Origin of the sequence: Desulfofundulus sp. TPOSR (assembly GCF_011393055.1) — a bacterium.
Taxonomy (GTDB): domain Bacteria; phylum Bacillota; class Desulfotomaculia; order Desulfotomaculales; family Desulfovirgulaceae; genus Desulfofundulus; species Desulfofundulus kuznetsovii.
Genome location: NZ_JAAOEF010000001.1, coordinates 1512844 through 1626653 on the forward strand (window position 1 = coordinate 1512844; position 113810 = coordinate 1626653).

116 protein-coding genes and 1 pseudogene (2 of these 117 only partly in view) are annotated in these 113810 nt (G+C 57.6%); 89 read left to right on the forward strand and 28 right to left on the reverse strand.

What is annotated here, in order from left to right; all coding sequences use genetic code 11:
• From argS to G7K71_RS07555, 12 genes are all read left to right on the forward strand, one after another.
• A protein-coding gene (gene argS / locus G7K71_RS07500) for an arginine--tRNA ligase (protein WP_166344652.1) crosses the window boundary here: on the forward strand, positions 1 to 1154 show its 3' portion. Its footprint begins 523 nt before the window's first position; 1154 of the gene's 1677 nt are visible here — the last part of the coding sequence; its start codon lies off the left edge, out of view; its stop codon occupies positions 1152 to 1154.
• A gap of 34 nt (positions 1155 to 1188) precedes the next feature.
• The gene (locus tag G7K71_RS07505) at positions 1189 to 1353 is read left to right on the forward strand and encodes a DUF1427 family protein (protein WP_313884906.1); all 165 of its coding nucleotides are present in this window, start codon (positions 1189 to 1191) and stop codon (positions 1351 to 1353) included.
• A 207-nt stretch (positions 1354 to 1560) separates the two neighbouring features.
• Complete coding sequence (locus G7K71_RS07510) at positions 1561 to 3171, forward strand: CTP synthase (RefSeq protein ID WP_166344654.1); 1611 nt, start codon at positions 1561 to 1563, stop codon at positions 3169 to 3171.
• 56 nt (positions 3172 to 3227) lie between these two features.
• Complete coding sequence (gene sppA / locus G7K71_RS07515) at positions 3228 to 4196, forward strand: signal peptide peptidase SppA (RefSeq protein ID WP_013824451.1); 969 nt, start codon at positions 3228 to 3230, stop codon at positions 4194 to 4196.
• Positions 4197 to 4226: 30 nt separating this feature from the next.
• Positions 4227 to 4946 carry a Yip1 family protein gene (locus G7K71_RS07520; protein WP_166344656.1) on the forward strand — a complete coding sequence of 240 codons (720 nt, stop codon included), beginning with the start codon at positions 4227 to 4229 and terminating at the stop codon, positions 4944 to 4946.
• Positions 4947 to 5059: 113 nt separating this feature from the next.
• A complete protein-coding gene (locus G7K71_RS07525) occupies positions 5060 to 5467 on the forward strand; it encodes a response regulator (RefSeq protein ID WP_013824449.1) in 408 nt (135 codons plus the stop codon).
• Between the two features lie 54 nt (positions 5468 to 5521).
• Positions 5522 to 6169, forward strand: coding sequence for a hypothetical protein (locus G7K71_RS07530; RefSeq protein ID WP_013824448.1), 648 nt, complete (start codon positions 5522 to 5524; stop codon positions 6167 to 6169).
• A 109-nt stretch (positions 6170 to 6278) separates the two neighbouring features.
• On the forward strand, positions 6279 to 7139 hold the full coding sequence (locus tag G7K71_RS07535) for a class II fructose-1,6-bisphosphate aldolase (protein ID WP_013824447.1): 861 nt from the start codon (positions 6279 to 6281) through the stop codon (positions 7137 to 7139).
• Positions 7140 to 7499: 360 nt separating this feature from the next.
• Positions 7500 to 8147 carry a fructose-6-phosphate aldolase gene (gene fsa, locus G7K71_RS07540; protein WP_013824446.1) on the forward strand — a complete coding sequence of 216 codons (648 nt, stop codon included), beginning with the start codon at positions 7500 to 7502 and terminating at the stop codon, positions 8145 to 8147.
• Positions 8148 to 8162: 15 nt separating this feature from the next.
• Positions 8163 to 8624 carry a DUF2062 domain-containing protein gene (locus G7K71_RS07545; RefSeq protein ID WP_013824445.1) on the forward strand — a complete coding sequence of 154 codons (462 nt, stop codon included), beginning with the start codon at positions 8163 to 8165 and terminating at the stop codon, positions 8622 to 8624.
• Positions 8625 to 8938: 314 nt separating this feature from the next.
• Positions 8939 to 10378 (forward strand): transcription termination factor Rho, encoded by a 1440-nt coding sequence (rho, locus tag G7K71_RS07550; protein WP_243174592.1) that lies wholly within the window; start codon positions 8939 to 8941, stop codon positions 10376 to 10378.
• Positions 10366 to 11268 carry a peptidoglycan DD-metalloendopeptidase family protein gene (locus tag G7K71_RS07555; RefSeq protein ID WP_166344658.1) on the forward strand — a complete coding sequence of 301 codons (903 nt, stop codon included), beginning with the start codon at positions 10366 to 10368 and terminating at the stop codon, positions 11266 to 11268. Before rho ends, G7K71_RS07555 begins: the two co-directional genes overlap by 13 nt.
• 110 nt (positions 11269 to 11378) lie before the next feature.
• On the opposite strand, the gene G7K71_RS07560 is transcribed toward G7K71_RS07555, so the two are convergent.
• A complete protein-coding gene (locus G7K71_RS07560) occupies positions 11379 to 12560 on the reverse strand; it encodes a Fic family protein (protein WP_166344660.1) in 1182 nt (393 codons plus the stop codon).
• 208 nt (positions 12561 to 12768) lie between these two features.
• Between G7K71_RS07560 and G7K71_RS07565 the strand changes: the two genes are divergently transcribed.
• Positions 12769 to 14013 (forward strand): radical SAM protein, encoded by a 1245-nt coding sequence (locus G7K71_RS07565; RefSeq protein ID WP_313884907.1) that lies wholly within the window; start codon positions 12769 to 12771, stop codon positions 14011 to 14013.
• Here G7K71_RS07565 and G7K71_RS07570 read toward each other — a convergent pair.
• A complete protein-coding gene (locus G7K71_RS07570) occupies positions 13997 to 15313 on the reverse strand; it encodes a diguanylate cyclase (RefSeq protein ID WP_166344664.1) in 1317 nt (438 codons plus the stop codon). The genes G7K71_RS07565 and G7K71_RS07570 overlap by 17 nt on opposite strands.
• A 195-nt stretch (positions 15314 to 15508) precedes the next feature.
• Between G7K71_RS07570 and rpmE the strand changes: the two genes are divergently transcribed.
• From rpmE to prmC, 4 genes are all read left to right on the forward strand, one after another.
• Positions 15509 to 15709 carry a 50S ribosomal protein L31 gene (rpmE, locus tag G7K71_RS07575; RefSeq protein ID WP_013824439.1) on the forward strand — a complete coding sequence of 67 codons (201 nt, stop codon included), beginning with the start codon at positions 15509 to 15511 and terminating at the stop codon, positions 15707 to 15709.
• A 129-nt stretch (positions 15710 to 15838) separates the two neighbouring features.
• On the forward strand, positions 15839 to 16744 hold the full coding sequence (locus G7K71_RS07580) for a DUF1385 domain-containing protein (protein WP_166344666.1): 906 nt from the start codon (positions 15839 to 15841) through the stop codon (positions 16742 to 16744).
• A complete protein-coding gene (gene prfA, locus G7K71_RS07585) occupies positions 16707 to 17780 on the forward strand; it encodes a peptide chain release factor 1 (protein WP_166344668.1) in 1074 nt (357 codons plus the stop codon). Before G7K71_RS07580 ends, prfA begins: the two co-directional genes overlap by 38 nt.
• Positions 17781 to 17798: 18 nt before the next feature.
• Positions 17799 to 18749, forward strand: coding sequence for a peptide chain release factor N(5)-glutamine methyltransferase (gene prmC, locus G7K71_RS07590; RefSeq protein ID WP_166344670.1), 951 nt, complete (start codon positions 17799 to 17801; stop codon positions 18747 to 18749).
• Here prmC and G7K71_RS07595 read toward each other — a convergent pair.
• Complete coding sequence (locus tag G7K71_RS07595; RefSeq protein WP_166345194.1) at positions 18705 to 19385, reverse strand: sulfite exporter TauE/SafE family protein; 681 nt, start codon at positions 19383 to 19385, stop codon at positions 18705 to 18707. The two genes, prmC and G7K71_RS07595, sit on opposite strands and share 45 nt — an antisense overlap.
• Positions 19386 to 19539: 154 nt before the next feature.
• Here G7K71_RS07595 and G7K71_RS07600 point away from each other — a divergent pair, with 154 nt between their 5' ends.
• The 4 genes from G7K71_RS07600 to G7K71_RS07615 all read left to right on the forward strand — a co-directional run bounded on the left by G7K71_RS07600 (position 19540) and on the right by G7K71_RS07615 (position 22670).
• On the forward strand, positions 19540 to 19965 hold the full coding sequence (locus tag G7K71_RS07600; RefSeq protein WP_166344672.1) for a Fur family transcriptional regulator: 426 nt from the start codon (positions 19540 to 19542) through the stop codon (positions 19963 to 19965).
• Between the two features lie 77 nt (positions 19966 to 20042).
• Positions 20043 to 20978, forward strand: a complete 936-nt coding sequence (locus G7K71_RS07605) for a metal ABC transporter substrate-binding protein (RefSeq protein ID WP_166344674.1) — start codon at positions 20043 to 20045, stop codon at positions 20976 to 20978.
• On the forward strand, positions 20975 to 21721 hold the full coding sequence (locus G7K71_RS07610) for a metal ABC transporter ATP-binding protein (protein ID WP_013824432.1): 747 nt from the start codon (positions 20975 to 20977) through the stop codon (positions 21719 to 21721). The genes G7K71_RS07605 and G7K71_RS07610 overlap by 4 nt, the downstream gene beginning before the upstream one ends.
• A gap of 70 nt (positions 21722 to 21791) precedes the next feature.
• Positions 21792 to 22670, forward strand: a complete 879-nt coding sequence (locus tag G7K71_RS07615; RefSeq protein WP_166344676.1) for a metal ABC transporter permease — start codon at positions 21792 to 21794, stop codon at positions 22668 to 22670.
• Here the strand turns inward: G7K71_RS07615 and G7K71_RS07620 are convergent.
• On the reverse strand, positions 22640 to 23410 hold the full coding sequence (locus G7K71_RS07620) for an ABC transporter permease (protein ID WP_166344678.1): 771 nt from the start codon (positions 23408 to 23410) through the stop codon (positions 22640 to 22642). The genes G7K71_RS07615 and G7K71_RS07620 overlap by 31 nt on opposite strands.
• Complete coding sequence (locus G7K71_RS07625) at positions 23407 to 24372, reverse strand: ABC transporter ATP-binding protein (protein ID WP_166344680.1); 966 nt, start codon at positions 24370 to 24372, stop codon at positions 23407 to 23409. The genes G7K71_RS07620 and G7K71_RS07625 overlap by 4 nt, the downstream gene beginning before the upstream one ends.
• A gap of 171 nt (positions 24373 to 24543) precedes the next feature.
• Here G7K71_RS07625 and G7K71_RS07630 point away from each other — a divergent pair, with 171 nt between their 5' ends.
• The 24 genes and pseudogenes from G7K71_RS07630 (at position 24544) to G7K71_RS07745 (ending at position 44045) form a co-directional block, all read left to right on the forward strand.
• A complete protein-coding gene (locus tag G7K71_RS07630; RefSeq protein ID WP_166344682.1) occupies positions 24544 to 25602 on the forward strand; it encodes an L-threonylcarbamoyladenylate synthase in 1059 nt (352 codons plus the stop codon).
• A gap of 89 nt (positions 25603 to 25691) precedes the next feature.
• Complete coding sequence (locus G7K71_RS07635; RefSeq protein ID WP_166344684.1) at positions 25692 to 26225, forward strand: manganese efflux pump MntP family protein; 534 nt, start codon at positions 25692 to 25694, stop codon at positions 26223 to 26225.
• Between the two features lie 31 nt (positions 26226 to 26256).
• Positions 26257 to 26829: a low molecular weight protein arginine phosphatase gene (locus tag G7K71_RS07640; protein ID WP_166344686.1), complete on the forward strand. Its 573-nt coding sequence runs from the start codon at positions 26257 to 26259 to the stop codon at positions 26827 to 26829.
• A gap of 98 nt (positions 26830 to 26927) precedes the next feature.
• Positions 26928 to 27395: a ribose 5-phosphate isomerase B gene (gene rpiB, locus G7K71_RS07645; protein WP_166344688.1), complete on the forward strand. Its 468-nt coding sequence runs from the start codon at positions 26928 to 26930 to the stop codon at positions 27393 to 27395.
• Between the two features lie 35 nt (positions 27396 to 27430).
• Entirely contained in the window at positions 27431 to 28672 is a 1242-nt protein-coding gene (gene glyA / locus G7K71_RS07650) for a serine hydroxymethyltransferase (RefSeq protein ID WP_166344690.1), read from the forward strand.
• 64 nt (positions 28673 to 28736) lie between these two features.
• Entirely contained in the window at positions 28737 to 29174 is a 438-nt protein-coding gene (locus G7K71_RS07655; RefSeq protein ID WP_013824423.1) for a dCMP deaminase family protein, read from the forward strand.
• Positions 29175 to 29240: 66 nt separating this feature from the next.
• Complete coding sequence (locus G7K71_RS07660; RefSeq protein WP_166344692.1) at positions 29241 to 29894, forward strand: HAD family hydrolase; 654 nt, start codon at positions 29241 to 29243, stop codon at positions 29892 to 29894.
• Complete coding sequence (locus tag G7K71_RS07665; RefSeq protein ID WP_166344694.1) at positions 29885 to 30493, forward strand: hypothetical protein; 609 nt, start codon at positions 29885 to 29887, stop codon at positions 30491 to 30493. Before G7K71_RS07660 ends, G7K71_RS07665 begins: the two co-directional genes overlap by 10 nt.
• Before the next feature lie 96 nt (positions 30494 to 30589).
• Positions 30590 to 31735 (forward strand): non-hydrolyzing UDP-N-acetylglucosamine 2-epimerase, encoded by a 1146-nt coding sequence (wecB, locus tag G7K71_RS07670; RefSeq protein ID WP_013824418.1) that lies wholly within the window; start codon positions 30590 to 30592, stop codon positions 31733 to 31735.
• A gap of 156 nt (positions 31736 to 31891) precedes the next feature.
• Complete coding sequence (locus G7K71_RS07675; RefSeq protein WP_166344696.1) at positions 31892 to 32122, forward strand: AtpZ/AtpI family protein; 231 nt, start codon at positions 31892 to 31894, stop codon at positions 32120 to 32122.
• A gap of 6 nt (positions 32123 to 32128) precedes the next feature.
• Positions 32129 to 32557 carry an ATP synthase subunit I gene (locus tag G7K71_RS07680; protein ID WP_166344698.1) on the forward strand — a complete coding sequence of 143 codons (429 nt, stop codon included), beginning with the start codon at positions 32129 to 32131 and terminating at the stop codon, positions 32555 to 32557.
• Positions 32558 to 32560: 3 nt separating this feature from the next.
• Positions 32561 to 33301, forward strand: coding sequence for a F0F1 ATP synthase subunit A (atpB, locus tag G7K71_RS07685; RefSeq protein WP_013824415.1), 741 nt, complete (start codon positions 32561 to 32563; stop codon positions 33299 to 33301).
• A 73-nt stretch (positions 33302 to 33374) separates the two neighbouring features.
• Positions 33375 to 33611, forward strand: a complete 237-nt coding sequence (atpE, locus tag G7K71_RS07690) for a F0F1 ATP synthase subunit C (protein ID WP_013824414.1) — start codon at positions 33375 to 33377, stop codon at positions 33609 to 33611.
• A gap of 102 nt (positions 33612 to 33713) precedes the next feature.
• A complete protein-coding gene (gene atpF / locus G7K71_RS07695) occupies positions 33714 to 34208 on the forward strand; it encodes a F0F1 ATP synthase subunit B (RefSeq protein ID WP_013824413.1) in 495 nt (164 codons plus the stop codon).
• On the forward strand, positions 34202 to 34744 hold the full coding sequence (locus G7K71_RS07700) for a F0F1 ATP synthase subunit delta (protein ID WP_013824412.1): 543 nt from the start codon (positions 34202 to 34204) through the stop codon (positions 34742 to 34744). Before atpF ends, G7K71_RS07700 begins: the two co-directional genes overlap by 7 nt.
• Positions 34745 to 34768: 24 nt before the next feature.
• The gene (atpA, locus tag G7K71_RS07705; RefSeq protein WP_041283026.1) at positions 34769 to 36304 is read left to right on the forward strand and encodes a F0F1 ATP synthase subunit alpha; all 1536 of its coding nucleotides are present in this window, start codon (positions 34769 to 34771) and stop codon (positions 36302 to 36304) included.
• A gap of 50 nt (positions 36305 to 36354) precedes the next feature.
• Positions 36355 to 37221 carry an ATP synthase F1 subunit gamma gene (gene atpG / locus G7K71_RS07710; protein ID WP_013824410.1) on the forward strand — a complete coding sequence of 289 codons (867 nt, stop codon included), beginning with the start codon at positions 36355 to 36357 and terminating at the stop codon, positions 37219 to 37221.
• Positions 37222 to 37278: 57 nt separating this feature from the next.
• Positions 37279 to 38683, forward strand: a pseudogene (atpD, locus tag G7K71_RS07715) (F0F1 ATP synthase subunit beta).
• Between the two features lies 1 nt (position 38684).
• Entirely contained in the window at positions 38685 to 39086 is a 402-nt protein-coding gene (locus G7K71_RS07720) for a F0F1 ATP synthase subunit epsilon (RefSeq protein ID WP_013824408.1), read from the forward strand.
• Between the two features lie 495 nt (positions 39087 to 39581).
• Positions 39582 to 40556, forward strand: coding sequence for a stage II sporulation protein D (gene spoIID, locus G7K71_RS07725; RefSeq protein ID WP_166344700.1), 975 nt, complete (start codon positions 39582 to 39584; stop codon positions 40554 to 40556).
• Positions 40557 to 40606: 50 nt separating this feature from the next.
• Complete coding sequence (locus G7K71_RS07730; protein ID WP_166344702.1) at positions 40607 to 41338, forward strand: murein hydrolase activator EnvC; 732 nt, start codon at positions 40607 to 40609, stop codon at positions 41336 to 41338.
• Positions 41339 to 41529: 191 nt separating this feature from the next.
• The gene (spoIIID, locus tag G7K71_RS07735) at positions 41530 to 41778 is read left to right on the forward strand and encodes a sporulation transcriptional regulator SpoIIID (protein WP_013824405.1); all 249 of its coding nucleotides are present in this window, start codon (positions 41530 to 41532) and stop codon (positions 41776 to 41778) included.
• Between the two features lie 166 nt (positions 41779 to 41944).
• Positions 41945 to 42988, forward strand: a complete 1044-nt coding sequence (locus G7K71_RS07740; RefSeq protein ID WP_013824404.1) for a rod shape-determining protein — start codon at positions 41945 to 41947, stop codon at positions 42986 to 42988.
• A gap of 493 nt (positions 42989 to 43481) precedes the next feature.
• Positions 43482 to 44045, forward strand: coding sequence for a Uma2 family endonuclease (locus G7K71_RS07745; protein ID WP_166344704.1), 564 nt, complete (start codon positions 43482 to 43484; stop codon positions 44043 to 44045).
• Here the strand turns inward: G7K71_RS07745 and G7K71_RS07750 are convergent.
• Complete coding sequence (locus G7K71_RS07750) at positions 43990 to 44343, reverse strand: AbrB/MazE/SpoVT family DNA-binding domain-containing protein (protein ID WP_166344706.1); 354 nt, start codon at positions 44341 to 44343, stop codon at positions 43990 to 43992. The two genes, G7K71_RS07745 and G7K71_RS07750, sit on opposite strands and share 56 nt — an antisense overlap.
• Before the next feature lie 289 nt (positions 44344 to 44632).
• Between G7K71_RS07750 and G7K71_RS07755 the strand changes: the two genes are divergently transcribed.
• Complete coding sequence (locus tag G7K71_RS07755) at positions 44633 to 49060, forward strand: S8 family serine peptidase (RefSeq protein ID WP_166344708.1); 4428 nt, start codon at positions 44633 to 44635, stop codon at positions 49058 to 49060.
• 24 nt (positions 49061 to 49084) lie between these two features.
• Here the strand turns inward: G7K71_RS07755 and G7K71_RS07760 are convergent, their stop codons facing one another.
• From G7K71_RS07760 to G7K71_RS07780, 5 genes are all read right to left on the reverse strand, one after another.
• Positions 49085 to 49480, reverse strand: a complete 396-nt coding sequence (locus G7K71_RS07760) for a type II toxin-antitoxin system VapC family toxin (protein ID WP_166344710.1) — start codon at positions 49478 to 49480, stop codon at positions 49085 to 49087.
• Positions 49477 to 49752 carry an AbrB/MazE/SpoVT family DNA-binding domain-containing protein gene (locus tag G7K71_RS07765; protein WP_166344712.1) on the reverse strand — a complete coding sequence of 92 codons (276 nt, stop codon included), beginning with the start codon at positions 49750 to 49752 and terminating at the stop codon, positions 49477 to 49479. The genes G7K71_RS07760 and G7K71_RS07765 overlap by 4 nt, the downstream gene beginning before the upstream one ends.
• A 115-nt stretch (positions 49753 to 49867) precedes the next feature.
• Complete coding sequence (locus G7K71_RS07770; RefSeq protein ID WP_166345200.1) at positions 49868 to 51085, reverse strand: anti-sigma factor; 1218 nt, start codon at positions 51083 to 51085, stop codon at positions 49868 to 49870.
• Between the two features lie 47 nt (positions 51086 to 51132).
• Positions 51133 to 51789: a sigma-70 family RNA polymerase sigma factor gene (locus G7K71_RS07775; RefSeq protein ID WP_166344714.1), complete on the reverse strand. Its 657-nt coding sequence runs from the start codon at positions 51787 to 51789 to the stop codon at positions 51133 to 51135.
• Positions 51790 to 52134: 345 nt separating this feature from the next.
• Positions 52135 to 52524: a type II toxin-antitoxin system VapC family toxin gene (locus G7K71_RS07780; protein ID WP_073167482.1), complete on the reverse strand. Its 390-nt coding sequence runs from the start codon at positions 52522 to 52524 to the stop codon at positions 52135 to 52137.
• A gap of 112 nt (positions 52525 to 52636) precedes the next feature.
• Between G7K71_RS07780 and G7K71_RS07785 the strand changes: the two genes are divergently transcribed.
• On the forward strand, positions 52637 to 53761 hold the full coding sequence (locus G7K71_RS07785) for an RNA-guided endonuclease TnpB family protein (protein ID WP_166344716.1): 1125 nt from the start codon (positions 52637 to 52639) through the stop codon (positions 53759 to 53761).
• Positions 53762 to 53890: 129 nt separating this feature from the next.
• Here the strand turns inward: G7K71_RS07785 and G7K71_RS07790 are convergent, their stop codons facing one another.
• Positions 53891 to 54172 (reverse strand): AbrB/MazE/SpoVT family DNA-binding domain-containing protein, encoded by a 282-nt coding sequence (locus G7K71_RS07790; RefSeq protein ID WP_013824395.1) that lies wholly within the window; start codon positions 54170 to 54172, stop codon positions 53891 to 53893.
• Between the two features lie 203 nt (positions 54173 to 54375).
• Between G7K71_RS07790 and G7K71_RS19830 the strand changes: the two genes are divergently transcribed.
• Positions 54376 to 57726: a S8 family serine peptidase gene (locus tag G7K71_RS19830; protein WP_166344718.1), complete on the forward strand. Its 3351-nt coding sequence runs from the start codon at positions 54376 to 54378 to the stop codon at positions 57724 to 57726.
• A 306-nt stretch (positions 57727 to 58032) separates the two neighbouring features.
• Here the strand turns inward: G7K71_RS19830 and G7K71_RS07800 are convergent, their stop codons facing one another.
• The 3 genes from G7K71_RS07800 to G7K71_RS07810 form a co-directional block, all read right to left on the reverse strand.
• Positions 58033 to 58401 (reverse strand): nucleotidyltransferase family protein, encoded by a 369-nt coding sequence (locus G7K71_RS07800; RefSeq protein WP_013824393.1) that lies wholly within the window; start codon positions 58399 to 58401, stop codon positions 58033 to 58035.
• The gene (locus tag G7K71_RS07805) at positions 58388 to 58909 is read right to left on the reverse strand and encodes a hypothetical protein (RefSeq protein WP_166344720.1); all 522 of its coding nucleotides are present in this window, start codon (positions 58907 to 58909) and stop codon (positions 58388 to 58390) included. Before G7K71_RS07805 ends, G7K71_RS07800 begins: the two co-directional genes overlap by 14 nt.
• Before the next feature lie 338 nt (positions 58910 to 59247).
• The gene (locus G7K71_RS07810; protein ID WP_166344722.1) at positions 59248 to 60675 is read right to left on the reverse strand and encodes an ISLre2 family transposase; all 1428 of its coding nucleotides are present in this window, start codon (positions 60673 to 60675) and stop codon (positions 59248 to 59250) included.
• Between the two features lie 385 nt (positions 60676 to 61060).
• On the opposite strand from G7K71_RS07810, the gene G7K71_RS07815 reads away from it, so the two are divergent.
• Positions 61061 to 61432: a hypothetical protein gene (locus G7K71_RS07815; RefSeq protein ID WP_166344724.1), complete on the forward strand. Its 372-nt coding sequence runs from the start codon at positions 61061 to 61063 to the stop codon at positions 61430 to 61432.
• A 52-nt stretch (positions 61433 to 61484) separates the two neighbouring features.
• On the opposite strand, the gene G7K71_RS07820 is transcribed toward G7K71_RS07815, so the two are convergent.
• The 5 genes from G7K71_RS07820 to G7K71_RS07840 all read right to left on the reverse strand — a co-directional run bounded on the left by G7K71_RS07820 (position 61485) and on the right by G7K71_RS07840 (position 63233).
• A complete protein-coding gene (locus G7K71_RS07820; RefSeq protein ID WP_313884908.1) occupies positions 61485 to 62072 on the reverse strand; it encodes a Uma2 family endonuclease in 588 nt (195 codons plus the stop codon).
• Positions 62073 to 62092: 20 nt separating this feature from the next.
• Entirely contained in the window at positions 62093 to 62263 is a 171-nt protein-coding gene (locus G7K71_RS07825) for a hypothetical protein (protein ID WP_166344728.1), read from the reverse strand.
• Between the two features lie 2 nt (positions 62264 to 62265).
• Positions 62266 to 62532 (reverse strand): AbrB/MazE/SpoVT family DNA-binding domain-containing protein, encoded by a 267-nt coding sequence (locus G7K71_RS07830; protein WP_313884909.1) that lies wholly within the window; start codon positions 62530 to 62532, stop codon positions 62266 to 62268.
• Between the two features lie 98 nt (positions 62533 to 62630).
• On the reverse strand, positions 62631 to 62924 hold the full coding sequence (locus G7K71_RS07835; RefSeq protein ID WP_166344732.1) for a type II toxin-antitoxin system VapC family toxin: 294 nt from the start codon (positions 62922 to 62924) through the stop codon (positions 62631 to 62633).
• 18 nt (positions 62925 to 62942) lie between these two features.
• Positions 62943 to 63233 carry a hypothetical protein gene (locus G7K71_RS07840; RefSeq protein ID WP_166344734.1) on the reverse strand — a complete coding sequence of 97 codons (291 nt, stop codon included), beginning with the start codon at positions 63231 to 63233 and terminating at the stop codon, positions 62943 to 62945.
• Between the two features lie 215 nt (positions 63234 to 63448).
• Between G7K71_RS07840 and G7K71_RS07845 the strand changes: the two genes are divergently transcribed.
• Positions 63449 to 63616, forward strand: coding sequence for a hypothetical protein (locus tag G7K71_RS07845; protein ID WP_166344736.1), 168 nt, complete (start codon positions 63449 to 63451; stop codon positions 63614 to 63616).
• A 249-nt stretch (positions 63617 to 63865) separates the two neighbouring features.
• Positions 63866 to 65848 (forward strand): copper amine oxidase N-terminal domain-containing protein, encoded by a 1983-nt coding sequence (locus G7K71_RS07850; protein WP_166344738.1) that lies wholly within the window; start codon positions 63866 to 63868, stop codon positions 65846 to 65848.
• A 311-nt stretch (positions 65849 to 66159) separates the two neighbouring features.
• On the opposite strand, the gene G7K71_RS07855 is transcribed toward G7K71_RS07850, so the two are convergent.
• Entirely contained in the window at positions 66160 to 66744 is a 585-nt protein-coding gene (locus G7K71_RS07855; RefSeq protein WP_166344740.1) for a DUF4351 domain-containing protein, read from the reverse strand.
• Positions 66745 to 67001: 257 nt separating this feature from the next.
• Here G7K71_RS07855 and G7K71_RS07860 point away from each other — a divergent pair, with 257 nt between their 5' ends.
• Genes G7K71_RS07860 through G7K71_RS07870 form a run of 3 tightly spaced genes read left to right on the forward strand, consistent with a single transcriptional unit; the run spans position 67002 to position 69987 of the window.
• On the forward strand, positions 67002 to 67679 hold the full coding sequence (locus tag G7K71_RS07860; protein ID WP_166344742.1) for a TetR/AcrR family transcriptional regulator: 678 nt from the start codon (positions 67002 to 67004) through the stop codon (positions 67677 to 67679).
• 2 nt (positions 67680 to 67681) lie between these two features.
• Positions 67682 to 68803: an HlyD family secretion protein gene (locus tag G7K71_RS07865; protein WP_243174593.1), complete on the forward strand. Its 1122-nt coding sequence runs from the start codon at positions 67682 to 67684 to the stop codon at positions 68801 to 68803.
• The gene (locus tag G7K71_RS07870) at positions 68800 to 69987 is read left to right on the forward strand and encodes an ABC transporter permease (protein WP_166344744.1); all 1188 of its coding nucleotides are present in this window, start codon (positions 68800 to 68802) and stop codon (positions 69985 to 69987) included. Before G7K71_RS07865 ends, G7K71_RS07870 begins: the two co-directional genes overlap by 4 nt.
• A gap of 340 nt (positions 69988 to 70327) precedes the next feature.
• Here the strand turns inward: G7K71_RS07870 and G7K71_RS07875 are convergent, their stop codons facing one another.
• Positions 70328 to 70726, reverse strand: coding sequence for a DUF4351 domain-containing protein (locus tag G7K71_RS07875; RefSeq protein ID WP_313884910.1), 399 nt, complete (start codon positions 70724 to 70726; stop codon positions 70328 to 70330).
• Between the two features lie 260 nt (positions 70727 to 70986).
• Here G7K71_RS07875 and G7K71_RS07880 point away from each other — a divergent pair, with 260 nt between their 5' ends.
• Positions 70987 to 72123, forward strand: a complete 1137-nt coding sequence (locus G7K71_RS07880) for a TolC family protein (protein ID WP_243174594.1) — start codon at positions 70987 to 70989, stop codon at positions 72121 to 72123.
• 200 nt (positions 72124 to 72323) lie between these two features.
• Here G7K71_RS07880 and G7K71_RS07885 read toward each other — a convergent pair whose 3' ends face one another.
• The 3 genes from G7K71_RS07885 to G7K71_RS07895 form a co-directional block, all read right to left on the reverse strand.
• Entirely contained in the window at positions 72324 to 73271 is a 948-nt protein-coding gene (locus tag G7K71_RS07885) for a DUF4351 domain-containing protein (RefSeq protein ID WP_166344748.1), read from the reverse strand.
• A 75-nt stretch (positions 73272 to 73346) separates the two neighbouring features.
• Entirely contained in the window at positions 73347 to 73760 is a 414-nt protein-coding gene (locus G7K71_RS07890) for a type II toxin-antitoxin system VapC family toxin (RefSeq protein WP_243174769.1), read from the reverse strand.
• Positions 73753 to 74007, reverse strand: a complete 255-nt coding sequence (locus G7K71_RS07895) for a CopG family transcriptional regulator (protein ID WP_166344752.1) — start codon at positions 74005 to 74007, stop codon at positions 73753 to 73755. Before G7K71_RS07895 ends, G7K71_RS07890 begins: the two co-directional genes overlap by 8 nt.
• Positions 74008 to 74250: 243 nt before the next feature.
• Between G7K71_RS07895 and G7K71_RS07900 the strand changes: the two genes are divergently transcribed.
• Positions 74251 to 74781 (forward strand): MarR family winged helix-turn-helix transcriptional regulator, encoded by a 531-nt coding sequence (locus G7K71_RS07900; RefSeq protein WP_166344754.1) that lies wholly within the window; start codon positions 74251 to 74253, stop codon positions 74779 to 74781.
• A gap of 117 nt (positions 74782 to 74898) precedes the next feature.
• Complete coding sequence (locus tag G7K71_RS07905; RefSeq protein ID WP_166344756.1) at positions 74899 to 76104, forward strand: efflux RND transporter periplasmic adaptor subunit; 1206 nt, start codon at positions 74899 to 74901, stop codon at positions 76102 to 76104.
• A 126-nt stretch (positions 76105 to 76230) separates the two neighbouring features.
• Here the strand turns inward: G7K71_RS07905 and G7K71_RS07910 are convergent, their stop codons facing one another.
• Positions 76231 to 76452, reverse strand: a complete 222-nt coding sequence (locus tag G7K71_RS07910; protein WP_013824374.1) for a DUF2283 domain-containing protein — start codon at positions 76450 to 76452, stop codon at positions 76231 to 76233.
• A 439-nt stretch (positions 76453 to 76891) separates the two neighbouring features.
• Between G7K71_RS07910 and G7K71_RS07915 the strand changes: the two genes are divergently transcribed.
• The 10 genes from G7K71_RS07915 to G7K71_RS07960 all read left to right on the forward strand — a co-directional run bounded on the left by G7K71_RS07915 (position 76892) and on the right by G7K71_RS07960 (position 92587).
• On the forward strand, positions 76892 to 80056 hold the full coding sequence (locus tag G7K71_RS07915; protein ID WP_166344758.1) for an efflux RND transporter permease subunit: 3165 nt from the start codon (positions 76892 to 76894) through the stop codon (positions 80054 to 80056).
• Between the two features lie 72 nt (positions 80057 to 80128).
• Positions 80129 to 80782 (forward strand): HlyD family secretion protein, encoded by a 654-nt coding sequence (locus G7K71_RS07920; protein ID WP_166344760.1) that lies wholly within the window; start codon positions 80129 to 80131, stop codon positions 80780 to 80782.
• Between the two features lie 22 nt (positions 80783 to 80804).
• Entirely contained in the window at positions 80805 to 82457 is a 1653-nt protein-coding gene (locus tag G7K71_RS07925; RefSeq protein WP_243174596.1) for a DHA2 family efflux MFS transporter permease subunit, read from the forward strand.
• Positions 82458 to 82900: 443 nt separating this feature from the next.
• Positions 82901 to 83734: a WecB/TagA/CpsF family glycosyltransferase gene (locus tag G7K71_RS07930; protein WP_166344762.1), complete on the forward strand. Its 834-nt coding sequence runs from the start codon at positions 82901 to 82903 to the stop codon at positions 83732 to 83734.
• A 122-nt stretch (positions 83735 to 83856) separates the two neighbouring features.
• The gene (locus G7K71_RS07935) at positions 83857 to 84321 is read left to right on the forward strand and encodes a hypothetical protein (RefSeq protein ID WP_166344764.1); all 465 of its coding nucleotides are present in this window, start codon (positions 83857 to 83859) and stop codon (positions 84319 to 84321) included.
• A 122-nt stretch (positions 84322 to 84443) separates the two neighbouring features.
• Positions 84444 to 85688 (forward strand): LCP family protein, encoded by a 1245-nt coding sequence (locus G7K71_RS07940; protein ID WP_243174598.1) that lies wholly within the window; start codon positions 84444 to 84446, stop codon positions 85686 to 85688.
• A gap of 193 nt (positions 85689 to 85881) precedes the next feature.
• Positions 85882 to 87813 carry a DUF5693 family protein gene (locus G7K71_RS07945; RefSeq protein ID WP_166344768.1) on the forward strand — a complete coding sequence of 644 codons (1932 nt, stop codon included), beginning with the start codon at positions 85882 to 85884 and terminating at the stop codon, positions 87811 to 87813.
• Between the two features lie 415 nt (positions 87814 to 88228).
• A complete protein-coding gene (locus G7K71_RS07950; RefSeq protein ID WP_166344769.1) occupies positions 88229 to 89512 on the forward strand; it encodes a polysaccharide pyruvyl transferase family protein in 1284 nt (427 codons plus the stop codon).
• A 102-nt stretch (positions 89513 to 89614) separates the two neighbouring features.
• The gene (locus G7K71_RS07955; RefSeq protein WP_313884932.1) at positions 89615 to 91168 is read left to right on the forward strand and encodes a stalk domain-containing protein; all 1554 of its coding nucleotides are present in this window, start codon (positions 89615 to 89617) and stop codon (positions 91166 to 91168) included.
• 318 nt (positions 91169 to 91486) lie between these two features.
• A complete protein-coding gene (locus tag G7K71_RS07960) occupies positions 91487 to 92587 on the forward strand; it encodes a hypothetical protein (protein WP_166344771.1) in 1101 nt (366 codons plus the stop codon).
• On the opposite strand, the gene G7K71_RS07965 is transcribed toward G7K71_RS07960, so the two are convergent.
• On the reverse strand, positions 92535 to 94421 hold the full coding sequence (locus tag G7K71_RS07965; protein ID WP_166344773.1) for an FAD-dependent oxidoreductase: 1887 nt from the start codon (positions 94419 to 94421) through the stop codon (positions 92535 to 92537). The genes G7K71_RS07960 and G7K71_RS07965 overlap by 53 nt on opposite strands.
• Before the next feature lie 298 nt (positions 94422 to 94719).
• Here G7K71_RS07965 and fabZ point away from each other — a divergent pair, with 298 nt between their 5' ends.
• The 8 genes from fabZ (at position 94720) to G7K71_RS08005 (ending at position 102415) form a co-directional block, all read left to right on the forward strand.
• Complete coding sequence (gene fabZ, locus G7K71_RS07970; protein WP_041283646.1) at positions 94720 to 95151, forward strand: 3-hydroxyacyl-ACP dehydratase FabZ; 432 nt, start codon at positions 94720 to 94722, stop codon at positions 95149 to 95151.
• A 166-nt stretch (positions 95152 to 95317) separates the two neighbouring features.
• Entirely contained in the window at positions 95318 to 96385 is a 1068-nt protein-coding gene (locus tag G7K71_RS07975; protein ID WP_166344775.1) for a glycosyltransferase family 4 protein, read from the forward strand.
• A gap of 69 nt (positions 96386 to 96454) precedes the next feature.
• Entirely contained in the window at positions 96455 to 97324 is an 870-nt protein-coding gene (gene galU, locus G7K71_RS07980; RefSeq protein WP_013824358.1) for a UTP--glucose-1-phosphate uridylyltransferase GalU, read from the forward strand.
• A 564-nt stretch (positions 97325 to 97888) separates the two neighbouring features.
• The gene (locus G7K71_RS07985; RefSeq protein ID WP_166344777.1) at positions 97889 to 98830 is read left to right on the forward strand and encodes an SDR family oxidoreductase; all 942 of its coding nucleotides are present in this window, start codon (positions 97889 to 97891) and stop codon (positions 98828 to 98830) included.
• Between the two features lie 300 nt (positions 98831 to 99130).
• Positions 99131 to 99868, forward strand: coding sequence for a DUF421 domain-containing protein (locus G7K71_RS07990; protein ID WP_166344779.1), 738 nt, complete (start codon positions 99131 to 99133; stop codon positions 99866 to 99868).
• A gap of 335 nt (positions 99869 to 100203) precedes the next feature.
• Positions 100204 to 101622, forward strand: coding sequence for a phosphoglucomutase/phosphomannomutase family protein (locus tag G7K71_RS07995; RefSeq protein WP_166344781.1), 1419 nt, complete (start codon positions 100204 to 100206; stop codon positions 101620 to 101622).
• Between the two features lie 128 nt (positions 101623 to 101750).
• Positions 101751 to 102023 (forward strand): AbrB/MazE/SpoVT family DNA-binding domain-containing protein, encoded by a 273-nt coding sequence (locus tag G7K71_RS08000; protein ID WP_166344783.1) that lies wholly within the window; start codon positions 101751 to 101753, stop codon positions 102021 to 102023.
• Complete coding sequence (locus tag G7K71_RS08005) at positions 102011 to 102415, forward strand: PIN domain-containing protein (protein WP_166344785.1); 405 nt, start codon at positions 102011 to 102013, stop codon at positions 102413 to 102415. Before G7K71_RS08000 ends, G7K71_RS08005 begins: the two co-directional genes overlap by 13 nt.
• A 54-nt stretch (positions 102416 to 102469) precedes the next feature.
• On the opposite strand, the gene G7K71_RS08010 is transcribed toward G7K71_RS08005, so the two are convergent.
• On the reverse strand, positions 102470 to 102586 hold the full coding sequence (locus tag G7K71_RS08010; RefSeq protein ID WP_166345212.1) for a YvrJ family protein: 117 nt from the start codon (positions 102584 to 102586) through the stop codon (positions 102470 to 102472).
• 165 nt (positions 102587 to 102751) lie between these two features.
• On the opposite strand from G7K71_RS08010, the gene G7K71_RS08015 reads away from it, so the two are divergent.
• The 14 genes from G7K71_RS08015 to G7K71_RS08075 all read left to right on the forward strand — a co-directional run.
• On the forward strand, positions 102752 to 103609 hold the full coding sequence (locus G7K71_RS08015) for a tyrosine-type recombinase/integrase (RefSeq protein ID WP_166344787.1): 858 nt from the start codon (positions 102752 to 102754) through the stop codon (positions 103607 to 103609).
• Positions 103610 to 104031: 422 nt separating this feature from the next.
• A complete protein-coding gene (locus tag G7K71_RS08020; protein WP_166344789.1) occupies positions 104032 to 105501 on the forward strand; it encodes a hypothetical protein in 1470 nt (489 codons plus the stop codon).
• A gap of 3 nt (positions 105502 to 105504) precedes the next feature.
• Positions 105505 to 106386 (forward strand): DNA adenine methylase, encoded by an 882-nt coding sequence (locus G7K71_RS08025; RefSeq protein WP_166344791.1) that lies wholly within the window; start codon positions 105505 to 105507, stop codon positions 106384 to 106386.
• 455 nt (positions 106387 to 106841) lie between these two features.
• Entirely contained in the window at positions 106842 to 107924 is a 1083-nt protein-coding gene (locus G7K71_RS08030) for an RNA-guided endonuclease TnpB family protein (RefSeq protein ID WP_166344793.1), read from the forward strand.
• Positions 107925 to 108548: 624 nt separating this feature from the next.
• Positions 108549 to 108692 (forward strand): hypothetical protein, encoded by a 144-nt coding sequence (locus G7K71_RS19340; protein WP_243174602.1) that lies wholly within the window; start codon positions 108549 to 108551, stop codon positions 108690 to 108692.
• Between the two features lie 49 nt (positions 108693 to 108741).
• The gene (locus G7K71_RS19345; RefSeq protein ID WP_313884911.1) at positions 108742 to 109050 is read left to right on the forward strand and encodes a tyrosine-type recombinase/integrase; all 309 of its coding nucleotides are present in this window, start codon (positions 108742 to 108744) and stop codon (positions 109048 to 109050) included.
• Between the two features lie 199 nt (positions 109051 to 109249).
• Entirely contained in the window at positions 109250 to 110881 is a 1632-nt protein-coding gene (locus tag G7K71_RS08040) for an IS1634 family transposase (protein ID WP_166344795.1), read from the forward strand.
• A 259-nt stretch (positions 110882 to 111140) separates the two neighbouring features.
• The gene (locus tag G7K71_RS08045; RefSeq protein ID WP_166344797.1) at positions 111141 to 111587 is read left to right on the forward strand and encodes a hypothetical protein; all 447 of its coding nucleotides are present in this window, start codon (positions 111141 to 111143) and stop codon (positions 111585 to 111587) included.
• Positions 111544 to 112023 (forward strand): hypothetical protein, encoded by a 480-nt coding sequence (locus G7K71_RS08050; RefSeq protein ID WP_166344799.1) that lies wholly within the window; start codon positions 111544 to 111546, stop codon positions 112021 to 112023. The genes G7K71_RS08045 and G7K71_RS08050 overlap by 44 nt, the downstream gene beginning before the upstream one ends.
• Positions 112024 to 112214: 191 nt before the next feature.
• On the forward strand, positions 112215 to 112457 hold the full coding sequence (locus G7K71_RS08055; protein ID WP_166344801.1) for a hypothetical protein: 243 nt from the start codon (positions 112215 to 112217) through the stop codon (positions 112455 to 112457).
• Entirely contained in the window at positions 112444 to 112827 is a 384-nt protein-coding gene (locus G7K71_RS08060; RefSeq protein WP_121450797.1) for a hypothetical protein, read from the forward strand. The genes G7K71_RS08055 and G7K71_RS08060 overlap by 14 nt, the downstream gene beginning before the upstream one ends.
• A gap of 14 nt (positions 112828 to 112841) precedes the next feature.
• A complete protein-coding gene (locus G7K71_RS08065) occupies positions 112842 to 113225 on the forward strand; it encodes a hypothetical protein (protein ID WP_166344803.1) in 384 nt (127 codons plus the stop codon).
• Between the two features lie 12 nt (positions 113226 to 113237).
• Entirely contained in the window at positions 113238 to 113534 is a 297-nt protein-coding gene (locus G7K71_RS08070) for a PrgI family mobile element protein (protein WP_121450799.1), read from the forward strand.
• Positions 113527 to 113810, forward strand: the start of a protein-coding gene (locus G7K71_RS08075) for a TraC family protein (protein WP_121450800.1). It continues 481 nt past the right edge of the window; 284 of the gene's 765 nt are visible here — the first part of the coding sequence; the start codon lies at positions 113527 to 113529; its stop codon lies off the right edge, out of view. Before G7K71_RS08070 ends, G7K71_RS08075 begins: the two co-directional genes overlap by 8 nt.

The following is a 113810-nucleotide window of genomic DNA, read 5'->3' on the forward strand; positions in this document are numbered from 1 at the left end:
ATGCCGGCAACCAGATCGAAAATTTCGGGCGGTCCCTGGAAGCCCGCTACTTCCAGCTTCTCGGCCGGCCGGCTCAAGTGCCCGAGGAGGGCTACCACGGGGAAGATATTGTCGACACGGTAAGGGGCTTTGTGGAGCGCTTCGGCGATCAATACCTGCACGCTCCGGAGGTAGAGAGGCGCCGGGCTCTGGTGGATTACGCCCTGAAAGAGAAACTGGGTGCCATCAAGAAGGCCCTGGAGGATTTCGGCGTACATTATGACGTGTGGTTTTCCGAGAAGAGCCTGCACGAATCGGGGGCGGTAAGGGAGGCCATCGACATCCTGCGCCGCCGGGGGTACCTCTACGAATATGAAGGGGCGCTCTGGTTTAAGGCGACGGAATTCGGAGTGGAAAAAGACGAGGTGCTGGTGCGCAGCAACGGCGTGCCCACCTACTTTGCGGCGGATATTGCCTACCACCTGGACAAATTCCGCCGCGGCTTTGACCGCGTTATAAACATCTGGGGGGCGGACCACCACGGCCATGTGGCCCGCATGAAGGGGGCGGTGGCCGCCCTGGGCTACAACCCCGATGCCCTGGAAATTGTGATCATGCAGCTGGTGCGCCTGTACCGGGGCGGGGAGCTCGTGCGCATGAGCAAGCGCTCCGGCCAGTTTGTCACCCTGGAGGAGCTGGTGGAGGAGGTCGGCAGGGATGCGGCCCGCTACTTTTTTGTGCTGCGCAGCGCCGACAGCCACCTGGATTTTGACCTGGACCTGGCCAAGGAGCAAAGCAACGAGAACCCGGTCTATTACATCCAGTACGCCCACGCCCGCATCTGCAGCATTTTGCGCCAGCTGGGCTGGTTAGTTCCTGCGCCGGAGCAGGTGGACCTGGGGCTTTTAAAGGAAGAGGCGGAACTGGCCCTGGCCCGCAAGCTGGCCGATTTCCCCGAGGAGGTGGCCCTGGGGGCAAAGGATCTGGCCCCCCACCGTATGGCTCGCTACCTGCATGAAGTGGCGGGACTGCTGCACAGCTTTTACAACAGCCACCGGGTGATTACCGGGGACGAGGCCCTGACCGCCGCCCGGCTGGTGCTGGTGGACGCCACCCGCATCGTCCTGCGGAACGGCCTGCGTCTGCTGGGCCTCTCCGCCCCGGAGAGGATGTGATTGTAGATAGTCCGTTTGGGGGGAGTGCGCCTCTTTGTTGAAGGAACCTGTTCTGGCAATGATCACAGGTTTTGTGGCCGGTGCGGCCTTTGCCTGGTTAAAGTTGCCCGTGCCCGCACCCCCTACCCTGGCGGGAGTCATGGGGGTGGTGGGCCTTTTTCTGGGCTACCTTGTGGTGGCCCGCATTATAAACCGTTAGATCTGTTGACATGTCCTTTTGCCACGGCTAGAATAGGATAGGTATGAGATACCGTCGCAAGAACCGGAAAAAGGTATCCGGCTGCCTTTCGGATGATCGTTGTAACGGGTACAACCGCCGTGCCGTAAAAAACTTAGCCCGGGTTTTTGTGGCATATTTTGCATATATCATAAAAAATACAGCAATAATCTTTGACAGGAGGCTATCATGGCCAAATTTATTTTTGTCACCGGTGGAGTAGTATCATCGTTGGGCAAGGGTATTACTGCCGCTTCCCTGGGCCGCCTGTTGAAAAGCCGCGGCCTGAAGGTGGCCATTCAAAAACTGGACCCTTATATCAATATTGATCCCGGCACCATGAGCCCCTACCAGCACGGGGAGGTTTTTGTTACCGAGGACGGCGCGGAAACCGACCTGGACCTGGGACACTATGAACGCTTCATCGACAGCAATTTGAGCCGCAGCAGCAACGTAACCACCGGGGGTATCTACTGGTCGGTGATCACCAAGGAGCGCCGGGGCGACTACCTGGGCGCCACCGTACAGGTAATCCCCCACATCACCAACGAGATCAAGGAAAGGATCCTGCGTGTTGCCGACGAATCAAACCCGGACGTGGTCATTACGGAGATTGGCGGTACCGTTGGCGATATCGAGTCCCTTCCCTTTCTGGAGGCCATCCGCCAGCTGCGCACCGACCTGGGCCGGGAGAACGTCATGTACATCCACGTCACGCTGGTGCCTTATCTCAAAGTAGCCAACGAATTAAAAACAAAACCCACCCAGCACAGCGTAAAGGAGCTCCGCAGCATCGGCATTCAACCCGACGTGATTGTCTGCCGTACGGAGCGCCCCCTTTCCCGGGAAATGGAGGAAAAAATAGCCCTTTTTTGCGACATTGACCCCCGGGCGGTAATCCAGGCAGTGGACGCCCCCTCTATCTATGAAGTGCCCCTGATGCTGGAGAAGGAGGGCCTGGGGGAAATAACGGTGCAGCGCCTGGGCCTGGAATGTCATCCTCCCGAACTGACCGAATGGGAAGATATGGTCAACCGCATGAAGAACCTGCGGGAGAAAGTTGTTATCGGCCTGGTGGGCAAGTATGTCTCCCTGCCCGACGCCTATTTCAGCGTGGCCGAAGCCCTGCGCCATGCCGGGCTCTATCATGGTGCCGCGGTGGACATTCGCTGGATCAATTCCGAAGAACTGGAATGCAGGCCGGTTGAGGATTATCTCCATGATGTGGATGGTGTACTGGTTCCCGGGGGATTCGGGGACCGGGGCATCGAAGGGAAAATCAAGGCCATCAAATTTGCCCGGGAGAAAAGGATCCCCTTTTTGGGCATTTGCCTGGGGATGCAGCTGGCGGTGGTGGAATACGCCCGCCACGTTCTGAACTGGCCCCGGGCCAACAGCTCCGAGTTTGATCCCCGCACCCCGTATCCGGTTATCGACTTGTTGCCGGAACAAAAGGAGCTGGACCGCCTGGGCGGCACCATGCGTTTGGGCCGTTATCCCTGCCGCCTGGTACCCGGAACCCTGGCCCACAGGGCCTACGGGGAAGAAATTATTTACGAAAGACATCGCCATCGCTACGAACTGAACAACACCTACCGGGATGAACTGTCCCGGGGAGGACTTGTCTTTAGCGGTACGCGTCCGGACGGCTACCTGGTGGAAATCGTCGAACTGCCGGGGCATCCCTGGTTTTTGGGCACGCAGTTTCATCCCGAGTTTAAATCCAGGCCGAACCGGCCCCATCCCCTTTTCCGGGACTTTGTCGGTGCTTCCCTGACTTACCGGGGAAGCCGTGCTTAACCCTGCATGGGATCAACCGGCCGGGTAAAGAATAGGCCTGTGGGAGGTTTGCTGGCGTGAAGAGAAGGATCGTAGCTGCCGTGGTGTGTGTAGCGGTGTTGCTTTCCCTGGCTGGCGGTCTGGTGAGCGTGCTTTCCCGTCCGGACAGGGGAATAAAAGTTCCCCGGGGTACCGGTGCGGTGGCCATAATTCCCATTACCGGCACCATTGTCAGCGGCCGGGCTACCCCGGGATTCTTTGGTTCAGGGACAGGCTCGGAGGATGTGATGGAGCGGCTGCGCCAGGCGTCCCAGGACCCGGCGGTTAAGGCCGTGGTGCTGCGGTTAAACAGCCCGGGGGGTACCGCTGCGGGCGCCCAGGAGATTGCCGCGGAAGTGGATAACCTGCGCAAAAGCGGCAAGAAGGTGGTGGCCTCCATGGGGGACGCCGCGGCCTCCGGAGCTTACTGGATTGCCAGCCGCGCGGATAAAATTGTGGCCAATCCCGGGAGCCTGACCGGCAGCATTGGTGTAATCATGCAGACCCAGGACCTGCGGGGTTTATACAACAAGCTGGGCATCAACACCCGCACCTTTAAAAGCGGCCCCTACAAAGACATGGGTTCACCAAGCCGGCCGGTAACCCCCGAGGAACAGGACATCTTTCAGGGGATGGTTGATGACATTTACGACCAGTTTCTGCGTGCTGTATCGGAAGGCAGGAAGATGGAGCTGGACCGGGTGAGAAAACTGGCCGATGGGCGGGTATATACCGGGCGGCAGGCCCAAAAACTGGGGCTGGTGGATGAGCTGGGCAACCTGCGGGATGCCGTGCGCCTGGCCGGCCGTCTGGCCGGGTTGGGTCCCAACCCCGTAACCACCGAGCTGGGTCCCCGCGGTTTCTGGTCCGGAGTCCTGTCCGGGACGCTTTTCCCCAAGGGGTTTGGCAGCGCTTTTCCGGACAACAAAACAGCCATCTGGCTGGTCTGTCCCCCCTGCCTCCCCCCTGGTTCGGGGGGCGATACGCTCAGATTTCCCATTTCTTAAGGGGACACTTTGAAAACGGAGGTGGTCCAGGTGGAAGAGCGCACCGAGAATCCCGGCGGGGTTTTATCCTCCGGTGAAGATGTTCATGGCGTCCCGGCGGTAAATGAGGCTCCCCCGGAGCCCCCCATGGGCTTTCTGGATATCATTTACGGGGTCTTTTTTGACCCCAGGGCTACTTTCCGGCGGTTGGCCGCCCGCCCGCCCCTTGGCCTGGCGGTTTTGATCTTCACTCTGGTCAACCTGGCCGGCGCCCTCATGGGGGGCCTGGTGGGGTACCGCCTGACCCTGCCGCCCGGTCATCCCTACATGGGCATGCACTGGCTGGCACCGGCCGCTCCCCTCGTGGCGGTGGCAGGCCTGGTTTTCCAGTATGTGAAGTGGGTGGTGGTGAGCGCCCTTTTGCACCTTACCGCCGGCTTGCTGGACGGACGGGGCAGGGCCTCTGGAATCTTAACCATAACTGCCCTGGCGGCGTTGCCGGCACTGCTCATGATACCCGTTGATTTGCTGCTTTTCCTGCTTGATACCCGGGGAATGACCTTAACCGTGGTCACGGCGATTTTAGGACTGGCGGTTTTCATATGGGGTGTCGTCCTGGTAGTCCTGGGGCTGATGGAGGTATACCAGTTTTCAGCAAGCCGCGCTTTGCTTACGGTGTTGCTGCCACCGGCCGTGATTATCCTGAGCGGGATTATTTTGCTGGTGCTTTTTGCTGCGGGCATCTCTTCCCTCTTTCCCCTGAACAGCTGACCCTGGTAAAAAAATTTCCCCCATGGAAGGGATTTGATACCCCCTGCCGAATCACTACTTTAACGTATCACGCCGTGAGGGTGAAACCAGTTTCAGGCAGGGGGGTAAGGGGGATGACGGATTGCCGGTATTACTTGCTGGTGGTAGATGATCAGGCCGGAGTGCGCCGGATGCTGCTGGAGGCTTTCACAGATGACGGATATGAAGTGGTAGTGGCCGTTTCCGGCCCTGAGGCACTCCAGAAGCTTAAGCATGGTGGTATAGACCTGGTGCTGCTGGACATGAAAATGCCTGGAATGAGCGGACTGGACACCCTGCGGGAAATTCGCAAGCTGAAGCCGGATCTGCCGGTGATCATGATGACCGCATACGGGGAGCTTGAACTGCTTGGTGAAGCCAAAAAGCTGGGAGTCAGACATTATGTGAGCAAGCCCTTTGATCTCCAGGAAGTGCGTTACCTTGTCCGGGCCCTCCTGGCGGACAGGCGTCCGGCCAGGAGATACCTGGAGGTAATTGGCTAAAAGGAGTAAGGCAACAAGTTTTTTTAAAGGTTACCGTGTGGGGGTTTGGTTTGCGTGGTCATCAATACCCAAACGACCCTGGTGATGCGATGTCCGGAATGCGGCAGGTTGGAACACCACGGGATTTCCCGTTTTGCCCTGGTGGGCGCCCGTTCCTCACTGCATATCCACTGTTCCTGCGGTGCGCTCAAGTTGTCACTCACTTCACAGGGCAATAAGGTGAACCTCCAGGTCCCCTGTGTGGTTTGTGGTGCAAGCCACACCCTTTTGGTTAACGCCCACACTCTGTGGTCCAGCGGGAACATCGAGCTGTTCTGCCAGACTACCGGTCTGGAGCTGGGGTACCTGGGGGCGGAGGACCAGGTGCACGAACAGGCCCGCCTGGAAGAAACCCTGAATGGGCTGGATTTTATGGTGGATAACTTTTTCCATAACCAGGAAGTGATGTCTGCGGTTTTAAAACATATGCACAACCTGGGTAAAGCCGGGAGGCTTTACTGCGAGTGTGGAAATCAACGCATTGAAGTGGATATCTTCCCCGATCGCTTGGAACTGCACTGTAGCCGTTGCGACAACCTTTACATAGTTTATGCAGAAACCCAAAAAGATCTGGATGCCATAGGGCGTACCTGGAAAATAGAGTTGACCCGGCATACTTTCGCCCATCTTGGGAAAACCAGGGAAACGCCGCCGCAACTGTGATTGGTGGCATTGTCCCCGCCGTAGCGAAGGCAGGGCGTGTGGTAACGGCGATTATACTAAAAAATTTTTCCCCGGGGGATAATGGAAAAAAAAGAAGGGGGGGAATGAAATGCCCCTTGTTCCGGTAAGTGTGTTGCTCAGGGAAGCCGCGGTGGAAGGCTATGCCGTGGGAGCCTTTAATTGTAGTAATCTGGAAATAGTGCAGGCCATCGTGGCTGCGGCGGAGGCGGAAAAGGCACCAGTGATCATGCAGGCCAGTCAGGGAGCCATTAAGTACGCCGGCGTCGACTATATTGCGGCCATGGTACGGGTGGCCGCCCGCGGCGCCAGGGTACCGGTGGCCCTGCACCTGGACCATGGTACCAGCTTTGATCAGGTCGTCCGTTGCCTGGTAGCCGGTTTTTCCTCGGTGATGATTGACGGTTCCCACCTGCCCCTGGAGCAAAATATTGCCCTTACCCGCCGGGTGGTGTCGGCTGCCAGGCCGGTGGGGGTTTCCGTGGAGGCTGAGCTGGGGAGAATTGGCGGTGTGGAAGACGACATTGCGGTTACCGACCGGGAGGCCTTTTTTACCGACCCGGAGGAGGCCCGTTACTTTGTAGAGCAAACGGGCGTAGATTCCCTGGCCGTAGCCATCGGCACGGCCCATGGCCGCTATAAAGGCGAGCCCAGGCTGGACTTTGACCGCCTGACCAGGATTAAAGAGCTGGTGCCCGTTCCCCTGGTGTTGCACGGGGCTTCCGGCGTGCCCGACGAAGCCATCAGGGAAGCCATTCGCCGGGGAGTGCGCAAGATAAACATTGATACCAATATCCGGGAAGCCTTTGTGGGGGCGGTCCGGCACAAGCTCGACGAAAATCCCCAGGAAATCGACCCCCGCAAGATCCTGGGTCCGGCCCGGGAAGCGGCCATTGAGGTAATCCGGGAAAAGATGCGGGTCTTTGGCTGCTCCGGGAAGGTCAGGGGGTAAAAATTAGCGGCCTCATTAAGGTACAGTCGTAAAACCGGAAACGAAACGGGCGGCGGTCGTCCCTTTAGGAGCGACATTGCGGAGGGCCGGATACGAAACACGGCGCTGCCGAGGTTAGCGAACCGGCAGCGCGAATCGCGCTGGTAACAGTATCGATAGAATGATTGAGCTACTTTATGCTATAACTACCCATGAGGAAAAAAGACTTCCGGCGCATATGCAGCGCTGCCAGGTTCGCTCCGAGGCAAGTCGATGTTTCGTCCGGCCCGTAGCACGGAGCGACGGGGGACGACCGCCGCCCCGGGTAGTTACGCGACAGTATCTAAAATAGATATGGCCGGAGTTCAAGGAGGACTTTTTATGCAGCTTTTTCTAGACACAGCCAATGTGGAAGAGATCAAAAAAGCCTACGCCCTGGGGGTAATCAGTGGCGTAACCACCAACCCGTCCTTGATTGCCAGGGAGGGCCGGGATTTTGCCGAAGTGGTGCGGGAAATCACCTCCATTGTGGACGGGCCGATCAGCGCCGAAGCAGTGAGCATTGATGCGCAAGGCATGATTGCGGAGGCGGAGGAACTGGCAGCCATTCATCCCAACATCGTAGTCAAAATCCCTATGACCGGTGAAGGGCTCAAAGCGGTGAAGTTCCTTGCGTCCAAGGGGATCAAAACCAATGTTACCCTGGTTTTTTCGGCCAACCAGGCTCTTTTAGCCGCCCTGGCCGGGGCTACCTATGTCAGCCCCTTTGTGGGCCGGCTGGATGATGTCGGCCACGACGGGCTGGAATTGATCCAGGACATCATGGCCATATACAGCAATTACGATTTCCCGACTAAAGTGATTGCGGCCAGTATTCGCCACCCGGTACATGTAACCATGGCCGCCCGGGCCGGTGCGGACATCGCCACCGTACCTTATAAAGTGCTCATGCAAATGCTCAAGCACCCCTTAACCGACATCGGTATTGAAAGATTCCTGGCCGATTGGGCCACGGTTCCCAGGAAGTAAGATATTCCAAAACCCATGGTGATGATGCGCGTCAAGGAAAAACTTTTGAGCTGGAAAAACTACCTGGTAGAAAAATATCATCAAGTAATGGACCTTCCCGACGCCCCGCATAAAATTGCCCACGGGGTCGCCCTGGGTACGGCGTTGGACTTTTTCCCCATCCCCCTGATCAGCATCCCCGTAGCATACCTCTTAGCCCGGTGCTTAAGGGTAAGCGCCGTTGCCGCCGCCCTTTCGGCTGCTTTTTTCAAGTGGGCCGTTCCCTTCTTTTACGCCCTGAATTACCTCGTGGGCAGCACCGTCACCGGGGACAGCCTGGCGGTTGGTGCGGGTGCCGGGGGGTCCCTTTCCACCCTCAAACAAATGGGCTACCCCTTTTTTATTGGTGCAGCTATAGACGCTGCCCTCGCGTGGATCTTGATTTACTTCCTCGTGCGCCGTATTTTGGAAGTACGGCGGGCCATAAAACATTCTTGAGTACGTCCCCTCTTGTGTAAAACCAGCCGGGCTGGTCTCCTCCTTAACTTCCTGTAAATATTCAGTAAGACCATTATGACAATGATGCGGTGCGCATCTTACACGAAGCCCTGGAGTAAGCACGGACCCAGTACTCACTGAACTAATGATCCTTTTTCCAAAACCTTTTGTAATAAGTGGTGAATGCCGGTCTTTGAAGTACAGCTTTTTCAGTGAGTGCTGGGCGTTGCGGCAGAATTTTTGGGGCCGCTCCCCAGTAGTATTTGGAAAGGAATGGATGCAGTGTGAATTATTCGGAACTAGAAGGCAAAACCATGCAGGAACTGTACAAAATAGCCCGGGAACTGGAGCTTACCGGGTATTCCCGCCTGCGCAAGCGGGAACTGATTTTTGAAATCATTAAAGCCCAGACGGAAAAAAACGGGCTCATCTACGCCCAGGGGGTGCTGGAGATACTCCCCGACGGCTACGGGTTCCTGCGGCCCTTCCAGTACCTGCCCAGCCACGATGATATCTACGTGTCTTCCTCCCAGATCCGCCGGTTCGACCTGCGCACCGGCGACCTCGTAGCCGGACAGGTGCGCGGGCCCAAGGAAAACGAGCGCTACTATGCCCTTTTGCGTGTGGAACAGGTTAACGGCGTCGATCCGGAGAAAGCCGTCGAGAGATTGCATTTCGACGGCCTCACCCCTCTCTACCCCCAGGAGCGGATCCGCCTGGAGACCCAGCCTGACAGGGTTGCCACCAGGATTATCGACCTGGTTGCCCCCATCGGCAAAGGACAGCGGGGTTTGATTGTGGCGCCGCCCAAAGCAGGCAAAACCATGCTTTTAAAAGAAATTGCCAACAGCATTACCCAGAATCATCCTGAAATTTACCTCATCGTGCTCCTTATTGACGAACGGCCGGAGGAAGTCACCGATATCGAACGTTCGGTTGACGGGGAAGTGGTGAGTTCCACCTTTGACGAGCCGCCGGAAAACCATGTAAAAGTGGCGGAAATGGTGCTGGAACGGGCCAAGCGCCTGGTGGAACACAAGCAGGATGTGGTGATCCTGCTGGACAGCATCACCCGGTTGGCCCGGGCGCATAACCTGGTGATCCCCCCCAGCGGGCGTACCCTGTCCGGGGGCGTGGATCCGGCGGCGCTCCATAAGCCCAAGCGGTTCTTCGGTGCCGCCCGCAACCTGGAGGAAGGGGGTAGCCTGACCATTCTGGCCACCGCCCTCATTGAAACGGGCAGCCGGATGGACGACGTGATCTTTGAAGAGTTCAAAGGTACGGGGAATATGGAGCTGATTTTGGACCGCCGCCTGGCGGAACGGCGCCTGTTCCCGGCCATTGATGTGCAGCGTTCCGGCACGCGCAAGGAAGAATTGCTGCTGTCCCGGGATGAACTGGAGTGGATCTGGTTTTTCCGCAAGGCAACCGTGGGCATGGCCCCCTGGGAGGCCATGGAGATGCTCGTGGAGCGCATGAAAAAAAACAAAACCAACGAAGAACTCCTGCGCCTCTTCCGTACTGCCCGCAAGAGCGGCCCGGTGGTTCCCCCCGACAGACCCCCCCGATGTGCGCCGGGACATTACCCCCGAAGGCCAGTGACCGTTCGCGTAATGTACTCTCCCGCCATGTATAAAAAAGCTCGCTTTTGGGCAATCCTCTTTTTTAGACTGCCTGATCACAAAATGGCGCGGGATTTTTATCTGCCCCGCCATCAAGCAGCTAAAGGAGAGGACTGCACATGGGCAAGTTAGTTAAGAAACATCTGCGCAAATTAACCATATTGCTCGCAGCCGGGACCTTCCTGGTGGTATGCCTGCTGCCCGGGAGGATGCCTCTTTTTGCCGCGCCCGATGAGGCCATTCTCACCGGCGTGTCCTACGGCAACCTCCCCCGGGTGGAAACAGGCCCGCCGGCCGGTGAACGGCATATGTACCGGGTGCAGCCCGGTGACACCCTGGAGGATATTGCCGGCCGTTTCGGCCTGCCGGTAACCGCCCTGCAGGAAGCAAACGGTATCCGGGATGCCGACCTGATCGTGGAAGGACAGGTACTGCAAATTCCCGCCGGGGTACTTACACATACGGTGTTACCCGGCGAAACCCTTTCGGACATTGCCCGGCGCTACCGGGTGCCCGTGTCCCGGCTGGTGGCCGTCAACGGTTTGTCAAACCCTGATACGCTGTTTCCGGGACAGCAGGTGACCATTCCTGCCGGGTACGGCGATCACCTGGCAGCAGCAGCTATCACGGCGGCCCTGCCGGTGGATCAGCTGGCCTGGCCCGTGGTGGGTTGGGTGAGCTCCCCCTTTGGCTGGCGGGATGGCCGGCCCCACGAGGGGGTGGACATTGCCGCCGGGGAGGGCGAACCCATCCGGGCGGTACGGTCCGGCCGGGTGACCTTTGCCGGCCCCCGGGGTACCTACGGCAACACGGTCGTTATTGATCACGGCGAAGGACTGGAGACCCTTTACGCCCACGCCCTCCAGGTGCTGGTGAAGCCGGGGCAGTGGGTGGAAGCCGGGGAGGTTATCGCCCTGGTGGGTAGCACCGGCCGTTCCACCGGTCCCCACCTGCACCTGGAGGTGCGCTTAAACGGCATACCCTATGACCCCCTGTTGTGTCTCACCCGCACCAGGGTGTAAAGGCCCGCGAACAAAGCGGGCCTTTTCGGGTCATTGACCGGCCCCTCCCCCGTTGGTTATAATGGGGGGGTAAAATTGTTGGAGCATGCCCGAATGGTGTTCAGATGGTTTTAACCGGTGGATGCTAAGGAAGGGGGTTTCTCAAGAATCGCAATTATTTCCCTGGCCATGTAGAGGCGGTTCCTATTCCGGCCTGTAATTTCGTATAGAACTCCTTCCTTGATCAGGTTTTCCATGTACCTTTTAGCCATAGAATAGGTAACATTGAGTTGTTGTGCAACCTGGGGTATACTTACGACAGGGAAAGAAAACAGAAGGTCACATAGACTTAGTAAGCCGCCAGAAATCCTTGATCGTTGAAAACGCTCCCTATATGCCACCTGGAGTTCCTGAAGTTTAGTCGCTCTAGTTATGGCATCCCTGGCCTGGTAACGTATCCCCCGCAAGAAGAAAATGAACCAACTTTCCCATGCACTACTTGTGTTGACTGCTTGCAGCAGGTCGTAATACGACGCGCGCTGGGATTCAAAGTACGGACTTAAATACAGCAAGGGTTGCGGGAGGATATCCCAGGCACACAGGAGCAATACGATAAGCATGCGGCCGAGACGTCCGTTACCATCTAAAAAAGGGTGGATAGCTTCAAACTGGTAGTGAATCATCGCAAGCTTTAAGAGCGGTGGCAGCTGTATATCTTCGTGGAGAAACTTTTCAAAGGAATCCAGTAAAGCCGGTAACTTAGAAACCGGAGGGGGTACGAAAACAGCGTTTGCAAGAGTGCTCCCCGGCGGCCCTATCCAGTTCTGGACCCTTCGAAATTCTCCAGGCGAGCGACCAGCGCCCCGGACCTCTTCCAGCAAAAGGGCGTGTAGTTCCCTTAGTAATCGAAGGCTTACTGGTAGCTCTTTGAGTCTTTGCAGACCGTATTCTAGAGCACGAACATAATTGAACACTTCAGGAACATCTTTCCTGACCAAATCCCCGTTCCACAACCGGAGCTGGCCCGATGCTTCGTAAACGTAAAGATCGGAAAGGGATGCTTGTGTTCCTTCTATGCGTGAAGAGAGCACGGCTTCATGCCGGAGAAAAGGCTTGATCAACAGGTGAGGATTTGGAATCATCTTACCCAGGCCGGAAAGTTCCCCTATGGCACGGTCCGCGGCGGAAAGTTCAGCAACAAGCTGAGGAGTCCAGTTTATCGCGGGTGGAAGTGGATTCGGTATAAATGCCCACCCTCCATCCTGAATACGAATTATTCGGCCGTTGGGGCGAGGGAAATCTTCCGGTTTCAACGAATCACCGCCTTAGCTTTATTGTACTAAAGTATAATTTCCCTTATTGTTATTATACTTTAAGGCTTAAAAATATAATAACCATATTTTGGTTAAAGATAAACGTATACAATTCGGGCCAATACATGAGTTCATTATGTATGGGTACCTATATCCACGAGCGTATGAACAGTGGTTTGGGGATCGTATTTCACGGGGGTTTTTAAGCGTGTATCGTTTGGTTTATGCCGATGCTGGGGGGCGTTTTTACGATCATCCTGAAATGGCTGCAGTTGGACGGACCGGGGACCGCTTTGTGGAAATAACCCCTTCTGAGATGATGCCCCTGCCCCGGGGGGCTTCCCTGGTGCTCATTCCGGCCGGGAGCCCGGTGGGGCTCGACCGGCGGGGTAATTTTGTTCTGGTGGAAAGGGTGCGGGGAGTTCCCGTCTTTGCCGTGGCCGCCCTTTTACCCCAGGGCTACACCCGCACCCTTTTGCCGGCTTACCGCCGGCCGGCAGGGGAAAGGCCCCTGCCCCTTTTTGGCTATGCAGCGGTGGCCTGGCATAAGGATGGGTTGTGGGTGGCCGCCCGGCAAACGGACGACCCCCACCGCTGGGATCCCGGGCATTACAATACCCCGGAGCTGGGGCGTTTGATTTCCGGGCGCCTGGGCCGCCGTCCCGGGAATCCCATCCTGGCCCAGCTGGCCCGTTGCGCCCGGGAGTACTCCTGTTTTACCGCCCAGAATATTTTTTACCGCCGCTGGGAGGGAGGAGTACCCGTTTCCCCCCGTTGCAATGCCGGTTGCCTGGGGTGTATCTCCAGGCAGCCGGCTGAATGCTGTCCCTCCCCGCAGGAGCGCATTTCATCCGCTCCCCCGGTGGAAGCGGTGGTGGAGGTAATGGAGGAGCATTTAAGGAGCGCCCCCGGGGCCATTATAAGCTTCGGCCAGGGATGCGAGGGTGAGCCGCTCCTGGCCGCCGGTACCATTGCCGCCGCCATTTCCCGGGTGCGGCGGCTGGTATCCCGGGGGACGATCAATATAAACACCAATGCCGGCCACACTGCCGGCATGGAAAAAATCATCGCCAGTGGGGTTGACTCCATAAGGGTGAGTTTAATCAGCGCCAGGCCTGATATTTATCGTGCCTACCACCGGCCCCGTAATTACGATCTCCAGGACGTGCGCCGTTCCATCGTGCTGGCCCGGCAGGCGGGGGTGTTTGTTTCCCTGAACCTCCTGGTTCTGCCCGGCCTGACCGACCGCGAGGAAGAGATTAAAAGCCTCCTGGCCTTTATCCAGGAGACCGGAGTTCAGATGGTACAATTGCGCAATTTGAACATCGACCCGGACTACCTCTTCGGCCGCCTGCCCCCGGCCCGGGGAGAAATGACCGGTATTGTAGAGTTTATTAACCGGTTAAAGAAAGTGCCGGGTCTTCTGGTGGGGAATTTCAGCCGGGAGGTGTAGCCGTGGCGTACCGGTTTCGGCCTTCTTTTTTGGCCCGGTACATGGCCTGGTCGGCGGCCAGGATCAGACCTTCGGCGTCCCGGCCGTGATCCGGGTAAACCGCCACCCCCAGGCTGATGGTCAGCCGTCCCCCCGTCTGCTTTTCGCCGTGGGGGAAGGAGTGTTTTTCCACCTTCTGGCGCAGTTTTTCCGCTACGGCAACCGCCCCGGCCAGGTCCGTCTGGGGCAGCAGGATGATAAATTCCTCCCCGCCATAGCGGTAGACGGTATCCATGTCCCGGGTGTTGGAAACAAACAAGCCGGCCAGCTGCCGCAGGATTTCGTCCCCGGCCAGGTGCCCGTTGGTATCGTTATAGTTTTTAAAAAAATCCACGTCGGCCATAATTAAGGCCAGGGGGGTGGAGTAACGTTTGGCCCGGGAAAGCTCCCGCTGCAGGTCAAGGGCCAGCTGGCGCCGGTTATACAGGCCGGTCAGGGGGTCCCGGCTGGCCTGGTGTACCAGGGTATCCATCAACTGCTTGCGCCGGATCAGGGAATGGGTGCGAATTAACAATTCCCTTTTATCCACCGGTTTGATCAGGAAATCGTCCGCCCCGCATTCCAGGCCGCGGATTTTTTCCTCCCGTCCCTGGCGGGAAGTGATGAACACCACCGGGGTGTCCTTCAGGCTGGGGTTCTCCTTCAGGTGCCGGCAGACTTCAAAACCGTCCATGCCGGGCAGGACGACGTCCAGGAGAATCATGTCGGGTCTTTGTTGTTCGGCTATACGCAACGCTTCCGCGCCGTCGGCGGCGGTAATTACTTCGATGCCTTCCCCGGTCAGGTACCCGGCCAGGATCTTCCGCTGCAGGGGGCTGTCCTCCACCAGGAGCACCCGGGCCGCCCCTCCGGGTGCCAGGGGGTGGTCGGCAAGTTGCTTTTCCAGCTGGCGCAGGGTAACCACCGATTTTAATCGGGCGGATAATTCCAGCCTGCTAATGGGCTTGTGCAATACCTCGTACACCCGTAACCACGGGCATTCGGGGAAGAGGTCCTGGGGACTGGTGATGAGAATCACCGGCAGGGCGTCCCCCTGCTCCTGTAAAAAAGTGGAGAGACAACCGGAATGGTGCTGCGAGTATAGAGGCTCAAAGATGAGCACATCGGACCAGCCCCGGCGAATGGCCTCAATGGCCTCCTCTTCCCGGGTGGTGATGAGCAAATTAAACAGCTCGTAATCCAGCTGTGAAGCCACAGCCGTGATGGTTTCGCGGCTGCCGGACAACAACAATACCAGCGGGTGAAAAACGGGGCCTGTCAAATTAAAAAAACCTCCTGTTAACGAGGAATATGAGTTCGGTGATGCGAAACAACAACCAGAATACTACATCATTACCTTATCATGAAATTTCGTTCAATTCAAGACTGACAAATCTTGCTCCTTATTATACCCTATGTTATAATAGTAAAGTATGCGATTAAGATGCAGTGAGGTTTTAAGTGAGGTGATTTTCCAGTGAAGGAAGGCATCCACCCCAAATACGGGCCGGCGAGGGTGATTTGCGTCTGCGGCAACACCTTTGAAACCGGTTCGACCAAAAAGGAGCTCAGGGTAGAAATTTGTTCCAAATGCCACCCCTTCTTTACCGGTTCCCAGCGGACTGTGGAGACCAGGGGAAGGGCGGACCGGTTCCGCAAAAAATACGGCTTGAAGTAGGGTAGCAGAGCGGGGGCTCTGCTATTTGCTTGGAGATGCCGCCCGTAAAGGCGAAGATCGCTTTACTTTTTTCGCGGCGGGTAAGCAACGCCCGGGCGGTTTCGCCTCCAGTGAGTATAAGGGGAGAGTATGATGGGCGATTTTCAATACGGCGGGCAGGCCGTCATCGAGGGGGTAATGATGCGGGGACCGGCATTAAGGGCTGTGGCGGTGCGGCGGCCCGATGCCACCGTGGTTCTGGATACCAGGCCCGTGGGTTCCCTGCCTGCCCGCTTCCCCGTGCTGAAATGGCCCCTCGTCAGGGGAGTGGTGGTATTAATTGAATCCCTGGTCATGGGCCTGGAGGCCCTCTCCTTTTCGGCCAACCAGGCGGTGGGGGAGGAGGAGGAACTGAGCACCCGGGACATTGTTTTAACCCTGGCCGTGGCCCTGGCCCTGGGGGTATTTTTGTTCGTGATCCTGCCCGCCGGTCTCGCTCATTTCCTGGCCGGCTTTATGCGGGGGGCTCTGGTCCAGAATTTTGTCGAAGGAGTCATTCGTTTGGGCGTCTTTCTCCTTTATGTGGCCTCCATTGGGATGCTGCCCGATATCCGGCGGGTCTTTCAGTACCACGGGGCGGAACACAAGGTGATCAATGCCTACGAGGCCGGCGAGGAGCTTACCGTGCCCAATGTACAGCGCCACTCCACCTTTCATCCCCGTTGCGGCACCAGTTTCATCCTCATTGTGCTGGTGGTAAGCATTTTTCTTTTCTCCCTGCTGGGTGAGCAGGTGCTCTGGTGGCGGATAACTTCCCGCATTTTGTTGCTGCCCGTGCTGGCGGGAGTTTCCTATGAACTGTTAAAGCTTTCGGCCAGGTATCCCAACTTCTTCCTGTGCCGGCTTTTCATCGTTCCCGGCCGGTGGTTGCAGGGCCTGACCACCCGGGAGCCCGACGACGACCAGGTGGAAGTGGCCATCTCAGCCCTGGGAGCGGTGCTAGGAGGTGAGGCAAGGCATGCTGGACAAACTGGACAGCCTGGAGCAGCGCTATGAGGAATTGAGCAACCTTATTGCCGACCCGGAAGTAATTAACGACCGGTCGCGCTGGCAGCAATATGTCAAAGCCCACGCGGAACTGGAAGAGATCGTCGGCGTGTACCGCGAGTATAAAAAGGTGTGCCGGGACATCCGGGAGGCAAAGGAACTCTTGCGGGAAAAGCTGGAGCCGGATTTCCGGGAACTGGTGGAGACGGAACTTGAGGCGCAGGAGGAGAAGAAAGGGGAACTGGAGCACAAATTAAAAGTGCTTTTGCTGCCCAGGGACCCCAATGATGAGAAGAACGTCATTATGGAAATACGCGCCGGTACCGGCGGGGAAGAGGCGGCCCTTTTTGCCGCCGACCTGTTTCGCATGTACACCCGGTATGCCGAGCGCCAGGGCTGGAAAATTGATTTGATGAATACCAGCTACACCGATCTGGGCGGTATCAAGGAAGTCATTTTTCTCATCGAGGGCAGGGGGGCATACAGCAAGTTGAAGTTTGAAAGCGGCGTGCACCGGGTGCAGCGGGTGCCCACCACCGAATCGGGGGGGCGCATCCATACTTCTGCCGCGACGGTGGCCGTCCTGCCGGAAGCCGAGGAAGTGGATGTGGAGATCAACCCCAACGACCTGCGCATAGATGTCTTTTGTTCCACCGGGCCGGGCGGCCAGTCGGTGAACACAACCCAGTCCGCGGTGCGCATTACCCACCTGCCCACGGGAATCGTGGTCTCCTGCCAGGATGAAAAAAGCCAGCACAAAAACAAGGAAAAGGCCATGCGGGTCCTGCGGGCCCGTTTGCTGGACCGGCTGCAGGAGGAGCAACAGCAAAAAATTGCCTCCGCCCGCCGGTCCATGGTCGGTACCGGGGACCGCAGCGAGCGGATCCGCACTTATAACTTTCCGCAAAACCGCGTCACCGACCACCGCATCGGTTTAACCATCCACCGCCTTGAGGAAGTGCTCATGGGCGAGCTGGATGAAATTATCGACGCCCTGGTCACCACGGATCAGGCCCGGCGCCTGCAACAGGTGGATAACGCATAAATCAAGGGGAGTTATTTTATGGATATCGCTGCCGCCCTGGCCAGGGCCAGGGCTTTCCTGCACCAAAAGGGCATTGAAGCCGCCCCCCTGGAGGCGGAGGTGCTCCTGGCCCATGTTACCGGCACGGACCGGGTGGGTTTATACCGGGAGGCCAACCGCCCCCTCAGCCTGGAGGAAGAGGAAAAATTCCAGGAGTTGCTGCAAAGACGCGCCGCCGGGGAACCGGTGGCCTACCTGACGGGCTGCCGGGAGTTTATGGGGCTTACCTTCCGGGTCACCCGGGATGTACTCATTCCCCGTCCGGAAACGGAGCTTTTGGTGGAGGTGGCCCTGGAGCTTTTGACCGGGGGGACGGTGCCGGGTGAAGAGCGGCTTTTCCTGGCCGATGTGGGCACGGGCAGCGGGGCCATTGCCGTCAGCCTGGCCCGCTACCTGGGCAAGAGCACCATCTATGCCACCGACATTTCTCCGGCGGCCCTGGCGGTGGCCGCCGAAAACGCCCGGCGGCAAGGGGTAGCCGGCCGCATTATTTTTTTAGCCGGGGACTTGCTGTCCCCGCTGCAAAAAGTCCTTCCACCCGGCAGCCTGTCCCTGGTGGCCGCCAACCTGCCCTACATACCGTCGGCTGCCGTTGGCCAGTTGATGCCGGATGTGGCCCGCTATGAGCCGCACCTGGCTTTGGACGGCGGCTGTGACGGCCTGGAGTTCTACCGGCGCCTGGTTCCCCAGGCCCGGGAGTTGCTGGCGCCGGGCGGGTACCTGCTCATGGAGATCGATCCTTCCCAGGCCCCTCTCATGGCCCGGTTGCTTCCGGAAGGTACCTGGCGCTACCGGGTGCGGCGGGACCTGGCCGGCCGGGAGCGGTTGGTGGTGGCACAGCTTATGGCTTCTTCTCCCCCGGGGAAACCCTTCCGGGGTGATGTACTAAAAAGCCGACCATGCGGTGAGTACACCGGTGAAAAAAATTAAGAGGCCGCTGGTCACCGTGAGCCAGCGCCAGCTGCGCTGACCCAGCATGTTCTGGGCCAGGTGGGAAAGCCTCACGAAAAGCAGCCCCACCCCCACCAGGGCCAGCGCCCCTCCCAGGCCAAAGGCCAGCACAAGGCTCAGGCCCACCAGGGGTGTACCGCTGCCGATGGAGAGCAGCATTACCGTCAAAGCCCCCGGACAGGGGACCAGACCGTTTGTGACTCCCACCAGTAACAGCCCCCAGCGGTCCCGGCGTACTCCGGCTTCCACCGGCAGGTATCCCGGCCGCCCGCAGCGGGGGCAGCAGCCACCCCCCATAAAAAGCAGCCGCAGGCCGATAAAAGCAATGAGCACGCCCGAGATCAGCTGCAGCCACACTTCCAGTTCCTGCCGGGGCACTCCCGCCGCCGCCACGGTGAGCCAGGTGACCCAGCGGGCGCCCATGGCCAGGACCAGCACCACCAGGGTATGGGTGGCCGCCGTGATCAGCCCCAGTAGCAGCGCATCTACAGCCCGTCCCCGGGAAAGAACCAGGTAGGCCCCCATAATGCTCTTACCGTGTCCCGGTTCCAGGGCGTGCAGGAGGCCCAGGCCAAAGGCCGATAAATGGGTAACGCCGAAAATCAAACCCCTCACCCCGACCGCAAAAATTCCTACGACTGAACAGGACACTACAGCATATTATCCCGGTACCATTTTTTAGAACGGCGGTTCTTGACAAAAGATGGGTTATTTGATTAAATAATAAATGTTAGTACATTGGAATAATTCTTATCTAGGAGGCATACCTATGAAACTGGAGGAGGCGCTGCGCAAGCTAAAAGCGCAGGGTGTGCGCCTGACGCCGCAGCGTCAGGAAGTGCTGCGCATTTTGATCGAAGAGGCGGATGGGGAGGAGCACCTCAGCGCCGAGGAAATCTGGCGCCTGGTCCAGAAACGTTACGCCAGCGTCAGTTTTGATACCATTTACCGCACCTTACACCTTTTGATCCGTTGCGGTCTGGCCAGCGAACTGGATTTCTCCGACGGCTGCCGGCGTTTCGAGTTTGCCGGTAATGGGCACCACCACCACCTGGTTTGCCTGAAGTGCGGCCGGGCTGAGGAACTCGCCTTTTGCCCCGAGGACTGCCTGGCCCGGGTGCAGGTTGAGAGGCCGGGGTTCAAAATTACCGGCCACGCGTTTAAAATCTACGGATATTGCCAAAGATGTCAGTAAGCACTAACCGGACTTCACTGCCAGGCCGGAAGGGATTTGCAGGTACCATAATAATTTGATGCGGGGGGTCTTAAGATTTGAAACCGCGGGGATTTTTTTTGCTCTTGATCGGCCTGTTGTTGATTTGGTTGCCCGGATGCAGCGACGCCCCCACCTCCGCCCCGCCGGGGAAGGAGAAAATAGCGGTGGTGGCCACAATCTATCCCCTTTACGATTTTGCCCGCCAGGTGGGGGGAGACAGGGTGGAGGTGACCAGGCTCCTGCCTGCCGGCGCGGAGCCCCACACCTGGGAACCGACGCCCAGAGATATGGCTGCTCTTACCCGGGCAAAGGTCTTCATCTATAACGGCGCCGGTATGGAACCCTGGGTCCAGCGGCAGTTGGGCATGCTTGAAGAAAAGGGGGTAAAAGTGGTCGAGGCCAGCCGGGGCCTGGATCTTATTACCGGTAGCCCGGAACACCGCCATGAACGCCACGAGGGAGAGGTGGACCCTCATGTCTGGCTGGACCCGGTGCTGGCGCAGGAAATGGTAAAGAATATACGGGATGCCTTTATGGCTGTGGATCCGGACCACGCATCCTACTACAAATCCCGGGCCGAAGAGTACATAGCCGGGCTCCAGGACCTTGACCGGGAGTACCGGGAAGCCGTGCAAAGCTTCAAGAGGCGGGAGATCGTTACCTCCCACGCGGCCTTTGGCTACCTGGCCCGGCGTTACGGGCTGCGCCAGGTGGCGGTAATGGGCCTTTCCCCCGAGAGTGAACCCGATCCGGCCCGTATGCGCGAGATTGTGGCCTTTTGCCGGAAGCACAATGTCAAGTATATTTTCTTTGAAACCCTTGTCAGCCCCAAAATATCCCAGGCCCTGGCCCGGGAAGTGGGGGCCCAAACACTGGTGCTCAACCCCATGGGGAACATAACTCCGGAGGAGGAAAGCCGGGGGGAAAATTATCTCTCCATCATGAGGCACAACCTGGTCAACCTGAAGATTGCCCTGGGGGATAAATCATGAATCCGGTAGTAGAAGTACGGGATTTATTCTTTAGCTACGGTGAGGAAATGGCTCTGGAGCGGATTAACCTCACCGTGGCCAGAGGGGATTTCCTGGCCCTGATAGGGCCCAACGGTTCGGGCAAGACAACTCTGATCAAATTGATCCTGGGTCTTTTGAAACCCCTTTCCGGAGAGGTAAGATTGTTTGGCGTTCCGGTACAGCGTTTTCACCAGTGGCACCGGGTTGGCTATGTGCCCCAGAAGGCCACCAGTTTTGATGTCCGTTTTCCGGCCACGGTGGAGGAGGTGGTCCTGTCCGGCCGTTTCGGCCTCCTGGGTCCGGGGCGCCGGCCGGGGAGGGAAGACCGCCGGGCAGTGGAGGAAGCCCTGGAACTGGTAGGAATGGGCGGCGCAGGCCACCGAATCATCGGCCGCCTTTCCGGCGGACAGCAGCAGCGGGTGTTTATTGCCCGGGCGCTGGTGGGCAAGCCCGAACTGCTGGTGCTGGACGAGCCGGTGGTGGGTTTGGACAGCCGGGCGCTTGATTCCTTTTATTCCCTGCTGGAGCACCTGAACAGGGATATGGGTATTACCCTGATCACCGTAACCCATGACACCGGCACCGTGGCCCGGCGGGTGGGCAGGGTGGCCTGCATCAACAAGCGCTTGATTTGCCACGGCACCCCGTCCCAGGTGCTGACCGCCGCCAACCTGGCCCGCCTCTACGGGGCGCCGGTCCGGCGGGTGGTACACAGCCACTAGACTATGCATCCCACACCACAAACGGGATGGGTTTTCAGGGGCGATTTTCTATCAAAGAAGGGAACTCATTATGGGGGAAATTTTCTCGTATGATTTTATGGTCCGGGCGCTGCTGGCCGGGCTGGTGATTGGTTTGCTCTGCCCGGCGGTAGGCGTGTTTCTGGTTATGCGCCGCTACGCCTTCATGGCCGACACCCTGGCCCACGTCTCCCTGGCCGGGGTGGCTCTGGGCATGATCCTGGGCGTTTTCCCATCCCTGACCACCCTGGGGGTAACCCTGGCGGCGGCGGTGGGCGTCGAGCGCCTGCGGGCCACCGGCCGGCTGCACGGGGAGGCCGTCCTGGCTCTGATGTTGAGCACCGGCCTGGCCCTGGCCGTGGTCCTGATCAGCCTGGCCCGGGGTTTTAACGTGGACATTATGGGCTACCTGTTCGGCAGCATTCTCACCGTCGGTCCCGGAGACCTGCTCCTGATCCTGGCGGTGGGGGCTGTAGCCCTGGCGTTGCTGTCCTTTTTCTACAAAGAGCTGTTTTTTATCTCCTTTGATGAAGAATGCGCCCGGGTGGCCGGTTTGCCGGTGGACCGCCTGAATATGCTCTTCATCCTGCTGGTGGCCCTGACCGTAACTATAGCCACCAGGGTGGTGGGGATTTTGCTGGTCAGCGCCCTGATGGTCATCCCGGTGCTTACCGCCCAGTTGTTCTCCGGCAGCTTCCGGCGCCTCTTCTGGCTTTCCCTGGTCCTGGGTGTAACGGTGTGCTTCTGGGGTCTGATCCTTTCCTACCATCTGGGCACGGCTCCCGGCGGCTCCATCGTCCTGCTGGCGGCGGCGGTTTTCGTGCTGGTCCAGCTCGGTACGGCCGCCTGGCGTGCCTGGCAGCGCCGCCGCCTGGTCAATGGTGCAGAAGAGGGAAAGGGCTATTTGATTACCAGCCGGCGTACCAGGTAAAGGGGCAGGGGAAACAGCGCGATAGCCAGGGCCGCAAGCCAGATGAAATCCCAGATTAAACCGGGATGCACCTGGCCCAGCACCAGGCCGCGCACCAGGTTGACCACGTGATAAAGGGGGCTGGCCCAGGCCAGCTTTTGCATGATCTGGGGCAGGCCGCTTAAAGGGAAGAAGACGCCGGAAAAGAGAAAAAGGGGCGTCATGATCAGGGAGAAGAAATAATTGAAATTTTCTATGTTGGGCACGAGCCCCGTCCAGATCATGGAAAGAACGGCAAACAAGAACCCCGCCACGGCCAGCACCGGGGGCACCAGCAGCGCCCAGGGCGAGGCCACCAGGCCCAGGGCCAGGATGACCGCCAGGATCACCGAGCCGTACAGGATGCTCTTGAAGGTGCCGAAAAGTATTTCAGCCACAATTATGTCGTCCATGCTCACCGGGGTGGCCACCATGGCATGGAAGGTTTTCTGGTATTCCATGCGCACGAAAGTGCCGTAGGTGCATTCGTAACTGGTGGCGAACATGGCCGACGAAGCCACCAGTCCGGGAGCCAGGTAGTTCAGGTAGGGCAACCCTTCCATGGGTTGCACGTAGGCACCCAGGCCCAGTCCCAGCGCTGCAATGTACAGGAGGGGCTCGAAAAAATTAAAGGAAAGGTTGGTTTTCCAGTTGCGGCTGAAGACGATCAGGTGGCGGCGCAGCACCTGCCATACCAGCGGGGAAACGTCCGGGGCTCTCATGCCCGCAACCCCCTTCCGGTGAGCTTTAAGAACACGTCCTCCAGGGTGGCGGGGCGCAGCAGCAGGTGGGAGAAACGCACGGGCATGTCCTGCAGGGCCTGGAGGACGGCCTGGCCGTTATCCCGGGGGAAAAGGAAGAGGCTGTCCCCTACCGCCAGGTGTCCCCGGAGCAGGTGATTTGTTCGCCCCACAATCATTGCCGCCGTATCATCGCAGTTGACCGCCGGCTGGAACTGTTCGGCGCACTCCATCCTGCCCAGGCCCACCTCCACCACTTCCCGGCCGATGTGTTTGGCCACCAGCCCCTGGGGGTCGCCTTCCTCCAGAATTTCGCCCCGGTCCATGATCACCAGCCGGTCGCAGAGCTGGCTGGCCTCTTCCAGGTAATGGGTGGTCAGCAGCAGGGTCACCCCCCGTTCTTTCAGGCGGCGCAGGCGCTGCCAGACCAGGTGGCGGGCCTGGGGGTCGAGTCCCGTGGTTGGTTCGTCCAGGATCACCAGGTCGGGGTTGTTGATGAGCGCCCGGGCAATGGTGAGGCGGCGTCTCATGCCCCCGGAGAGGCGGTCCACCCTGTCGTTGGCCCGGTCGGCCAGGTCGAAGAACTCCAGCAGCTCCATGGCCCGGGTACGAGCGGTGGCGGCCGGGATGCGGAAATAATTGGCGTAGACCAGCAGGTTTTGCAGCACCTTTAAATCCGGGTCCAGGTTGTTTTCCTGGGGCACCACTCCCAGGCGGCTTTTTATTTCCCGGGGCTTTTTTTGTACTTCCATGCCCAGGACGGTGAGCCTCCCGGAAGTGACGGGGGACAGGCAGTAGATCATATTCACGGTGGTTGTTTTTCCCGCCCCGTTGGGGCCGAGAAATCCGAAGCATTCCCGGTGGCGCACGCGAAAGTCGATGCCGCGTACCGCCACTTTACCGTTATATTCCTTGGTTAGCTTTTCGGCAACTATGACATCCATCCTCGTCTCTCCGGAAAATGCTGGTTTTAAAAAATTAAGTTTGGTGTTTGCTTGACTCAATATTTTAATATAAAAACACCGTTCCTACCACCTGTATCTTTTTGGCGCCATTTTGTGGTATACTTTTTGTGGTATACTAACAGGCAAAGTTTACAAGTCGAAGGTGTTACCATGGAGCAGCGGACAGCGTACTGGCGGGTGGATCCGATCAAACCCGATCCCCGGATCATGGCCCGGGCCGGGTTAATTTTGCGTCAGGGAGGACTCGTGGCCTTTCCCACCGAAACGGTTTACGGCCTGGGAGCCAATGCCCTGGATGGCCTCGCCGTAGCCCGCATCTTTGAAGTCAAAGGGCGCCCCCAGGACAATCCCCTGATTGTCCACGTGGCCGACCGGGAAACGGCGTGCCGGTTGGTCCGCAGGGTGCCCGCCGGTGCGGGCAAGCTGATGGACGCCTTCTGGCCGGGGCCCCTCACCCTGGTGCTGCCCGCGGCACCTGTTGTTCCCCGCCAGGTCACGGCGGGGCTGGACAGCGTGGGCATACGCATGCCCGATCACCAAGTGGCCCTGGCCCTGATTGCGGCTGCGGGCGTGCCGGTGGCGGCGCCCAGCGCCAACCTTTCCGGCCGCCCCAGCCCCACTACCGCCGGGCACGTTCTACAAGATCTGAACGGTCGCATTGAAGTCGTCCTGGACGCCGGTCCAGCGGGGGTGGGTCTTGAGTCGACAGTGCTGGATCTTACCGGGGATGTACCCGTGATTCTCCGTCCAGGGGGTATAACTCGAGAGGAACTGGAAAAGGTTATTGGTGAAGTGCGGGTAGACCCGGGCGTTGATGGACGGTCCGGCGGAGAGTTCCGCCCCCGTTCGCCGGGCATGAAGTACCGGCATTACGCCCCCCGGGTTCCCCTGGTGCTGGTGGAGGGGGAACCGGAACGGGTGGCGGCTCGCTTGAAGGAACTGGCCGGAATTTACCGGTCCCGGGGTCTGCGGGTGGGGGTCCTGGCTACCGCCGAGACGGCCGGGGAATACAACGGGAGCCGGGTGGTGGTGGCCGGCCCGCGGCAGGACCCTGCCGCCATTGCTTCCCGTCTTTTTGCCGCCCTGCGGCAGCTTGATGAGCTGGGGGTGGATGTCATTCTAGCCGAGGGTATTGAGCCCCGGGGTTTGGGACTGGCCGTAATGAACCGCCTGCGGCGGGCCGCGGGCAACCGCATTGAGCGGATGTGAGGCTCACCGGAGCGAGCGAGAGCCAAAACAGGCCCGGTTGGAAAGTGGGGATAACTCAGCATAGAAGGTGTTTTCTGGAGGCTACAGCGGTGAGTATTCCAACCTTGCTTTTGCTGGCGGGGGCCCTGGGCACCGACGCCTTTTCCCTGTGCCTGGGCATTGGGATGACCGGGGTCAAACGCCTGCAAATATTGCTCATTACTTTGACCGTGCTTCTTTTTCATATTGCCATGCCCCTTGTGGGCTTTCAAGTGGGGGAACTGGTGGGGGGCCTCCTGGGTCGCGCGGCCACCATAGCGGGAGCAGTGCTGCTCCTTTACCTGGGGCTGCGCATGATCAGGGAAGCCTTTAGCGACGAAGAACCGCGCGTTGTTCTTCTAAACAACTGGGGGTTGTTTCTTCTGGGGGCCAGCGTAAGCATGGATGCTTTGAGCGTAGGTTTTACCCTGGGTACCCTGCGGACGCAGCTGCTTTTTACCGTAATCACCTTCGGGCTGGTGGCCGGCCTGATGACCTTTTCCGGGCTGGTGCTGGGCCGCTACCTGGGGCATGTGGTGGGGGAACGGGCGCAGCTTTTGGGCGGGCTGATCCTGGTGGGTATCGGGGTCAAGCTCTTTTTGTGAGCGTTCACGGCATTACCGGGAGGCATGATTTATGGCAAAGAAAGTGCTCTTTGTTTGCACCGGCAACACCTGCAGGAGCAGTATGGCAGAGGCTCTGGCCAGGGACATGCTGGCCAGAAAGGGTTTGCAGGGGGAGGTTGAGGTCGTTTCCGCAGGTATAGCCGCCCTGCCCGGCAGTGAGGCATCGCCGCAGGCTGTAGCGGTGATGGAGGAAATGGGCCTGGATTTGAAGTCCCACCGGGCCACCCTGCTTACCCGCCGGGATGTGGAAGAGGCCGACCTGGTGCTGACCATGACTCAAAGCCATAAAAAACTGATCCAGGAACAGTTACCGGATCAGGAAGAAAAAATTTTCACCCTGGCTGAATACGCCGGCAGGGGCGGCGATGTCCCCGATCCCTTCGGTGGGCCGGTGGATGTCTACCGCCAGTGCGCTGGCGAGCTGCGTTATCTCATCTCCCTGGCCCTGGACAGGCTGGCCGCCGAAAAAGCCGGACCGGCACAAGCAAGCCCGGGCGCCGGGGCGGCCGCGCCTTCCGGCGACCAGGGGGAAGCAGGTAGCGAGCCGGGAACGGCTCCGCCAGGCAATGGTCAAAAGGCATGACCCGGGCAGCCGGGGCCCGCATAAATTGAAGCAGGAAAATGGCGTTTTTTGTAGAAGGTAACAGGTTGTATTTCTTTTTTGGGGATAAGGGGTGAAGTATGTCCGTGCGGATTGCCCTGGCCGCCGACCACGGTGGCTTTCGCTTAAAGGGAGAGGTTATTTCTTTTTTGCAGGAGAACGGAATTGCCTACCATGATTTCGGCACCTATTCGGAAGAAGCCGTGGATTACCCCGATTTTGCCCTCCTGGTGGCCGAGGCCGTGCGCAGCGGGGAATACCAGCTGGGCATCCTTTGCTGCGGTACGGGCATCGGGGTGGCCATTGCGGCCAACAAGGTGCCCGGCATCCGGGCCGCCCTATGCCATGATACCTTTTCCGCCCGGGCCTCCCGGGAGCACAACGATGCCAACATCCTGACCATGGGCCAGCGGGTAATCGGCCCCGGGCTGGCCCGGGAGATTGTCCGGGTGTGGCTGGCTTCTGAATTTGCCGGCGGGCGCCACGCCCGGCGGGTGGCCAAGATCACCGAAATTGAAAAGAAATACGGCGGTGGCAACGGCCGTTAGCCGCAAAAGCATGTCGTGGGGGAGGAACCAACATAATGGACATGAACAGACCTCTAGCTGCAGTGGATCCTGAAATTGCCCGGGCAATTGAGCTGGAGTTGGGCCGCCAGCGCGATACCCTGGAACTGATTGCCTCCGAAAATGCCGCCAGCCGGGCGGTAATGGAGGCCCAGGGTTCGGTGCTGACCAACAAGTACGCCGAAGGTTATCCCGGGCGGCGTTATTACGGCGGCTGCCAGTTCGTGGATATTGCGGAGGAACTGGCTATCAACAGGGCCAAGGAGCTGTTTGGCGCCGAGCATGTCAATGTGCAGCCCCACTCCGGTGCCCAGGCCAACATGGCGGTTTATTTCGCCCTGCTGGAACCGGGAGACACCATCCTGGGTATGAACCTGGCCCACGGCGGCCACCTCACCCACGGCAGCCCCTTGAATATGTCCGGAAAATATTTTCGGGTGGCCTTTTACGGGGTGGAAAAGGATACGGGCCTGATCAACTACGAGAAGGTTTTTGCCGCCGCCTTTGAACATAAGCCGAAGATCATCGTGGCCGGGGCCAGCGCCTACCCCCGGGCCATTGACTTTTATAAGTTTAAGGAAATAGCCGATGAAGTGGGGGCCTACCTGATGGTGGACATGGCCCACATTGCCGGGCTGGTGGCCGCCGGTGAGCACATGAACCCGGTGCCCTACGCCGATGTGGTGACCACCACCACCCATAAAACCCTGCGCGGCCCCCGGGGGGGCATGATTTTATGCCGGGCCAGATATGCCCCGGCTATTGACAAGGCGGTCTTCCCGGGTATCCAGGGCGGGCCCCTGATGCACGTCATTGCCGCCAAGGCCGTAGCTCTCAAAGAGGCGCAGCAGCCGGAATTCAAGGAATACCAGCGGCAGATCGTCAAGAACGCCCGCGCTCTGGCCCGGTTCCTGATGGACCGGGGCTTTGAACTGGTCAGCGGCGGCACCGATAACCACCTGATGCTGGTGGATTTGCGCAACAAGGGGGTTACCGGCCGCGAAGCGGAAGCCGTCCTGGATTCCGTCGGCGTGACGGTAAACAAAAATGCCATCCCCTATGACCCGCAGCCCCCGGCCGTGTCCAGCGGAATACGCATCGGCACGCCGGCTGTGACCACCCGGGGCCTGAAGGAAGCGGATATGGAGGCGGTGGCCGAAATCATCCACCTGGCTTTGAGCTTCCGGAATGACCCGGACCGCTTGAACCAGGTTCGTGAAATGGTGGCCGGGCTGTGCCGCCGGTACCCGCTGTATTAGGCGTGGCACTGAGAGAACAAAGGACTGGCGCACCGCCGTTCCCGAAGACCGGAGGTGAGCGGCCCTGGTTAAAAGACCTTCATTCGATGAGATTTATATGGAAGTGGTCGACGTTATTGCCCGGCGCTCCACCTGCCTGCGCAAAAAGGTGGGGGCCGTCATTGTGGTGGACCGGCGCATTATTTCCCACGGTTACAACGGGGTGGTCAGCGGAGCGGAGCACTGCATTGATACCGGCCGGTGCCTGAAGGATCTGGCCGGCCGGGAAGACTACAAGCCCTGCGTTCACGCCGAGCAGAACGCCATCTGCCTCTGTGCCAAACGCGGCCTGGCCGTGGGCGGCGGCACCATGTACGTGAACGCCGACATCTGCCTGACCTGCGCCAAGCTCATTGTCTCCTGCGCCCTGTCCCGGGTGGTGGTGCGCCGGGATTACCGGGGCACCGAGGAGGGCATAGAGTTCCTGCGCCGCCACGGCGTGCAGGTGGACCTGTGGGAGTGACCGGCCATCGCCAGACGAAAGGCAGCCCTTTTCGATATCGGAGCCACCCTGATCACCGGACCGGAAGTGTCTCCAACCAAACAAATTGCCCGGCTGCTGGGACTGCCCCCGGAGCAGGACCGCCTGGTGGGGGATGTAATTATGTGCCGGGAGTTTGCCGGCCCCCGGGAAGTCTGCGCCGCCCTGGCTGAAGTGGCCTCCCTGAACCGGCAGCATGAGGAGGCCCTCTCGCGCCTCTGGGCCGACCAGGAGGTGGCCGCGGTGGAAATACCGGGCGCGGCCCGGGCGGTAACGCGGGCGCGGGAGCTGGGCTTTGCTGTGGGCCTGGTTTCGGACATCTGGGTTCCCTACTACCAGGCTTTTTTGCGTGCCTGCCCGGATATCGCCCCCCTGGTGGATTACGCCGCTTTGAGTTTTCGCCTGGGCAGGAAAAAGCCCGCGGAAGAGCTCTACCGGGCCGCCCTGGAGGCCCTGGATGCCGACCCCCGGCGTTCCGTCATGATCGGGGACACCTATGAAAAGGATATCCTGCCGGCTAAAAATTTGGGCCTGGCCACCATCTGGGTCCTTTCCCGCCCCGAGCGGGAGTACCCGGCCATGGCCCGCGTGTTATGGGGTGAGTGGCCCCGGCCGGATATCATTGTGCCGGATACGAGCCGGCTTGCCCGGGCCCTGGACGAACTTGAACAAAAGAGGAGAGGTACTTGTACATGGAAATAACCAAAGTGGTACGCCATACACCCGGGGAACTTGTGGACAAACTGCGCCGGGTTACCATGCTCACCGACCCGGACTGTTACATCTACCGGGACGTCTTCATCTCCCTGGAAAAAATTCACACCAGTTACCTGGCGCCGGCCCAATCATATGTGCTCACCGGCGAACTGCAAAAGGTGCGGGAGCTTAAGTGGGAACTGGCCCGCCACGGGTGCGACCTTTTCCATCTCGACGGGTATGTCACCCTTTACCTGGCCGGTTACGACGAGCCGGTGGACCTCCTGCCGCCGGTCATCGAGGAATCGGTGGAGGCCGACGGGTCGGTATTCAACATCATCTGCGACGGCATGCACCGGGTCTACCTGGCCCGCCTGGAATGGATCGTTCCCCAGGTAATCTTCATCCGGGGCGTGCCGAAGGACAAGCCCTATTACGCCTATCCCCTGCCTGGTGGCTGGTCCCAGGTGGTTTTGCGGGAGGACCTGCCCCCGGGTTTCATCAAAAAGTGGCACCGCATTGCGGAGTATAAATCCCTGTACCGCAACTTTAATTCCGCCTTTCACAATGTGGGTGGTCCCCGGGGGCACTTCCGCAAGGGATGAGGGGATGGAATTTACTCCCTTATATTTCAAGGATAAGCTGCATATAGTTAAACCGCGGGGATTTGTCGTTTAATTACCAGTCCAAGGAGACAAACTATGCTCAAGGTTCTCACTGTTTTCGGCACCCGGCCGGAGGCCATCAAGATGGCCCCCCTGATCAAGGAACTGCAGCGGCACCCGGACCGGCTCCTCTGCCGGGTGGCCGTCACCGCCCAGCACAGGGAAATGCTGGATCAGGTGCTGCATCTTTTTCAGATTGCTCCCGACCACGACCTGGGCATCATGAGGCCCGGCCAGAGCCTCTTCGACATCACCCGCCGGGCACTGGACGGCCTGGAGCAGGTCATGGCAAGAGAAAAGCCGGACCTGGTGCTGGTGCACGGCGATACCACCACCACCTTTGTGGCTGCTCTAGCCGCCTTCTACTTTCAAATACCGGTGGGCCACGTGGAGGCGGGCCTGCGCACGGGGGATAAGTATTCCCCCTTTCCCGAGGAAATCAACCGCCACCTCACGGCGGTGGTGACGGACCTGCACTTTGCTCCTACCGCCACCGCCCGGGATAACCTGCTGCGGGAAGGGGTGGCCCCGGAAAAGATCTTTGTCACGGGAAATACCGTCATCGACGCCCTGCTGGCCACCGTGGACCCGGATTACCGGTTCATTGATCCCGGACTGGCCGGCATAGACTACCGGCGCCGGCGGGTGCTGCTGGTGACCACCCACCGCCGGGAGAACCTGGGCGAACCCATGCGGGAAATTTACCTGGCCCTGCGGGATATCGTTGCCCTTTATCCCGATGTGGAGGTAGTTTTTCCCGTGCACAAAAACCCGGCGGTGCGGGGGATGGTGCAGGAGGTGCTGGGGGAGCTGCCCCGGGTGCACCTCATCGAACCCCTTTCCTACCAGCCCTTCGTTAATTTGATGAACCGGTGCTACCTGGTGCTTACGGATTCGGGCGGTTTGCAGGAAGAGGCCCCGGCCCTGGGCAAGCCGGTACTGGTGCTGCGGAACACCACCGAACGTCCCGAAGCCATCCGGGCCGGTACCGTGCGCCTGGTGGGTACAACCCGGGAGGCGGTTTTCAACGAAACCCGGCTCCTGCTGGAGGACGCGGCCCGCTACCGGCAGATGGCCGAAGCGGTGAACCCCTACGGGGACGGCCGGGCTTCCCGGCGCATCTGCCAGGCCATTCTGTACCACTTCGGCCTGAGTGACGAACCGCCGGAGCCTTTTGAGTAAATGCAGGACCATTTCTCATGAAAAAAGTCTTCAGGCGGTGAAGGAATAAACGACTTTATGTAGAACAATAACTTTGTGACGGGTGTAACGCAGCCGACATTTTTTCTGACAAAAAGTGACAGGTTGCCGCATCCGCACCAGGAAAGGTGACATACCATGGGCGAGCGCCGGGTGGGAGGCCGTGTCCTGGCGGCCCTGGCCCTTACCACCACCATCGGCATGGAAATGGCCATCATGGTTACCGCCGGGTTTTACACCGGCCGGTGGCTGGATTACCAGTTACATACCGGGCCCTGGCTGATGACGGCGGGCATCCTTGTGGGGGTAGCCGCGGGCATCTGGGGGGTCATCCAAACCGTATCACGTTTTTTCAAAAACTGGGGGTAGAGCCCTGTGCCTTCCTTGCCACCCGTTCCCGAACTGGATAACCAGTTAAAGCGCACGACCCGCATCACCGGGGGGTTGATGGCTCTGGTGGTCCTGGCCATTGCGGCCAACCCGGGAGATTCCCTGGCCTGGGGCCTTTTTCTCGGCCTGGCCACCGGGCTGTACAACACCATTTCCCTGGCCCTGCGGATCAAGCGCCTGGGCTTACAGGACAGGAGCGACGCCCGCAGCTACATGCGCCAGGGTTTGATCATGCGCCTGGCGCTGGTGGCGGTGGTGGTTTTGCTGGCCGGCCGGGTAGCCCATGTAAATGTATACTGGCTGGGGGCGGGCCTTCTGGCCGTCCCCTGTATTACCGCTGTGGATGCGGCCATCAGAGCGGCGCGCCTGAGCCGCTCTGAGGGAGGAGTGTTTTCCAAGATAGAAGGGAGGTGATAATTGGTGAAAAGCCTGGAACAAGTCCACGAGGAATTAAACGTTTGGGGTTTCCCCCACCATCCATGGGAATTTACCCTGGGCAACACCCATATTGTCCTGAATCCCAAGACACTGGTGATGACCTGGATCGTCATGCTGCTGGTGATCCTCTTCACCGTTTCGGCCACCCGCAATATGAATATGAAACGGCCGGGTAAACTCCAGTTGATGGTGGAGGAGATCTTCCAGTTTTTGCGGGGCCTGGTTTACGAAAATATGGACCCCAAGAAGGGCGCGGGCCTGATGTCCCTGATCTTTACACTCTTCATCTTCCTTCTCTTCAGTAACCTCTGGGGCCTGGTTCCCACCATGATGTCGCCCACCGCCGACGTGAACACCACCGCCGGGATGGCCATAATGGTTTTCTTCCTCGTCCAGTTCATGGGGATCCGCTATAAAGGGGCCGGGCATTTCAAGCACTTCCTGGAACCATTTCCCTTCTTCCTGCCGCTTACCATTGTCGAAGAACTGGCTAAACCGGTAACCCTGGCCTTCCGTCTATACGGGAACATCTACGGCGGGGAGGTTCTCATTGCGGTTCTCCTGGGGCTTTTGGGACTGAACACCTTTATCTTTGGCGGGTTTATCCCTTCGGTGGTGTGGCTGGCCTTCAGTATCTTTGTAGGGTTTATCCAGGCCTTTATCTTTACCATGCTCACCATTGCCTACATTTCTCAGGTAGTTAAGGAACATGAACATTAAGTTTTTCCCATCTCATATATAGAGATATAGTTTCAGCAAAATGGGAATTTTTTGGAGAAAGGAGGGGAAAGTGATGGATGTGGGAGCTGCTGCTGCCCTCGGTACCTCTTTAGCCGTGGGTCTGGCCGCCCTGGGTGCCGGTATCGGCGACGGTCTGGTTACCGGTCGCACGGTGGAGGCGATGGCCCGCCAACCCGAATTAAGAGGTAACCTGCTGACCACAATGTTCATCTCTGTGGGTCTGATCGAGGCCCTGCCCATCATCGCGGTAGTTATTGCCTTCATGCTGTTTGGTAAAATCGGTGGTTAACGCAGGTAACGGTGGGTAAAAGGTGGCATAGCGGGTTTTGCATTACCTGCTATTGCCTTCCTTTTGTCCACGGCAACGGGTAGTAAGGAAGGAGGGGAACCGGTGGAAGCGCTGGGAATTAATCATACCCTGCTGGCCCAGATCATTAACTTTGTCATTTTGCTCATATTCCTTCGTTTGGTTGTCTACAAGCCCATCGTCAATATTCTGGAACAACGCCAGCAATATATAGCCAATAACGTGGCCGCCGCCGAAGAAGAGCGGAAACAGGCCGAGGCACTGCGCCAGCAATACCTGGCTGAGATGCAAAAAGCGAGGGAAGAGGCCCAGGCCATCATCCAGCAGGCCACCAAGGCCGGTGAAGAAAAGGCCCAGGAGATTGTTGAGGCAGCCAGGGCCGAAGCGCAACGGATCAAGGAGAGCGCCCTTGAGGAAATTGCCCGGGAGAAGGAGAAGGCGGTTGCAGAATTGCGCGACCAGGTGGCGTCACTGTCCATCCTGGTGGCCCAAAAGATCATCAACCAGACCATCACCCCCGAAATTCAACACAGCCTGGTCCAGGAATTCATTAAAGAAACGGGGGATCTGCCATGTTAAAGGGGGCCGTAGCGCAACGTTATGCCCAGGCCCTTTATGACCTGGCGGAAGCGCAAGGCCTGGTGGATCAGGTGGAGCAGGAGCTAAGGGCGGTAGAACAGGTCATAGCCGATTCCCGTGAATTCCAAAAGGTGCTCTATCATCCCCGCATTACTGCACAGGAAAAGAAAGATGTGCTGAAAAATATCTTTTCCGGCAAAATTTCCCCCGTTACCGAGAATTTCCTCTTTTTACTGGTAGACAGGCAGCGGGAGGCCTTCTTAAGCGATATTGTGGCCCATTATTCCAGCCTGGCCGACCGGGCCCGCAATATCGTGAAAGCTGCAGTAACCAGTGCCATCGAACTGACTAAAGAAGAAAAGAAAAAACTGGGGGAAGTTTTGAACAAAATTACCCGCAAGAAAGTGCAGACCGCATACAGCGTGGACCCCGCGCTAATTGGCGGGGTGGTGGTGCGCATTGGCGACCGGGTTATCGACGGCAGCCTGCGTACCCGGCTGGCAGCATTGAGAGAGCACCTCAGGCAAATAAGTTAAGGCGATAGGGGTGAAATTAGGAGCATGAATTTGCGACCGGAAGAGATCAGCTCGATCATTCGGCAGCAGATTGAAAAATACCAGGCGCAAATTGAAATGCGCGACGTGGGCACCGTAATCCAGGTCGGCGACGGTATTGCCCGCGTCTACGGCCTGGAAGACTGCATGGCCATGGAACTGCTGGAGTTTCCGGCACCCGAAGAGGGCGCTGAGCCCACCCTGGGCATGGCCCTCAACCTGGAAGAGGACAACATCGGTTGTGTGTTGCTCGGTGCCTACACTCACATCAAAGAAGGGGACACCGTAAAGCGTACGGGACGTATTGCCTCCGTACCCGTGGGCGACGCCCTGATCGGCCGGGTGGTCAACCCCCTGGGACGCCCCCTGGACGGCAAGGGCCCCATCAAGAGCGACAAGTTCCGTCCCATTGAGCGTATTGCCCCCGGCGTAATCACCCGCAAACCCGTACACCAGCCCCTGCAAACCGGTTTAAAAGCCATCGACTCCATGATTCCCATCGGCAGAGGCCAGCGGGAATTGATCCTCGGCGACCGGCAAACCGGTAAGACGGCCATTGCCGTGGACGCTATCATCAACCAGAAAGGCAAGGACGTCATCTGTATCTATGTGGCCATCGGCCAGAAAGCCTCCACGGTAGCCAACGTGGTGCAGCGACTGCGGGATTTCGGCGCTATGGATTACACCATCGTGGTTTCGGCTACCGCGTCCGACCCGGCACCGCTTCTGTTCATTGCTCCCTATGCCGGCTGTGCCATGGGCGAGGAGTTTTTAGAGCAGGGTAAACACGTGCTCATTGTCTACGACGACCTTTCCAAGCAGGCCGTGGCCTACCGCGAACTTTCCCTGCTCCTGCGGCGTCCCCCCGGCCGTGAAGCCTATCCCGGTGACGTGTTCAACCTGCACTCCCGCCTGCTGGAGCGGGCCTGTAAGCTCAACGACGAACTGGGAGGCGGCTCCATAACTGCGCTGCCCATCATTGAAACCCAGGCCGGCGACGTTTCGGCCTACATTCCCACCAACGTGATTTCCATTACCGACGGCCAGATTTACCTGGAACCCGACCTGTTCTACGCTGGCATCCGCCCGGCCATCAACGTGGGTCTTTCGGTATCCCGGGTGGGCGGCGCCGCCCAGATCAAGGCCATGAAGCAGGTGGCCGGACGGCTGCGCCTGGACCTGGCCCAGTACCGCGAGCTGGCCGCCTTCGCCCAGTTCGGTTCCGACCTGGACAAGGCCACCCAGGCCCGTTTGATCCGCGGCCAGCGCATGGTGGAACTGCTCAAGCAGAAGCAGTACGCCCCCATGGCGGTGGAAGACCAGGTTATGGTCATTTACGTCGGTGTAAACGGCTACCTGGACGACCTGCCGGTGGATAAGGTGCTGCCCTTTGAGGAGGAGTTCTTGAACTACATGCACACAAGCCATCCGGAAGTGGGCGAAGCCATTGCCAAGACCGGTGAGCTGTCCAAGGAAACGGAAGAAAAACTGAAAGCGGCCATTATCGAATTCAAGAAGGGCTTTGTGGCCCGGACGGCCTGATCAACGCTTCCCGGTCTTCCGGTAGTAGCGACGCGAGGTGGTGAAAAAGAGTGCCAAGTTTACGGGACTTGCGGCGGCGTATTAAAAGTATCAAGAGCACCCAGCAGATCACCAAGGCCATGAAGGCGGTTTCCGCCGCCAAGATGCGCCGGGCCCAGGAGCAGGTTCTGTCGGCCAGGCCCTACGCCCGCCGGATGAAAGACGTGCTGGGACGGGTGGCCACCGCCGCGGCCGGGGTTAAGCACCCCCTTTTGGAGGTACGGGAGCCCAAAAGGGTGGCCTACGTCCTCATCACGGCCGACAGGGGGTTGTGCGGCGGTTTTAACGCCAACCTGATCCGCAGGACCGTCCAGGAGACAAAAAACATCAGCGCGGAACTGAGCCTGATCTGCGTTGGGCGCAAAGGCCGCGACTACTTCCGCCGCCGGGGTTACAATATCGCCCAGCAGTACGTGGGCCTGGGCGAAACCATTAAATTGAGCCACGCCCAGGAGGTTGCCCGCTACGTTATGGATAAATATGCGGCGGGGGAATTTGATGCCGTCTACCTCATCTACAGCGAGTTTGTCAACGTGCTGGTGCAGCGGCCCAGGGTGGTCAAACTCCTCCCCGTGGAACCTCCCGAGGGGCAGGAAAACGGCGAAGGAAAGCCCGGCAGGGTGGAGTATATTTTTGAACCTTCGGCCGAAGCGGTGCTGTCCGAGCTGTTGCCCATGTATGTGGAGAACATGGTCTTTCACGGCCTTCTGGAATCCAAGGCCAGCGAGCACAGCGCCCGCATGACCGCCATGGACAACGCCACCAAGAACGCTGGCGATATGATCGACAGGCTGACCCTGTCCATGAACCGGGCCCGCCAGGCCGCCATTACCAAGGAAATTTCCGAAATTGTCGGCGGAGCAGCGGCCCTGGAGTAACCGTGACCGTTCCCCGGGCTAACTCAAGCTTCGCGCGAAGGAGGTACGGAGTAGCTAATGAATGTTGGTCATGTAGTACAGGTCATTGGCGTGGTGGTGGACGTCCGCTTCCCCCCCCGGCCAGGTGCCTGATATCTATAATGCCCTGAAGATCCGCCGCGAAGGGCAGGAGGACCTGACCCTGGAGGTGGCGCAGCACCTGGGCAACAACATCGTGCGCACTGTGGCCATGTCCTCCACCGACGGTCTGGTGCGGGGCATGGAAGTGATTGATACCGGCAAGCCCATCACCGTTCCCGTAGGGCGGGCCGTCCTGGGCCGCCTGGTGGACGTGCTGGGTGAGCCCATTGACGGCAAAGGCCCCATTAAGAGCGACTACTATTATCCCATTCACCGGCCGGCCCCGCCCCTGGCCGAGCAGTCCACCCGGGCCGAGCAGCTGGAAACCGGCCTGAAGGTGGTCGACCTGCTGGTGCCCTTCCTGAAGGGCGGCAAGATCGCCATGTTCGGGGGCGCCGGCGTGGGCAAGACGGTTATCGTGATGGAGCTGATCAACAACATCGCCAAGCAGCACGGCGGTATCTCCGTGTTTGCCGGCGTGGGTGAGCGTACCCGCGAGGGCAACGACCTCTACCGGGAGATGACCGAGGCGGGCGTGCTTGACAAGACCATCATGGTGTTCGGCCAGATGAACGAACCGCCGGGGTGCCGTCTCCGGGTGGGCCTGACCGGGCTGTGCATGGCCGAGTACTTCCGGGATGAGGAAGGGGCCGACGTGCTCCTGTTCATCGACAACATCTTCCGCTTCACCCAGGCCGGTTCCGAGGTTTCCGCCCTCCTGGGCCGGATGCCTTCGGCCGTGGGTTACCAGCCCACCCTGGCCACGGAAATGGGCCAGCTGCAGGAGCGGATTACTTCCACCATGAAGGGTTCGGTTACTTCGGTGCAGGCCGTGTACGTGCCCGCCGACGACCTGACCGACCCGGCGCCGGCGACCACCTTTGCCCACCTGGACGCCACCGTGGTGCTGTCCCGGCAAATCGCCGAGCTGGGTATTTACCCGGCGGTGGACCCCCTGGATTCCACCTCCCGCATCCTCGACCCCAACGTGGTGGGCCAGGAGCACTACGAGGTGGCCCGGGGCGTGCAAAAGGTTCTGCAGCGCTACAAGGAGCTGCAAGATATCATCGCCATCCTGGGTATGGAAGAACTGTCCGACGAGGACAAACTGATCGTCGCCCGGGCCCGGAAACTGCAGCGCTTCCTGTCCCAGCCCTTCCACGTGGCCGAGCAGTTCACCGGCCGGCCGGGCGTGTACGTGCCGCTCAAGGAAACCATCCGCGGGTTCAAGGAGATCCTGGAGGGCAAACACGACGACCTGCCCGAAGAAGCCTTCTACATGGTGGGTACCATCGACGACGCGGTGGCGAAGGCGAAAAGCTTAGCAGAGGGAAGTGCATAAAATGGCGGAAAAAACCCAACGCCTGGAAATTGTCACTCCCGAGCGCAAGGTATACAGCGGCGATGTCCGCTTTGTGGTGGTGCCGGGCGTGGAAGGCGAACTGGGCTTCCTGCCGGATCACGCTCCCCTGGTCAGCGCCCTCAAGATCGGTGTGATGAAGGTCCAGGAGGATAGCAGGACCTTCAAGGTGGCGATAAGCGGGGGGTTTGTCGAGGTGCGGAACAGCCGGGTCACCGTCCTGGCCCGTACCGCAGAGCGGGACGACGAAATCGACCGGGAGCGGGCCGAAGCGGCCAAAGCCAGGGCCGAACAGCGGCTGGCTGCCAGAACGCCGGACATTGATGTGGTCAGGGCCGAACTGGCCTTGAAGCGCGCCCTGGCCCGGTTGAAGGCGGTATCGTAATGGAGGGGTAATTTAAGGTGGCAGTTAGTTCTGCCACCTTTTAGTTTTTGCCCGCCTGTAAATGTTTAGTGGCCTGCTATGGTGCCGCGTTGTCCACGCTCGCTCCAGTGCTCCGCGCTGACAGCACCGCGGCTTGCTTCGGACCGGACTAGCGGCGCTGCAAAGGCGGCATGGCATTTGTACCTTACTGTCCTCTTTTTGCCATTTCAGTAAGTTACATTTTCTAAAGCTGCATTTCGGTGCCGCTGGTTTCGCGCCGCAGTCCGGTTAGCCTCGCTTCGCCGGGTGCCGTTACCAGCGCTCCGCAAGTCGCTCGCTTTGGACAACGCGGCACCGTGCCGTTGGTAACGGTTTTACTGAATAATTACGCCCGCCCGGTATGAACAGGAAATTTTTGGGCAACAATGGGGGATAAGTACGGTCCGGACCCAGAAGGCATGTCCGCCGCGCCCGGAGCATATAAATTTCAACAGGTGGACAGGGGAGGTGGAGACGGTGCGCAGGCTGCTGCTTGGCTTCATCTGCGTGGTGCTGTCCCTCACCATGGGCCTGCCCGTGCTGGTGAACTACCTTTCGCCGGTCCGGATCCAGGAAAGGGAGACCCGGGTACGCCTTTACGTCCACAGCACCGGACGGATCGAGGAAATCCCCCTGGAAGAATACGTCACCGGGGTGGTGGCCGCCGAAATGCCGGCCGCCTTCCCCGTAGAGGCCCTGAAGGCCCAGGCGGTGGCCGCCCGCACCTATATCGTGCGCCGGCTGACTGCCGGCGGGGTAATAAATAACGATCACCCCGGGGCCGACGTCTGCGATGACCATACCCACGGGCAGGCCTGGATTTCCCGGGAGGAGATGCGCCGGCGCTGGGGCACCCTCCGTTATTACGAGTACTACTACAAGATTAAAAAGGCGGTCGATGAAACCCGGGGCATGGTTCTCACCTATGAAGGGCAGCTCATCGACGCCGCCTACCATGCCTCCTGCGGCGGGCGGGGCACGGAAAGCGCCTCCGCAGTATGGTCGGCGGACCTGCCCTACCTGGTGGGGGTGCCCTGCCCCCACGATGCCGACCCTGAACCCGTGCGCACGGTAAGCCTGCCCCTGGCCCAGGTGGACCGTGCTCTGGGCGTGAGCCTGGAGGCGCTGCCGGTAGCAGCCGGCGGCCGTGCCGGTGATGGAGTAAAAAGCCCCCTGGAGGTCCTGGAACGGACTCCCGCCGGCCGTCCCAAAACCGTACGCATTGGAGAAAAGAAGATGGCGGCTGCGCTGGTACGGGACCGCCTGGGCCTGCGTTCCACCGATTTTACCATGACCTTAAAAGGAGACCGGATGGAGATTACCACCCGGGGATACGGCCATGCCGTGGGCATGTGCCAGTACGGGGCGAAGGGTCTGGCCGAACACGGTTACACTTTTGACCGGATACTGAAGCATTACTACACCGGCGTGGAGATCATCCGAATAAATTGATGACCAGATGGCCACAATACTCCTAAAAGCTTTTGGCAGGAGTGATTGAGTTGTGGCCGTTTGGTAAACGCCTTTCCGAGCAGGATCCGGTGGAAAAGTACCGCCGGTGGCTGCGCCGGTGGCTGCTGGGCAACTGGCTGCGCTATGCGGTGGTAAGCACCGTCGTTATTACCCTGGTGATGATTTTGATCTGGGCTGTGCTGAACACCTGGCAGCCCACAGGTTCGGTTCCCGTACCGGCTCCGGGTAAAGACCGGGGGGTGCAGTTGATGCACTCCCAGCCTTTAAAAGCGACTCAACCAGCTGACGGAAAAGAGCTGGTCGGGGATGACAGCGGCCGGTTTAAGATTTACGCCCCGGTGGACGGCCCGGTTCTCCAGGCCTACGGCAGGGGCTACTCCGAAATCTACGGTGACTTTAGATTCAACCAGTCGGTGGCCTTTGGCGCCGGTGCCGGAGCCCTGGTAAAAGCGGCGGCCCCCGGGACGGTCAGGACGGTGCAGCCGGGGGCGGCCGTCCGGGAGTTTAGCAAAAAAAATGTTGAGGAAACTTCAAGCAGCCCGGTTCCCCTGAGCTATACAGTCACCATAGATCACGGTTACGGCTGGCAGACCGTCTACAGGGGTTTGGGGGAAGTCCAGGTAAAGGCCGGGCAGCACCTGAGCGCCCGGGCTCCCCTGGGCACCCTGCCCCCGTCGGGGAAAGTGCTGGAATTTGCCCTGCTTAAAGACGGTGCTGCCCGGGACCCGGCCGGGTACCTGGTGGAAAACATTCGCTGGTAGCTTTAAGCTGAGCATTAGTTTGGCCCGCGAGGATCACTGGAGCGAGCGGGAGCCAAAACAGGCCGGGTTGGAAAGTGGGGCTGAATCTGTGTAGCACCACTTGCGGTCCTGCCCGGCGCGTGGTTTTTGGCAATTTACCTGCTCCCGGCGCATATATATTCTATCAGGTACCAAGCCGGGGAGGTAGGGCAATGCAGGAGTACATCCAGAAAAGGGTGCTGGACATTTGCGCCTATATCCTGGAGACCAGGGCCACCGTACGCCAGGCAGCGCAGGTGTTTCAGGTAAGCAAAAGCACTGTGCACAAGGACATGACCGAAAGGCTGCCTTCTTTGAATAAAAAGCTGGCCCAGGAAGTAAGGGCCATTCTGGAACAGAATAAAGCCGAGCGGCATTTGAGGGGAGGAGAAGCAACGCGGAAAAAATATAAGGAAGCGTAAAATTTTTAAAGCCGGGCTAGAGGAATTTGGCTGAATATGTAGAAACCTACCAAACGTGCCTGCCGGAAATAAAGACCCTATCCCCGGCCCGCATTGCGAGGGGGACAGGCCGGGCAGGCCCCTTTTTAGCCAACTATGTGGTTGAAGTAAGAAAGGAGACCACCCCATGCTCGGCTTAAACAACGACATCGGCATCGATCTGGGTACCGCCAACGTACTGGTTTACGTAAAGGGAAAGGGCATTGTCCTGCGGGAACCCTCGGTGGTGGCCATAAACAAAGAAAATGACCGCGTCATCGCGGTGGGTTCCGAGGCCCGGCGCATGCTGGGCCGTACCCCCGGCAACATTGTGGCCACGCGACCTTTACGGGACGGCGTCATTGCCGATTATGACGTGACGGAAAAAATGCTGCGCTACTTTATCAGCCGGGCCGGCGGAAAAAGAGGCCTTTTCCGCCCCCGGGTAATGGTCTGCATCCCCTCCGGCGTGACCAGTGTGGAGGAACGGGCCGTACGCCAGGCGGCCATCCAGGCCGGTGCCCGGCAGGCTTACGTTATCGAGGAGCCGCTGGCAGCGGCTCTAGGAGCGGGGCTGGACATTTCCGAACCTACCGGGACCATGGTGGTGGATATCGGCGGCGGCACCACCGATGTGGCCGTCCTTTCGCTGGGCGGGGTGGTATGCAGCCGGTCCCTGCGGCTGGGTGGGGACAGGTTTGACGAGGCCATTGTGCGCTACGTGCGCCGGGTGTTCAACCTGGCCATTGGGGAGCGCAGCGGCGAGGAGATCAAGATCAATATCGGCAGTGCCGATCCCGGGAATGCACCCCGGCGGGAAATGGAAATCCGCGGGCGGGACCTGGTATCAGGCCTGCCCCGGGCGGTAGTCATCAACACCCACCAGGTTCACGAAGCAATCTCGGAAAGCCTGGAGGCGGTGGTGGGCGCGGTTAAGGAAGTGCTGGAGCACACTCCGCCGGAACTGGCTGCGGATATAGTGGACAAGGGCATCGTCCTCACGGGGGGCGGGGCGCTGCTCCACGGCATCGACACCCTGTTAAGCCGGGAGACGGGCGTGCCGGTACATATAGCCGAAGACCCCCTCTCCTGTGTGGCCCTGGGAACGGGCCGGGCTCTCTCCATGTTAAACGTCCTCAGCGCCAACTCTCAACGTAAAAAGCGGCTGCTAAATTTGAAGAAGATCGGGTAAGTGCAGCCGCCGGCCGGAAAGCTGGTGGTCGACCCGCCGGAGGGGGACCGTGCATTCAACGCCACTAACAGTGGATAAAATGGCCGCCGTTTTGCACGAAGCGAGCGACTTTGAGCCGAGCAGGTGCCAAACTTAGCGAGACCGAGGGCGAAGGCGGGGCCGAGGGCATGGATGCCGGGAATGGAGGTTGGAGGTCGGAAGTTGGAAGTCGGAAAGAGGAAGGAATTCGCGCAGCGAATTCCAACAGCAGTTCCAACCTCTGACATCTGACTTCCAACTTCCAAATTTGCCGGGAACCCCGCCGGAGCCCGAGGTCGAGCGATAGTTTGGCCTGCGAGGCAAACGGAGCGAGCGCGTGCAAAACGGCAGGCGGGTAGAGAATTACCTAAACTGTATTTTGATAGAACCTGTCAGGGAGCTGGTTTGACAGGCTTTGGTGGCTGATCGTACAATATCATAAAAAAACAAGCGGCTGCCGGAAGGGGGGATCGCCGTGAGCCTGCCCGTACCTCCGGCGGGGGAGATAATTCTCACTTACGACGATTACCTGCAGTTGCCCGACGACGGGAAACGCTACGAGATCCTGGAAGGGATGCTGCATGTGACGCCCTCGCCCACCACCCGCCACCAGCGGGTCTCCCGCAACCTGCATTTCATTTTACATGCCCATGTTACGGAAAATAACCTGGGAGAAGTTTTTTTCGCCCCGCTGGACGTGGTTTTCAGCAACATCAGCGTCACCCAGCCCGATCTCCTTTATGTTTCCCGGGAAAGGCAAAATGTGATCACTGAAAAAAATATTGCCGGCGCCCCCGATCTGGTAGTGGAGATTCTCTCCCCATCCACATCAGGCGTTGATCAGGTCACGAAGGCCCAGGTTTACGCGCGCTACGGCGTACCCTACTACTGGGTGGTGGATCCGGAGAGAAAAACGGTAGACGAATTTCGCCTGGAGCGGGGAATTTACATGCCGGTGCGCCGCTGGGAGCAAAACGCTCATTTTACCCCGGAGCTGTTTCCCGGCCTGGTGGTGGAACTGGAGAAGGTCTGGGCATAAACAGGCCGTCATTTTCCACGGAAAATGACGGCCTATGGTTTTCTGTGACGCTTCGCGCCCATTTGATGGCCGCCTCGACATCATCGGGGGTTATGCCTTCCCTTTTAAACCTTTCCCTGATCGGTCTGGCAAAATCATCGAAATCATGGGGCGGCACCATTTTCTTTATTTCCACGCGGGAACCCTTCTTCTCAAAAAGAATGTAGTCCCCTTTTTTGATGTTCAGGAATTTCCTCAACTCCAGGGGAAGGGTTACCTGTCCTTTTGTGGTTATCCGGGCGATGTAAAGTTCGCTCATAGTAATCATCCCCTTGGTAATACATTCTTACTTGCAGGATATCATGACCTTTCTTATCAGTCCAGAACCATGTGTAAAAATATTTTTTTGCTCCCAACCCTTCCCGGTGAAACTTTTTATCCCAAAAAAACGTCTTAATGGTGGAAGCCAGAAGAAAGGGGAAGGGTGGTTGATAATTAAAAAACTTAAGTATTTTATCTTACCGGCAGGAAAGTCCAATTTTTGTGTCGAATTTTCATTTCAGTCAGGAACAGGAAATAAGCCCTGCTCTTTTTAAGGAGACCGGATTATGCGTAAATGGCTTAAGTGCTACCGTCTGCCGGCGGTTTTGCTTTTCCTGGCAGCGGTAATCGGTTTGCTTTTTGCCTGTGCCCTGCCGGGCCTGGAAAAGGCCAGGAACCGGGCCGATACCGGAGCGCCCGGCACCCCTCCCGGCGGCAGGGATAAACAGGTCATCGACGCCGCTCCGGAAAGTATGGGCCTGTATGCTCTACACCTTTCCCGGCACCCGCGGCCGGCGGAGCTGGAGCAATTGCGCCGGCTGGCCGAAGTGGGCGATTTCACCGGCGGGGAAACGCTCGTTGTTCGCTGTGCTCCAAACCGGGTGAAGGACCTGGCGCCGCTACCTTTTATAAGGGAAGTAAAGCCCTACGCACCGGAGGAAAAGTTGAAAACCCTGGTGCAGGCCGGTTTGTTCGCTACGGAAAAGGAATCTGCAGAAACCCCCGCTAAAGATTCGGCGAAACCTCCAGGGGTCGCTCCCGCACCGGACGGTGCTTCCGGGGACGACGGGATTACCGTCAACCTGGTGGTCTTTCACTCCCGGGACAAGGATGATCTGGCCGTGTTGGTGAAAGCCGGCGGGGGAGAAGTATTGCGGGGGCTGGATGAAGAGGGAGTCGTGTTACGGGCGCGCCTGCCCCGAAAGGAACTGCCCGGGCTGGCTTCCTCGCCCCTGGTGCTGCGTATCGAACCATACACCGACCCGCGTTTCCTGAACGACCGGGCGGCCGGCATTGTGGGGGCAAGACCCCTGCAGGCCCCGGGGTTTGTTGCTCCCGCCGGCTTAAACGGGGCCGGTCAGGTGGTGGCCCTGGCCGACAGCGGGCTGGGAAGCGGGGACCTGGAGAACCTGCACCCCGACTTAAAAGATACACCGGGGCAAAAACCAAAGGTAATCATGCTCAAGTCCTGGTCCGGCCGTGTCAGGGCCGATGACCCGGTGGGGCACGGCACCCACATGGCGGCCACCATAGCAGGCACCGGTGCCGCTTCCGGGGGGCAGTTTGCCGGGATGGCCCCGGGGGCCAGCCTTTATTTTGAGGGCATCCTCAATAAAGAGGGGAAGATCGATCCCCCGGCGGACCTGACGGCCCTGTTCCGCCCGGCCTACGCGGCGGCCGCCCGCATTCACGTGGACGGCTGGGGTATTCCCGTGAACGCCTACCTGAGCAGTGCCGCCCAGACGGACAGCTTTGTGCGGCAAAACCCGGACTTTCTGGTCATCTTCGGTGCGGGCAACTCCGGGCCGGGCGCCGGGACCCTCACCGCCGAAGCCAACAGTAAAAACGCCCTGGTGGTGGGGGCCAGCGAAAGTGTGCGTCCCTCCTTCGGGCCCGCCAGCGACAATGCGGGGGAAGTGGCCTCCTTTTCCAGCCGGGGGCCGGCCAAAGACGGGCGTATCCGCCCCGACCTGGTGGCCCCGGGGACGGGTATTGTTTCGGCCCGTTCCCCCCTGGTAAAGGGGAATTTCCCGGCCAACCCGCAGTACACCCGTTTACAGGGAACCAGCATGGCGGCGGCCGTCACCGGCGGGGCGGCCGCCCTTTTGCGGCAGTACTTCCAGCAGGAGGGATTAAAAGCGCCTTCGGCGGCCCTGCTCAAAGCGGCCCTGATCAACGGGGCCGCCCCTGTGGACGGGGAAGGGGCGGGGTTCGGCCGCCTGGATCTAACCGCCACGGTGCTGGGGCTCGCGGAAAAGACCTTCCTTTATGCCGATGAATCCGCTCCCCTGACCACCGGGGACAGTAAGACCTACCGGTTCACGGTGGAAGATACCTCCCGCCCCTTCAAAGCCACCCTGGCCTGGACCGACCCTCCCGCCGAGCCGGGAGCGGACCGGGCGCTGGTCAACGACCTGGACCTGGTGGTGGTCGGCCCGGACGGCAGGGAATACCTGGGCAACGATAAGGGCGGGGGCGGGCGGGACGACCGCAACAATGTGGAACAGGTGCTGGTACCACACCCCGCCAGGGGTACATATACGGTTATAGTGCGGGGTACGGACGTGCGCCGGGGCCCCAAACCCGCCTCACCGCCCGGTCAGGATTACGCCCTGGTTTACGGCCAACCCCTGGCCAAAAAAGTTATTGCCGCTGCGGATGAAAAAAGCCGCCAGGTGCGCTTCACCGACGGCGTTACGGCTTCCTTCCCCGGGCAGGGGCACATCGCCCTGGGCAGCAAAACCCCGCCCTGGACCATGGATCACGCCCTGCCCGGGGCGGAGGCCTATGTGGATGAGGGGAACCGCATTCTTTACATAGTAGGCAGCGTCTGGCGGCAAAACGCGGTGGAACTGCTGCCCCTGGCGGCGGGCACCCTGCTCCAGGAAGCCAACCCCCGGGCGCGGGAAGGGGGCTTTTACCTGGACCGGCGGGCGGAAAGCCCCCTGTGGGTCAACGACAGCCCGGCCGGTGTGCGGGATATTCCTCCCGGTGTGCGGCTGTGGGCTTCCATAAATCCCACCACCCAGATGGCCTGGCGGGTATGGGTCTGGTTCCGGGAAGAGGAGGGAATTATTGACCGGGTGGATCTGGAGCACGGGCAAGTTTACCTGCTGGGGCGGCAGAAGCCCTACCGGCTGGCCGCCGGCGCCGTCTGCGCCTTTGACGACCGGCTGGCTTCCGCCAGCCCGGAGGATTTGCCCTACGGTTACCCGGTAACCGGGGACCCGTCTCAACTGGCCCCGGGGATGAAAGTAAGGCTGATGCTTTCCCCGGGCCAGGACGAAGTGGTCTACCTGGCGGTACAGCGCACCCTGGCCGTGGGCACGGTGGAGGAAATGGACCCCGGCCGGAGCTGGTTGAAGCTGCAGGGGGCGGGGCGTTACCGGCTCATGCCCGGCCTTCCGGCAACCCTGGACGGGGAGCCCGCCTCCCCCGGTGATATCGCCCCGGGAGACCATGTTTGCCTGCTTTTGGCGGGCGACCAGGCCATATCCATAGACGCCCACCGGCAGGTGATCTACGGCCAGGTGATCTTTTATAAGGAAGAAAGCAAGTCCCTTCTTCTGGTGGACAGCCGGAATAAAATGCGCTCCCTGACCATTACCCCCGGCACCCTCTTTTTCCGGTGGGGCCGGCCCAATGAACCTTCCTCGTTGCTGCCCGGAGAATGGGTGCGGGTAACCCTGTCCGGGGGCGCAAAGAGCGCCCTGCGGGTGGATGTGGCCGAAGTGGCCGCCGGCGGTAACGCCCGGCTGGACGGGCTGGACCCGGTCCGGGGAACGGTTAATTTCTCCGGGGATCAGGAAGGGCGCCTTTCCTCCCGTACCCTGTTCACCAAAAACGGCTATCCCGTGGGTGCCGAAGATCTCCTGCCCGGGGAAGAGGTGGAATTCACCATCCTGGCCGGCCTCCAGGGGAAAACGGGGGTGGTGGCAGCCATCAAGGCCCGTTCCCGCGATGGAGTGCCGGCTCCCTCCCTGCAGGCCGCCTGCCGGCCGGCAGGTGATGGTTTTATAGTAAAAGGCAGAACCTCGGCCACAAAGATTTATCTATATACGCAGGAGGGTGATCGCCTGCCGGTAACGCCCGCCCGGGGCTACTTTGAAATCAATCTGCCCCGGAATACCGGCGATACCCTGCAGCTGGTGGCGGTTGACTCGCGAAGCGGGGGCGTAACGGGTGAATACCTGACCGTGCCCCTGGAGGCCCTGTTCAGCGACCTGCAGGGTCACTGGGCCGGGAAGGAAATCGGGGAACTGGCTCAGCTGGGCCTGATCGGCGGTTATCCCGGCGGTAAATTCCACCCGGAAAAGATGGTCACCCGGGCGGAGTTCACCCTGATGCTGGTGCGGGTGCTGGGATGGGACGGCAGCGGCGGCAGGGGACCGGCGGTTCCGGCCTCCGGGGGTGACGTTCCCGGAAAAAGCCCGGATTCCGGCGCCCGGGAGGGGTCCGGGGTTTCCATACCCTCCGACCTCCCGTCCTGGGCTGAAAAAGGAATCCGGGAAGCTATCCTCCGGGGTATCGTTTCCGGGTACCCGGATGGAACCTTTAAACCGGACCGGCCGGTCAACCGGGCGGAAGCGGCGGCCATCCTGGCCCGGGTGCTGCAGGTGACCGGCCTGGTTGGAGAGGACGGGGAAGCCGGCAGCACCGGGGTAGGTAACTATACACAAAACACAAGTACCTCCGATGCCCACGGTGGTGCTTCCGGAGGGACGGGAGATGCAGCTTCCGGTGTTCAGCCGTGGTCCCCGGGCGCACCGGGCGGTTCGAGTACCCCGGTTTCGGCAAAGACGGGCTCCTCGCCTTCTTACCGGGACTGGAACGCCGTCCCGGGCTGGGCGCGCACTGCCGTAGCCCTGGTGACGGAAGCGCGGCTGATGCTTGGGTATCCCGGCGGCAGTTTCGGCCCGGCCCAACCACTCACCCGCGCCCAGGCGGCGGTCATTGCCTGGCGTTTGCGTGCACTGATAACTGCCTCCGGCTGAGGCTTTTCTTTTTTTGCTTAAAGATTAGATGCCCACAGTTTCAAAACCGTACTGTTTGAAATGCCGGTCAAACGTAAAAGCCAGATTGATGCCGTATCTGTACATCACTGCAAAACTGGTTGCATCAGTAAAAGAAAAATCTTTGTCCCGGTATTTTTTAATTATTTCCCTGGCTGTCTGTTCGTCTTCCGGGGACACACGCACAACGTTCCAGTCGAAAGTTAAAAGCCATTCCCTGGCTATATCATGACCCAGCCGTGTTAGCAGAAGAGTGTGAGTTTCCGCTATGAGAAAATTGGTCATTACAAGGGCGGAGTTGTTGTTTACCAGGCGGTGCAAGACTGTAATTGCCGTTTGATGCCACTGGTCGCGGCTATTGAGAAGGGCCAGCACAGCGCTGGAATCTACCAGCAGGGTCATTCTTTCATTTTCCTTTCTTTGGCCTCTGTTAGGTATTGGTCATGTTTTTCGGCCAGGTCTACCGGTCCCGTACCCTTACCAATCAGTTTAAAAATGGCATCCCTGGCAGATGCCTGCTTGAATGGTGTAAACTTGCGCAGGATAATTTCGTCACCGTTGATATAAACGGCCAGGTGATCACCTTCCTTTATACCTATTAATTTTCTGGCCCGTACTGGAATTGTCATCTGTCCCTTTGAAGTTACCTTGACCACTTCAAAATGTTCGGACATGGACTCACTCCTTTCATGGTAAGATTTCCTTACGTATATTTTAAACTTCTCCAGCTTTGAAAGTCAACAAAAAACCGGGTTCAACATTAAGCTAAACCCGGTTTAAAATTCCCTGCTACTCCTGCAGCCACACCACCACTACCTGCTGGCCGGCTTCCTGGTCCCACGCAGCCAGCTGCTGTTCCAGGGACTTGATCTCCCGGTCCAGGGCAGCGATATCGGCTTCTTCGGTCATTTGGTTGCGTTTGGCTATGAGGGCCTGGTAGCGGTCCAGGGTGGAGGCGAACTGCTGGGAAATGTCCTGGCTCTGCTGCTGCCGGTCCATCACCCGCCCCAGGCCGGAGGCCGTGGCGGTGAAGGACGTGGCCCGCTCCACCGGAACCACAAAGCGCAGGATTTCCACCGTATGCCCATCCACCCGCTGCCGGCCGAAGCTCTGGTAGCTGCTTCCTCCGGCTGCGGCAAGCAGCGTCTTTTTCGCCGCCTGCAGGTCGGCCACCTGCACCTTTAACAGCGTGCTTTCAATGGTGCGGGTCTGGTTCAGGAATACCCGCGGTTCAACGGCGCCGCCGCTACCCGCCCTGCTGCTTGCGGATTGTCCGGTGTTTGCCGCGATGGCGACGCCCTGTTTACTGTCACTTTGCCGGGGCTGTTCAGGCCGGCTCTTTTGTCCTTCCCCGTTTGCAGCCCGGCCGGGAGCAGCCGGCTCATGGAAACGATTGTCATCATTGTTTGTCTTATCGACCCTGTCACGGGGCCCGCCGGGCGCGTTTTCCCGTTCACCGGGGGTTTGGGTTTCCCGGGGTTCGTTGTTTGAATTTGCCGGCACATCCCCGCCCGGCTTATCCGTCTTTACTATTGCATTACCGCTGCCCGGGGTCAGTTCACTTTGCCCGGAGTTATCCACCACCGCGGTCAAACCGTTCAGCCCCGCCGGAGGCCACCAGTAGCGGGCGGCAAAGCTGGCGGAACCCGCCAGCAATATGACCGCGGCGGCCGCTGCCGCCACTCCTTTGCGCCAGGTGCCGGAAAGCCCCTGCCACCAGCTTCCGGGCGTCCATACCCTCCGGGTGGCGTCCTTTCTCCGTCCGGCTCCGGGCAGCGGGCCGGCGGATTCTTTCAGCCGGGACATTACCTGCGCACTAAACCCTTCCGGCGGCGCCACCGCTCTGGACATGCCCCTTAACGCCAGGGTTATGGCCTGCCAGTCTGCCAGTTCCCCGGCACAGGCGGGACACTCCCGCAGGTGTTCCTGGAGCCGGCGGGCCTCTTCTTTTGCCAGTTCCCCGTCCAGCCAGGGGTAAAAAAGTTGTCTCGCTTCCCGGCATTTCATGGTGTTCACCTTCTTGTTGCACATCCACACACCTTTGATAAGGCAACTCACCTGGTCCGGCCTGCGCCGGTCCCTTCTTTTAAGACTACCGCCCGCCCGTGCTTGCTTTTCCCGCCCGGTAACGCCATTCCCGCTTCTTCCGCCAGGGCGGATACTCTTTTCTTCAGGGCGTCCCGCGCCCGGTTCAGCCGGGATTTTACCGTGCCCAGGGAAAGATCAAGCATCCGGGCAATTTCATCGTAGCTGTAGCCTTCCACTTCACGCAGGATGAGCACGGCCCGCTGTTCGCCGGGCAGTTCCTTCAAGGCTCTGCCTACCAGGCCCCGGAATTCCTTTTCCTCCAGTTCCTCCTCCGGGTCGCCGGCAGCGGCCGCCACCTCCCGGGTAACTTCCCCGTCAGAGGTATGTACCGGTTCGTCCAGTGAAATTAGGGTCACATTACCGCGCCGCCGTTTGATATTCAGCCACAGGTTAACGGTAATGCGGTGCAACCAGGTGCCGAAATCCGCCTCAAAACGGAAGCCGTCCAGTGAGCGGAATGCCCGGATAAAAACCTCCTGGGCCAGATCCTGGGCATCGGCATGATTGCCGGTTAACTGGTAGCTCAGGCTGTATACCCTTTGCTGGTACATCTGCACCAGCTGCTCAAAAGCCACCAGATCCTGTTTTTGCGAACGCTGTATCAGGTGTTTGACGGCATCCAATGGGAAGCCACTCCTGCCAGATGCCCCAAACCTCGTCTTACCTGTTAGACACCTTTTTGCGGACAAAAGTTCCAACCGGCAAAGGGTTGGGGCAAAAAATTTTTCATTATTTCTGTACGCGATGCCGGATTATTTTAGAGGTAACTTTCCCGCCATTGCTTAGCAGAATAAGGAAATTACCTCCAAACCGGGCATCATACGGTTTTATTTCATATATAATACCATGTTCCCTCCTGCGGGGCAATTGGTTAACCATTGAAACAATAAATATGGTTAACTATGGAGAAATTATGAAACACTATGAAAAACGGGCCGGGCCATCCCTGCGGTAGTGGCACGGCTAATTTATTGTCCGGCTGGCAGGTCGAAAACCAGCAGCCCGTCAATCATACGGAAGTGCCTGGTGTTCCGTGTTATAAGGGTGGCTTTTTGCTCCATTGCCGTGCTGGCGATAATAGCATCAACGGGTGTTAAGCCCTTTGGACGATATTGCCGCAGCAATATTCCCGCCCGCCGGGCGATGCCGGAGGTTACCGGTACAGCATCAAGCAGCTCCAGCAGCTTTTGTACGGCATCTTCTGCCGTCCTGTTCTGGAGGCTTTTCCCGGCATATAATTCCATTTCAGTTACCGCGGAAATAATGGCCGGGATGCCACTGCCAAATACGGTTTCCAGGAATTCGGTTGCCGGTTTGTAATTGCGCAAGTGATCAATCAACACACTGGTATCAAGCATTAATTTATAAAAATACCGCCAGAATGCCCCCGATTTTAATCGGGGGATGAATGGCGGCTTGGTTTATTCTTCCGGCTGTGCTATAATTTAAGCAGACCGGAGGAGATGTCGGATGCAGACGGTAACCCTCAAAATCAAGCTCCTGTCTCCCAACAAGGGCAAGCTGGAGAAGATGACCCGCATGCTGGAAATCTACCGCCAAGCGTGCTTCTGGTTCCTGGAGAAGGCCGAAGCTTTGAATACTACCAGCCGGGCACATTTAAACCGTGAAACCTACCGGCAGGCATGTGAGTTATTCGACCTCAACCGGGGCACGCTCCAGTGCGCCATGCTCAAAGCGCTGTCCGTCAGGCGCTCCTACCTTTCCCGCAAACAAAGGGGCAAAAAGGCCAGCCTGCCCAAATTTGAGAAAACGGTTCCGGTAATGGTGCGGCAGGACTGCTACTCCCTCCACCAACTTCCCTCCGGCACGTGGGTCATCAAATTCCCCGTTTCCTCCGGTAGGAGCCAGATAGCCGTACCCCTTGCCGCTTCCACATACCACGCCAAAAGGCTCCAGGATCTGGCAGGAAGTTCCTGCCGTCAAGGGTCTGTGGAGATATGGCGAGACAAAAGCGGCGAGTGGTACGCAGCCATATCCCTCGTCTACGAAACATGTCCCAACGAGCCGTGCGGCGTAATCGGGGTCGACTTCGGCATCGTAAAACTTGCTGTATTGTCCAACAACGTATTCTTCGACGGACGACAGGTGAGGTGGCGAAAAGAACGTTGGGCAGAGCGGCGTAAAGCACTTCAGCAAGCAGGCAGGCTTTCCCGCGTCAAGAAGGAATCGGGTCGTGAACAAAGATGGATGCGGTATATCAACCACTGTATTTCCAAACGTATTGTGGAAATAGCAAAAGCTGAAGGTAAAGCCATTGCCCTGGAGAACCTGCTGGGTATTCGTGAACGGGCCAAAGGCTCCAAGAAGTTCAACCGCATGATGTCGGGTTGGAACTTTCGGGAGCTGGCTTCATTCATCGGATACAAGGCCGCCCTTGCCGGGGTGCCCGTAATCTACGTCGACCCCAAGGAGACTTCCAAGACCTGTCCGCGGTGCGGGAATGTTTCCCGCTACAACCGCAAGACTCAGGGCTGGTTTAAATGCACAAGATGCGGCTACCAATCTGATGCCGATAGGGTTGGAGCACTGAATATCGCCGCTAAAGCGCTTGATGCTCTCGGGGCACGTCTCTGAGAGAAAGGGGAGCGTGACACCCCTTAAGGCCAAGGTGATGATCCGGGTCATCCGGGGAATGCTGGCTAACCTGCGGCGAAAGCTGCCATCCCACGTCGGGATGCCCCTCAATTAATTGAGGGGAGGATGTCACTCAAGACCGAGCGCCTCCAAACGCTTTTGATCTTCTTTTCTCAGCCTTCGCGTGAAGGCTTCCCCGGTTTCCTGCATTTCTTTCCAGGCCCCGGCCGTTTCGCGTATAATTTCCAGGGCCTTTTGGGAATTCACTTTTGCCCCGGCCCTCTTTTCCAAAACCACCTTATCTTCCCCTACAAGACTTACATGCAGGACATCACCTGTTTTCAGGCCCAGTTTTTTTCTAGCCATTACAGGTAATGTGATTTGTCCCTTGGATGACACATGTGTTTCCATAAATACGACTGCACTCCTTTACCTTGCTTTACTTTTATCATCATATCATACCAGGTAGGGCAGAGGCAACGTTGCCCTGGCCTTTTACCCTGCGTATTACTGCGTTTATCCACAAAATTGTCCGGATTAAGCTGAAGGAAAATCATAGAAAACATCGAAGTTGCTTTTTTGAGCAACTATTGCGGGGGAAGGAGATGAATGTGTTGAAGTTTCGCAAGGCCATGGCCACCATGGTGACCGCCGTGCTGCTGGCGGCTGCGGTAGCAGGACCGGCGTTCGCGAGCCCTCTGCCCTTTCTACCCGGTGCTAAGGGCGGGAAGAATGCGGCACCGGCGCCCTATGTGCCGGGTGAGGTAATCGTCAAGTTCAAGCCGGGGGTTAAGACGGCAGAAGCCAAAAGCCGGCTGTTTACCGCCCACCGGGGGCTGGGTCTGGCAGAAAAGAAGGCCCTGCCGGATGGCGCTTCGCTTTTTAAAACGGATGAGGACGTGGAAAAGGCAATAGAAGCACTGAAAAAAGACCCCCGGGTGGAATATGTACAGCCGAACTATATCTACCGCGTTTGTGAGGTGAATGTAAACGACCCTCTCTACAACTTGCAATGGGGCCTGGTGGATGAAGTCTATGGCACAAAGGCTCCACGTGCGTGGAATGATGCTGCAGGAGAGGGCATCATTGTGGCCGTCATTGACACCGGGGTTGACTATAACCATCCTGATTTAAAGGATAACATCTGGCGCAATACCGGGGAAAAGGCTAATAACGGCACGGACGACGACGGCAACGGTTACGTTGATGATACGGCAGGATATGATTTCATCGGCAGTGACTTTCTCAATTCCCGGCCGGATAACGATCCCATGGACGAGTTGGGCCACGGCACCCATGTGGCCGGGATCATCGCTGCCGTTGCCGGCAATGGAAAGGGTGTTGTTGGAGTAGCTCCGGGTGTAAAGATTATGGCCCTCAAGGCGGCGGATCGTAACGGCGTTTTCACCACGGAGGCCATTGTGGCGGCTATCGATTATGCCGCAAAAAATGGGGCCAGGGTGGTAAATATGAGCTTTGAGACTCCTGAATTTGACCTGCTCATGTACAATGCCATCAAAGATCACCCGGGCATACTTTTTATTGCTGCTGCCGGAAACGAAGGACAGGATAACGATACCAGCACGTATTATCCCGCCGGCTTCTGTATGGATAACGTAATAGACGGCGTTACATATCCGGCCCTGCCCAACATTATCGGCGTGGCGGCGCTGGCAGATCCGGTCGGTCCCAATAGAGGGGCCCTTGCTAGCTTCTCGAACTACGGCTTGAAGTCCGTTGCTTTAGCCGCCCCGGGGGAAGGCATTTTAAGCACCGTGCCCACCTTTGGTGACACCGGAGTGGCCCTGGCGGTTTACGACGAAGTCTATGGAGACAGGGTGATGTTATGGGGCTTCGGCGCGGAGGCACTGAGTACAGCCGGTGCGGTTTATGACAGTATGGTGCGGGCTGTATACAACTTCCTGGGCATAACCCCTGAGGAAACAATGGACAGGCCCCTGCTGGTGGTGGATGACGACCAGTCGGGTAAACTAATAGATACGCCATCCGGACCTTTAACTCTGCCCGATGTAAGCAACTTATATCTTAACGCTCTCTCCACGGCAGGCTACGTTTACACAACCTGCCGGGTAGCTTACGGTGGAGATTGTCCTCCGGTGGATGCGGCGGCCTATGCGGGCGTGCTCTGGTTCACCGGCCAGGCGCTGGGGAGCGCCTGGCACTGGGAAGATGGTCCGGGGTTGGTTGTTGACAGCCCGAACCTGACGGTGAACGACCAGGTCTACCTGGCTGGCTACCTGGAAAACGGGGGCAGGCTTTTCTTAAGCGGGTGGGCTGCAGCTGCCGGTGCCGGGGATTTTGTGAATAATTATCTTCATGCTCAAATGACCGGTCAATCGTACAATTTGCTGGCCGCCGGGGGCCTGGCGGAACCGTACGAGGGGGTTTTTTATGACTTTGCTCTTCCCGCATATTTCTCCCTTTTCCTGGTGGATTCACCTGCAGCGAAAATTGCCTTGCGCCCGCAGCCTTACGCTTCCTGGGACGGCACCTCCATGGCCGCGCCCTTTGTTTCCGGCGGGGCGGCGCTGGCCCTGTCCCTGCGCAATAACCTCGGCCCTGCCGAACTGATAAAAATATTGAAGGATAATGTAACTACATTAAGTTCCCTGAACGGACTGGTCTCCTCCGGCGGCACGCTGAACCTGGAGAAGGTCCTCGCCCACGTTAACACCCTGCCTTCGTCCACTGGTGGCAGTGGTGGCGGAGGAGGCGGCGGTGGTGGCGGCGGCGGTGCTCCGGCTCCGCAGCCAAAGGTCGAACCTGCTCCGGGAACCGCGGAACTGAAAGCCACGGGTGAAGCCCAAAAGGCGGAAGTTTTAAACGGCCTGGTGTCCATCGACATTCCCGCCGGTGCACTGCCCAAAGATGCCAGCCTCACCGTTACGGTGGCCGCGGAAACTCCGGCCGGTGCCCCTGCCGGAGCTATAGCGGCAAGCCCGGTGCTGAGCTTCCAAACTTCCGCGCCCCTGGCCAGACCGGTGAAGGTCGGCATCAAATACGATGCATCCAGGCTGGGAAGCCTGGACCCGCGGACGCTTCAGGTTTTCCGGCAGAACGACGACGGAACCTGGGTGGCGATGGGCGGCAGGCTTAACCGGGAGAAGGGTACCGTGGTGGTGGAACTCGCCCACTTCTCAAGCTATGCCGTCTTCGCCCTCAAAAAGATCTTTAATGACGCTGGAGCCCACTGGGCGCAGAAGGACATCGAGCTCATGGCCGCCCGGGGGATCATTGGCGGCTATGAGGACGGCACTTTCCGACCAGGGAAACCTGTAACCCGGGCCGAGCTGGCCGCGCTGCTGGTGAAACTCCTGGACCTCTCCGAAGTGCGGCCGGAATCTCCCACCTTTGCCGACGTTGAACCGTCCGCCTGGTACTACGGGGCGGTGGAAGCGGCGGCCCGGGCCGGGCTGCTTGCGGGTGACGGGCGCAACTTCCGGCCGGACGCCACCCTCACCCGGCAGGAAATGGCCGCCGTAGTGGTGCGCCTGTCCGGGTTGTCCGGCAGTGCTCCTGCGGCAAACTTTGCCGATGAGAAAGAAATAGCCCCCTGGGCGCGGCAGGCGGTGGCCACCGCTTATGCCCGCGGTCTGATGCGGGGCGTGGACGACCGGTTGTTTGCACCCGGGTCCATGGTAACCAGGGCGCAGTGTGCAACGCTTCTGGCCCGCCTGGGCGACCGGCTGGGACTCTTCGAGGAAGCCGTCACCCTGGAAGGCAGGCTCGTGATGAGCACCGTCGAGCGGCCGCACTACGAGCTGCTCGTGGGAGACAGGAACTACGTGTTGATTGCAGACCGTTCGGATCAGGCCCTCTCCCTGTGGCTCGATGCCCACCTGGGCCGGAATATACGGGTGAAGGGTTACCTCGTCCCGGGACCCAACATCTACATGCGCGGACCGGTCCTGCGGGTGATCAACGCCGAATCAACCGAACTGTAAGAAAAAGGGGCGGTTTCTCCGCCCCCCAAAAATTTCTATATTACTGTGTTCCGGTGGTTGTGGCAGGTGTTCTCTCATGATAAGATTAAATTATAACAGTGCGGGCAACTTTAATTTAATGGAGGCACCCCCCTTGAAAGGATGTGTTGCCTTTGAGTACGGTGGCTAAAAAGCTCAGCGCGCTGGAAAAGGCCATGATGGAGCTGGCTTCGATATGCTAAGGCCGGTGCAGTAGGAAAAGGCCGCCCGGGAACAGGATAAATGATCAACCAGCGCGCTGGCATCATCGAAAAGGCAGCCGGGCAGCTAAATTTCCACGCCATGCCGGCGGATGTTTTCCCTCAGTTCCGGCCCGGCCGCTTCCATCAACACCAGGTCCACGGAAAAAGGTTCCGCTGCCGCCAGTACATCGGCATAGAGCCGCCAGAAATCCGCCTCCCGGGGCAGGCCCGCCACAGCCAGGTCGATGTCCGAATGCTCGTCAAACCGGCCGCCTCCGGCCAGGGAACCGAAAAGCCAGACCCGGCAGCCGCCATGCCGGCGGACTACACCGGCGGCCCGTTTGGCGGCGGCCAGGGCCAGCTCTTTTCTTTGAGCCAGTTCCTTTTTACGCTGCTCCCGCCTTTTTAAAAGCCCGGCCCGCATTTCAGCCAGATCCTGCTCACTGTAGGCCATGGTGATCACCACCGTTTTGTTCCCTGTCGTCCGCCTCCGCCAGCATATCCAAAAAGGAATTGATTGCCCGCTGAAAATGTTCCACCGTATCCGGCATGGCTTTAACCAGGGATTCCATGCGCTCCCACTCCAGATCAAAACCGTAACGGTGGCGAAAACGGTGGCGGAAGCTCAAAAAAGGGGCCAGCTCACCGGCCAGTTCGCTGGTTATTACCGGGGGGCGAATTCCCTTCAAAGGCAGGGTCATTTGCTCCAGTAACAGCCGGTGCCAGCTTTCACTTTTGGGAGCGGTCTTGTCTATTTCCTTGGCGATATGCAAAAAAATCTTTTCGCACCCGGAATAAAAATCGTGCAGAATAGAGCCGAGGGCGCGCAGGATGATGGTGTTTTTTACCGGTCTGTTTTTATAGGGCTTTAGCGTCTTTTGCAGTTCCTCGCTCAGCCGTTCCAGTTGCTGTAACTCCAGGCGGATGCGGGATTCCAGTACAAGGAGTTCGGCAGTCACCATAAAACACCTCTTGAAACAATATTATATCACCAATCGCTCCGGGCCGTTAACCGGTATTAGTAGCGGGTCCGTGTCAAGATCTAGTAGGTATCTCCACAAAAAATTTTCCCGTTATGAGACCTCACCGCTCAAAAACACTAGCTTCAAGGCAGCGGCCTTGACATCCACCCCGCAGGTGGTCAGACAAACCCACCAACGGGGCGGCTCCGGGGAACAGGTAAAGATAATAACCAGCGCCCCGTCGCAAAAACCATTGTACCACCTGCGGGGACCCCGGCTGTCAAGGCTCCCCTAACGGCGCTGCCTCTTAAGCCCTCTGAGGCTCACCAGGGAACAGGTTAGCCAATAAGGGCAGCAAAATCTGGCCGGGCAAGTTCCCGTAAAACATACTTAATCCACGGCCGGTCGGCAAAAGGACCCTTTAATGCCGGTAATGTCGCCTGCAACCATTTTTCCACATCCCCGGCTTTTTGTTTTTCCACTGGCTTCTGCGCTAATTCTCTCAGCTTTTCGTGTTTCACCGGCCATCGCAAAACATAATTATCAAGCTTCCCGTTTGCCTTAGCGGCCAAAATCCGGGCCATCCGGTCCCCACCGTTAATGGTCCACCGGGCTCCCAGGCGTTTCATCCGCCGGGCCACGTTGTGTTGTATCTGCCCTTCAATGGTGCCCAGGCGTTTTGCTCCCGCCGAGGCCACAATCCCCACCCAGTTTTCCTCAAGATAGTGCAAAAGCTTGGTGATCCTTTTCTTCCGGTTACCTCGGGTCTTTTTCGCTGCTTCCGTTAGAACCCCTTGGGTTTCCTGCCAGTTACCCCGGGAAATAGCTGCGGCTACTTTCCGAAAGGTTTCTTCATCATACCAGAGAGCTTCCGTTAAATGCTTGCTCAGGTGGTATGGGTCTAAGCGATATTCGGCGCCAGGGAAGTATTCCACTCCCTGCTTGGGCCAGTCTGCCCCATCGCCGCCAATGTAGATCTTCTGGACCCGGCTTAAATCCCATTTCCCCCCGATCTCGGCATAACCTTCTTCCCAGGCTGCCTCACCTTCATTTAAGCTGCTTAATACAAGCTTGTTTTTCAGGGCGAAGCGATCCCCGTCTATTTGCTCCTTACCCTCGTAAGCTACTATGTGTTTGATTTCTCCTCGTTTCTGCTTTGCCCTTTGCAGGCGGATTATCACACCGTCGGCTTCAATACACAGCTCCGGCGCCACTTCTTTCCCTCCGGGAGCTTCGCCGTCTTCAAAAACTGCTGCTCTTTTTTCTTGGCCTTCGCGTTGGAGAACTTCGCCTACTTCCTGGGTGGCCTGCCAGATGGTCATGGAACTTACCCCGGGAGCAAGGTAGCTCAAAATCTCCGCCACCCGGTCAAAGGGAAGCTCAGTGCTTAGTTTGACAGCCAGTTCTTTTAGGCGAGGGGTAATCGTGGCCCGCTCCGGCCAGCCCAACAGCTCATCTAAAAAAAAGCTGGTTTCCCCGGTTTTCTTGTTTTTGTACAGGCGCCTTTTGTAGGGAAATTCCCCAAAGGTGCTGATGGCTGTTTTTTCCCGAAACCCAACCACCCTCCAGGTGCTCCGGTCACGTTCATTCATCAGGCGGGTATCGAGCTGTTCCAGTGCCCAGGTGAATATTTGGTTGCAGACTTTCTGACAAAGCTCATGGATACCTTTTTCAAGTTCATAGAAGTCTTTGCACCCACCAATTAATTTAAACAGGCCGGTGACGAAAAGAAGGACTGCACCCACTATTTGGCGAATATTTAGCATGAGACCTCACACTCCTTTAGCTTGATTTTTGGTGTTTTTTGGGCGCGTGAGGTCTCATTTTTCAGGGGGCTGATCCCCTTCTGGTGCCTACTGAAATTTTACACGGCCTAGTAGCGGGATTGGATTTACGGCCTTTTTAATTGCTTCCCGGACCACTACCTGGTAAAATGAAGATGGTGATATAGATGACCGGCGACATGCCAAAAACTCCCCGCTCCGTATGTAGAAAAAATAAGGACGCTGGATGAATATGCCCTGGGCATGATTCTGGACAACATCTTTGAAATCAACAGCCTTTCCGAGCTGGAGGAATACCTGTAAAGGGCACCTGCGTAAAATCCGTGGCGTTTTACCTGTTGATGTTGGCCTGGTGGAGGAGGTTTATATGGGACTCGATGTATTCGCCATATATCCCCTGCAAGAACCTGTTTCCGAAAGAAGGCTTAATAAGGCAATAGTGGCCCCTGATGAATTATTTGAGGGGATCGTTCTCAAAGGTTCAGGTCGTGCCGGAAGCTCTTTTCGCGGCCGCCCTTATGAAGACTATGTCGTTGAAGTAACGGGAAATTCTTTATACTTTTTTTACACAGCTCCTGATGAAGTGAAAAAAATGGCAGAAAAGCTCGAATCCGGGGCAGAAGAAATAAGCGACGAAGATTTAAGGGAACTCGAGTTGACAAGGGAAGATGTCCGGAACCTCGCCCGCTGGTTTAAAATTGCGGCCGCTAACGGTTTCGCTCTGCACGGTTCATTCTAAGGTTTTCATTGGTCGCATCATTATTTACAGGTCAAGAAAAAAGCCCCGGGGATTACAGCACCAGCCCTTCAGGCAGGCGGAATATTTTTTCCCCGTTGGCGGAGAAACCGGGAAGAAGGGGAGAGCTAAGTGTATCTTCCGGGCCGTACGCGCCGGCCAGAAGCCACCCCTTTTCCCCCGCACTGAATATTTCCACGGTCTGGGCGGAAGGATCCACCACCCAGTACTCCTTCACGCCGTGTTTCAGGTAGAGCCTGCTTTTTTCCAGCCGGTCGCGGCGCCCCGAGGCCGGTGAGAGAACTTCCACCACCAGATCTGGCGCGCCTTTCAAGCAATTTTCAGTGAGCAGGTCAAAGCGCTCCCGGGAAAGGTAGAGGACGTCCGGTTGCAGAACCAGGTTGTCGGCCAGCACCACATCGAAAGGTACAAATAATACCAGCCCCATGTTATGCTTATCCACGTAAGCCCGTAAAAGCCCGCCGACGCCGGCCGCTATGTGCTGGTGCAAAAAACCGGGCGAAGGTGTCAAAACCAGTTCCCCCTCGATCAGTTCGTAGTGACGCCCGTCGTCCATTTGCAGGTAATCGGCGTAAGTCAGTGTTCCCCGGAGGGAAGATTCCCTGGGTGCTGTCCCGGTCACAGAAATCACTCCCCGCCTCTCTATTCCCTTTGCCATTCTTCAATCCAGACGGCCACTTCCCGGGTTTCCGCCAGGAGGAAATCGTCAACCACGAGAACATGATCTTCTCGAATGACTTCCAGCAAGCGTCGCTCCGGCCCAGAAAAAACCATGCCGGAGATGAGCACGTTGGTATCAAGCATTACTCGCACAGTTAATCTCCCGCCGGGTAAAGTTTCTTGATCAGTTGTTCCCGCACGGCCTCGACCTCCCGCTCCAGATCTTCTCTGGTATATCCTTTCTGGCGGGCTTCGGCTTCCAGCTCCTCCAGAAGGCTATCCAGGGGAGACACAGGTTCCAGAACCACTCTGCCCCTATCAGCATACACCCGCAGTTTGGTTTTGGACGTGAGACCCAGGGCATCGCGGATGGGCTTGGGAATTGTCACCTGACCTTTAGGAGTTGGAGATACGAACTCCACATGCATCTCTCCTTTGGTGGTTTTCTTACTATAGTCTAGCATGAATTCATACGGTAAACAATAGGAAAGAAGGGTGCGCAACACATCTGATAGCCTCTCTATTCCCTTTGCCATTCTTCAATCCAGACGATCCTGGGAAGATGCGCGCCGGCTGCGTTGAACAGGCGGCGGTCGCCCGTGACCAGCTTTACGTTTCTGGATGCGGCCAGGGCCAGGTAAGCGGCGTCATCTGGTAGTCCAACCGCCATCTTCAAGGCCAGTTCCCAGTATTGTTCGAGGGGCTGGATGGTTAGGGCCAGTTCAAACAACGAACTTACAGCCTGGCGGTACGTCTCCTCTGAAATCCGCTCGCGCCGGGAGGCCACCAGCAGGGCATTGGCAACCTCCACCACTTTGCCGGTACGCTGGCGTCAATTACTATTTGCCGCACTGTTTTCCAGTTCCTCCCTGGAGCGCCGGTACGCTTCCTCAGCGGTAGTTCCTCCGGCAAAATGTTGCCGGACGGCAGGAATTTTTTGCGACGCACTGAACTGTTGACTGGAAGCCAGCTCCTCCAGAGCCGGCCTGTACTGCTCAATGATCTCCCTGGCCAATTCCAGATCCTGCCTGACAACAAGCTTTTCGACAAGCACATCCAGCACCTGCTTCAGCTCACCGGGCGGGAGTTTGAGTAAATCATCTACAGGGACTTCACGGGTCATGAAAACCACACCCGGCTCTGGTTATACATCAAACAGAGTGTTGCTGCGACGAACTTTAAAAACATATCCCTTGACGCAGACCATTTGGCAATCGATGTTTGCATTGTGCCGGCGGCCATCAAAAAATTTTTTTCTTCCGGGTGGAACTTTTTCGCCCTTCCGGTTGTCTAACTAACCAGGTAACCGAGGAAAGCCCGTCCAGTCCAGGAGGAATTATGGCGGGCGATGTAGAATATACCTTCCTCGGTGACTCGCTGGTTAATGAGGGTGCCCACTGCACCCGGAGGAACAAAGCGGCAGCACCAATCGCAGCCCGGATGATCCAGGAGACAGGAAAAACGGCAAAGGGGGGATGGGCGGCAGGAAGAGCCCTTGCCAGGTAAGACGTGGAAAGAAATCAACAAGAAACACTTTCTAAAGGAGGTTAAAACTGGATGCGTAAGTCCAGGAAATTGATCGCCATCCTGGCCACCCTGGCCCTGCTGGCAACCCTGCTGGTGCCGATGGTTGGCCCGGCGGCGGCTGGTGCTTCGAGCTACAGCCCGATAACCACAATATCGCCGTTTGATCCGACTGATAGTTCGGCGAGCAGTAAAGCAACAGCAACCGTACAGGTAAAAATAGATCCAGCATTGAACACTACCTCATCCGCGAAGGTGGAAGTTCTTGCCAGTGATGGGTCGCAGCTTACCATCAGCAAAGTTGTCTACAAGGGCGCTACTTCGGTTAGTGCGGTGAATATTGGTGGTACTGCAGTTTCGACTGATGGCCAGGAAGTTGTGATTCCCAGCGGTAGCAAATCCTTTACGCTGGAAATCACTCCGACAGGTGCTGATGCAGCCAAAGTTAATTTCTATATGGTGGTTGACGCTAAAGATAAGCCGGCAGGAGACATTAAAGCTAACTTCTTCAGCACCACCGGTCAGCTCGATCCCGGCCAGGTGGTAGTGGCCCGGGCGGCGGGCGGTGCCGTCACTGTAGCGCTTGTGGGAAGTGTACCTACATTTGGTACGGATTTTAGTAAACAAGTAACCATTCGCTTGAGTGAAAACACGGCGGGGGCTTTGAAGTCCGGGACTAGCTCGGTTAAGATAAAATTGCCTGCGGGGTTCAAGTGGAGCAGTGCTGGGCCTGCTACGGGCGACGTTACTGCGGCGGTTGACGGGAGCAGTTCTCGAGTTCTCAACGTAAATGTTTCTGCTACTAGAGACACTAGCGTTGCTCAGACCTTCGATATTACAGGAACAATTGAGGTAGACGATGAAGATGTTGCGAAGATGGGCGATGTTGTGGCCACGGTGGAAGGCGGTAACAATACCTCCGTTTCCCCTTCGGAACTCACGGTGGCTAAATACGATGATTATGGTGTTAACGTCTCAGTTGCCAGCGTAAAGGAACTGAAGGCCGGGATCCTTGAACAGAAAACAGATAAAATTACGATTGAGGAAAAGATCCCCGGTTCTTTGATTAAAGACAGGAAGGTAACGGTTAAGCTTCCGGATTGGGTAAAGGTACAGAAATTAGTAGATCCTAGTACCTCTAACGCAACCAACAATTTACCGACGACGGATATTAACGATAACAAGTTTAGCTTTACGGTGCAGGGCACTTCTGGCAGCAGCAAGGCTAAATACGAATTTAAGATGTCGTTGAGCATCGAGGCCGGCAGGACTGGCGACATCGAGGCGGTAGTCAGCGGTGCCGGGATACCGGACGCCAAGATAGTCGTGGCTAAGGCTATTACTCCGGTGACCGCGTCTGCGCAGCCCACCGACGTGAAGATCGGCGTGCAGGCCCAGGCTGCCCCCGACCTTACTATTACCGAAGCTAAGGGTGGAGCTATCAAGGCGGGAACTAACAGGAGCATAGCTGTTATTCTGCCCCCGGGCGTCCAGTTTGCCGCTGTGCCCAAGGTGGAAGTGACCAGCGGGGATCTGGAGATTAAAGCCGAACAGGTTACGGTAACCGATGCCGTTTACACCAGTGATGATAAGGTAACGTATGCGGCAAACAGGGTACTCAACATTCCGGTAAAGGCCGAAAGCATTAAGGCGAGTACCATCAAGATTTCCGGGATTAAGTTGACCCTCGACCGTACGGTGCCCGAAGGCGCACTGATGGTTAAGGTTGGCGGTTACGCGGTTGTTGAAAACTATGGTAGCGGTAACGCCCAGTTCCGCAGCGATGTGGCGACCGAGGCCAAGCTCGCCAACGTCGTCACTCCCGCTCCCGGTGAGCAGAAGTCTACCGTGGTGTTCAAAGTCAGCGACACCAAGTTCACCGTGAACGGCGTGGAGCAGACTATGGATGTGGCCCCGTACATCAAGAACGGCCGAACCTACGTCCCAGTGCGGTACTCCGCCCAGGCCGTGGGTGTGGCTGCTGACAACATCCTCTACAGCGGCGGCAAGGTGACCCTGATTAAGGGCGACAAGGTCGTCCAGTTCACCATCGGCAGCAACGTCATGCTGATCAACGGCGTGGCTATCAACATGGACGTTAAAGCCGAGATCACCAACGGCCGGACCATGCTGCCCTTCCGCTACGTCGCCCAGGCCCTGGGTGCCCAGGTCAACTGGGATCCCACCGAGCAGACCGTCACGATGACCCTGTAAGCTTCTAAAACAAACCGGGCTGGAACCCATGATGATTCCGGCCCGGTTTTTCTTTTGCTAATTTTTATTTGTCGGCTACAACCATTCGAAGCTCTGAACCACGATTATTCCCTTTTCCTTCGCCCTTTCCATAACCCAGTGGGTACTGAAAACGGCAGGGATGGCGGTGGTCGGCTTGAACACGTTAAGGGAGAGCCGCGGCGGTAAGATGCAGCGGGCACGGCGAAAAGCGGGTGCAGGGGAGGGACCGGGTACGTGTAAAGGGCGCCGACCGGGGAGGGTACGGGATAATTACGGGATGAAGGTGACGGTTAGAGGTACTCCTCCAGGTCGGAGAGAGTGTTTATTTCAAAGATGTTATCCAGAATCAGCCCCAGGGCGTATTCATCCAGGGACTTGATTTTATCCACATAGGGGCGCGGTATTTTCTTGAACTTTTTATGCAAAAGCTTCAAAACACTCTCCCTGAGGGTTTCCTGCCGGCCTTTTTCCATACCCTTCTCCATGCCTTTTTCAAAAATTCTCCTGTAGCCGGCCGACTCTTCGATGTTCAGCATCTTTTCCACCTCCCGGAAGATTTGTTCAATGACCGGTTTATCAAAGACAAGTCCAGCGAAAATTTCCGCCCTGAGCAGGGATTGGCGCTTCTCCTCGATGTTTAACGGGGCGTGGACAATGGTCTCAACGCACTCCCTCAAAAACTCTTCTTTTTTTTGTTTTCTTTTTTTCCGGTCGGTGAGCGGTAAAAGTGCATACAGGCAGGTGTTACCTGAATTTTTGATCTCTTCCAGGGCAATGCTTCCCAGGTCAACGGCCCTGTACCGGTAATCCAGGTGGTTTTGCGGACCGAAACTGTATTCCAGGCCGTCGGCCATGGTCATTTCCCGCTCACGCATCTACCATTACCATCACCACTTTGATCTTAACAGAGCCGGTGCGGGATGGCAACATATAGATGTGCCGGGGCCGTGTAAAATTTAAGTAGGCGCCCACGACGCATTCGGCGCCATTAACAGCGGATAGAACGGCGGGCGAGTACAGAGTTGCCTGCTGAATCTTAATACGAACTAACCGCCTTCCCCGCTTGACAGGCTGCCTGAGTTCTGGTAAAACGAAAGTGGCAAGTAACCAGTTAGTTACCAGGGTGGTGATCATGGAGTCGCAGGTTAATCGTACCAGGGACGCGGAGGCCACCAAAGCCCGGATCCTGGAAGCCGCCCGGGGCGTTTTTGCGGCTAAAGGTTACAATGCCGCCCGGGTGGATGAAATTGTGGCCCTGGCCCGGGTGAACAAGCGCATGGTATATCATTACTACGGCAGCAAGGAAGGCCTTTATCTGGCGGTTTTAAGGGACAGTTTCAGCCGCATTTTCTCTTTAAACCGGGAGGTGCTGGCGGGGGATGGGGATGTCCTATCCCGGGCGAGGGCGGTCATAGCCCAGTATTTTTATTTTCTCGCTGAAAACCCGGATGTGGTCAGGTTAATCGGCTGGGAAACCCTCCAGGGCGGCCAATATGCCCGCCGGGTTTTGCCGGACATACTCAGTGCCGGTCTGGAAGACCTGGAAAATGTTTTACGGCAGGGGGTTCAGGAGGGGATTTTCCGCAAAGACGTGGACATCCGCCGGCTGGTGATCAGCGTCAGCGGCCTTTGCCTGAACTATTTTTCCCGCCGCGAGATGCTTCAGTTTCTCTGGCCCCGGGATATCCTGGACACGGAAATGTTGCAGGAGCACCTGGAACACGTACTGGACCTGGTTTTTTATGGCATTCTGTCACCCGGGGTATCCTTTGAGGTAAAACACACCGGGGTGGATAAAACGGAGGATTAATTATGATGGTCCGAAATGAAAAACAAAAGCCTGGTTTTCTTCTGGTTTGCGTAATATTTCTTGTTTTGTTTTGCGTAGCCCTGTTTTTAAACGGGTGCGCCAGTACCGGATCAGCGGCCCTTGAGAAGGGTCCCTTTAGCGGAATGGTCAATGCCCCGGAGGTGGATGTAACCACCAAGATACCCGGCCGGGTGGTCAAACTGCTGGTCCGCGAAGGGGATAGCGTGGCCCAGGGCCAGTTGGTGGCCGAAATCGACAGTACGGATCTCAGGGCAAAGGAAAAGGCGGCACTGGCGGCGGTGGAAGCGGCCGGTGCGGCCATGCAAAAGGCAAAGGCCGGCATGGAAGCGGCGGAAGCGACGGCTGCCAGGGCCCGGGCGGCCCTGGGCGCCGTCAGTGAGAGTGCCGACGCCGCCCTGGCCAGGGCGCAGGCCGGTCTGGAAAAGGCCCGGGAGGACGCTTCCCTGGCCGGGCAGACCTACAAGCGCATTGAGGTTTTGTACCAGAATGGTGCTGCCACTGCCCAGCAGCTGGATGAGGCCAAAAACAAGCTGGCTGCGGCCAACGCAGCCCTGGAGGCGGCCCGGGCCGATCTGGCGGCGGCAAAGGCGCAGAAAGACCAGGTGAATGTCTACCGGGCGGAGCTGGCTGCGGCCATGGCCGCCCAGGCAGCGGCGGAGGCCGATCTGAACTCGGCCCGGGCTGCTTACCAGCGGGCCAAAGCGGAATTGCAGGAGGTCCGGGCCAACCTTTTGGAAACGCAGCTCAGGGCGCCAATGGCGGGTACGGTTACTTCCCGTAACGTGGAGCAGGGAGAGATGGTTTCCACCGGAATGCCCCTGTTAACCATTACTGCCCGGGAAAGGAACTGGGTGGATGTGAAAGTGCCGGAAACGATGCTCGGCAAAATATCCTTGAAAAAAGAGGTAACGGTGACCAGCGCAGCCTTTCCGGGGAAAAAATTCAAGGGTAAGGTAACAGCCATCAATAAAAAAGCGGATTTTGCCACCTACCGGGCCACCAACGAGCGGGGCGATAAGGATATTATGGCCTTTAACGTGAAGGTGTCTTTAAACAATCCCTCATTATGGCCCGGGATGATGGTTGAGGTGAATTTTGAATGAATAGGGGCATTTTGAGCCAGATCGCTTATGTAGCCCGGCGGGAATGGGTCTACATGCGGGGCAACCGCCGGTTGATGATTATTCTGGTGGGAGTGCCCTTCCTGTACATAACTCTTTTCGGAATTTTATACAGCCGTCATGTAATCACGGAGATACCCACCGTGGTTTACGACCAGAACAATACGGGAATGAGTCGTGAGGTAATACAGGCCTTTGAGGACTCGCAGAAATTCCACCTGGTGGGCCAGGTGTATAGTGAAGCGGAGCTGAGGCAGGTGCTGGAGACCCGCGGAGCGGTAGCGGCACTGGTCATCCCGCCCGATTTCCAGCAGCAGGTGAAGAGCGGGCGGGCATCTCCCTTGCTGGTTATAGTCAACGGTACCAACATGCTGTACAGCAATGCAGTGCTGGCCGCCGCTTCCGAGATTACCGGCACCCTCTCAGCCGGGGTGAGCGTGGCCAGAATGGAAGGGCAGGGCATGCTGCCGTCAAGGGCACTGGATACCGCCCTTCCTTTGAGTTTACGCTTGCGGGTCTGGTACAACCCTACCTTTAACTATACCAATTTTTTGCTTCTGGGCCTGGTGGCCACTGCTTTGCAGCAAATCGCCCTGCTTTACGTGGCCGTGGCCGTAAGCCGGGAGAAGGAAGCGGGTACCCTTGGCGAGCTGAAACGGGCCGGCATTTCCGCCCCGGCGGTGGTGCTGGGCAAGGTTATCCCCTATTTGGCGGTAAACCTGGCCACTTTAAACGGTGTATTGCTGATGGTTTTCACCCTGTTCCAGATCCCCTTCCGGGGGAGCCTGCCGTTGCTGGGACTGCTGGAGCTGCTTTTCTTTGCCGGCATCCACGCCCTGGGCATTTTCCTTTCGGTGGTCTGCCGCAGCGAGCTGGAAGCCACCCAGCTGGCCATGCTGGTGGCCGTGCCGTCGTTTCTGTTCTCCGGCTACACCTGGCCCGTCGAGGCCATGCCGCCCGTGGCCCGCGCCGTCTCAGCGGCGCTCCCGCTGACCTACTTTGCCGGCAACCTGCGGGATATTGCCCTGATGGGAGCGGGCCTGCCGGTGCTGGCCCGTGATCTGGCCATCCTGGCCGGTTTGTCCATCGTTTTCCTGCCCCTGTCCATATTTTTCTTCGCCCGGCAGTACAGGCAGTATGAGCATGCAAGCCCAACTGGTTCTTGAAAACCGTCCCGAAAAAGGGGATGGTTTTTCAGCTGAAGCGGGCCGGCATTTCCTCCTTTTCCGGTCGATGAGCAGTAACTGATGAGCAGTAACTATTGTGGCGGTGTGGTTATCCCGGTGGTCTATTCCCTAACAAGCGCTGGAAATAAATATGGCGAGAAGGAACAAAAAAGGCAAAGGTCAACCTCATTGAAAATAATTGATAAGGTATTGTGAGAGGAGGGGGCTAGCCGCCCCCTCCTACTCGATGTGCACCCGGCATGGGCGTTAACTTGGTGGTAAAAATCTACTGCAGGCGAGGCAGCACGGGTTTGCTAGCCAAAGGCAAGGGTGTCCATCGCTAGAGGTACTCCTCCAGGTCGGAGAGAGTGTTTATTTCAAAGATGTTATCCAGAATCAGCCCCAGGGCATATTCATCGAGGGACTTAATTTTATCCACATAGGGGCGGGGTATTTTCTTAAACTTTTTATGCAAAAGTTTCAAAACACTCTCCCTGAGGGTTTCCTGCCGGCCTTTTTCCATGCCCTTCTCCATGCCTTGCTGTATTCCCTTTTCGACACCCTTTTTGAAAATCCGCTGATAACCGGCCGATTCTTCGATGTTCAGCATGGTTTCTACCTCCCGGAAGATTTGTTCGATAATTTTCTCTTCAAAATACAGACCGGCAAATATCTCCGCTCGCAGAAGGGTCTTTCTTTTTTCCTCCGTGGTGACGGAAGCCTGCAAGATATCCAGCACGCATTCCCGTAACCAATTTGATTTTAACAGATACGGCAATGGGTGGCAATATAATCTGCCCGCCCTTCTTGTTCTTGCTGGTTTCCCTGACCATTGCTTGCTCCCCCACCCCCCCGGAATGATGTGAAATCATGGTCCCCGAGGACGAAAAAACCTTGACTGCACCTGTTTGCCAGGGGTATACTGGTGGTGAAAATTAGTTAAACGGTTTAACAATAATTTAACAAGTTGAAACCGGGCAGAAAAAGGAGGGCTTGAACTTGGGCCGCATTCTCACAGTGTTTATCCTCATAGCTTCTTTGCTCGTACCACCCTTTGCCTGGGCCAAAGAGCCGGCCACGCCCGAGCTGACCCTGAACCAGGCTATTGCCATGGCCCTGGCCCACAGCGAGTCGGTGAAGAGGGCGGAAAAGGAAATCGACCGCACCTATGCGTGGCGCGAGGAAAGGGCCGACCAGCTGGACTACGTACCCACGAAGGCGCCGGGCGACCCACGGGTGGAAATAGCCTGGAGCAACCTCCTGGCCGCCGACCTGACCTGGCGCATGTCCAAGAAAAGTTTGACCGCCAAGCAGGACGAGGTAGCCCTGGACGCGTGCAAAAAGTACTGGGATGTACTGAAGGCGCAGGAAAAAGTGCGGGCGGCGGAAGAAGGATTGAAAAAAGCCGACTGGGAGCTGCGCAGGGCGCGGGCCAATTTCCAGGTGGGGATGATCCCACAGGCCGATCTGGTGGCGGCGGAAGCGCAGCTGGCCGGGGCTAAGGCAGCCGTGGAAGCGGCGAAAAACGATCTTGACAACGCCTATGCATCATTTAACCGGCTGGTGGGCCTGTGGCCCCAGGACCGTCCGGTGCTGGTGGACGGGGTGAACTTTGTCCCCCTGGAGGTGCCTGATGTAAATGTGGAAGTGGGCCGGATAGTGGACGAAAGCCCCACCGTCTGGCTGGCCAACGAGAAGGTGACGTTGCAGAAATACTATGAAGACATGATGTTCTATACCGGTGAGTACCGGCCCTACCAGGTAAGAAAAATAGAAGTCGAGCAGGCCGAGCTGGATGCCGCCGCCGCCAGGAAAATGATGGAGGAGATAACCCGGTCACTCTACTACAATGCCAAAAGCCTGGAAGAATCCTACCAGGCCCTGCAGGAGGGGGTAAAAGCTGCCGAGGAAAACCTGCGGGTGACGAAAGTGAAATACGACGTTGGTATGGCCACCCGGGCCGAGGTGGCGGCCGCCGAAGCGGCCCTGGCGGAGGCGAAGCAAAAGGCGCTGGAGACGGCCTGCCAGCACGCTTTTATCAAGCTGGCCTTTGAAAAGCCCTGGGCCTACATCAGCCTGGCCGTCGCCGGTAGTGGGGCAGGCGGCAGCGGTGCTTCGGGAAATGCTCAGGGTTAGCTTGGCAGTGATGAAAAGACCCCTGTCCACTAAAAGGGCAGGGGTTTATAGCTTGGGGTTAACGGTTGTAAACAGCCAAAAGCAAACCGCCGATTCTAGTGCGGGATAGCAACGGTAAGCTGCAGGATATTACCAACCTTTTCCTCCATTAAACCTAAAATTTCATTTCTCCAACTTCCACAACTAATTTTTCTTTTCTTCTAAGGTAAGTAATCCTCCAGATCAGCCAGGGTGCTTATTTCAAAGATATTGTCAAGGATCAGCCCCAGGGCATATTCATCGAGGGACTTGATTTTATCCACATAAGGGTGGGGTATTTTCTTGAACTTTTTATGCAAAAGCTTCAACACGTTCTCCCTGAGGGTTTCCTGCCGGCCTTTTTTCATACCTTTTTCAATACCTTTTTCAATACCTATTTCAATGCCCTGCTGTATTCCCTTTTCGACACCCTTTTTGAAAATCCGCTGATAACCGGCCGATTCTTCGATATTCAGCATGGTTTCCACCTCCTGGAAGATTTGTTCGATAATTTTCTCTTCAAGATACAGGCCGGCAAATATCTCCGCTCGCAGAAGGGTCTTTCTTTTTTCCTCCGTGGTAACGGGAGCCTGCAAGATATCCAGCACGCATTCCCGTAAAAAGGCCTCCGGGTGCTGCCTTCTTCTCGGTCTGTCGGCCAGTGGCAGCAGTGCATAAAGTGTATAGTTGTTCGTTTTTTTGATTTCCTCCCGGGTTATGCTGCCCAGATCGACGGCCCTGTAGCGGTAATCCAGGTGGTTTTGCGGACCGAAGCTGTATACCAGGCCGTCAGCCATGGTCATTTCCCGCTCACCGAAATAAATGAGGATCTGGTAAACGGGCAATCTGTATTTATGCTGCAGTTCTGTTGCGTATCTTAACATGCGGAAAGGGATGTCGCTGTCGTTGGTGCTTTGAAATTCCAGGTGCACGGCGGCGGGGCCCAATTCTGTCCGGCACTCCAGGATGAGGTCGCTCCTTTTTTTCTCCACCCGGGCAAACTCGATGTTGAGATGCTGGATCACTTTCGTTTTCAGGTGGCCAAAAAAGCTGATCAGTTCTTCCTCGCCGTCACCAAACAGTTCCTTTATGGTCGTATCGTATCTGTCCCGGGGCAGGTTTTCGGTCATAATATCACCAATTTGATTTTAACAGATACGGCAATGGGTGGCAATATAATCTGCCCGCCCTTTTTGTTGTGGGATTCACGGCTCGCAGATGAAGGCTGACTTGCGGTCGGGCCCGTAGCGGTAGACCAGGAAGTGACGGTCGAAGGTAAAGACCCGTTCAATGCGCAGCCTCTCCATGACGGCAAAAGTGGTGCAATCTGTAAAACTGAAATCCTGGTCAGGGAAGGCATGCATTATCTGCCACGCTGCCTCCAGATCCGGCTGTTCCAGGGCGATTACAGGAGTGCCGGTTTCGCGCAGCATTTGCCAGAAGGTCTGGGCGGCATAACGGCCCAGGCGGGCGGCCAGTAAAGCCCATGTTTCCACCAGAATGGCAATGGTCGTTAGAAGCGGGACTTCGCCGGCCACCTTTTCGTAAAAGTTTCTCGCCCGTTCATGGTTCCGATCTGAGATGTCGCAGACCGCGTACCAGGCGTCTGTATCAACCATTATGGCCACGGTTTAACGCCTCCGCCAGGTAATAGTCGTGTCGCTCTGAAACGTCTTCCCTGCCGCTTGCCCCCATCCCTATGATCCTCCGGAATGCTTCTTTGGGAGCTTTCCTTTCTCCCCGCCTTTCCAGGTGTTCAGAAACGATTTGCCGGATCAGTTCGGCGAGCGAGATGCCCTTTCTTCTTGCTTCGTTCAAGAGCGCGCGGTGCTGGTCGGGGTGAAGATAAATTTGAGTCCGCTGCATGATACATCGCCTCCATCAACATTATAATGTTATAGCTGGCTTTCTTCAATTAGGTCTGCTTTCCTGTACAATTTCACATAATTTTTCTCCCGGGGGGTGGTGATGACAAACATCACGGGCTCCATAGTATTTGGAGGCTGTGAACCGCATCATTTTTTGTTGACAAGGTCTTCCTTGTGTCCATATACTTAACTTGGTGAACTTTTTGCGACGTTAATTTTTTCGACGGGAAGGGTGACGGAGGTGAGCAACCAAAAATTGTCCGCCTGGCTGGACAGGCTGGAAGAGGTGTTCAACCAGGTGGCCAGGCGGCTTCATGCCGAGCTGGATCACCACCTGATGGAGGGCCTGACCGGGAGCCAGTTTATTGTGCTCATGCGCATCTTCCGGCGTGGGCGCATGAGTGTGTCCGAGGTGGCCGGGGATATGAGGGTATCACTGAGTGCCATCACCGCGCTGGTGGACAGGCTGCACCGGGCCGGTTTTGTGGAGCGCCGCCGGGACGAGGACGACCGGCGAGTGGTGTGGCTTGAACTGACGCCCAAAGGGGAGGAGGCTGTGCGCTCGTGCCTGGTCGTCAGGCGGCGGGTGATGGAAAAATATTTGGGCCAGCTTCCGGAAGAAGACGTGGAGCAACTGGTACGAATCTACGAGAAATTACTGTCCATTTTGATACGTGAGGGGGCGGGGGACGCCGGGGGAAGGTCCGGTTACAGCAGGGGTGGGCCGGAAGCGTCTTCCGAAGGCTGCAGGAATACTCCCCAAGCGGAGTAACTGAGGCAAAAGAAACGGACGATCAATCCCGGAAAGTTGGGGGGATGCCCGTATGAGAGGGGGCCTCCCGACTGCCGGCTATGGTTGAGAGTATTTACCTGGGGAGAGTGAAGAGGAATGCGTGTAGGAAAAATTGCCCTGGCAGCTTTAATGCTGGCCTTGGTCCTGGCGGCCGCCGGATGCGGGAAAAAGCAGGCAGCCGCCCCGGCTGATGCGGGTCCCACGGTGGTCAGTACGGCCAAAGCAGCCACGGGGCTGCTGGACAACCGGGTGGTGGTAAGCGGGAAACTGGAGGCTGTTCAAACTGCCAGCATCGTATCCAAAGTGCCCGGCAAGGTGGCCAGAGTGCACGTGGATGTTGGGGACCGGGTTAGCGCCGGGCAGGTGCTGGTTACCCTGGAGAACAAAGACCTGGCGGACCGGGTGACCCAGGCGCAGGCTGCTGTAGCTCAGGCCGAAGCGGCTCTGGCCCAGGCGGAAGCGGGGTTAAAGTCGGCTCGATCAGCCCTGGAGAACGCCCGGGACAAGTTTGCCGTGGCCGAAGCTGATTACAAGCGGGCCCGGGAACTGCTGGCCATGGGAGCCATTCCCCAGGCCGTCTTTGAAAGCCAGTACGAACTGCCCTACAAGCAGGCCAAACAGGCTCTGGAGGGCACTGTCCCTGCGCAGGTGGAACAGGCCCAGGCAATGGTTAAAGTGCAGCAGGCGGCATTGTCCAGCGCCCGGGCGCAGCTGGCCCTGGCCCGGTCGAGCTATGAGGATAGTTTCATCAGGGCGCCCTTTACCGGGGTGGTTACCGCCCGGAACGTGAATCCCGGGGAGATGGCGTCCACCATGCCCGTCATTTCCCTGGCCAATATCGACCGGGTGGTGGTCAAGGCCACCGTCGGCGAGGATCACATCAATCAGTTGAAGCAGGGGGAAAAAGTACAGGTGAAGATCGGCGCCGTATCGGCCCAGCCCTTTACCGGCGTGATTACCAGCATTGCTCCGGCCGCCGATCCCACAACCAAAGCATTCCCCATCAAAGTTGAGATTGACAACCCCAAACACCTCTTAAAACCGGGTATGTTTGCCGAGGTGCTGCTGCCCTCTTCGGGGCAGAAGCAGCTGCTGGTCCCCCGGGAAGCGGTGGTAAAAGACGGGGAACGGGATTACGTGTGGGTGGTCAAACAGGGCAAAGTCCAGCGCCGCGAGATAAAGGCGGGAGAATCGGACGGCAGGTACATTGCCGTTATTTCCGGTCTGAAGGCGGGGGAAGAGGTGGTTACCGCCGGTCAGGAGAGCCTGCAGGATGGAGCCAGGGTGACGGTCAAGAACTGACGGGGGCCGGCCCCGCCGTCATGGGCGCGGCCCCCGTCACCGGCGACGCCCGTGCCCCGGCGAAACAAACGGGGCCAACCGGAAATATACGGTTCCAAAGGCGCCGGTCATCCCCGTGCTAAAATGTTAAATAGCTCGGGAGGCGGGAAGGTAAGGTAGATTTTCCAGGTGAAGATCGTTGAGGGAAATCCCCCTTTCCCTGGCGGCGACGATTTCAATTCCAATTAACTCCCCATTTTCATCTACCTCTGCAGTTATGCCGGGGTTGATATCGAAAGAGTCATCTGGTCTGGCTTCGCGAAGGAGAATATAAAGGACATCGCCTTCAAAATCATAGGTGATTTTCATTGGTAGCACCTCCTTTTATTTGTCCGGGCCTTTGCGGCGTACGGTAACCGTTATGATAGTTACAGTCGATTCTTCCATGATTACGGTTATTCGTAGCCATTTGTTGCGGTATGGCTGCCAGAGATTTTTTCGCCCGTGAATGCTTGGTGTAATGGCGAAGGGGGACTTGATGGCATTGAGTACATCATTTTCTGTCAAACCTTCGTAGGCTCTAAATAAGCGCAATCGATTTTTGGCATGACGTATCCATTTTATTTGCAATGGGCACCATCTGCTTTCCCGAACCGGTTACTTGAAAATGCCATGGATGTACTTTATTTTATGTTATCAAAGTGCCATATAGAAGGCAAGGAATAAGCTCCATCTTCGTGACCATGGCATCCAAAGAATGTTTAAGCCTGTTTTAATTCTCGCCGTGCTTTCGCAGGAGGTTCATTGAATGAAAATTACCGATGTATCCATCCAGCGCCCCATGCTGGTGGCCGTGCTGGTAACCGTACTGCTGATCCTGGGCGGCGTTTCTTTAAGCCGCCTGGCCATCGACCTGTGGCCCGAAATGAACCTGCCCGTGGCCGCGGTGGTCACCGAATATCCTGGGGCGGGGCCGGAGGAAGTGGAGCAGCAGGTCACCCGGCCCCTGGAGTCCATCCTGGCCACGGTGGGCAACCTGGATACCATCCGGTCCACCAGCAGCATGGGTACTTCCACCATTATCCTCATGTTTGACTGGGGCACGGACATGAACTACGCCGCCCTGCAGATCCGGGAAAAGGTGGATATCATCCGGCAGTACCTGCCGTCGGGGGTCAAGACACCCATGACTTTCAAGATGGACCCCAACATGATGCCCATCATGCAGCTGGCGCTGTCCTCCGAAGATTCCCGGCGGTTGAAACAGCTTACCGATGATGTAATTCAGCCCCGGCTGGAGCGGGTCGGTGGCGTGGCCAGCGTCTGGTCGGCCGGCGGGGTGGAGCGGGAGATCCGGGTGCTGGTGGACCCGGAGCGGCTGGCCGGGTACGGTCTGACCTTAAACGGCCTGACCCAGGCCCTTTCGGCGGAAAACCTGAATGTTTCCGGGGGCACCGTGCAGGAAGGCACGAAAGATTTGCTGGTGCGGGTGACCGGGGAGTTCCGGGATCTGGACCAGGTGCGCCGGGTGGTGGTGGGTGCTCCGGGAGGGCACCCGGTGCACCTGGGGGATGTGGCCCGGGTGGAGGACGGGCATAAAAAGATCACCCAGTTCAGCCGGGTGGACGGCAAGCCCGGCCTGTCGGTATATATCCAGAAACAGAGCGGCGCCAATACGGTCCAGGTGGCCCGGGCGGTGCACAAAGCCCTGGATGAATTGAAGAAGGAGCTGCCCGGGGTCCGCTTTGACGTGGTCATGGACCAGTCGGAATTCATTGAGCGGAGCATCAACCACGTGGTGAAGGAAATCCTGGTTGGCGGCTTCCTGGCCATGCTGGTGATGTGGATTTTCCTGCGCAACCTGCGCAGCACCCTGATCATCTCCACGTCCATTCCCATTTCCATCATCGGCACCTTTGTGCTCATTTACTTTAACGATATGACCCTCAACCTGATCACCATGGGCGGCCTGGCCCTGGGGGTCGGCCTGATCGTGGACGACGCCATCGTGGTGCTGGAGAACATCTACCGCCACCGCCAGCTGGGTTACGGCCTGGTGGAGGCCGCCCGGGTGGGTACCGGCGAGGTGGGCGGGGCGGTCATTGCTTCCACCCTGACCACCATGGCCGTATTTTTACCGGTGGTTTTCGTAAAAGGCCTGGCGGCCCAGCTGTTTACTCCCCTGGCTTTGACGGTATCCTTTGCCATTTTCACCTCCCTGGTGGTAGCCCTCACCCTGGTGCCCCTGATGGCCAGCCGCTGGCTCCACCTTGAGGAGGAGCCAGCGGTGCCGGTACCGGAAGGGAGCGCTTCGCCGGGCAGTGCCGCCTCCGGCCTGCGGGGCTGGCGGAAGCTCTACAAACTGTCGGAGCGCTGGTTCAACAATTTAAATAACGCCTACCGCCGGTTACTGGAGTGGGCGTTGAACCACCGGCGGCGGGTAATCATCATCGTGTCGGTGCTCTTTGTCCTGAGCCTGGCGGCCTTTCCCCTGGTGGGCTTCGAGTTCATGCCCTCCATGGACCAGGGGCAGGTGAGCATTACCGTGGAAATGCCCCGGGGTACCTCCCTGGAGGAAACCAACCGGGTGGCCGCCCGCATCGAAAAAATGGTGCAGGATCCCTGGGTGGAGAGCATTTTTACCGGGGTGGGCTTCACCGGTATGCAGGGCATGTGGGGCGAGAGCAACACCGATGTGGCCCAGATTATCCTGCAGCTGGTGGATAAATCCCGGCGCAGCGTTACCGCCGAGGAGGTGGCGGAAATTTTACGCCAGAGGCTGAAGGAGATCCCCGGGGCGAAGATTAAGGTAAGCGCCGTGGAAGAGGGCGGCGGCATGATGGGCGGCAGCGCCCCGGTGCAGATCCAGGTGCGGGGCGATGATATGGCCACCCTCACCCGGCTGGGCGACCGGGTGGCGGAACTGGTGCGCCGGGTTCCCGGCACCCGGGAGGTGACCAGCAGCCTCCAGGAGGGCCGCCCCGAGGTGCAGGTGCTGGTTCACCGTGACCGGGCGGCGGCCTGCGGCCTGTCACCGGCGGAGGTGGCCTCCACCGTGCGCACGGCCGTTGAAGGCACTGTGGCCACCCGCTACCGCACCGGCGGGGAAGAGGTGGACATCCGGGTGCAGCTTCGTGATGGTGCGGTCACCCGCCTGCCCGATTTATCCACCCTGACCATTTTATCCCCCACCGGCGCGTCCGTACCTTTAAGCCAGGTGGCGGAAATAGTGGAAACCCGGGGGCCCCACGCCATTGACCGGCAGGACCAGACCCGGCTGGTAACCGTTACCGCCCAGCTGGCGGGGCGGGACCTGGGCAGTGTGATCAAGGATATCCAGGCCGGGTTGAAAGGCCTCTCCCTGCCTCCGGGATACACCGTGGAATTCGGCGGTGAGCAGGAACAGATGGCCGAAACCTTCGGCGACCTGAGCCTGGCCCTGGTGCTGGCGGTGGTCCTGGTCTACCTGGTGATGGTGGCCCAGTTTGAGTCAGTGTTGTACCCCTTCATCATCATGTTTTCCGTGCCCGTAACCATGGTGGGGGTTACCTTCAGCCTGCTGGTTACCGGGCGTACCTTTTCCGTGCCTGCTTTCATCGGCCTGATCATGCTGGTGGGCATAGTGGTGAAAAACGCCATAGTTTTTGTGGATTACGTCAACATCCTGCGCCGGCGGGGCCTGGAGCGCCGGGAGGCCATTTTGAAGGCCGGTCCCACCCGCCTGCGCCCCATCCTGATGACGGCGCTCACGGCCATCCTGGCCATGCTGCCCATGGCCCTGGGCATCGGCGAGGGCTCCGAGGGGCAGGCGCCCATGGCCACGGTGGTGGCCGGCGGGCTGGCTTTTTCGACCCTGATCACCCTGGTGCTGGTACCCGTGATTTACACCATCCTGGACGACTGGAAGGAGCGCTGGCAGGCCCGGTGGGCCGGGAGACGGACCGCCCGCCTGGAGGCCGGGAATAGAGGTTAGAGGTTGGAGGTCGGAAGTAGGAAATAAGGTTGGAGGCCGAAAGCCGGAGAGAGAGAGAAGGGAGAGTGCGGGATGAAAAACAAAAAGGCTATGCTGGCCGTGGCCGCGGTGATGGTGGCCGTCCTTGCCGCCATATCCTTTTACTACTGGCATATGAACCGCTACTACGTCACCACCGAAGATGCCCGTATCGACGGGGATATTTACCGGGTGAGTCCCCAGGTGTCCGGTAAACTGCTGGAGATAAACGTGGAAGAGGGGCAGGCGGTCAGGGCCGGGGATATCGTTGCCCGCCTGGACGACACCACCCTCCCCCCGGGGGCCAACATTGACCTTGCGGTGGTGCGGTCACCCGTAAGCGGCGTGGTGGTTAAAAAGGTGGCCCATGTGGGTGAAATTGCCGCCCCGGGACAGCCCGTTATCATGGTTGTGGATCCGTCAGCCCTCTATATCACCGCCAATATCGAGGAGACCGACTTGAAAAAGGTGCGTCCGGGTCAAAAGGTGGACATCACCCTGGATGTCCTGCCGGGGCACAAATTCACGGGCCATGTGGCACGCATAGGGCGGGCCTCCCTTTCCACCTTCTCCCTGCTGCCCGCCAACACCGGCGGAAGCTTTACCAAAGTGGTGCAGCGGGTGCCCGTGAAGATCGTGTTCGACGAGTATCCCGACAATTATGTGGAAGTAGGCACCAACGCCCGGGTGAAGGTTCATATCCGGTGACCGGCTGGGGGGTTGTGCGATCATGTCCAAGGCTAAACCGGCCGTTTTTGAGGGAAATGGTTTTCCCTGGCGGGAACTGTTCATCCTGGTCATCGGCCCCTTTATGGCCATACTGGACGGCAGCATCGTCAACGTGGCCGTACCCAAGCTGATGGCCGTTTTTGGCGTGGGCACCGATCAAGTGCAGTGGGTTTTAACCGCCTACCTGCTCACCTCCGGGGTTGTCATTCCGGTCAGCGGGTATTTGGGGGACGTCCTGGGGTACAGGCGCATGTACATCCTGTCTCTGGCGGCTTTCACCCTCGGTTCCCTTTTCTGCGGCCTGTCGTGGAGCAACACTTCCCTGGTGGTGGCCAGGGTGTTCCAGGCCGTGGGGGGCGGGATGCTCGTCCCCATCAGCATGGGCATGCTTTTTAAAGTCGTTCCCCGCGGAAAGATGGGTATGGCCATGGGTGTCTGGGGGATATCGGCCATGATGGCACCCACCGTCGGCCCCACCCTGGGCGGCTACCTGGTGGATGAACTTTCCTGGCACATGATCTTTTTAATCAATCTGCCGGTTGGTTTGCTGGGTATGTTCCTTGCCGCCGTTTTTTTGAGGGAAACCCCCTTGCTGAAAGCCAGGTTCGACCTGGTGGGTTGTCTTTTGTGCGGGGCCGGCTGCTTTGCCGTCCTGCTGGCTTTAAGCGAAGGGCAGGACAAGGGGTGGACTTCCCAGTACATTGTCACCCTGCTGGCGGCGGCCTTCTTTTTCCTGCTCCTGTTTGTGCTCTGGGAACTGCAGGAAGAACAACCCATGCTGGACGTCCGGCTGCTGGCGAACCCCGTGTTTGCGGCCAGCCTTTTAACCACGGCCGTGGTGACGATCGGCCTTTTCGGCGGGCTTTTCCTGGTTCCTATTTTTACCCAGAACCTGCTGGGTTTAACACCGACGCAGACGGGTCTGCTCCTGATGCCGGCCGCACTGGCCAGCGGCCTGATGATGCCCATCAGCGGCCGGTTGTACGATAAAATTGGGGCGAAGCCGCTGGCCCTGGTGGGGCTGTCGGTGGTTGCCTATACCACGTGGGAACTTCATAAAATAAACCTGGACATTTCCACGCACTGGCTGCAAATGATGATGGTGTACCGGTCTCTCGGTATGGGGCTGGCCATGATGCCCATCGGCACGGCGGGTATGGAGGCCGTTGGGGCCAGGCTTTCCGGGCGGGCGTCGGCTTTTAACAACCTGGTGCGCCAGGTTTCGGCTTCCCTGGGCATCGCCTTTCTCACTTACGTTATGACAAAGCGCCAGGCCTACCACTTCAGCTGGCTGGCCGACGGTTTTTCCTGGTCTTCCCCGGTGGCTTATGGAGCCCTCCAGCAGGTCAAGCAGGCCCTGGCCCTGTCCGGGGACAGTGCCCTGGCTGTCATCAGCCTGGCCGCCCAGCGGCAGGCCATGGCCAGCGCCATTGCCGATACCTTCATTGTCAGTGCCGTGATGGTGGCCGTGGCCATACCGCTGTCCCTGTTGCTGGGCAAGAAAGAATATGTTTCCCGGGAACAAAGCCGGCGGGCGATTAAAGAAAGCGCCGGTGCCTGGTCCGATGAAAACCACCCTGAACTGCAAACTGTTGTAGATGTAGAAAAATATGTACGTGAGGTTAGATCAACATGGCGGCGTGCAGAACATTAGGCTGCCACTTTTCATTGGTTAACGGCCTCGAAGTGCTGGAAATTAACACAATGGTAACTGTTCAGTAAAACCGCTACCACTGGCAGGTGCCGCTTTGTCCAAAGCGAACGACTTGCGAAGCGCTGGTAACAGCACCCGGCGAAGCGAGGGTAACCGGACTGCGGCGCGAAACCAGCGGCACCGAAATGTAGCGTTAGAAAAGGTAACCTGCTAAAACGGTAAAAAGATGATAGTAAGGTAACAACTGTCATGCCGCATTTGCAGCGCCGCTAGTCCGGTCCGAAGCAAGCCGCGGTGCTGTCAGCGCGGAGCACTGGAGTGAGCGTGGACAACGCGGCACCATAGAGGGATCACTGAACATTTACACACGATGCTTGCCGGTCGTTGAAGGGAACCAAACGGGGCTGTAATTCGTCTATTAGCGTGGGAGGGGTTCGGAGTCCATGCACATAAACCTCCTGGGTGCCCGGGTGGATGTTGTGGATCTGGCCGGGGCGGTGGAGAAAGTGGCTGCTTTTGTGGCCACGGGACGCCCCCACCAGGTAATTACCTTAAACCCGGAAATTTTGTACCGTGCCCAGCAGGAGCCGGAACTGCTGGCCTTAATCAACCGGGCCGACCTGGTTACCGCCGACGGTATCGGCATCGTCTGGGCGGCAAAGGTGGCCGGCACCCCCGTGCCCGGGCGGGTGACGGGCATCGATCTCATGCTGGCGCTGGTGGCCAGGGCCGCCCGGGAAGGCTGGCGCATCTTTCTGCTGGGGGCGGCGCCGGGGGTGGCGGAGGAGGCCGCCCGCCGGCTGCAGGAAAAACACCCGGGGCTTGTGGTGGCCGGCACGCAGCACGGCTATTTCAGGCCGGCTGAAGAGGGACCTGCGGGGGAAGCGGTGGGTGCGTCGCCCGCTCATACACCGGGTAACTCTCCGAACGACAGCACCGGTGGCCCGCCGGAAAACCCAAAGGACCCGACCGAATGGGACGTGGTGGAACAGATCCGGGGCGCAAAACCCGACCTCCTTTTTGTGGCCCTTGGGGCCCCAAAACAGGAAAAATTCATCGCCCGGCACAAGCAGGCCCTGGGCGTGCCTGTGGCCATGGGCGTGGGCGGCAGCTTTGACGTGATTGCCGGCCGGGTGGCCAGGGCTCCAGTGTGGATGCAGCGCCTCCACCTGGAATGGCTGGGCCGGCTGCTCCGGGAACCGCGCCGCTGGCGCCGCATGCTGGTGTTGCCCCGCTTTGCCTGGCTGGCCTGGCGAAAAGCACGGTTGGGGAAATGATTAAGGCTCACCGGAGCGAGCAAGAGCCAGAACAGGGTAGTTGGAAAGTGGGGATAACTCAGGCAGGAAAGAGAAAGCTTTTGTCGAACCTTAAATTAATTATGGCCATTGGAGGGATTCAAATGGGGAAAAAATGGCCTGCCGTGGTGGCAGCCGTGTTATTGTTCGGGCTGCTCGCGGTTGGGGGGTATGCCCGCCTGGCCGGGGCGGCGGTCGGCGGGGAACCGGGTTCCGACGCCGATCCCCTGGTAAGCAAGAGCTTCGTGGAGGAATATGTGGCCAGATATGTGCGTGAGGCCCTGGGCGAAAGACAGGGCAGCGGGGATTTCCAGTGGCGGGTGGCCACCGTACCTGCGGGGCAGGAGTTTACCGGCGGTGCGGGAATGGAATTTATCCTGCGTTCCGGTAAGGCAGTGGCCGTGGATCCCACGGGCAGCGGGATACCGGATGTTACCTCCGGCACCAATCTGACCGCCGGGAAGGCGGTGGCTCCCAACCACCTGTACATCATCCCCAGGGCCGACGGCCGGGGTTTGCGTGCCCAGACCAGCGTGATTATCATGTACCGGGGTGCAGCCGGTAAATAGGCCGGCCTTTATTGCCCGGCCAGAAAAAGCGGGGTGTTGGTATGGTTAGACGCAGGCGGAGGTGGAAACCAAAGCCCCTGTTCCTGCTATTATTATTGCTTTGTCTGGTGGGAGGAGGCTATTTGCTTGCAGGCCACCTTGGCTTGAGCTGGCCGGAATTGCCTGTCGGTTCCGAGAACAATGAGGCGCAGGCCAGTCAGCCCCCGGAGTCCTTTACCGTGCTGCTCCTGGGCACCGATGCCCGGCCCGGGGAAAAGGTGGGTCGAACCGACAGTATTATTGTGGCCAACGTGGATGGCGAGAAAAAGCGCATTGCCCTGTTGTCCATACCGCGGGATACCCGGGTGGATATCCCCGGCCACGGGACGGATAAAATCAATGCCGCCGCCGTTTACGGCGGGCCGGCGCTGACCTGCGAGACCGTCTCCAACCTCATCGGAATGCCCGTGCAGTATTACGCCCTGGCCCGCTGGGAAGGGTTCAAGAACATCGTGGACGTCCTGGGCGGCGTGACCATCGACGTGGAAAGAAACATGTATCACTATGATAGTTCAGACGGCCGTCAATATGCCATCAACCTGCGCAAGGGGGTACAGCGCCTGGACGGCGATAAGGCCCTGCAGTATGTCCGCTTCCGGGGGGACGCCCTGGGGGACATCGGCCGCACGGAAAGGCAGCTGAAATTTTTAAAAGCCCTGGCCGCGGAAGTGATGAAACCGTCCACCCTGGTCAAGCTCCCCCGCCTGGTGCCGGAAATAAACAAGAGCGTGGAAACAAACATGGGCTTCAAGCAGATGCTGGCCCTGGCCCGGGCGGCCCGGTATTTCGACCAGGCCGAGATCGTCACCCAGACCCTGCCCGGGCGGTTTCTGGATATAAGGGGCGTCAGCTACTGGTCGGTGGACCCGGCGCAGGCCCATGAGGTGGCCATGGCCCTCTTTGAAGAGGGGCGGGTGACGGAAGTGGTTCAGGGCCCCACGGTCAGCGAGGGCAAGTCTTCTTCCGGCCCGCCCGCGCGCAGGACGGGGACGGGCCAGCTGGCGGCCGGTGAGCCGGTGGTAACACCGTCTCAGCCACCCCCACCGGCGGTGCCGCCGGTTCTTCCTGGACCGGAAACAAATTCACCGGGCAGCGAACCGGCGCCCGGTGATGGTTCCAGCACCGGTGCACCTGCAGGCAGCACGCCGGGGCAGGATAACGCCCCGCCTCCCGCCGACCAGCCGGGCAACGGTGGAGGGACCGGTGACGGCAGTTCTTCTCCGCTTCCGGAAAAACAAAAGCCGTCCGTCCCAAATGCCGGAAAACAGAGCGGTGATACCGGCGGGGTCATAGAAATTATCCCCATTCCCAACGGAAGTACCAGTTAGTGGTAAAAATTTAGCAACCTGGTTCACTGAATATATCATGCAATATTGTTGGCAATACCTGTTTTAGGTAATTATCAGAAGATAAAGAAGCTGTTTTCCACCTCCTGCAGCTCCCAGCAGTGCACGCAGGAGGTTCGTAACTTAAAGGCCCCCTCCGGGGAACAATTTGCCTGTGCTGGAGGTCTGTTATATTATGAGACAACGCTGGTACCCCCTGTTGCTGGTGTTTCTGTTGCTGGCGGGTGTGATCGCGGCCGGCGCGGCCGCCTGGCAGCGCTACCGGGTGGAGGCCGGTTTTCGCACCGTGGAAGTGGCCATGCCCTATGACGAGCTGAACGCGCTGGCCAGGCTGTCGGGGCGGGATACCCTGGAGGTGATGCGCCTTTTCCGGGAACGGGGGCTGACCACCGTGCTCTTTAAAGAGCCTACGGTGGATGAGCTGCGTCGTGCGGGGGAAATAGCGGTAATGACCGGCCAGGAGCTGCAGTTAATGTCGCCCCCCTGGCTGGGACAACTGCGGGCCGGGGGTGGGATAGCCACCCGGGATACCTACCTGGTCACCTCCCGGGAGGAAACCTTCCGGCGCCTGCTTGTCCAGCTGGAAGCCAGGATCCCGGGAGCGCGGGGTTACCGGCCGGCGCCGGGGGGTTACGTGGTGCGCACTTCTGCCGACCCCGGCCTGTTGTCACAGCTGGGCCTGGGTTTTCCGGACGGTCCCCTGCAGGACACCGCCCGGGCCGGCTTGCTGGCCATGGTTCAGGTGCGCAGCTGGCCCGGGGCCACCGCCAGGGGGATTGAGCAGGCCCTGGCGCCCTTAAAGGAGATCCCCAACCTCTCGGCCCTGGCCTTTAACGACGACACGCTGCCCGGCTACCCGCAGAAACTGCGGGCGCTGGCCCAGGTGGTGGATCAGCTGGGCGTGCCGGTGGCCCAGATTGAATTCTTCCCCCAGAAAGGCCTTGATAAGCTGGGGGTGCTGCTGGACAAGGATGTGGTGCGCCTGCACAGCATTCCCCCCAGGGATATGGGTCGCTACACCCCGGCCGAAGCACTGGAACGCTACAGGCTGGCCGCTGCCGAACGCAACATGCGGGTACTGCTGGTGCGGCCCTTTCCAGGGGCGGGAGCCCGGGACGTGCTCCAGGAAAACCTCGATTATATAAGCAGCCTGAAAGAGAGTTTGCAGCAGGAAGGCCTGGTGGTGGGGCAGGCTTCCACCCTGCCGGCCCTGCCCGTCTCCCGCGCCAATCTCTTCGTCATGGGCCTGGGGGTTATTGCCGGCGGCCTTTTGCTCGCCGGGCGGCTGGGGTTGCGCCGGGGGGAAATATGGCTTTTGCTCCTGGCGGTGGCGGCCTGGGCCGGTCTTTTAGCGGCGGCCCCCTCATCGGCACGCAAGCTGATGGCCTTAGCGGCGGTCATCATTTTCCCCAGCCTGGCTCTAATTACCAACGTTCGCGCCCGGGGTGCTTCCGCCCTGGAAAGTGCGGGCATGCTTTTGCGCACCACCCTGGCTTCCCTGCTGGGTGCACTTTTTACCGTGGGTCTTCTGGCGGACGCCGGGTTCATGCTCAAGCTGGACCAGTTCAGCGGGGTTAAGCTGGCCCACCTGGCGCCGCTGTTGCTGGTGGCGGGGGTGTTTTTCTTCCTCTCCGGCCCCACAGAACCCTTTGGAAAACGCCTGGAGAGGACGTTGAACCAGCCGGTGCTGGTCAAGTGGGCCGCCCTCGCCGCATTGCTCCTGGCGTTTCTGGCCGTTTACCTCGTGCGTACGGGCAACGAAGGGCAAGTGGCCACCTCCGCCCTGGAGCTGAAGTTCCGGGGATTCCTGGATGCCGTCCTGGGGGTGCGCCCGAGAACCAAGGAATTTTTACTCGGCCACCCCGCTTTGATGCTGCTCTTCTACACCGGCTACCGGGACAACCGCTTCCTGCCCCTGCTGCTGCTGGGGGCCATCGGCCAGGTCTCCCTGGTGAACACCTTTGCCCATATCCACACGCCGCTTCTGGTTTCTCTAATGCGGCTGGTCAACGGCCTGTGGCTGGGGATTCTGGTGGGCCTGGCGCTCATCCTGGTGGTAAACCTGGCCGGGCACTGGTGGCGCAGGTTCTCCCCGGGGGACAATTAGAGTATATCAGTAAAACCGTGTTGTTAACTACAAAGGCACGGTGTTGTCCAGAGCGAACGATTTTGCGGAGCGCCGGTAACAGCACCCGGTAAACCCAGCACTCACTGGCAATGACACCCTTTCTAAGCCTGCTGTGACAAGATAGTAATTGAAATCATTCCATTATAACTTTTTCAGTGAGTGCTGGGCGGCTCGGCTCTCGAGGACGCCAACGAGACCAAGCGAGAGTAATGTAGAAGAACCATATCGGGTGGAAAAAGTAGATAGCATAAAGACAGTATCGATGGCAATCCGCAGAGAGCCAGAGCCGGCCCGAAGCGAACCGAGGTGCTGTCGGCGCGGAGCACATGAGTGAGCGGGACAACACCGTGCCTTAAGTTGGAAAGTGAATTCGGGTGAAAACGGGGGTGCTGTTATGGCGGCCGGCAAAGGGCCGGTGGTGGCCATCTCCGGTTACTACGGTTTCGACAACCTGGGGGATGAGGCGGTCCTCTACAGCCTGCTGGAGGCTCTGCGGGAGGTGTGCCCCACCGTCCGGCCGGTGGTCCTTTCCCATGCCCCTGAAAGAACCAGTGCTCTCTACGGCGTAGAGGCGGTAAACCGCTGGCGGATAGGGGAAGTCTACCGCGCCCTCACCAGAGCCGATCTGCTGCTCAGCGGCGGGGGCAGCCTGCTGCAGGATGTCACCGGCCTCAAAAGCCTGGTTTACTACCTGGGGGTGGTCTGGCTGGCCCGGCGCCTGGGCAAGCCGGTGGTTTTTTACGCCCAGGGCATCGGCCCCGTAAAAAGTAAAACCGGCCGGCTGTTGATGCGCCTGGTGGCCAACGATGTACAGCTCATTACCGTGCGGGACGAAAATTCTGCCCGGGACCTGGCGGAAATGGGGGTAACCCGCCCCCCGGTGGAGGTTACCGCCGACCCGGTGCTGGGTCTGGACCCGGCCCGGGCGGATAGGGAGAAAGGGATGGAGATCCTGGAAAGGACGGGGGTTTTTGAACCCTCAGCCGGCCGGGATGGGAGGGACAACCAGCCCGGATCAACCCCATCCCCCGGGGAGGCATGCAGTGCGGGCAAACCCCACCCCCTGGTTGGGGCCGGACCGGCTTTGGGTGAAGGCGGGGGCAGGGGAAGTACAACAGCCCCCGTGGTGGGAGTATCGGTGCGGGAATGGCCCGGCTTTGGGGGGGAACAACAGCGTGTCCTGGCCCGGGTGTGCGACGACCTCTGTCACCGGGGCTACCGGGTGCTTTTCATACCCCTGCAGTACCCCGAAGATCTGGCCGTGAGCCGGGAAGTGACCGCCATGATGCGGGAGCGGGCCGCCGTTCTGGACCGGGGGCTGACCGTCGGTGAGGCGGTTTCCCTGGTTGCCTGCCTGGACCTGCTCGTCGGCATGCGGCTGCACGCCCTGATCCTGGCGGCGGTAATGGGTGTGCCGCCGGTAGGAATAAGCTACGACCCGAAGGTTGACCGTTTCCTGGAACAGCTGGGGCTGCAGCCTGCGGGGCAGGCAAGCGGCCTGGAGTACGCCGCCTTGAGCCGGGCAGTGGATGAGGTTCTGGCCGATCCTGCTGGGTTCAGGGCCAGTCTGGCCCGGATGGTCGGCCCCTTAAGGGAACGCGCCCGGGCCACCGCCCGGCTGGCCGGCGCATTAATGGAAGTTGGAGGTTGGAAGTCGGAAGTTAGAAAATTCGATTAGTTAAACTTGTCCCGGGTGAAAAATTTTTTTGACCTTTTACACTGGAAAAATTGCGAAAACAAGGTATTGTTTATCTGGGGAGGTAATTTCGCGTTGCGTAGTGTGAAAAAATTAGTTGCCCTTCTGCTGGGGGGGACCTTTCTATGGGGCTGCACGGCCGCCTTTGCCGTTCAACCGGCCGGGGCGGATAGTGCTGCCGCCGGTTCCCAGGCCGTACAGACCACGGTGGTGGGCAGGCCGGCACCGCAACCCCTGGTTTCCAGGCCGCCTGCCGGTCAGATCCAGACCCTGGCCCCGGGCGTCCGCTATTACCCCATTTCCGGCCGCACCTGGCAGGGTGAACCCCTGAAGGGGCATGTGGTGGAGGTAGACCCCGGCCAGGCCCTGCTGGAGGTGCGGGTGGCAGTGGCCGGTGACGCCCTGGGCAATAAGGAAACTTTGAGCCAGCTGGCCGCCCGCCACGGGGCGGTGGCCGCCGTAAACGGGGGATTCTTTGATCCCTCCGGGGGACACCCCATCGGCAGCCTGGTCCAGGACGGCCGGCTCCTGACCACCTCCGAGATTTTGCGCACCTCCATTGGTATCACCGGGCGCAACCAGGTCCAGTTTGGTTACTTTGCGCCCCGGGTGAGTGTACGTTTTGGCTCGTCCGGGCCCCTTGCGGTGGCGCGGGTCAATACTTCTCCCGCACCCGGGGGCATTACCCTTTATACCCCGGCCTGGGGTGAGCGCGCCGGTTCCGCCGGTGACGGTATTGATGTGGTGGTGCGCCCGGAGACGGAAAAAAGCAACCGGTACATAGTTTCGGAAATTGGTTACGGGGGCAGCCCGATTCCCGGGGACGGTTATGTACTCGCTTTCCGGGGTGAGGCGGTTGCAGAAGCTGCGGCGCTGGCCGTGGGTACCCCGGTGATCCTGCAGTTTGACTGGGGACCCGGCTGGGAGGGGCTGAAGCACCTGGTTACGGGCGGTCCCCTGCTGGTGGATGAAGGGCAGCCGGTACTGCAGGCGATTATGGAAGGGTTCCGGGGGAGCGTCCTGGAGCCGGCACCCCGCACGGCCATCGGTGTAAACGGCAAGGGCCAGCTCCTGCTGGTGGAGGTGGACGGCCGGCTGAAAGATTGGAGCGCCGGTGTCACCCTGGAGGAACTGGCCTACCTGATGACCGACCTGGGAGCGGTGCGCGCTGCGGCCCTGGACGGGGGCGGTTCCAGCGGCCTGTGGGTTAAGGGCAAGCTGGTCAGCCGGCCATCCGACGGCCGTGAGCGGGGACTGGCCAACGCCATTCTGGTGCTCCGCCAGGTGCCGGTTTACCTGAACGGCAAGCGCCTCTTCTTTGACGTACCTCCGGTGGTGGACAAGGGGCGCACCCTGGTGCCCATGCGGGGGATTTTTGAGGCCCTGGGGGCCACGGTGCACTGGGATGAAAAAACCAAAACCGTAACGGCAGCCCGCGGCGGGCGTACGGTCAGCCTGACCCCGGGTAAGGGTGAGGCGCTGGTCAACGGTAAAACGTTGCCCCTGGACGCCCCGGCCCGGGCGGTGGAAGGACGCACCATGGTTCCCCTGCGGTTTGTGGGCGAGGCCCTGGGGGCTGCCGTGACCTGGCAAAACGCCCCTCCGGCAGTAATAATAGAGGCAAAATCTGTTGATTAGTAGATACTCTCGCAAAACCATAAACGAAACGGGCGGCGGTCGTCCCTTAAGGAGCGACATTGCGGAGGGCCGGATACGAAACACGGCGCAGCCGAGGTTAGCGAACCGGCAGCGCGAATCGCGCTGGTAACAGTATCAATGGAATGATTCGGCTACTTAAGCTGTAGTTATCCATGAAGAGAAAAAACCTCCGGCGCATATGCAGCGCTGCCAGGTTCGCTCCGAGGCAAGCCGATGTTTCGTCCGGCCCGCAGCACGGAGCGACGGGGGACGACCGCCGCCCCGGATAGTTATGAGAAGTGAAAGGTGAGGATCACCATGACCATGAGGGCAAATAAGTTCCTGGCTGCCGTTCTTGCCATATTCCTGGCTGCCGCTGCCATCCTTCCCCTGCCGGCCGCGGCCCAGGAAGCGGCGGTGGAGGTGGAATACCGGGACGATATCACCGTTAACCACCCCTACTACGTGGAGCAACTGCCCGGCGGCAACCTGCTCATGACCCGGGTGGGACACCTGTCCCCGGCGGTGGTGGAAGTCACCCCGGCCGGGCAGGAGGTATGGTCGTACCAGGGCGTCCAGGCCGCCGCGGCCCGGCGCCTGGCCAACGGCAATACCCTCATTGCCGATTCCGGGGCACCGGGCCGCCCCTTTGTACCCCGGGTAATAGAAGTGAACCCGGCCGGCAGGGTGGTCTGGGAGTACCGGCTGCCTTCCCCGGCCCGGGCACCGCGGTACGCCCAGCGCCTGTCCGGCGGCAACACCCTGATCACCCTGCCCTACCAGATTATCGAGGTAACGCCGGACAAAAGGGTGGTCTGGTCCTACGGCTGGGGCAGGCCGGTGCCGCCCGGCACGCCGGGCCACCTGGCCAACCCGGTGCAGGCCGTCCGGCTGCCCAACGGGCACACCCTGATTGTGGACCAGGGTTTTACCGGGGGGCGGGTGCTGGAAATCGACGCTAAAAAGCAGGTGGTCTGGCAGGTGGGGGACGGTACGTATGGCCCACCTCCCGCCATACGAAAGGCCGCGCCGGACGCAACGGGGAATAACGAAGATCAAAACGGCAAAACTATCGTTCCCGGCCGGGACGGGGCAACCGCCAGCACTACAGCGGCAACTGAAAAAGTCAGGCTCAAGCGCCCCACGGGTGCCGTGCGTCTTCCCAACGGGAACACGCTGATTGCCGATGCCGGCACTTCCACCTTATTAGAAGTATCTCCAGACCGGCAGATTATCAGTTCCTGGTCCTGGAGGGGTGCGCTGGCCGGCCTGCCCGTGATGAACCAGTGGCTGGTCACTCCCCTGGACCAATCCAGGGTGATCGTACCCCTGACGCTGACCAGCTCCAAATCCCGCGTGCTGGTGGTCACTTCTCCAGCCTTGCTCCCATACGGCGCAGGGTTTGCTGCACCCAACTGATCTGGGCGGGGCCGAAGCGGGCCGGCGCCTCGCCGTACAGGACGGCCCGGGCCGCTGCCGCCCCCGCCGCATCCCCCAGCACGCATAAATTGGGAATAACCCGGATTTCCGCCCAGGCCAGGGAGGAGGCACCGGTGGCATACCCCGGCACCAGCAGGTTTTCGGCCCCGGGGGTGACCAGCATGCGGTAGGGAAGGTAGACGGGGTTCTGCGGCTCTCCGCCCTGCCGCTCCCAGTCGGGGCGCACGGTTCCCGTGACCGGCCAGGTGTACACGCCGTTTTGTTTTAAATCCCGGCAGGTGTAGGCGTTGATATCCATGGCATAATAACCCAGGCCGATGCGGGTGGGGTAGTTGGCCGCATCGGCTGCGGGCGAGGGTATCCGGGAATTGTTTGCGGTTAATTTTGCAGCACCGGTTTTACCGGTCCGGCCCCGGGTGCCCGCCTGGCCGGACCCGTCCCCCGCTCCCTGGCAGGCCTCTGCCGTCAGGGCATAGTTTGTGTTCTCCGTTCCATGGCCCACCTTTTCCGCATCCAGGGGCAGGTGAATGGTTTCCCGCAGGTAGAGAATATCCCCCACCACCGGCTCTCCCCGGCTGTCCCGCACCAGTTCCGCCCCGGCAAAACCGTAACGTTGCCCCGTGGCAGGATTGACTGTGGAAAACTGCCGCAGCGCTTCCAGAAAGGCCGGGTTTTTCAGCATCTCCCTGGCCTTGAGCCGGGCGGTGTCCACATCCAGGTAGTCTTCACGCATGGCGGGGTAGCGGGAAGTGCCCCGGTCCCGCAGGCAGGCCCGGCCGTCCACGTTGAAAACCACCAGGGCGTTCACCCACCACTGGGAGCTGTCCCGGCCGTCGGAGGCGGCGTTTAACGGCTTCAGGGCAAAGCCCCGGGGGGCGTAGTGGTCGTTGAAGGCCCTTACCACCGGGTTTTCCCTGAAAGTGCGGCTGCCTCCGGCAATACCCAGGCCGCCCCGGGGATCACGGGTAAAGGTCAGGTCACCTATCGTTAGCACCCTGCCGGCTCGCGGGGGAGGTGTTTCCACACCCCGCACTTTAAACATCAGGGTGGCCGCCTGCTGGCGGGCCAGCCCCGCGGTAGTGATGCGGGCTGTTTTTTGTTTCTGCGGTAATTCCCGTTCCGAGTCGTCAAGGTACCCTGCCGGCCAGTCGTAACGCCCGCTGGTGGTGGTGACTCCCGCCAGGCGCGTCAGGCGGCCGTCGTCCGAGGCGTCCACAAACACCTGCCCCTTCACCCGGCGCACGTCGCTGCCCCAGCGGGTTACCCCGTTCCGGTCCGGGAAAACTTCCCGCAGAACCAGCTGTGCAATGCGCCGGGGATGGCTGGTATAATCTACCGCTTCTATATCGTGGCACCAGAGAATAGAGATATTATCGTGCTTTGCCAGGTCCGCCCGCAGCAGGGTGGCCATGGTTCCCGGGTGGTAAAACTGCCCGGTCTGGCCGTACCAGCGGGCGAAGGAACCTTTAGCCACCAGTTGCCCCCGCCAGCGCCGGAGATCAAAAAAATTTTGCCCGCCGATGGTGCCGGTACTGCCCAGGGCCGGTACGGGGTCCGGTACCACCAGCAGGATGGACTTATGCGGGGCGACCAGGGCGGCGGTGCGGGCCGCGGCGCAGCCGGCAAAGCTGCCGCCGTAGATCACGATGTCGTATTGTTCTACCCTGCCGGTTACGCCGGCGTCGTGCCAGGCGGCAAGCAGGAGGAGGGATAGGAGGAAAAGGATTAACAAAAGGAATGTAAAAAGACGGCCGCCGGCAAAATACCACGGCCGGTAACCGTTTTCATGCAAGGGCCAGGTTTTGTTGTCCATACCATTGCCACCTTGTCGTAAATTTTGTCCGGCAAAAGGGTTGGCCAGGAGAAAGACTCCTGTGGTATAATATTCCTGTTTTAAGCTCGAAGCTTTAGCGTAGTCCGCTTGCAGTCGTTCGCTCCGGACCCAGCACTCACTAGCATATCAGGTCTTTAAAAACCTCGGGTATCAATTAAGCCTGAAATACCAAGAGCTGAGTCGTATTCTGGTGAGTGCTGGGCCGCATCAGTGTCAAAACGATTTACTGAAATATTTAGGGAAAGGAGTGTCACACCGGCTGCGGCCGGAAAAGCGCATGCTGGACGTACAGTCGATACAAAAAATTCTCCCCCACCGCTACCCCTTCCTTCTGGTGGACAGGATTGTGGAGGTGGAAGAGGGAAAGCGGGCCGTGGGCATTAAAAATGTCACCATCAACGAGCCCTTTTTTGCCGGGCACTTCCCCGGCCATCCGGTAATGCCCGGGGTCTTGATTATTGAAGCCATGGCCCAGGTGGGGGCGGTGGCCCTGTTGCAAATGCCGGAGTTTGCCGGTAAGCTGGCTCTTTTTGCCGGTATCGATAAGGCCCGGTTCCGCCGCCAGGTAGTACCCGGGGACCAGCTGCACATTGAAGTCCAGATTCTCAAAATGCGCGGAAACATTGGCAGGGCGGCGGGTCGGGCGCTGGTGGGAGACCAGCTGGCGGCCGAAGCGGAGCTCATTTTTGCCGTAGAACAGGGAAGTTAATCAAATTTTCCTTGAGCAGGCAATAAGTTAAAAAAGCTTGTCCAGAATCCACCGCACCCCATTTATCACCCTCCGGCATCATATAGCGCAGTTTGTAGTTATAAAGTTCATAATGGTACAATACCTCTGATACTACGGGTTATTGTCGGTTGCGGAGGGATAGAGCTTGTTCAAAATGTTGCTGGGCCTGTTGCTGGCCGGCGGAATTACCCTGGCGGCAACCCCCTGGGTGCGGCGGCAGGCCTTCCGTTGGGGAGCGGTGGACCGGCCCAATGCCCGCAAGGTGCATAAGGGTGTTATGCCGCGATTGGGTGGTCTGGCGGTATACGCAGGTTTTGTTACGGCCGTTCTGGTTACCATACAGCCCACCCGCAGTCTTTACGGGCTGCTGCTGGGGATGACGTTGATCATGCTCCTTGGTGCGCTGGATGATATCCGGGGCCTTTCACCCCGGGTGAAGCTGGCCGGGCAGGTGGCTGCGGCACTGGTCCTGTTGCCTCTGGGTGTGCAGGTATATTTTGTCACCAATCCCTTTAACGGCCATATAGTCGATCTTGGATGGCTGGGTATTCCTATTACCATTTTCTGGGTGGTAGCCGTTACCAACGCGGTCAATTTAATTGACGGGTTGGATGGTCTGGCCGGCGGCGTTTCCTGTATTGCCGCCTTAACTATGGCGGTGGTGGGCTGGACACAGTGGCAGATTTTTGGTGCCGCAGGGCAGCGGGAAATAATCATGCTGGCCTTATTGCTTGCTGCGGCATTGCTGGGCTTCTTACGCTACAATTTTCACCCGGCTAAAATCTTCCTTGGTGACTCCGGTTCCATGCTTTTGGGTTATACCCTGGCCGTAATGGCCATCATGGGTTTGACCAAGAGTGTAACTGCCGTTTCGGTGCTGGTGCCCCTGGTTATTCTGGGCATCCCCCTGCTGGATACCTTCTTTGCCGTATTGCGCCGCTACCACAGGCATCGGCCCATCTTCCAGCCGGATAAGGAGCACCTGCATCATCAACTGCTGGCCCTGGGACTTTCCCACCGGCAGGCCGTCCTGGTGATTTACGGCATCAGCGCCCTGCTGGGAGCCAGCGCGGTGGTATTGAACCTGGTGGCTACCGATCAGGCCCTGGCCCTGCTGGTTGTACTGGCCGTTGTGGTCATTGCCGCGGCAAACAAAGTGGGCGTGATTGGTAGAGCCCCTGAAAAGGATCGACAGATGTCGAGCAGGTTATAGAGTGGGTCACAGCAGCGGTCCTGCCAGGTTGGAGGACCGCTTAATTTTACATGATGGGGGTGTTGCTTTTTGCAGATCCGTAAGGCCATTATTCCGGCGGCCGGTTTGGGGGTACGTTTTTTGCCGGCCACCAAAGCACAGCCCAAGGAGATGCTGCCCATAGTCGACAAGCCCACCATCCAGTACATCATTGAAGAGGCGGTGCATTCAGGCATTGAAGATATTCTGATCATTACCGGACGCCATAAGCGGGCCATAGAGGATCATTTCGACAAGTCTCCAGACCTGGAGGAGCAGTTAAGGGCCAGGGAGAAGCTGGGGCTGCTGGAACTGGTTCAGGATATCAGCGAAATGGTTGATATATATTACGTACGGCAAAAGGAACCCAGGGGCCTGGGCCATGCCGTATACTGCGCCCGGAAGTTTATCGGCAGCGAGCCCTTTGCCGTGCTCCTGGGCGACGATATCGTGCGCAGCAGGACGCCGTGCTTGAAACAGCTTTTAACCCTCTACGAAGAAATGCCCGGCACCATCCTGGCGGTGCAGGAAGTACCCCCGGAAGACGTCAGCAAGTACGGGATCCTGGACGCCGAGCCCATCAGGGAAGGCGTTTACCGGGTACGGGATCTGGTGGAAAAACCGGCTCCCGATGAGGCCCCCTCCCGCCTGGCCATCATGGGCCGTTACATAATTGACCCGCGTATCTTTGACATACTGGCCGAAACACCCCCCGGGGCGGGCGGGGAAATCCAGCTTACCGACGCCTTAAGGGTTCTCTGCCGGGAGCAGCCCGTGTACGGCCTGGCCTTTAAAGGGCGGCGCTACGATGTGGGAGATAAGCTGGGCTACCTCAAAGCCATGGTGGAATTCGCCCTGGACCGGCCGGATCTGGGTGAAGAATTTGCGGCCTATCTCAAGGAGATTGCCCGGACCCTCTAAGGGCCCGGCAGGTACGGGAGCCGGTGGCAAAGGCCGGCTCCTGCTGGGTTACTGGGTACTGTCGCAAAACCAGAAACGAAACGGGCGGCGGTCGTCCCTTAAGGAGCGACCCAGCACTCACTGGAACACCTATCTCTTTAAAATAGCCGTTTCTCATGTGCCTGCAACGCTACTTCGAAGAAGTGCTTTACCAGTGAGTGCTGGGCTGGAGGGCCGGATACGAAACACGCCCAGCACTCACAAGAGCCCATAACCTTCATAGGCCGTTAACTTGGATCTGAGCTTTAACTACCTGTCAAGTAAGTTGCGTCCGGTGAGTGCTGGGCAGAGGTTAGCGAACCGGCAGCGCGAATCGCGCTGGTAGCTGTATCGATATAATAATTGAGCTACTTAGGCTATAACTATACACGAGGAAAGTGCACTTCCGGCGCATATGCAGCGCTGCCAGGTTCGCTCCGAGGCAAGACGATGTTTCGTCCGGCCCGTAGCACGGAGCGACGAGGGACGACCGCCGCCCCGGGTAGTTATGCGACAGTATCTCACTGAAGACGAAAGGAGTTAATCATGCGGGTTCTGGTTACCGGCGGTGCCGGTTTTATTGGTTCCCATGTGGTGGAACAGCTGGCGGCCTGCGGGGCAGATGTTGCGGTGCTGGATAATCTCTCCCGGGGCAGCCTGTCCAACCTGCACCCTGCGGCCAGCCTCTATCATGGAGATATCCGGGACGAAGAGTTTGTGCGGGAAACCCTGGAGCAATTCCGGCCCCGGGTGGTCATTCACCAGGCGGCCCAGGTGGACGTACAGGCCTCCCTGGACGATCCCGCCCGGGACGCCGCAGTAAACATTGGCGGCACCCTCCATCTGCTGGAGGCCTGCCGGCGCACCAGGGTGGAAAAGGTGATCTATGCCTCCTCGGCGGCTGTTTACGGGGATCCCCTCTACCTGCCCGTGGACGAGGAACATCCCGTTCGTCCCCTGGCAGGGTACGGCATTTCCAAGCATACGGTGGAACACTACCTGGAAGTTTACCGGGGGCTTTACGGGCTGGATTACACCGTGCTGCGCTACGCCAACGTTTACGGCCCCCGGCAGGACGCCACCGGTGAGGGGGGTGTGGTGGCCGTTTTTGTCCACCGCCTGCTGCAGGGAGAAGCTCCCTGTATCTTTGGCGACGGCGAGCAGACCCGGGATTTCGTTTACGTGGGGGATGTGGCCGCGGCCAACCTGGCCGCCGTCAAAAAAGGCAGCGGCCAGGTTCTTAACGTGAGCACCGGCCGGGCCACGTCAGTGAACGATCTATTCCAGCTGCTGCAAAAAATTACCGGTAGCAAAATAAAAGCCCGCTACTGCCCGCCCCGCCCGGGGGACATTCGCCACAGCTATTTATCCTGCGACCTGGCGCGAAAAACCCTGGGCTGGCAGGCCCTCACGGACCTGGACGCCGGTTTGAACTTGACCGTGGAGTGGTATAGAAAAGAAAGGCGCCTATTTATGAACGGTTCTTGAGTCCCCGTGTCCGGTCGAGGCCTTGCTTTTCCGGCTCTGTCTAACCTGCCGGAGATATTCTTCAAACATCTTTTGTTTCTTTTCAAGCTGTTTAAGCAGTTTTTGGCTATTCATGCATTACACCCTCCCAGCGGGTATTGTTACCATAATATGGTTGAATTATACCCCTTTTGCAAAGTGTTCCCGGGTGTCCCGGCCTTCAAATGGAAGTTGGAAGTCGGAAGTTAGAACAGAGGTATAAATTCCCTGACCCCCGGTAAACTAAGGCCTGTAAATTAATACTGACGGAGGGAAGGGAAGATGAATCCTTATTTACAAATTCTCATCCGGGGTATCGGGGCCTTTCTGGGGGTGCTGGTGATCACCCGGCTGGTGGGTAAAACCCAGGTGGGCCAGCTTACGGTAGCAGACTTTGTCAATGCCATTGTGATCGGCTCCATAGCTGCGGCCATGGTTACAGATTTAAAGGAAAACGGCTGGTATTATACCTTCGGCCTGCTGCTTTTTGGCCTTTTGACGGTTATTTCGGAGTATGCCTCTTTAAAATACCGCCCCCTGCGCAAGTTAATTGAAGGCGAACCCACTGTGGTCATTCATAACGGTAAGATCCTGGAAAATAACATGAAAAAGTTAATTTACAATGTGGATGACCTCATGATGCAGCTGAGGGAAAAAAATGTGTTCAATATTGCCGATGTGGAGTTTGCCGTGGCCGAGCCAAACGGGGGGCTGAGCGTGCTGTTGAAAAGCCACAAGCAACCTCTTACTCCCAGCGATATGCAGGTACCTACCAGGTATCAGGGCATTCCTTCGGAGTTGATTGTGGACGGTGTAGTAATCCAGCAAAACCTGAAGCAAAACAACCTCACCGAGGACTGGCTCTACCGGGAGCTGGAAAAGCAGGGCATCAAATCGGTCAAGGATGTCGTGTACGCCAGCCTGGACGCGGAAGGCAAATTGTATGTGGACAGAAAAGAGGACACCATGCAGCATGTTACAGATATTACCGACAAACTTCCCGGCAAAATGCCCCAGTAGACACCCATGACGTATTCAGCGCCACAAACTGAGGGTGAAAATGGCCGCCGTTTTGTACGGAGCGAGCGACATCGAGCCAGCACTCAACCCAGCAATCAACAGACCTGAAAGACATTATGTTTAGCCGCTCGTCATTTGAAGTCTGTTGAGTGCTGGGCAAACTTAGCGAGCCCGAGGGCGGAGGTGGGGGCTGAGGGCATGGATGCCGGGAATGGAGGTTAGAGGCCGGAAGTTGGAAGTCGGAAAAGAGGGAGGAATTCGCGCAGAGAATTCCTACAGCAGTTCCGGCCTCTGACATCTGACTTCCAACGTCCGAATTAAAGGGGGGACTTGACTTGGCAACCAGAATTTCTTTCGGTACCGACGGCTGGCGGGGCATTTTGGCCCGGGATTTCACCTTTGATAATGTGGCCCTGGTGACCCGGGCGGTGGCCGATTACCTTGAAGCCCACCATCTGGCCGGACAAGGGGTGGTGGTCGGTTACGACAACCGTTTCCTGTCGGAACAACTGGCCGCCACCGTGGCCGGCGTCTTCACCGGACGGGGTATTCCCGTCTATCTTACCGGAAGGGCCACTCCCACCCCCGTTACCGCCTTTGCCATCAAGGAACACCGGGCCGGGGGGGCCGTAATGCTGACGGCCAGTCACAACCCGCCTGAATATAACGGTTTTAAGTTTATCCCGAAATATGCCGGGCCGGCCCTGCCCCACATTACCCGGGAGATTGAAGATAATATTCACCGCCTGCAGGCAACCGGGGAACACGAAGGCGGGCCGGCTGAACCTTCCGGGGATGCTGCTCAAAAGATCGACCCCCGGCCTGCTTACTTCCAGCACATCACAAAGCTCATTGATCTTGACGCCATTAGAAAGGCCCGTTTAAGGATTATCGTGGATCCCATGTACGGGGCGGGTATCGGTTACCTGGAAGATATTCTGGCCGGTGAGGGGATCGAGGTGGAAGCAATTCATAACCGGCGGGATCCCCTTTTCGGCGGCAGTCTCCCCGAGCCGACCGGTAAGTCCCTGGGAGAGCTGCGCTCCCTGGTCCTGGAGCGTGAGGCCCATCTGGGCCTGGCCCTGGACGGTGATGCCGACCGCTTCGGCATCATTGACCGGGACGGCACCTATATCGCACCCAACCTGTTCCTGCCCCTGCTGTACTACCACCTGCTCCAGATCCGGGGTGAACGGGGGCCGGTGGCTCGCACCGTGGCCACCACCCATTTGCTGGACCGCCTGGCCCGTGCTTTTAATCAAGAAGTTTACGAGACACCCGTTGGCTTCAAGTACATCGGCCAGCACCTGCTGGAGAAGAACTGTCTTTTAGGGGGGGAAGAAAGCGGCGGGTTGTCCATTCGCGGGCACATTCCGGAAAAAGACGGCATCCTGGCCGGGCTTCTGGCGGCGGAAATGGTGGCCGCCCACGGCAAAAGCCTGACCGGCCTGGCCTACGAGGTTTGGTCCCGTTTTGGCCGCCTGTACAGCGAGCGGCTGGACATTCATACGTCGGCGGAAGAAAAGAAAAGGGTCCTGGGTGTATTAAAGGACCTTTATCCTCCGGAAATTGGCGGCTTGAAGGTGGAGCGGCGCATCGCCGTGGATGGGATCAAGCTGGTGCTGGAAAACGGCGCCTGGGTGCTGGTGCGGGCTTCGGGCACCGAGCCCCTTTTCCGTATTTACGTGGAGGCCAGTACTGAAGATGAACTGCGCCGTCTCCAGCAGGCCGCGCGGACCATGCTGGGGCTGTAGGAGGGCTGCTAATATAAGCATTATGGAAGGCAAGCCGGGCAATCTTTAGCCCGGCTTTGCTTAATTCCGGCACGTAACTGTGGTATACTTATAGTAAGAAAATCAAACCACAATGGGGGAATTCTATTATGAGTTGTGAAGTAATGCGTGTTACCGCCAAAGGGCAGTTGACAATTCCAGTCTCGATCAGAAAAAAGCTAAATATTCGCGAAGGTGATTACCTGCAGGTCTATCTGGAGGACAATGAGATACGCATGAAAAAGATTGAACCGGTCCGGCCATTGAGTGCCGAAGACCCCATCTGGCGGCTCGTTGGCATAGGAGAAAGCGGGGAAAAGGATATTTCCGTAAACCACGATTCCTATCTTGCCGAAGGAGAAATTAAGCGGTGGAAAGAATAATGGTGGATACAAGCGCCATATACGCCCTGCTTGACAGGTCGGACAACATGCACCAGCAGGCCGTTTCCATATTGAAAGAACTGAGCACAAAAGGTGTAGCGGTGGTAATTACAAATTTTATTGTTGCTGAATGTCATGCGCTGCTTGTCAGCAGGTTAAGCCCGGAAATAGCCCGGGCCTGGTTGAAAGGATTGTGCTGGCCGGTGGAACGGGTTAATGAAGAGGATGAAAATAGGGCCAGAGAAATTATCTTTACCTATTCTGATAAATCTTTTTCTTTTACCGACGCTACCACCTTTGCGGTCATGGAACGCCTGGGAATAAGCAGTGCTTTTGCTTTTGATCGCCATTTCATTCAGTTTGGCTTTAATCTGTACGGGGTGGAATCTTAATTGCGAAGTGCTGGCGGTAAAAGTGAGTGGCTTATAGTTTTCTGGCCGGGGTTGCTACTTCCGCAGGGCGTTCACCGCCTGGGCAAGCCCGGCGATGCTGGCGGCCAGGTTCTCCAGCTTGGTTTCAATACGCACCAGCAGGTAGGCGGTGACCACAATGGGAAAACCTATTGTCTCTTAGTCACGACTTGAGCCATTTTAACAAAAGGGTTCAAGACTTCGCATAAGAGTCCTAATGCGTCGTTGAGAGTGCCTTAACGACGCATTATTATGCAGGAAACGGGGTGCTAAGGGGCGAATTTAACGACGCATTAGTATGGTGGTGATGAAAACGGGATGGAGTCCGGGTTTGCCGGGTACCTGAGAAGCCGGGGCCTGTCTTCCAATACTGTAGCTTCTTATCTCACGGCCCTGCGGGGTTTTGCCCGCTGGTGCGAGGGGACTTACGGATCTTTCGACCCGGCAGCGGTGACCCCGCTGGATGTGGCGGACTACCGGCGGTATCTGCTGGACAGGGGCAGGAAGCCGGGGACTGTAAACCACGCCCTGGATGTGCTGGGCAGCTTTTTCTCCTGGGCGAAGGAAGAAGGTATCGTCCAGTCGTCGGATCCTACCGACGGCGTGAAGAGGGTTCCTGAAGGCAGGAAATCCCCCAGGTGGCTGGACAGGAAGGACATGGGAGCCCTCTTCAGGGCCGTGCAGAAATACGGTACGCCCAGGGATAAGGCGCTGGTATTCCTGCTCCTGCACACCGGGCTGAGGGTATCCGAGGCCTGCTCTTTAAAGGTGGCAGATGTGGTGATAAGGGAGCGTTCGGGTAACGTCGTCGTCCGCCGTGGGAAGGGGGAGAAGTGGCGGGAAGTGCCGCTGAACGCCACGGTGAGGAAGGTGCTGGCCGAATACCTGGACGTTCACCCGGGCGGGGAGTGGCTGTTCGTGAGCCGCAAGGGAAATAAACTTTCGGTGCGGGCCGCCGAGCGGGTCGTCGAGAAGTACGCGGGGCTAGCAGGGCTTGAAGGCGTAACTCCCCATGTGCTGCGGCACACCTTCTGCAAGATGCTGGTGGACGCAGGGGAGAGTTTGGACCGGGTGGCAGTATTAGCGGGCCACTCCAACCTGAACACTACGGCCAGGTACACCAGGCCGGGGGTGCAGGATTTGGAGAAGGCTGTGGAAAAGCTGTCGTGGGAATAGGGGCACGCGCGTGCCCCCTATTTTTTATGGAAGCTCCTTCCTATATCGGTTTCTAGCCAATAGGCCCTGCCTGGAGAGAGCGTCCACTATGAAGGAGTAGAAAAGTTGGTGACAGCTTTTTGTGGCAAGGTCACTTCGCCCCCCCCTTAACACCATTAACGGGGGTTGACCTGGTGGTTGAAGACGTCTGTCTTATAACCGGACAGGTGATAAGAGTAGAGGCGGAAAAACCCCTTCTCTAATCAAGTAGCCTTTTGGCCGCTTTTTGATTTTATTTTAGTTTTTTCATTTTTCCCTCACCTGCTCAGGTATAGGGCCCTGGGCTCTTTAAAAAAATCTAAACCGGAGTAAAAAGGAATTTAGGCTTACAATGTCGAAGGAAATACTTTTATAATTAAAGTAATAGTAAAGGGGGTCAGAGAATGAATGGGCTCTCCTGGGCTGAGGCTGCGTTAAATACGCTTGACCTCTGGCTGGATTCACAAAACCCTCGAATCGATGTTAGCGAGAATGCAAGCCAGGAGGAAATCCGATTACAACTTTTAAAAAATGAAGAGATAATTGAGTTGGCAAGCGAGATAGTTCAGGCAAAACGTTTATTACCTGGTGATAGAATTATTACATGTATCGAAGATGGTAAGCATGTTGTTTTGGAAGGTAATCGTCGGGTATGTGCATGCCAGATGCTCCTTGATCCCACTTTAATACCCCCAGAATACCAAAAACGATTTCCAAAAGCTGATAGCGAGGAGCTAATTTTAAACATTAGTTACATAAAAGCAGATATAGCACCCAACAGGAGAGAAGCCGAAACTATACTTACAAAGCGTCATACTGAACCAGGTATTAAAAGATGGTCACCAATTGCTAAGATGCGAAGAGTTGTAAGATGGTTCAATAAGGGCATGTCTATAGATGAAATTGCATATAGGCTTGGGGCATCGAAAAATAATGTTCGGCGTAGCATTCGTGAATATAACCTGCTTAAGTATGCGCATAATTTGCCTGGATGGACAGATGAAGAGTTAGAAATTTTGAAGGGCGAGAAATTAGCAGTTAATCCTTATACTAGGTTTTTTACTTTGTCTCGGACTAAAGAGCTTCTAAAACTGGAATTTGATGATAAGGAGCGACCTATATCCAGTCTACCACCTGAAATTTTTAGCATTTTAATGCGTTGTATTGTGAGAGCATTCTTGCTGCCAGATCCCTCAACAGGCAAGCCGTGGGCTAATACGCGGACTAAGCCAGATAAGATAATTAAAAAATGCTGTGAATTCCATGGAATAGATCTTGATAAACTAGAAGATACAGTAAATATAGCACAACAGTCGCCCGAAAACAATATTTTAAAAGAAGAGACTCATGATGTAATAGATGAAATAGTAGATAATATGCCAAAAGAGGCACAGGAGTCGGCAAAAACAGAGATAGTTCAAAATAAATATCCAAAACGGAAGAGGTTTTTTGAAGAATTAACATGCCTTGCAAGTGATCAGCGTCTCATTCAATTAGTGAATGAAATTAAAATGATTAATCACATCCGTATGCCTATAGCTGCAACTATGCTTCTTCGTGCTCTTCTTGAGTCATCTCTTCGGTACCATCTTGTACGAGTTGGCAAATGGGATGAATTATGTCGTACTTCAAAAAGAGATCCTGGGTTGCAACAAATAATACTTTATTGTGTTAATAAAAATAACAATGTTTTTAAAAATCAAAGAGCAAGAGAAGTATTGAACGCTTTTTCTGGCTCGGGATTTAAAGAAGTTTTTGATCTAGTTGTGCATGGCACTTGGGCCGATGCTAATTACTTAACATTAGAGCAGGCGTCCTCGTTATTGAGGCCGTTAATTACGTATATATTGAACGATGAGCGTTGGGGTGGTTAAAAATTGCCAAACAATATTTTAACTAGTCCTTTACGATATCCCGGAAGTAAGTCATCATTAACAGATTATATAGCTGCAATTATTGAAGAGAATCTTCTTTCTGGTTGCACTATTTATGAACCGTACGCTGGTAGTGCTGTAGTATCCTTGGAAATGCTTCAAAGGGGATATGCGCAAAATGCAGTTCTTGTTGAGAGAGATCCGTTGGTATATGCTTTTTGGAGGGCTGTTTTTTCTTGTGGCGAAGAGCTATGTGAAAAAATTAAAGAATTAGAGGTTACCATTGAAACTTGGGATCAATTTCAACGTTTTAGAGCAATTGACGATCCAGCAGGCCATTCTATCTTAGAATTGGGCCTGGCCGGTTTGTTCTATAATCGTACCAATTTTTCCGGTATAATTGGGGCAGGTCCTATTGGAGGTTATAGCCAATCATCTAACTATCGGATCGATTGTCGTTTCAATAAAGCTCGAATCATTCAACAGATTCGTGATTTGCAGCATCTAAAAAATAGGGTTAGCGTTATATTCTCTGATGCCTTGGAGTTTATGAAGAAGTATGAAGAAGAAATCGAAAATGGTTTCAGTTTTGTCTATATTGATCCCCCGTATTATACTCAAGGTAAAAGATTGTATCGGTATTATTATGATGATTACGACCATCAAAGACTTGCAGAATATATATTATCTAAGCAATTTCCATGGCTTTTAAGTTATGATGATCACCCTGTGATTAGGAAGTTATATGCTAGGGCGCCTCTACAACCGATTTATGTTGATTACTCTGCGAAGACCTCTCGCAGAGGAAACGAGTTATTAATTTCAAATCTCGTTATTCCACCACTTTCTCTTGATAGCCCGAAGTGTGAAATTGAAGCCTGTTGAGATATGGTCGCTAATTACTTTTTCCGCAACATGCGAATATTTTTATTTTTTGTAGAGTAAGCTTTGCTGAAAGGTGGTTTTAACTCATTTCACTGCTGGTGCTATCAACGGTATGATTATAGTCGTTCACGTGCGGGTTGATCCTGGCTGGTAAGGTAGGGTTAAAAAAACAATTACAAGTAGTGGGCTTTGCGTTTAATTTCTGTAGTTAACCGAATAAAGCGGGGCTTTGAGGGCCGGTCTTACACCTTTTTCGGGGGGGTGTTAACTCTTAAAGAGTCATTTCGCTCAACTTTTCGGGAGGTGATTCTTTGGGATAACAATTATCCGGGGAATGATTTCCCGGGTAATAATTTTTTATAAATTTCCGCCGGGAATACACCTGAATTCATTCAGGTGATGAAAGGCGGGGGTTTTTTGTGAACAAATTTACGGGAAGGGGGTGGAAAGGGAAAATGGAACAAACAATCACGCTCAAGATTAAGCTGTACGAGCCGACGCGGGCAAAGCAGGAAGTGTACCAAGAAATGACCGATAGGACGACGGAATTTGCGAACAAGTATTTGGGATTGGACAAGAAAGACCGACCTAAGACATCGAAAGAAGCTAAAGAACACTCGAAGCCATTGCCGTCAGCAATATTGGCGCAAGCGATTCGGGACATTAAGAGCAAGCCGAAAGCCAAACGCTTCAAGCGGTTATGGCCCGCATTCAACAACCAGAACTTCCGGGTGGAGAGAGAGTATACCGTGGACGGCGGAGCCGTCTACAAGGTTTCTTTCCCCACACTGGAGAGGCGGGTAGGGGTGCCCATCGTGGTTACACCGTACCAGAAGAAATATTTGGATTTACTGCTTGCAGGAAAAGTTAAACAGGGAGTGGCGCGGCTGGTCAAATGCGGTAGGGACTGGTACATTCACCTGAGCCTGACGGTGCCCGTGGAGCGGACCCAAAAGCCGGAAAAGATCATGGGTGTCGATTTAGGGCTGATAGACCTGCTGGTGGCCAGTGCAGGGGGCCAGACGTTATTCTTCTCCGGCGGTCAGCTTGCGTACGTTCGGAGGAAGTACGCGAAACTCCGGCGGGAACTGCAAAAAGCCGGGGCTTACAGGGCTCTAAAACGGCTGGGGGATAAGGAACACCTATGGGCAACGGACGTGAACCACAAGCTCAGCCGGGTACTTGTAAATTTTGCTATCGCCCATGGAGTGACGAAAATCCGGTTGGAGGACCTGACCGGGGCCAGGTGGACGAAAGCGCAGGGGAAGGAACAGCGGGAGGATCCTGGCCGGAGCCTGCATTACTGGCCCTATTACCAGCTCCGGCAATTCATCGAGTACAAGGCGGCACTTGCCGGCATCCAGGTAGAGCTTGTGAACCCCGACCTGACCACACTGACTTGTTCGAGGTGCGGGGAAACAGTCAAAAGCAGACCGGGAGGCCGGTGGTTCAGGTGCCCGCGGTGCAAAAGGATAAAGCACATCGACGTGAACGCCGCGGACAACATAGCCCAGGCGGTAAGCGGGTTAGCATCTTAGCGGTATGGAGTACGGTCTTCGGGCTGGAAAGTACCGCAGCCCCGGCGGGTGGAGGGCAGGTGTCCCCTTGAACCGCTGGGGGCGGGCCGTGTTGGCGCGGCCCAGTGGGGGAGCCGATGACAAGCCGGCAGAAATGCGCGGCTTGAGGTGGACCCTAACCGGAACCGGGCGTGAACCCGCAGGGGCACGTAAATCCCGGGGCTACCCCGGGTGGGTTCGGGGTATTCTCTACGGGGAATCCTCTGAATTCATTCGGGGGAGGACGTCAAAAGAATTTTTGCAGGAGGTTCCCGATCTTGGGCGTATCGATTCTAAGAACACCCTGAAGTCGTACTAGTACGCCCTTGAGGACTTCTTCGCATGGTACGAGGCGGCCAACGGTAGGGTCCTGGAGCCGGGGGAGATAACAAGCGTTGACCTCCGAGAATACCAGGGCTACCTGCAGAAGACGAAGTGGGGTGATCCTTTCAAACCCCCTTCCGTGAACCTCTACATGCGTGCGCTACAGTCTTTTCTGAGGTGGGCCGAAGCTAAAGGGTACATAAGCAGGTTGCCCGCTTCCCCCAAAAGGTAGCCCTGCATAAAGGCCCCCCGAAAGCGCTCTCTAGGGTTGAGCGGAACCGCTTGCTCCGGGAGGTGGAGCGTCGGGGCAGGGCCAGGGATGCTGCTCTGGTCCGGCTGATGCTTTCCTGCGGTTTGCGGGTGTCGGTGCGGGTTTCCGACTTGGACATAGGGGAGCGGCACGGCAGACTGTTTATCCGGGGCTAAGGGCAACAAGTGCCGGGAAGTGCCGGTGCCTCCGGAGGCCAGGCGGACGGTGAAAGCGTGGCTGGAAGAAAAGGAGAAAAAACACCCAGGGAATGAATATCTTTTTCCCGGTAGGTATGGTGGCCACATTACGGCCCGGTACGTGGAGCAGTTGGTCAAGGACTGGGGCCGCTTCGCCCGGCTGGAGATCCACCCGCACGTTTTGCGCCATACGGCGGCCACCAACATGCTGGAAACGGGAGCCGACCTGGTGACGGTGGCACAGATTTTGGGGCACTCCAACCTGAACGAAACGGCAATTTATACGAAACCGAGCACGAGAAGGATGGCGGAGGCTCTGGAAAGGGGAGAGGTGTAAGGGGGCACGCGCGTGCCCCTGATTTTTTTGTGACTCAAGTTTGAAACTTTAGCGCTCCATACATTTCCAACGAAGCTGGAAACCCGGTAAAATCAAGGGTCTTAGTTGGCGGAATACTTAAAAATTACGAAAGTGTAGTGCCACGTCTGTAAATATTTAGTTTTTCTAACCTGCCTTAACATGGTATAATATCTATGCCATGTATGCCAGAACAAAAACTTTCACCAACAAGGATGGCTCAAAAAGAACCTATGTCCAGATAGTCGAAGCCATTAGGGAGCACGGCAAAGTGCGCCAGAAAGTGGTGGCCAACCTGGGCCGCATCGACGAACTTCAGAAAGGCAGCCTTGACCGGCTCATTGCCAGCCTGGCCAAATTCTCAAAAACGAAATGGATACAGGCCGAAGCTGATAAACTGATGGTTCACAGTGCCAAGGAATGGGGGTTGGATTTAATTTTCCGGCATCTGTGGGAACAACTTGGCCTGGACTTTATCCTGAAACGCCATTTCTCCCAGGCATACACCTGCAGCCAACTGGCTGAGGCCGTCTACGCCATGGTGCTGAACCGGATCAGCGACCCGCTTTCCAAACGGGGCGTTAATGAATGGCTCAAAGAAGTTTACCGGCCGTCTTTTGACCAGCTGGAACTGCACCATCTTTACCGTGCCCTTGATTTTCTGGCCGAATATAAAGAGAGGATAGAACTGGACCTTTTTGACAGCACCAGAAACCTGTTCGACCTGGAAGTGGACATGATTTTCTGGGACACCACATCCACATATTTTGAAGGCAGAGGGCCAGAGGAATTGGGTCGTTACGGCCACTCCAAAGATCATCGACCGGACAGAATCCAGGTAATGGTCGGCGTGGTAATGACCCGTGCCGGCATACCTATAGCCCATGAGGTTTTTCCCGGCAATACAGCTGATGTCAACACATTCAGTCAAATCATTGCCGACGTCCGCGAACGGTTTCAACTGACCCGGGTCGTCTTTGTAGGCGACCGGGGCATGGTCAGCCAGGATATTCTGGAACATTTGGACAAAAATCACATCGAATATATTGTGGGTATGCGCATGCGTAAAGTCAAAGACGTCGGCGAAGTACTCAAAACAGGCGGCAGGTACCGGACCGTCAAAGGAAACCTGAAAGTAAAAGAAGTCTGGTACGATGCTGACCGGTACATCGTTTGCCACAATCCCGTCCAGGCCGAACACGACAAAAAGGCCCGGGAGGAAATGTGCCGGAAGCTGGAAGAACAGCTTATGGTGGGCAACCGTGGTTACCGCCGGTATCTATTGCTTAACAAAGACGCCGTGGTGGGTATAGATCAGGAAGCCCTGAAAGAAGAAGCCCGGTATGACGGTAAGTACGTCCTGCGTACCAACTCTCAACTCAGTACTGAAGAAGTGGCCCTGGCCTATAAAGACCTCTGGCGTGTAGAGCGGGCCTTCCGGGAAATGAAATCCAGTCTGGACCTGCGCCCGGTCTACCACTGGAAAGACAGCCGTGTACGTGGGCACATCATGGTCTGTTTCCTGGCCCTGGTCCTGGAATCGGCCTTACAGAGAAAACTGGCAGAAAAAGAAGTTGAACTGGAGTACGTTTACCTGCTCAGGGACCTGCAACAGTTAAAAGCAGTGGAACTCAGTATTGGGGAAGACAAGTACCTATGCCGCACGGAACTGGTGGGCAACGCATATGAAGCATTCAGAGCACTGGGAATCCGGCCACCCCTAAAGGTAGCTGAAATCAAAAACGACGGTAACGGCACTTGCAAACAAAGTGCTCGGACTTCCGATGATTACCACACACCCTCATTATTGTAAAATGAAGGAAAATGTAGTGGTACGTCTTTAATTATTGCCCCGGAGCCCTTGATTTTCGGGAGGTTTTAATTTGAAAGTTTCAAACTTCGATGTGACTGGAAATCGCCGTTTTCGGGGGGTAGCGGTGGCAGGTTTACCTCCCGGTTTTTGCGGCCCGTGACTTCGCGGGCTTTTTTTGTTTGGAATCCTGCTTTCCGATCAGGGGTGTCTGACGGGCGGGTTATTTCGGGGGCCTTGCAAGGTTGGAGGAATCAGCCCTATGCTTACTTTTTACGCTACAGCAGATTCAGATAGCATACGTTCATACATTCCTCCGGTACCTGTAATGTTGCCGGCATCCAGTTGGGCACGCAAAGGAATGAAACCACCCCGGTTGCCCGACCATATTTCCGAAAAGGCCGCTGACTGCGGTGGGTTTGTTGCCACCAAGTTATGGGGTGATTACCGTTATACCCCGGACCAGTATGTGGAGTGGTTATCATCTTGGAACCCTCAATGGGCAGCTACTATGGATTATTGCTGTGAAGACGAGATTACCACCGGACAATCCGGGCTGGTGCGCTACCGACAGCAACGCACAACTGATATGGCCTGGCATTTTTGGCAACATTACCGGGACGTCCCATGGGCTTGGGTGCCTACTGTACAGGGGTGGAATGTAGATGATTATCTGCAGGAAATCGCTGGCCCGTCCGCGGCAAATTAAAAAAAGGGGGGGTTGCATGAGCCGAAACTCCAGGTATAAGCAGAAAAAACGAGAAGAAGAGAGGAACGCTATTAAGGAAAGTTTAAAAGAAAAAGAAGAAGAACTTCTGGAAAAGCTACGTCATTATGTTGAACTTGGGAAAAAAGCGGTGGGTAAAGATTCATATGTGTTTTACGATCAGATGATTAAAAAAATATTAGAGTGCTTGCGTGATATTAAGTGGGCAAGCAACACCGACTCTCAATACTTCTCGTCTGCAAACATTAAAATCGCTATGGATGAGTTTAAAATTTCTGTATTGGAAGAGGTATGCAAAGCCATGGAAGAACAAGCTGCCGGATTATATGAAAGTGAATTGGATGGTGCGGAACTATATCTGAAATATATAAACGGAGAAATTAACATAGAAGAATTTTTTAAACTTAAAGCTCGGTAGGTGATTGTAGATGCTTCCATCTGCCCAGGATAGTCGCTGATTGCTTGCCGGATTTCTGCAGCCCGGTCTAAAACGGGCTTTTCTTTTTTTTTGTAACCAGCGCAGCCAGAAAATCTTCCGGGCAGAAAGGAGGGGAATGTTTTCTGTACCCCGTGTCCGGCTGCGCTGCAAAAAGAAAGGAGCTGTTTTTTGTGAAGAACCCTGGGCTTGCGGCGGTGTTGAGCTTTCTGGTCTGCGGTCTGGGCCAGATTTACAATGGCCAGATCGGCAAGGGCATTGGCCTTTTTGTAGCGGCGGGCATATCCGGGTTGCTGTGCACGGTGGTGATTGGATTCATTCTGCTACCGGTCGTCTGGCTGTACGGCATCTACGATGCCTACAAGACCGCCGAGAGGATTAATAGAAAAGGGGCTGGTGAAAATGTTGCCGGGTAAAGCCGGAATCACCCTTCTGCTGGTTGCCATGCTGTTTGTCCTGGCAACACCCGCGATCGCGGACGACCAGCAGGTTCCGGCAGCGGAGTCCGGCGGGATCCAGCCGGTGAGCCCGGACCAGTTTGCGCAGAAGGTCAACACTATGATTGACGGTGCCTACAAAGCGGCTGGTCCCGTGACTGACGCCGTGGCCAAGATCATGCTGGCCGTGGCGGGCGTAGCCGCGCTGCTGGTACTCTTCAGCGGCATGAAACTATTTCAAAAAGTCGTCGGTGCAGTTTTGTCCATAGGTTTCGGTTTGTTGCTCTTCTATGGAGCGCCATACATCGTGGGTCTGGTCAAGGGTCTGGCCCAGTATGTTACAAGATAGAGGAGGGTTGGGTTATGAACTATGTGCGTCCACTGGAAGCTATAAACCGCATTCGCTCGCTGGTTACAAGGCTGGTCGGTATTCCTGTTTTTCTGGGCTCCTGGCTGGCCGCTACTGAAGCCTGGGCCGCCGGGGGTATAGCTGAGCGTACGGCTGAAGATGTGGCTACAAAGCTGGTTAATATCTTCAAAGAAATTCTCATGCCGATTGGTGCCTTCGTTATTTTCATTGCTGTTGCATGGACTGCTTTCCTTATCATCACCACGGCAAACAGGCCCGAGAAACGGGCCGAAGCAATGGGGTCCCTGCCCTACATACTGGGCGGCGGCGTCCTCCTTGGTGGATCTATGCTGGTGGCGGGTTTTATCGTCGGCCTTATGGCCAAAGCCGGGCAGTAGAGGGTGGTGTTCATGCGGCGTTACCCCGTGCCCGTACAGATAACCGAGCCGGAACGGATCTTTGGTGGCCTGCTAAGCTTCAAGCAGTTCGTGTACATCGTGGCCGGAGCCTCATTAGGGGGCATGGCGGGGGCGGCAGCGGTATTCTTTCCCGTCCCCGTACGCTTCGCACTCTTTGGATTGGGCTGTGCGGCGGGTATGGCTATAGCTTTCGTAAAGCTGTATCACACTCCCATGGACGTATTCCTGTGGCACTGGTTCTGCTGGAAACGGAGCGGGAGGGCGTTTTACCTTAAGGGGGATGAGTAGAGTGGGAGCCTGGTTTACCGCGACCTTCCTGGTACTTTCGGCTGCCGTGGGCATGCTGGCCTGGTTCTATGCGCGGCCCCGCCGTACAACGGAGTCCCGCGCCGGGGCCGGGCGACCCGCCTCCCCGGGCCCCCGCCGGGCATCAAGTGGCCTGAAAGATTTCTGGGAGGTTAAGGACGTCCGGCGAAGCCTCCTGATCCTGACCGGGGATCGCTACCGCATGGTGTGCCGTATTACAGCGGCGGACTACTGGCTTCTATCCGAGAACGAGCAGAA

Bases quoted from the DNA above. Each gene is read 5' to 3' on its own strand.
- G7K71_RS07510 (WP_166344654.1), top strand. From the start codon at position 1,561: ATGGCCAAATTTATTTTTGTCACCGGTGGAGTAGTATCATCGTTGGGC.
- G7K71_RS07525 (WP_013824449.1), top strand. From the start codon at position 5,060: ATGACGGATTGCCGGTATTACTTGCTGGTGGTAGATGATCAGGCCGGA.
- G7K71_RS07535 (WP_013824447.1), top strand. From the start codon at position 6,279: ATGCCCCTTGTTCCGGTAAGTGTGTTGCTCAGGGAAGCCGCGGTGGAA.
- fsa (WP_013824446.1), top strand. From the start codon at position 7,500: ATGCAGCTTTTTCTAGACACAGCCAATGTGGAAGAGATCAAAAAAGCC.
- G7K71_RS07545 (WP_013824445.1), top strand. From the start codon at position 8,163: ATGGTGATGATGCGCGTCAAGGAAAAACTTTTGAGCTGGAAAAACTAC.
- rho (WP_243174592.1), top strand. From the start codon at position 8,939: ATGCAGGAACTGTACAAAATAGCCCGGGAACTGGAGCTTACCGGGTAT.
- G7K71_RS07555 (WP_166344658.1), top strand. From the start codon at position 10,366: ATGGGCAAGTTAGTTAAGAAACATCTGCGCAAATTAACCATATTGCTC.
- G7K71_RS07580 (WP_166344666.1), top strand. From the start codon at position 15,839: ATGATGGGCGATTTTCAATACGGCGGGCAGGCCGTCATCGAGGGGGTA.
- prfA (WP_166344668.1), top strand. From the start codon at position 16,707: ATGCTGGACAAACTGGACAGCCTGGAGCAGCGCTATGAGGAATTGAGC.
- prmC (WP_166344670.1), top strand. From the start codon at position 17,799: ATGGATATCGCTGCCGCCCTGGCCAGGGCCAGGGCTTTCCTGCACCAA.
- G7K71_RS07600 (WP_166344672.1), top strand. From the start codon at position 19,540: ATGAAACTGGAGGAGGCGCTGCGCAAGCTAAAAGCGCAGGGTGTGCGC.
- G7K71_RS07610 (WP_013824432.1), top strand. From the start codon at position 20,975: ATGAATCCGGTAGTAGAAGTACGGGATTTATTCTTTAGCTACGGTGAG.
- G7K71_RS07615 (WP_166344676.1), top strand. From the start codon at position 21,792: ATGGGGGAAATTTTCTCGTATGATTTTATGGTCCGGGCGCTGCTGGCC.
- G7K71_RS07620 (WP_166344678.1), bottom strand. From the start codon at position 23,410: ATGAGAGCCCCGGACGTTTCCCCGCTGGTATGGCAGGTGCTGCGCCGC.
- G7K71_RS07625 (WP_166344680.1), bottom strand. From the start codon at position 24,372: ATGGATGTCATAGTTGCCGAAAAGCTAACCAAGGAATATAACGGTAAA.
- G7K71_RS07630 (WP_166344682.1), top strand. From the start codon at position 24,544: ATGGAGCAGCGGACAGCGTACTGGCGGGTGGATCCGATCAAACCCGAT.
- G7K71_RS07640 (WP_166344686.1), top strand. From the start codon at position 26,257: ATGGCAAAGAAAGTGCTCTTTGTTTGCACCGGCAACACCTGCAGGAGC.
- rpiB (WP_166344688.1), top strand. From the start codon at position 26,928: ATGTCCGTGCGGATTGCCCTGGCCGCCGACCACGGTGGCTTTCGCTTA.
- glyA (WP_166344690.1), top strand. From the start codon at position 27,431: ATGGACATGAACAGACCTCTAGCTGCAGTGGATCCTGAAATTGCCCGG.
- G7K71_RS07665 (WP_166344694.1), top strand. From the start codon at position 29,885: ATGGAAATAACCAAAGTGGTACGCCATACACCCGGGGAACTTGTGGAC.
- wecB (WP_013824418.1), top strand. From the start codon at position 30,590: ATGCTCAAGGTTCTCACTGTTTTCGGCACCCGGCCGGAGGCCATCAAG.
- G7K71_RS07675 (WP_166344696.1), top strand. From the start codon at position 31,892: ATGGGCGAGCGCCGGGTGGGAGGCCGTGTCCTGGCGGCCCTGGCCCTT.
- atpE (WP_013824414.1), top strand. From the start codon at position 33,375: ATGGATGTGGGAGCTGCTGCTGCCCTCGGTACCTCTTTAGCCGTGGGT.
- G7K71_RS07700 (WP_013824412.1), top strand. From the start codon at position 34,202: ATGTTAAAGGGGGCCGTAGCGCAACGTTATGCCCAGGCCCTTTATGAC.
- atpA (WP_041283026.1), top strand. From the start codon at position 34,769: ATGAATTTGCGACCGGAAGAGATCAGCTCGATCATTCGGCAGCAGATT.
- G7K71_RS07720 (WP_013824408.1), top strand. From the start codon at position 38,685: ATGGCGGAAAAAACCCAACGCCTGGAAATTGTCACTCCCGAGCGCAAG.
- spoIIID (WP_013824405.1), top strand. From the start codon at position 41,530: ATGCAGGAGTACATCCAGAAAAGGGTGCTGGACATTTGCGCCTATATC.
- G7K71_RS07740 (WP_013824404.1), top strand. From the start codon at position 41,945: ATGCTCGGCTTAAACAACGACATCGGCATCGATCTGGGTACCGCCAAC.
- G7K71_RS07750 (WP_166344706.1), bottom strand. From the start codon at position 44,343: ATGAGCGAACTTTACATCGCCCGGATAACCACAAAAGGACAGGTAACC.
- G7K71_RS07755 (WP_166344708.1), top strand. From the start codon at position 44,633: ATGCGTAAATGGCTTAAGTGCTACCGTCTGCCGGCGGTTTTGCTTTTC.
- G7K71_RS07760 (WP_166344710.1), bottom strand. From the start codon at position 49,480: ATGACCCTGCTGGTAGATTCCAGCGCTGTGCTGGCCCTTCTCAATAGC.
- G7K71_RS07765 (WP_166344712.1), bottom strand. From the start codon at position 49,752: ATGTCCGAACATTTTGAAGTGGTCAAGGTAACTTCAAAGGGACAGATG.
- G7K71_RS07770 (WP_166345200.1), bottom strand. From the start codon at position 51,085: ATGAAATGCCGGGAAGCGAGACAACTTTTTTACCCCTGGCTGGACGGG.
- G7K71_RS07780 (WP_073167482.1), bottom strand. From the start codon at position 52,524: ATGCTTGATACCAGTGTGTTGATTGATCACTTGCGCAATTACAAACCG.
- G7K71_RS07785 (WP_166344716.1), top strand. From the start codon at position 52,637: ATGCAGACGGTAACCCTCAAAATCAAGCTCCTGTCTCCCAACAAGGGC.
- G7K71_RS07790 (WP_013824395.1), bottom strand. From the start codon at position 54,172: ATGGAAACACATGTGTCATCCAAGGGACAAATCACATTACCTGTAATG.
- G7K71_RS07800 (WP_013824393.1), bottom strand. From the start codon at position 58,401: ATGGCCTACAGTGAGCAGGATCTGGCTGAAATGCGGGCCGGGCTTTTA.
- G7K71_RS07805 (WP_166344720.1), bottom strand. From the start codon at position 58,909: ATGGTGACTGCCGAACTCCTTGTACTGGAATCCCGCATCCGCCTGGAG.
- G7K71_RS07810 (WP_166344722.1), bottom strand. From the start codon at position 60,675: ATGCTAAATATTCGCCAAATAGTGGGTGCAGTCCTTCTTTTCGTCACC.
- G7K71_RS07815 (WP_166344724.1), top strand. From the start codon at position 61,061: ATGGGACTCGATGTATTCGCCATATATCCCCTGCAAGAACCTGTTTCC.
- G7K71_RS07840 (WP_166344734.1), bottom strand. From the start codon at position 63,233: ATGACCCGTGAAGTCCCTGTAGATGATTTACTCAAACTCCCGCCCGGT.
- G7K71_RS07845 (WP_166344736.1), top strand. From the start codon at position 63,449: ATGGCGGGCGATGTAGAATATACCTTCCTCGGTGACTCGCTGGTTAAT.
- G7K71_RS07855 (WP_166344740.1), bottom strand. From the start codon at position 66,744: ATGCGTGAGCGGGAAATGACCATGGCCGACGGCCTGGAATACAGTTTC.
- G7K71_RS07860 (WP_166344742.1), top strand. From the start codon at position 67,002: ATGGAGTCGCAGGTTAATCGTACCAGGGACGCGGAGGCCACCAAAGCC.
- G7K71_RS07865 (WP_243174593.1), top strand. From the start codon at position 67,682: ATGATGGTCCGAAATGAAAAACAAAAGCCTGGTTTTCTTCTGGTTTGC.
- G7K71_RS07870 (WP_166344744.1), top strand. From the start codon at position 68,800: ATGAATAGGGGCATTTTGAGCCAGATCGCTTATGTAGCCCGGCGGGAA.
- G7K71_RS07885 (WP_166344748.1), bottom strand. From the start codon at position 73,271: ATGACCGAAAACCTGCCCCGGGACAGATACGATACGACCATAAAGGAA.
- G7K71_RS07890 (WP_243174769.1), bottom strand. From the start codon at position 73,760: ATGGTTGATACAGACGCCTGGTACGCGGTCTGCGACATCTCAGATCGG.
- G7K71_RS07895 (WP_166344752.1), bottom strand. From the start codon at position 74,007: ATGCAGCGGACTCAAATTTATCTTCACCCCGACCAGCACCGCGCGCTC.
- G7K71_RS07905 (WP_166344756.1), top strand. From the start codon at position 74,899: ATGCGTGTAGGAAAAATTGCCCTGGCAGCTTTAATGCTGGCCTTGGTC.
- G7K71_RS07910 (WP_013824374.1), bottom strand. From the start codon at position 76,452: ATGAAAATCACCTATGATTTTGAAGGCGATGTCCTTTATATTCTCCTT.
- G7K71_RS07915 (WP_166344758.1), top strand. From the start codon at position 76,892: ATGAAAATTACCGATGTATCCATCCAGCGCCCCATGCTGGTGGCCGTG.
- G7K71_RS07920 (WP_166344760.1), top strand. From the start codon at position 80,129: ATGAAAAACAAAAAGGCTATGCTGGCCGTGGCCGCGGTGATGGTGGCC.
- G7K71_RS07925 (WP_243174596.1), top strand. From the start codon at position 80,805: ATGTCCAAGGCTAAACCGGCCGTTTTTGAGGGAAATGGTTTTCCCTGG.
- G7K71_RS07930 (WP_166344762.1), top strand. From the start codon at position 82,901: ATGCACATAAACCTCCTGGGTGCCCGGGTGGATGTTGTGGATCTGGCC.
- G7K71_RS07935 (WP_166344764.1), top strand. From the start codon at position 83,857: ATGGGGAAAAAATGGCCTGCCGTGGTGGCAGCCGTGTTATTGTTCGGG.
- G7K71_RS07945 (WP_166344768.1), top strand. From the start codon at position 85,882: ATGAGACAACGCTGGTACCCCCTGTTGCTGGTGTTTCTGTTGCTGGCG.
- G7K71_RS07950 (WP_166344769.1), top strand. From the start codon at position 88,229: ATGGCGGCCGGCAAAGGGCCGGTGGTGGCCATCTCCGGTTACTACGGT.
- G7K71_RS07960 (WP_166344771.1), top strand. From the start codon at position 91,487: ATGACCATGAGGGCAAATAAGTTCCTGGCTGCCGTTCTTGCCATATTC.
- G7K71_RS07965 (WP_166344773.1), bottom strand. From the start codon at position 94,421: ATGGACAACAAAACCTGGCCCTTGCATGAAAACGGTTACCGGCCGTGG.
- fabZ (WP_041283646.1), top strand. From the start codon at position 94,720: ATGCTGGACGTACAGTCGATACAAAAAATTCTCCCCCACCGCTACCCC.
- G7K71_RS07985 (WP_166344777.1), top strand. From the start codon at position 97,889: ATGCGGGTTCTGGTTACCGGCGGTGCCGGTTTTATTGGTTCCCATGTG.
- G7K71_RS07990 (WP_166344779.1), top strand. From the start codon at position 99,131: ATGAATCCTTATTTACAAATTCTCATCCGGGGTATCGGGGCCTTTCTG.
- G7K71_RS08000 (WP_166344783.1), top strand. From the start codon at position 101,751: ATGAGTTGTGAAGTAATGCGTGTTACCGCCAAAGGGCAGTTGACAATT.
- G7K71_RS08015 (WP_166344787.1), top strand. From the start codon at position 102,752: ATGGAGTCCGGGTTTGCCGGGTACCTGAGAAGCCGGGGCCTGTCTTCC.
- G7K71_RS08020 (WP_166344789.1), top strand. From the start codon at position 104,032: ATGAATGGGCTCTCCTGGGCTGAGGCTGCGTTAAATACGCTTGACCTC.
- G7K71_RS08030 (WP_166344793.1), top strand. From the start codon at position 106,842: ATGGAACAAACAATCACGCTCAAGATTAAGCTGTACGAGCCGACGCGG.
- G7K71_RS08040 (WP_166344795.1), top strand. From the start codon at position 109,250: ATGTATGCCAGAACAAAAACTTTCACCAACAAGGATGGCTCAAAAAGA.
- G7K71_RS08045 (WP_166344797.1), top strand. From the start codon at position 111,141: ATGCTTACTTTTTACGCTACAGCAGATTCAGATAGCATACGTTCATAC.
- G7K71_RS08050 (WP_166344799.1), top strand. From the start codon at position 111,544: ATGATTATCTGCAGGAAATCGCTGGCCCGTCCGCGGCAAATTAAAAAA.
- G7K71_RS08060 (WP_121450797.1), top strand. From the start codon at position 112,444: ATGTTGCCGGGTAAAGCCGGAATCACCCTTCTGCTGGTTGCCATGCTG.
- G7K71_RS08065 (WP_166344803.1), top strand. From the start codon at position 112,842: ATGAACTATGTGCGTCCACTGGAAGCTATAAACCGCATTCGCTCGCTG.
- G7K71_RS08070 (WP_121450799.1), top strand. From the start codon at position 113,238: ATGCGGCGTTACCCCGTGCCCGTACAGATAACCGAGCCGGAACGGATC.